Annotated in this window: 110 protein-coding genes, 2 tRNA genes and 1 other RNA gene (1 of these 113 only partly in view); 44 read left to right on the top strand and 69 right to left on the bottom strand. The window is 66.5% G+C overall.

The window, feature by feature from the left end; genetic code table 11:
* The 5 genes from queC to ACT53M_RS12460 all read right to left on the bottom strand — a co-directional run.
* Positions 1-94 carry the start of a 7-cyano-7-deazaguanine synthase QueC gene (gene queC, locus ACT53M_RS12480; protein ID WP_476233730.1) on the bottom strand. 590 nt of this gene lie to the left of the window's left edge, so 94 of the gene's 684 nt are visible here — the first part of the coding sequence; it begins with the start codon at positions 92-94; the stop codon falls past the left edge of the window.
* A gap of 155 nt (positions 95-249) precedes the next feature.
* Complete coding sequence (locus tag ACT53M_RS12475) at positions 250-678, bottom strand: hypothetical protein (protein WP_476233729.1); 429 nt, start codon at positions 676-678, stop codon at positions 250-252.
* 80 nt (positions 679-758) lie between these two features.
* The gene (gene hslO, locus ACT53M_RS12470; RefSeq protein WP_476233728.1) at positions 759-1,685 is read right to left on the bottom strand and encodes an Hsp33 family molecular chaperone HslO; all 927 of its coding nucleotides are present in this window, start codon (positions 1,683-1,685) and stop codon (positions 759-761) included.
* A gap of 207 nt (positions 1,686-1,892) precedes the next feature.
* On the bottom strand, positions 1,893-3,548 hold the full coding sequence (gene tig / locus ACT53M_RS12465; RefSeq protein WP_476233727.1) for a trigger factor: 1,656 nt from the start codon (positions 3,546-3,548) through the stop codon (positions 1,893-1,895).
* 58 nt (positions 3,549-3,606) lie between these two features.
* A tRNA-Leu gene (locus ACT53M_RS12460) sits at positions 3,607-3,691 on the bottom strand.
* Between the two features lie 109 nt (positions 3,692-3,800).
* On the opposite strand from ACT53M_RS12460, the gene ACT53M_RS12455 reads away from it, so the two are divergent.
* The 3 genes from ACT53M_RS12455 to ACT53M_RS12445 all read left to right on the top strand — a co-directional run bounded on the left by ACT53M_RS12455 (position 3,801) and on the right by ACT53M_RS12445 (position 5,027).
* A complete protein-coding gene (locus ACT53M_RS12455) occupies positions 3,801-3,980 on the top strand; it encodes a hypothetical protein (protein ID WP_476233726.1) in 180 nt (59 codons plus the stop codon).
* 18 nt (positions 3,981-3,998) lie between these two features.
* Positions 3,999-4,178: a hypothetical protein gene (locus ACT53M_RS12450; RefSeq protein WP_476233725.1), complete on the top strand. Its 180-nt coding sequence runs from the start codon at positions 3,999-4,001 to the stop codon at positions 4,176-4,178.
* Positions 4,179-4,325: 147 nt separating this feature from the next.
* A complete protein-coding gene (locus ACT53M_RS12445) occupies positions 4,326-5,027 on the top strand; it encodes a Crp/Fnr family transcriptional regulator (RefSeq protein WP_476233724.1) in 702 nt (233 codons plus the stop codon).
* A gap of 4 nt (positions 5,028-5,031) precedes the next feature.
* Here ACT53M_RS12445 and ACT53M_RS12440 read toward each other — a convergent pair whose 3' ends face one another.
* The gene (locus ACT53M_RS12440; protein ID WP_476233723.1) at positions 5,032-5,649 is read right to left on the bottom strand and encodes a peptidylprolyl isomerase; all 618 of its coding nucleotides are present in this window, start codon (positions 5,647-5,649) and stop codon (positions 5,032-5,034) included.
* Between the two features lies 1 nt (position 5,650).
* Entirely contained in the window at positions 5,651-5,995 is a 345-nt protein-coding gene (locus ACT53M_RS12435; RefSeq protein WP_476233722.1) for a metalloregulator ArsR/SmtB family transcription factor, read from the bottom strand.
* 87 nt (positions 5,996-6,082) lie between these two features.
* On the opposite strand from ACT53M_RS12435, the gene ACT53M_RS12430 reads away from it, so the two are divergent.
* Complete coding sequence (locus ACT53M_RS12430) at positions 6,083-7,006, top strand: acyl-CoA desaturase (RefSeq protein WP_476233721.1); 924 nt, start codon at positions 6,083-6,085, stop codon at positions 7,004-7,006.
* On the opposite strand, the gene gatB is transcribed toward ACT53M_RS12430, so the two are convergent.
* The gene (gatB, locus tag ACT53M_RS12425) at positions 6,975-8,486 is read right to left on the bottom strand and encodes an Asp-tRNA(Asn)/Glu-tRNA(Gln) amidotransferase subunit GatB (protein WP_476233720.1); all 1,512 of its coding nucleotides are present in this window, start codon (positions 8,484-8,486) and stop codon (positions 6,975-6,977) included. The two genes, ACT53M_RS12430 and gatB, sit on opposite strands and share 32 nt — an antisense overlap.
* 133 nt (positions 8,487-8,619) lie before the next feature.
* Between gatB and ACT53M_RS12420 the strand changes: the two genes are divergently transcribed.
* On the top strand, positions 8,620-9,570 hold the full coding sequence (locus tag ACT53M_RS12420; protein ID WP_476233718.1) for a glycosyltransferase family 2 protein: 951 nt from the start codon (positions 8,620-8,622) through the stop codon (positions 9,568-9,570).
* Positions 9,571-9,758: 188 nt separating this feature from the next.
* Here the strand turns inward: ACT53M_RS12420 and gatA are convergent, their stop codons facing one another.
* Both gatA and gatC read right to left on the bottom strand, forming a co-directional pair.
* Complete coding sequence (gene gatA, locus ACT53M_RS12415; RefSeq protein ID WP_476233716.1) at positions 9,759-11,240, bottom strand: Asp-tRNA(Asn)/Glu-tRNA(Gln) amidotransferase subunit GatA; 1,482 nt, start codon at positions 11,238-11,240, stop codon at positions 9,759-9,761.
* The gene (gene gatC, locus ACT53M_RS12410) at positions 11,237-11,524 is read right to left on the bottom strand and encodes an Asp-tRNA(Asn)/Glu-tRNA(Gln) amidotransferase subunit GatC (RefSeq protein ID WP_476233714.1); all 288 of its coding nucleotides are present in this window, start codon (positions 11,522-11,524) and stop codon (positions 11,237-11,239) included. The genes gatA and gatC overlap by 4 nt, the downstream gene beginning before the upstream one ends.
* A 156-nt stretch (positions 11,525-11,680) precedes the next feature.
* Between gatC and ACT53M_RS12405 the strand changes: the two genes are divergently transcribed.
* Positions 11,681-12,793, top strand: a complete 1,113-nt coding sequence (locus ACT53M_RS12405) for a DUF3089 domain-containing protein (RefSeq protein ID WP_476233713.1) — start codon at positions 11,681-11,683, stop codon at positions 12,791-12,793.
* Between the two features lie 496 nt (positions 12,794-13,289).
* On the opposite strand, the gene ACT53M_RS12400 is transcribed toward ACT53M_RS12405, so the two are convergent.
* Entirely contained in the window at positions 13,290-14,351 is a 1,062-nt protein-coding gene (locus ACT53M_RS12400; RefSeq protein WP_476233844.1) for a Glu/Leu/Phe/Val family dehydrogenase, read from the bottom strand.
* A gap of 126 nt (positions 14,352-14,477) precedes the next feature.
* Here ACT53M_RS12400 and ACT53M_RS12395 point away from each other — a divergent pair, with 126 nt between their 5' ends.
* From ACT53M_RS12395 to ACT53M_RS12380, 4 genes are read left to right on the top strand one after another with little or no spacing between them, the layout of a single operon-like run.
* Positions 14,478-14,939 (top strand): Lrp/AsnC family transcriptional regulator, encoded by a 462-nt coding sequence (locus tag ACT53M_RS12395; protein WP_476233712.1) that lies wholly within the window; start codon positions 14,478-14,480, stop codon positions 14,937-14,939.
* Between the two features lie 39 nt (positions 14,940-14,978).
* Positions 14,979-15,440 carry a Holliday junction resolvase RuvX gene (gene ruvX / locus ACT53M_RS12390; protein WP_476233711.1) on the top strand — a complete coding sequence of 154 codons (462 nt, stop codon included), beginning with the start codon at positions 14,979-14,981 and terminating at the stop codon, positions 15,438-15,440.
* A 40-nt stretch (positions 15,441-15,480) separates the two neighbouring features.
* Entirely contained in the window at positions 15,481-16,470 is a 990-nt protein-coding gene (locus tag ACT53M_RS12385) for an aspartate carbamoyltransferase catalytic subunit (RefSeq protein WP_476233710.1), read from the top strand.
* A complete protein-coding gene (locus ACT53M_RS12380; RefSeq protein ID WP_476233709.1) occupies positions 16,467-17,690 on the top strand; it encodes a dihydroorotase in 1,224 nt (407 codons plus the stop codon). The genes ACT53M_RS12385 and ACT53M_RS12380 overlap by 4 nt, the downstream gene beginning before the upstream one ends.
* Before the next feature lie 36 nt (positions 17,691-17,726).
* Here ACT53M_RS12380 and ACT53M_RS12375 read toward each other — a convergent pair whose 3' ends face one another.
* From ACT53M_RS12375 to ACT53M_RS12365, 3 genes are read right to left on the bottom strand one after another with little or no spacing between them, the layout of a single operon-like run.
* Positions 17,727-19,052: an SPOR domain-containing protein gene (locus tag ACT53M_RS12375; RefSeq protein WP_476233708.1), complete on the bottom strand. Its 1,326-nt coding sequence runs from the start codon at positions 19,050-19,052 to the stop codon at positions 17,727-17,729.
* Positions 19,053-19,062: 10 nt separating this feature from the next.
* Positions 19,063-19,602: a hypothetical protein gene (locus tag ACT53M_RS12370; protein WP_476233843.1), complete on the bottom strand. Its 540-nt coding sequence runs from the start codon at positions 19,600-19,602 to the stop codon at positions 19,063-19,065.
* A gap of 13 nt (positions 19,603-19,615) precedes the next feature.
* Positions 19,616-20,329: an AAA family ATPase gene (locus ACT53M_RS12365; RefSeq protein WP_476229803.1), complete on the bottom strand. Its 714-nt coding sequence runs from the start codon at positions 20,327-20,329 to the stop codon at positions 19,616-19,618.
* Positions 20,330-20,501: 172 nt separating this feature from the next.
* Between ACT53M_RS12365 and ACT53M_RS12360 the strand changes: the two genes are divergently transcribed.
* On the top strand, positions 20,502-21,491 hold the full coding sequence (locus ACT53M_RS12360) for an SPOR domain-containing protein (protein WP_476233707.1): 990 nt from the start codon (positions 20,502-20,504) through the stop codon (positions 21,489-21,491).
* 17 nt (positions 21,492-21,508) lie between these two features.
* Positions 21,509-22,309 (top strand): MipA/OmpV family protein, encoded by an 801-nt coding sequence (locus ACT53M_RS12355; RefSeq protein ID WP_476233706.1) that lies wholly within the window; start codon positions 21,509-21,511, stop codon positions 22,307-22,309.
* Here ACT53M_RS12355 and serB read toward each other — a convergent pair.
* The gene (serB, locus tag ACT53M_RS12350; protein ID WP_476233705.1) at positions 22,306-23,187 is read right to left on the bottom strand and encodes a phosphoserine phosphatase SerB; all 882 of its coding nucleotides are present in this window, start codon (positions 23,185-23,187) and stop codon (positions 22,306-22,308) included. The two genes, ACT53M_RS12355 and serB, sit on opposite strands and share 4 nt — an antisense overlap.
* Between serB and miaA the strand changes: the two genes are divergently transcribed.
* From miaA to ACT53M_RS12320, 6 genes are all read left to right on the top strand, one after another.
* Complete coding sequence (gene miaA, locus ACT53M_RS12345; RefSeq protein WP_476233842.1) at positions 23,186-24,112, top strand: tRNA (adenosine(37)-N6)-dimethylallyltransferase MiaA; 927 nt, start codon at positions 23,186-23,188, stop codon at positions 24,110-24,112. The genes serB and miaA overlap by 2 nt on opposite strands.
* A gap of 91 nt (positions 24,113-24,203) precedes the next feature.
* On the top strand, positions 24,204-25,949 hold the full coding sequence (locus ACT53M_RS12340) for an acetolactate synthase 3 large subunit (RefSeq protein ID WP_476233704.1): 1,746 nt from the start codon (positions 24,204-24,206) through the stop codon (positions 25,947-25,949).
* 46 nt (positions 25,950-25,995) lie between these two features.
* On the top strand, positions 25,996-26,511 hold the full coding sequence (ilvN, locus tag ACT53M_RS12335; RefSeq protein ID WP_476233703.1) for an acetolactate synthase small subunit: 516 nt from the start codon (positions 25,996-25,998) through the stop codon (positions 26,509-26,511).
* A 104-nt stretch (positions 26,512-26,615) separates the two neighbouring features.
* On the top strand, positions 26,616-27,635 hold the full coding sequence (ilvC, locus tag ACT53M_RS12330) for a ketol-acid reductoisomerase (protein WP_476233702.1): 1,020 nt from the start codon (positions 26,616-26,618) through the stop codon (positions 27,633-27,635).
* A 94-nt stretch (positions 27,636-27,729) separates the two neighbouring features.
* On the top strand, positions 27,730-28,332 hold the full coding sequence (locus ACT53M_RS12325; protein WP_476229810.1) for a YceI family protein: 603 nt from the start codon (positions 27,730-27,732) through the stop codon (positions 28,330-28,332).
* Between the two features lie 58 nt (positions 28,333-28,390).
* On the top strand, positions 28,391-28,990 hold the full coding sequence (locus ACT53M_RS12320) for a TMEM175 family protein (RefSeq protein ID WP_476229811.1): 600 nt from the start codon (positions 28,391-28,393) through the stop codon (positions 28,988-28,990).
* 66 nt (positions 28,991-29,056) lie between these two features.
* Here the strand turns inward: ACT53M_RS12320 and ACT53M_RS12315 are convergent, their stop codons facing one another.
* Positions 29,057-31,702 carry a TonB-dependent receptor gene (locus ACT53M_RS12315; RefSeq protein WP_476233701.1) on the bottom strand — a complete coding sequence of 882 codons (2,646 nt, stop codon included), beginning with the start codon at positions 31,700-31,702 and terminating at the stop codon, positions 29,057-29,059.
* A gap of 222 nt (positions 31,703-31,924) precedes the next feature.
* Between ACT53M_RS12315 and folE the strand changes: the two genes are divergently transcribed.
* The 3 genes from folE (at position 31,925) to ACT53M_RS12300 (ending at position 35,214) form a co-directional block, all read left to right on the top strand.
* The gene (folE, locus tag ACT53M_RS12310; RefSeq protein WP_476229813.1) at positions 31,925-32,557 is read left to right on the top strand and encodes a GTP cyclohydrolase I FolE; all 633 of its coding nucleotides are present in this window, start codon (positions 31,925-31,927) and stop codon (positions 32,555-32,557) included.
* The gene (locus ACT53M_RS12305) at positions 32,554-33,309 is read left to right on the top strand and encodes an SDR family oxidoreductase (RefSeq protein WP_476229814.1); all 756 of its coding nucleotides are present in this window, start codon (positions 32,554-32,556) and stop codon (positions 33,307-33,309) included. The genes folE and ACT53M_RS12305 overlap by 4 nt, the downstream gene beginning before the upstream one ends.
* 135 nt (positions 33,310-33,444) lie before the next feature.
* Positions 33,445-35,214, top strand: coding sequence for a methyl-accepting chemotaxis protein (locus ACT53M_RS12300; RefSeq protein WP_476233700.1), 1,770 nt, complete (start codon positions 33,445-33,447; stop codon positions 35,212-35,214).
* 43 nt (positions 35,215-35,257) lie between these two features.
* On the opposite strand, the gene leuA is transcribed toward ACT53M_RS12300, so the two are convergent.
* Together leuA and ACT53M_RS12290 are read right to left on the bottom strand one after the other, a co-directional pair.
* Positions 35,258-36,916, bottom strand: a complete 1,659-nt coding sequence (leuA, locus tag ACT53M_RS12295) for a 2-isopropylmalate synthase (RefSeq protein ID WP_476233699.1) — start codon at positions 36,914-36,916, stop codon at positions 35,258-35,260.
* A gap of 193 nt (positions 36,917-37,109) precedes the next feature.
* Entirely contained in the window at positions 37,110-37,316 is a 207-nt protein-coding gene (locus ACT53M_RS12290) for a hypothetical protein (protein ID WP_476233697.1), read from the bottom strand.
* A 315-nt stretch (positions 37,317-37,631) separates the two neighbouring features.
* Here ACT53M_RS12290 and ACT53M_RS12285 point away from each other — a divergent pair, with 315 nt between their 5' ends.
* On the top strand, positions 37,632-37,889 hold the full coding sequence (locus ACT53M_RS12285) for an SWIB/MDM2 domain-containing protein (protein ID WP_476229818.1): 258 nt from the start codon (positions 37,632-37,634) through the stop codon (positions 37,887-37,889).
* A 203-nt stretch (positions 37,890-38,092) separates the two neighbouring features.
* Here the strand turns inward: ACT53M_RS12285 and ACT53M_RS12280 are convergent, their stop codons facing one another.
* Both ACT53M_RS12280 and ACT53M_RS12275 read right to left on the bottom strand, forming a co-directional pair.
* Positions 38,093-38,890, bottom strand: a complete 798-nt coding sequence (locus tag ACT53M_RS12280; RefSeq protein WP_476233695.1) for a universal stress protein — start codon at positions 38,888-38,890, stop codon at positions 38,093-38,095.
* Between the two features lie 81 nt (positions 38,891-38,971).
* Positions 38,972-39,706: a Crp/Fnr family transcriptional regulator gene (locus ACT53M_RS12275; protein ID WP_476233693.1), complete on the bottom strand. Its 735-nt coding sequence runs from the start codon at positions 39,704-39,706 to the stop codon at positions 38,972-38,974.
* Positions 39,707-39,895: 189 nt separating this feature from the next.
* Here ACT53M_RS12275 and ACT53M_RS12270 point away from each other — a divergent pair, with 189 nt between their 5' ends.
* Positions 39,896-40,570 carry an OmpW/AlkL family protein gene (locus tag ACT53M_RS12270; protein WP_476233692.1) on the top strand — a complete coding sequence of 225 codons (675 nt, stop codon included), beginning with the start codon at positions 39,896-39,898 and terminating at the stop codon, positions 40,568-40,570.
* A 212-nt stretch (positions 40,571-40,782) separates the two neighbouring features.
* Here the strand turns inward: ACT53M_RS12270 and ACT53M_RS12265 are convergent, their stop codons facing one another.
* The 3 genes from ACT53M_RS12265 to ACT53M_RS12255 form a co-directional block, all read right to left on the bottom strand.
* Positions 40,783-41,430, bottom strand: a complete 648-nt coding sequence (locus ACT53M_RS12265) for a GntR family transcriptional regulator (RefSeq protein WP_476233690.1) — start codon at positions 41,428-41,430, stop codon at positions 40,783-40,785.
* 102 nt (positions 41,431-41,532) lie between these two features.
* Positions 41,533-42,519, bottom strand: coding sequence for an AraD1 family protein (gene araD1, locus ACT53M_RS12260; protein WP_476233689.1), 987 nt, complete (start codon positions 42,517-42,519; stop codon positions 41,533-41,535).
* Between the two features lie 5 nt (positions 42,520-42,524).
* On the bottom strand, positions 42,525-43,826 hold the full coding sequence (locus tag ACT53M_RS12255; RefSeq protein WP_476233687.1) for a sugar MFS transporter: 1,302 nt from the start codon (positions 43,824-43,826) through the stop codon (positions 42,525-42,527).
* Between the two features lie 91 nt (positions 43,827-43,917).
* Between ACT53M_RS12255 and ACT53M_RS12250 the strand changes: the two genes are divergently transcribed.
* The 3 genes from ACT53M_RS12250 (at position 43,918) to ACT53M_RS12240 (ending at position 49,404) form a co-directional block, all read left to right on the top strand.
* Positions 43,918-45,069, top strand: a complete 1,152-nt coding sequence (locus ACT53M_RS12250) for an aldose epimerase family protein (RefSeq protein WP_476233685.1) — start codon at positions 43,918-43,920, stop codon at positions 45,067-45,069.
* Between the two features lie 31 nt (positions 45,070-45,100).
* The gene (locus ACT53M_RS12245; RefSeq protein WP_476233684.1) at positions 45,101-46,900 is read left to right on the top strand and encodes an IlvD/Edd family dehydratase; all 1,800 of its coding nucleotides are present in this window, start codon (positions 45,101-45,103) and stop codon (positions 46,898-46,900) included.
* A gap of 125 nt (positions 46,901-47,025) precedes the next feature.
* Positions 47,026-49,404: a S9 family peptidase gene (locus tag ACT53M_RS12240; protein WP_476233683.1), complete on the top strand. Its 2,379-nt coding sequence runs from the start codon at positions 47,026-47,028 to the stop codon at positions 49,402-49,404.
* A 9-nt stretch (positions 49,405-49,413) separates the two neighbouring features.
* Here the strand turns inward: ACT53M_RS12240 and ACT53M_RS12235 are convergent, their stop codons facing one another.
* From ACT53M_RS12235 to ACT53M_RS12210, 6 genes are all read right to left on the bottom strand, one after another.
* Positions 49,414-50,118 carry a FadR/GntR family transcriptional regulator gene (locus ACT53M_RS12235; protein WP_476233682.1) on the bottom strand — a complete coding sequence of 235 codons (705 nt, stop codon included), beginning with the start codon at positions 50,116-50,118 and terminating at the stop codon, positions 49,414-49,416.
* A 117-nt stretch (positions 50,119-50,235) separates the two neighbouring features.
* A tRNA-Arg gene (locus tag ACT53M_RS12230) sits at positions 50,236-50,312 on the bottom strand.
* A gap of 37 nt (positions 50,313-50,349) precedes the next feature.
* Positions 50,350-50,787, bottom strand: a complete 438-nt coding sequence (locus ACT53M_RS12225) for a DUF1178 family protein (RefSeq protein ID WP_476233681.1) — start codon at positions 50,785-50,787, stop codon at positions 50,350-50,352.
* On the bottom strand, positions 50,784-51,608 hold the full coding sequence (locus ACT53M_RS12220) for a carbon-nitrogen hydrolase family protein (protein ID WP_476233680.1): 825 nt from the start codon (positions 51,606-51,608) through the stop codon (positions 50,784-50,786). Before ACT53M_RS12220 ends, ACT53M_RS12225 begins: the two co-directional genes overlap by 4 nt.
* Positions 51,605-51,862 (bottom strand): glutaredoxin 3, encoded by a 258-nt coding sequence (grxC, locus tag ACT53M_RS12215; protein ID WP_476229831.1) that lies wholly within the window; start codon positions 51,860-51,862, stop codon positions 51,605-51,607. The genes ACT53M_RS12220 and grxC overlap by 4 nt, the downstream gene beginning before the upstream one ends.
* A gap of 34 nt (positions 51,863-51,896) precedes the next feature.
* Positions 51,897-52,628 carry a double zinc ribbon domain-containing protein gene (locus ACT53M_RS12210; protein ID WP_476233679.1) on the bottom strand — a complete coding sequence of 244 codons (732 nt, stop codon included), beginning with the start codon at positions 52,626-52,628 and terminating at the stop codon, positions 51,897-51,899.
* A gap of 44 nt (positions 52,629-52,672) precedes the next feature.
* On the opposite strand from ACT53M_RS12210, the gene ACT53M_RS12205 reads away from it, so the two are divergent.
* Positions 52,673-53,500, top strand: a complete 828-nt coding sequence (locus ACT53M_RS12205) for a methyltransferase domain-containing protein (RefSeq protein ID WP_476233678.1) — start codon at positions 52,673-52,675, stop codon at positions 53,498-53,500.
* Here ACT53M_RS12205 and ACT53M_RS12200 read toward each other — a convergent pair.
* Positions 53,484-53,882: a (deoxy)nucleoside triphosphate pyrophosphohydrolase gene (locus ACT53M_RS12200; RefSeq protein WP_476233841.1), complete on the bottom strand. Its 399-nt coding sequence runs from the start codon at positions 53,880-53,882 to the stop codon at positions 53,484-53,486. The two genes, ACT53M_RS12205 and ACT53M_RS12200, sit on opposite strands and share 17 nt — an antisense overlap.
* A gap of 78 nt (positions 53,883-53,960) precedes the next feature.
* On the opposite strand from ACT53M_RS12200, the gene ACT53M_RS12195 reads away from it, so the two are divergent.
* The 3 genes from ACT53M_RS12195 (at position 53,961) to ACT53M_RS12185 (ending at position 54,774) form a co-directional block, all read left to right on the top strand.
* Positions 53,961-54,143, top strand: coding sequence for a Flp family type IVb pilin (locus tag ACT53M_RS12195; RefSeq protein ID WP_476233677.1), 183 nt, complete (start codon positions 53,961-53,963; stop codon positions 54,141-54,143).
* Between the two features lie 127 nt (positions 54,144-54,270).
* Positions 54,271-54,438, top strand: a complete 168-nt coding sequence (locus ACT53M_RS12190; protein WP_187726820.1) for a Flp family type IVb pilin — start codon at positions 54,271-54,273, stop codon at positions 54,436-54,438.
* A gap of 168 nt (positions 54,439-54,606) precedes the next feature.
* Positions 54,607-54,774 carry a Flp family type IVb pilin gene (locus ACT53M_RS12185; protein ID WP_476229836.1) on the top strand — a complete coding sequence of 56 codons (168 nt, stop codon included), beginning with the start codon at positions 54,607-54,609 and terminating at the stop codon, positions 54,772-54,774.
* A gap of 80 nt (positions 54,775-54,854) precedes the next feature.
* On the opposite strand, the gene ACT53M_RS12180 is transcribed toward ACT53M_RS12185, so the two are convergent.
* Genes ACT53M_RS12180 through ACT53M_RS12165 form a run of 4 tightly spaced genes read right to left on the bottom strand, consistent with a single transcriptional unit; the run spans position 54,855 to position 58,711 of the window.
* Positions 54,855-55,799, bottom strand: coding sequence for an acetyl-CoA carboxylase carboxyltransferase subunit alpha (locus ACT53M_RS12180; RefSeq protein ID WP_476233676.1), 945 nt, complete (start codon positions 55,797-55,799; stop codon positions 54,855-54,857).
* Between the two features lie 11 nt (positions 55,800-55,810).
* Complete coding sequence (locus tag ACT53M_RS12175; protein ID WP_476233675.1) at positions 55,811-56,767, bottom strand: tyrosine-type recombinase/integrase; 957 nt, start codon at positions 56,765-56,767, stop codon at positions 55,811-55,813.
* Complete coding sequence (locus ACT53M_RS12170; RefSeq protein ID WP_476233674.1) at positions 56,764-58,593, bottom strand: hypothetical protein; 1,830 nt, start codon at positions 58,591-58,593, stop codon at positions 56,764-56,766. Before ACT53M_RS12170 ends, ACT53M_RS12175 begins: the two co-directional genes overlap by 4 nt.
* Complete coding sequence (locus tag ACT53M_RS12165) at positions 58,574-58,711, bottom strand: hypothetical protein (RefSeq protein WP_476229840.1); 138 nt, start codon at positions 58,709-58,711, stop codon at positions 58,574-58,576. The genes ACT53M_RS12170 and ACT53M_RS12165 overlap by 20 nt, the downstream gene beginning before the upstream one ends.
* A 77-nt stretch (positions 58,712-58,788) precedes the next feature.
* On the opposite strand from ACT53M_RS12165, the gene ACT53M_RS12160 reads away from it, so the two are divergent.
* The 3 genes from ACT53M_RS12160 (at position 58,789) to ACT53M_RS12150 (ending at position 63,270) form a co-directional block, all read left to right on the top strand.
* Positions 58,789-59,328, top strand: coding sequence for a shikimate kinase (locus tag ACT53M_RS12160; protein WP_476229841.1), 540 nt, complete (start codon positions 58,789-58,791; stop codon positions 59,326-59,328).
* Complete coding sequence (gene aroB, locus ACT53M_RS12155) at positions 59,325-60,422, top strand: 3-dehydroquinate synthase (RefSeq protein WP_476233672.1); 1,098 nt, start codon at positions 59,325-59,327, stop codon at positions 60,420-60,422. The genes ACT53M_RS12160 and aroB overlap by 4 nt, the downstream gene beginning before the upstream one ends.
* Before the next feature lie 964 nt (positions 60,423-61,386).
* Positions 61,387-63,270, top strand: coding sequence for a M1 family metallopeptidase (locus ACT53M_RS12150; RefSeq protein WP_476233670.1), 1,884 nt, complete (start codon positions 61,387-61,389; stop codon positions 63,268-63,270).
* Between the two features lie 250 nt (positions 63,271-63,520).
* On the opposite strand, the gene ACT53M_RS12145 is transcribed toward ACT53M_RS12150, so the two are convergent.
* The 5 genes from ACT53M_RS12145 to ACT53M_RS12125 all read right to left on the bottom strand — a co-directional run bounded on the left by ACT53M_RS12145 (position 63,521) and on the right by ACT53M_RS12125 (position 68,528).
* Entirely contained in the window at positions 63,521-63,874 is a 354-nt protein-coding gene (locus ACT53M_RS12145) for a DUF423 domain-containing protein (RefSeq protein ID WP_476233668.1), read from the bottom strand.
* Entirely contained in the window at positions 63,867-65,648 is a 1,782-nt protein-coding gene (locus ACT53M_RS12140; RefSeq protein ID WP_476233666.1) for a cation:proton antiporter domain-containing protein, read from the bottom strand. The genes ACT53M_RS12145 and ACT53M_RS12140 overlap by 8 nt, the downstream gene beginning before the upstream one ends.
* On the bottom strand, positions 65,648-66,082 hold the full coding sequence (locus ACT53M_RS12135; RefSeq protein WP_476229846.1) for an iron-sulfur cluster assembly scaffold protein: 435 nt from the start codon (positions 66,080-66,082) through the stop codon (positions 65,648-65,650). Before ACT53M_RS12135 ends, ACT53M_RS12140 begins: the two co-directional genes overlap by 1 nt.
* 74 nt (positions 66,083-66,156) lie before the next feature.
* A complete protein-coding gene (locus ACT53M_RS12130) occupies positions 66,157-66,726 on the bottom strand; it encodes a CvpA family protein (protein WP_476233664.1) in 570 nt (189 codons plus the stop codon).
* A gap of 305 nt (positions 66,727-67,031) precedes the next feature.
* On the bottom strand, positions 67,032-68,528 hold the full coding sequence (locus tag ACT53M_RS12125) for a S10 family peptidase (protein ID WP_476233663.1): 1,497 nt from the start codon (positions 68,526-68,528) through the stop codon (positions 67,032-67,034).
* Between the two features lie 358 nt (positions 68,529-68,886).
* Here ACT53M_RS12125 and ACT53M_RS12120 point away from each other — a divergent pair, with 358 nt between their 5' ends.
* Positions 68,887-69,369, top strand: a complete 483-nt coding sequence (locus ACT53M_RS12120; RefSeq protein WP_476233661.1) for a VOC family protein — start codon at positions 68,887-68,889, stop codon at positions 69,367-69,369.
* 16 nt (positions 69,370-69,385) lie between these two features.
* On the opposite strand, the gene ACT53M_RS12115 is transcribed toward ACT53M_RS12120, so the two are convergent.
* The 3 genes from ACT53M_RS12115 to ACT53M_RS12105 are packed head-to-tail and all read right to left on the bottom strand — an operon-like array spanning position 69,386 to position 73,424.
* On the bottom strand, positions 69,386-71,341 hold the full coding sequence (locus ACT53M_RS12115; RefSeq protein ID WP_476233659.1) for a glycoside hydrolase family 97 protein: 1,956 nt from the start codon (positions 71,339-71,341) through the stop codon (positions 69,386-69,388).
* Positions 71,338-72,072 (bottom strand): GDSL-type esterase/lipase family protein, encoded by a 735-nt coding sequence (locus tag ACT53M_RS12110; protein WP_476233657.1) that lies wholly within the window; start codon positions 72,070-72,072, stop codon positions 71,338-71,340. Before ACT53M_RS12110 ends, ACT53M_RS12115 begins: the two co-directional genes overlap by 4 nt.
* A 17-nt stretch (positions 72,073-72,089) precedes the next feature.
* Complete coding sequence (locus ACT53M_RS12105) at positions 72,090-73,424, bottom strand: MFS transporter (RefSeq protein WP_476233655.1); 1,335 nt, start codon at positions 73,422-73,424, stop codon at positions 72,090-72,092.
* Positions 73,425-73,586: 162 nt separating this feature from the next.
* Between ACT53M_RS12105 and ACT53M_RS12100 the strand changes: the two genes are divergently transcribed.
* The 4 genes from ACT53M_RS12100 to ACT53M_RS12085 all read left to right on the top strand — a co-directional run bounded on the left by ACT53M_RS12100 (position 73,587) and on the right by ACT53M_RS12085 (position 77,775).
* A complete protein-coding gene (locus ACT53M_RS12100) occupies positions 73,587-75,092 on the top strand; it encodes a L,D-transpeptidase family protein (protein ID WP_476233840.1) in 1,506 nt (501 codons plus the stop codon).
* A 24-nt stretch (positions 75,093-75,116) separates the two neighbouring features.
* Complete coding sequence (locus ACT53M_RS12095; RefSeq protein ID WP_476233654.1) at positions 75,117-75,425, top strand: hypothetical protein; 309 nt, start codon at positions 75,117-75,119, stop codon at positions 75,423-75,425.
* Positions 75,426-75,496: 71 nt separating this feature from the next.
* Positions 75,497-76,822 carry an MFS transporter gene (locus ACT53M_RS12090; RefSeq protein ID WP_476233652.1) on the top strand — a complete coding sequence of 442 codons (1,326 nt, stop codon included), beginning with the start codon at positions 75,497-75,499 and terminating at the stop codon, positions 76,820-76,822.
* 227 nt (positions 76,823-77,049) lie between these two features.
* Positions 77,050-77,775 (top strand): Crp/Fnr family transcriptional regulator, encoded by a 726-nt coding sequence (locus tag ACT53M_RS12085; protein ID WP_476233651.1) that lies wholly within the window; start codon positions 77,050-77,052, stop codon positions 77,773-77,775.
* Here the strand turns inward: ACT53M_RS12085 and ACT53M_RS12080 are convergent.
* The 10 genes from ACT53M_RS12080 to ACT53M_RS12035 all read right to left on the bottom strand — a co-directional run bounded on the left by ACT53M_RS12080 (position 77,772) and on the right by ACT53M_RS12035 (position 85,738).
* Positions 77,772-78,095, bottom strand: a complete 324-nt coding sequence (locus tag ACT53M_RS12080) for a (2Fe-2S) ferredoxin domain-containing protein (protein WP_476233649.1) — start codon at positions 78,093-78,095, stop codon at positions 77,772-77,774. The genes ACT53M_RS12085 and ACT53M_RS12080 overlap by 4 nt on opposite strands.
* Entirely contained in the window at positions 78,080-78,616 is a 537-nt protein-coding gene (locus ACT53M_RS12075) for a J domain-containing protein (protein ID WP_476233648.1), read from the bottom strand. Before ACT53M_RS12075 ends, ACT53M_RS12080 begins: the two co-directional genes overlap by 16 nt.
* A gap of 65 nt (positions 78,617-78,681) precedes the next feature.
* An RNA gene (gene rnpB / locus ACT53M_RS12070) (RNase P RNA component class A) lies at positions 78,682-79,065 on the bottom strand.
* A gap of 40 nt (positions 79,066-79,105) precedes the next feature.
* Positions 79,106-79,720, bottom strand: coding sequence for a hypothetical protein (locus tag ACT53M_RS12065; protein ID WP_476233646.1), 615 nt, complete (start codon positions 79,718-79,720; stop codon positions 79,106-79,108).
* Between the two features lie 90 nt (positions 79,721-79,810).
* A complete protein-coding gene (locus tag ACT53M_RS12060; RefSeq protein ID WP_476233644.1) occupies positions 79,811-80,512 on the bottom strand; it encodes an N-acetylmuramoyl-L-alanine amidase in 702 nt (233 codons plus the stop codon).
* 43 nt (positions 80,513-80,555) lie between these two features.
* Entirely contained in the window at positions 80,556-81,419 is an 864-nt protein-coding gene (locus ACT53M_RS12055; RefSeq protein WP_476233642.1) for a CheR family methyltransferase, read from the bottom strand.
* The gene (locus tag ACT53M_RS12050) at positions 81,416-82,393 is read right to left on the bottom strand and encodes a chemotaxis protein CheB (RefSeq protein WP_476233839.1); all 978 of its coding nucleotides are present in this window, start codon (positions 82,391-82,393) and stop codon (positions 81,416-81,418) included. The genes ACT53M_RS12055 and ACT53M_RS12050 overlap by 4 nt, the downstream gene beginning before the upstream one ends.
* A 153-nt stretch (positions 82,394-82,546) precedes the next feature.
* Positions 82,547-82,912, bottom strand: coding sequence for a response regulator (locus ACT53M_RS12045; protein WP_476229862.1), 366 nt, complete (start codon positions 82,910-82,912; stop codon positions 82,547-82,549).
* A 79-nt stretch (positions 82,913-82,991) separates the two neighbouring features.
* On the bottom strand, positions 82,992-83,417 hold the full coding sequence (locus ACT53M_RS12040) for a chemotaxis protein CheW (protein WP_476233640.1): 426 nt from the start codon (positions 83,415-83,417) through the stop codon (positions 82,992-82,994).
* The gene (locus tag ACT53M_RS12035; RefSeq protein WP_476233638.1) at positions 83,417-85,738 is read right to left on the bottom strand and encodes a chemotaxis protein CheA; all 2,322 of its coding nucleotides are present in this window, start codon (positions 85,736-85,738) and stop codon (positions 83,417-83,419) included. Before ACT53M_RS12035 ends, ACT53M_RS12040 begins: the two co-directional genes overlap by 1 nt.
* A 195-nt stretch (positions 85,739-85,933) precedes the next feature.
* On the opposite strand from ACT53M_RS12035, the gene ACT53M_RS12030 reads away from it, so the two are divergent.
* The gene (locus tag ACT53M_RS12030) at positions 85,934-86,815 is read left to right on the top strand and encodes an alpha/beta hydrolase family protein (RefSeq protein WP_476233636.1); all 882 of its coding nucleotides are present in this window, start codon (positions 85,934-85,936) and stop codon (positions 86,813-86,815) included.
* Between the two features lie 23 nt (positions 86,816-86,838).
* Complete coding sequence (locus tag ACT53M_RS12025) at positions 86,839-87,195, top strand: NIPSNAP family protein (RefSeq protein ID WP_476233634.1); 357 nt, start codon at positions 86,839-86,841, stop codon at positions 87,193-87,195.
* A gap of 156 nt (positions 87,196-87,351) precedes the next feature.
* Here the strand turns inward: ACT53M_RS12025 and ACT53M_RS12020 are convergent, their stop codons facing one another.
* The 12 genes from ACT53M_RS12020 to ACT53M_RS11965 form a co-directional block, all read right to left on the bottom strand.
* The gene (locus ACT53M_RS12020) at positions 87,352-89,244 is read right to left on the bottom strand and encodes an XrtA/PEP-CTERM system amidotransferase (RefSeq protein ID WP_476233632.1); all 1,893 of its coding nucleotides are present in this window, start codon (positions 89,242-89,244) and stop codon (positions 87,352-87,354) included.
* Entirely contained in the window at positions 89,244-90,743 is a 1,500-nt protein-coding gene (xrtA, locus tag ACT53M_RS12015) for an exosortase A (RefSeq protein ID WP_476233631.1), read from the bottom strand. The genes ACT53M_RS12020 and xrtA overlap by 1 nt, the downstream gene beginning before the upstream one ends.
* A gap of 2 nt (positions 90,744-90,745) precedes the next feature.
* The gene (locus ACT53M_RS12010; protein ID WP_476233630.1) at positions 90,746-91,957 is read right to left on the bottom strand and encodes a TIGR03087 family PEP-CTERM/XrtA system glycosyltransferase; all 1,212 of its coding nucleotides are present in this window, start codon (positions 91,955-91,957) and stop codon (positions 90,746-90,748) included.
* Positions 91,957-93,030 carry a FemAB family XrtA/PEP-CTERM system-associated protein gene (locus ACT53M_RS12005; protein ID WP_476233628.1) on the bottom strand — a complete coding sequence of 358 codons (1,074 nt, stop codon included), beginning with the start codon at positions 93,028-93,030 and terminating at the stop codon, positions 91,957-91,959. Before ACT53M_RS12005 ends, ACT53M_RS12010 begins: the two co-directional genes overlap by 1 nt.
* Positions 93,027-93,869 carry an XrtA system polysaccharide deacetylase gene (locus ACT53M_RS12000; protein WP_476233626.1) on the bottom strand — a complete coding sequence of 281 codons (843 nt, stop codon included), beginning with the start codon at positions 93,867-93,869 and terminating at the stop codon, positions 93,027-93,029. Before ACT53M_RS12000 ends, ACT53M_RS12005 begins: the two co-directional genes overlap by 4 nt.
* Positions 93,870-93,871: 2 nt before the next feature.
* On the bottom strand, positions 93,872-94,999 hold the full coding sequence (locus ACT53M_RS11995; protein WP_476233625.1) for an AAA family ATPase: 1,128 nt from the start codon (positions 94,997-94,999) through the stop codon (positions 93,872-93,874).
* Between the two features lie 39 nt (positions 95,000-95,038).
* The gene (locus ACT53M_RS11990; RefSeq protein WP_476233623.1) at positions 95,039-96,622 is read right to left on the bottom strand and encodes a hypothetical protein; all 1,584 of its coding nucleotides are present in this window, start codon (positions 96,620-96,622) and stop codon (positions 95,039-95,041) included.
* Positions 96,619-97,626, bottom strand: coding sequence for an AAA family ATPase (locus tag ACT53M_RS11985; protein ID WP_476233622.1), 1,008 nt, complete (start codon positions 97,624-97,626; stop codon positions 96,619-96,621). Before ACT53M_RS11985 ends, ACT53M_RS11990 begins: the two co-directional genes overlap by 4 nt.
* 3 nt (positions 97,627-97,629) lie before the next feature.
* The gene (locus tag ACT53M_RS11980; protein ID WP_476233620.1) at positions 97,630-99,138 is read right to left on the bottom strand and encodes an XrtA system polysaccharide chain length determinant; all 1,509 of its coding nucleotides are present in this window, start codon (positions 99,136-99,138) and stop codon (positions 97,630-97,632) included.
* Between the two features lie 11 nt (positions 99,139-99,149).
* Positions 99,150-99,797 (bottom strand): XrtA/PEP-CTERM system exopolysaccharide export protein, encoded by a 648-nt coding sequence (locus tag ACT53M_RS11975; protein WP_476233618.1) that lies wholly within the window; start codon positions 99,795-99,797, stop codon positions 99,150-99,152.
* 108 nt (positions 99,798-99,905) lie between these two features.
* Complete coding sequence (locus ACT53M_RS11970) at positions 99,906-101,126, bottom strand: pyridoxal-dependent decarboxylase, exosortase A system-associated (RefSeq protein WP_476233616.1); 1,221 nt, start codon at positions 101,124-101,126, stop codon at positions 99,906-99,908.
* Positions 101,123-102,610 carry an acyl-CoA ligase (AMP-forming), exosortase A system-associated gene (locus ACT53M_RS11965; RefSeq protein ID WP_476233614.1) on the bottom strand — a complete coding sequence of 496 codons (1,488 nt, stop codon included), beginning with the start codon at positions 102,608-102,610 and terminating at the stop codon, positions 101,123-101,125. Before ACT53M_RS11965 ends, ACT53M_RS11970 begins: the two co-directional genes overlap by 4 nt.
* Positions 102,611-102,683: 73 nt before the next feature.
* Here ACT53M_RS11965 and ACT53M_RS11960 point away from each other — a divergent pair, with 73 nt between their 5' ends.
* Genes ACT53M_RS11960 through ACT53M_RS11950 form a run of 3 tightly spaced genes read left to right on the top strand, consistent with a single transcriptional unit; the run spans position 102,684 to position 104,373 of the window.
* On the top strand, positions 102,684-102,956 hold the full coding sequence (locus tag ACT53M_RS11960) for an acyl carrier protein (RefSeq protein WP_476233612.1): 273 nt from the start codon (positions 102,684-102,686) through the stop codon (positions 102,954-102,956).
* The gene (locus ACT53M_RS11955; protein ID WP_476233611.1) at positions 102,953-103,591 is read left to right on the top strand and encodes a hypothetical protein; all 639 of its coding nucleotides are present in this window, start codon (positions 102,953-102,955) and stop codon (positions 103,589-103,591) included. The genes ACT53M_RS11960 and ACT53M_RS11955 overlap by 4 nt, the downstream gene beginning before the upstream one ends.
* A complete protein-coding gene (locus ACT53M_RS11950) occupies positions 103,579-104,373 on the top strand; it encodes a hydrolase 1, exosortase A system-associated (RefSeq protein ID WP_476233609.1) in 795 nt (264 codons plus the stop codon). The genes ACT53M_RS11955 and ACT53M_RS11950 overlap by 13 nt, the downstream gene beginning before the upstream one ends.
* Positions 104,374-104,386: 13 nt before the next feature.
* Here the strand turns inward: ACT53M_RS11950 and trxB are convergent, their stop codons facing one another.
* Together trxB and radA are read right to left on the bottom strand one after the other, a co-directional pair.
* Entirely contained in the window at positions 104,387-105,358 is a 972-nt protein-coding gene (gene trxB, locus ACT53M_RS11945; RefSeq protein ID WP_476233608.1) for a thioredoxin-disulfide reductase, read from the bottom strand.
* 98 nt (positions 105,359-105,456) lie between these two features.
* Complete coding sequence (gene radA, locus ACT53M_RS11940) at positions 105,457-106,827, bottom strand: DNA repair protein RadA (RefSeq protein ID WP_476233607.1); 1,371 nt, start codon at positions 106,825-106,827, stop codon at positions 105,457-105,459.
* Positions 106,828-107,074: 247 nt separating this feature from the next.
* Here radA and ACT53M_RS11935 point away from each other — a divergent pair, with 247 nt between their 5' ends.
* Positions 107,075-108,226 (top strand): glycosyltransferase family 4 protein, encoded by a 1,152-nt coding sequence (locus ACT53M_RS11935; RefSeq protein WP_476233605.1) that lies wholly within the window; start codon positions 107,075-107,077, stop codon positions 108,224-108,226.
* Between the two features lie 9 nt (positions 108,227-108,235).
* Here the strand turns inward: ACT53M_RS11935 and ACT53M_RS11930 are convergent, their stop codons facing one another.
* The 3 genes from ACT53M_RS11930 to ubiM form a co-directional block, all read right to left on the bottom strand.
* Complete coding sequence (locus ACT53M_RS11930; RefSeq protein ID WP_476229029.1) at positions 108,236-108,559, bottom strand: DUF2218 domain-containing protein; 324 nt, start codon at positions 108,557-108,559, stop codon at positions 108,236-108,238.
* Positions 108,560-108,631: 72 nt separating this feature from the next.
* Entirely contained in the window at positions 108,632-109,246 is a 615-nt protein-coding gene (locus ACT53M_RS11925; protein ID WP_476233603.1) for a PadR family transcriptional regulator, read from the bottom strand.
* Positions 109,247-109,565: 319 nt separating this feature from the next.
* Positions 109,566-110,738, bottom strand: coding sequence for a 5-demethoxyubiquinol-8 5-hydroxylase UbiM (ubiM, locus tag ACT53M_RS11920; RefSeq protein WP_476233601.1), 1,173 nt, complete (start codon positions 110,736-110,738; stop codon positions 109,566-109,568).
* Between the last annotated feature and the right edge of the window lie 230 nt (positions 110,739-110,968).

Raw genomic sequence — 110,968 nt, 5'->3', positions numbered from 1 at the left:
CAAACAGCCGGTGCCCGTCTTCCCGGGCACGCGCCGCCGACACCATCGAATCCAGTCCGCCCGAAATCAGGGCGATTGCCACACTATTGCTCATCGCGCGCATCTACCCGTTTTTGCTGCAAAGCAAAATGGGCCGCCCCTTGGGGACGGCCCTGAGTCAGGATGGGATAACCAATGCCAGAGAGGAAAACCGCTCTCGCAAGAGCAAGCTATCTCTACCGCAACAGGGTTAAGAGCAGGTAAGCGCCACTAGGCGCAATCGCCGACCCGCCGCGCGTCGAAGGTTTCGGAGAAAGGCAGCCCGTCGATCACGCCTTGCGTGTCGATCGAGATCGAGCGGGGCGTATCCACCACCAGCCGGGTCAGCACCGTGCCATGGCCGGCGCAGCTCTGGCGGACGGTGGCGCGGCTCGCCGCGCTTTCCAGCACCAGCGGCTGACAGGCCAGTTCGCTATGGTTGAGGCGCAGGAGCTGGTAGGAATCGCGCAGGCACAGGGTCTCCTCCTTGCCTTCGGAATTGCGCAGCACCCATTTGCCCTTCTGGACCATGTTGACGGCCGGCAGATCGATGCTGCGTTTCGCCGCCGACTGCCCGGCCTGCCCGGCGATCGCCCCGCCCGTAATCAGCGCCAGTCCGGCAACAGCCGCCACGCCCGTCCATGCCTTACTCTTGCTCACCCGTCTTCACTCCGCTCGGGCGCGACACCGCTCGCGCGGCGCCCTTCCGTCACTATTCATATCAGAGGTGAATTACGGCTTTACAACGGCGGCGGAACGAAATCGGCAAGGGCGACCGGGAACTGTTTGGAGCAAAAGGCGCAGTCCACCTTGATCACGCCGCCCTCGTCCGCCATCGCCGCCCGCTCTTCCTCGGGGAACTTGGCGAGCACCTGCTGGATATAGTCCGCCCCGCAGCGGCAGCCGCGCGACAGGTCGCTGCCGGCCAGCAGCCGCACTTCCTCTTCCTCGTTGAACAGCCGCCACACCAGTCCTTCCAGCGAAATAGCCGGATCGGCCAGCTCGTCGGCGCCCATGGTGCTGCCCAGCGCCTCGACATGCTGCCATTCGGGATGGTCGAGCCGCACATGCAGCCGCTCGCGCCCCACCTCGCCCTCGGGCAGATGCTGGAGGAACAGGCCGCCGGCGATCATCTGGCCGGTCGCCTTGTCCTTCTGCACGCCCAGCCGCACCAGCGTGGGGATCTGTTCCGACTGGATGAAATAGCTCTGCGCCGCCTCGGCGATCGAGGCGCCTTCGAGCGGAACGATGCCCTGATAGCGTTCCTTGGTCAGCGCCTGGTCGAACGTCACCGCCAGATAGCCGCCGTTGAACAGCGACTTAAGCGACGGGTTCTTGCCAAGCTGGCTCAGCCGCACGGCGTCGAACTGGACATAGCCGCGCAGCGCGCCGTTCTGGTAATCGCACACCATCAGGCTGACGATGCCCCGCTGGGTCTGCGCCTGCAGCGTCATCTGCCCTTCGGCATCCTTCAGCGTGCTGCCGAGCAGCGCGGTCAGCGTCAGCGCCTCGGCCAGCAGCTTTTCGATCGGTGCGGGATAGGCATGGGCGGAGAGAATCTCGTTCAGCACCGGCCCCAGCCGCGCGACGCGGCCGCGGACATGGCGGTCGGGAATGGCAAAGCCGGTCACGCGATCGAGATCGGCGGCGGGAACGGGGTTGGTCACGGTACGTCTCCGGCAATTCGCCGGGGGCCGCGAGAAGTCGGGAGACTCCGCGCGTTCCGGGGCGAACGCAGCTTTGGGGTTCGGAGCGCTAGATAGGGGTTTGGCGGCGGGAAACAATCCACCCCGGCCGCCCCACGCGGACGCCCCCGCCCCGGGCGCGCCACAGAAGCAAAAAGGGCCGGAACTTTCGTCCCGGCCCCTTCTGTCTTATTCCGCGTCGGCCTTCTTCTTGGCCGGTGCCTTTTTCGGCTTGGCCGGGGCTTCCTCGCCCTCGGCCGCTTCGGCCTTCTTCGGCGCAGCCTTCTTGGCCGGCGCCTTCTTCACCAGCTCGGCAGCCGCTTCCGCCTCGGCAGGGGCAGCTTCCGCTGCGTCCTTGGCGGCAGCCTTCTTGGCGGCCGGCTTCTTCGCGGGCTTGGCGTCCTCGGCCGCAGGCGCATCGCCCTCGGCATCGGCCTTCTTGGCAGCCTTCTTCTTGGCCGGCTTGTGATCATGATCGTGGTCATGGTCGTGCACATGGGTGCCCGAGGCGAAGCCGTCTTCGCTCTCGATAGCCGCTTCCAGCTCCTCGCGCGTCACTTCGCGGTCGCTGATCTCGGCCTTTTCGAACAGGAAGTCGACGACCTTGTCCTCGAACAGCGGCGCACGCAGCTGGGCGGCCGCCATCGGCTCCTGCTGGATATACTGGATGAAGCGCTGGCGATCCTGCGGGCCGTACTGCTGCGCAGCCTGCGCGATCAGGCGGTTCATTTCCTGCGCGGTCACTTCGACGCCATTGGCGGTGCCGATTTCGCTGAGCAGCAGACCCAGGCGGACGCGACGCTCGGCGATCGCGCGGTAATCTTCCCGCTCATTCTCCAGCTCGGCCAGCGCCGCAGCCGGATCTTCCTCATGCTCGGTCTCGTGGACCAGCTGATGCCAGATCTGGTCGAATTCGGCCTCGACCATCGACGGCGGGACCGGGAAGTCATGGCCGGCGGCGAGCTGGTCGAGCAGCTTGCGCTTCATATGGGTGCGGGTCAGGCCGTTGAGCTGCTGCTCGATCTGGCCCTTGAGCAGGCCCTTGAGCTGCTCCAGATCCTGCAGGCCGAACGCCTTGGCCATTTCGTCGTCGATCACGGTCTCACCCGCGGTCTGCACCGCAGTCACCTTGACCTCGAACGTCGCCGGCTTGCCGGCCAGGTTCTTGGCGCCGTAATCTTCCGGGAAGGTGACGTTCAGCACCTTCTCTTCGCCAACCTTCACGCCGGTCAGCTGCTCTTCAAAGCCCGGGATCAGACGGCCCGAGCCCAGCTCGACCGCCATGCCCTCGCCGGTGCCGCCTTCAAAGGCAACGCCGTCGACCTTGCCGACGAAGTCCATGACGACCTGGTCGCCCGTCGCCGCGGCATGGCCTTCGGCGGCGTCTTCCCAGCGCTTCTGGTTGCTGGCGAGTTGTTCGAGCTGCGTCTGCAGCTCCGAGTCGCTGACCGGCACGGTCAGCCGTTCGAGCTTCAGGCCTTCGATCGACGGAGTCGGGACGTCGGGCAGCACTTCCAGCTCGACCTTGATCTCGGCATCGGCGCCGGGGGCATATTCGCCTTCCAGGCTGACCGACGGCTGCATCGCCGGACGCAGCTTGTGCTCGGCGATCAGCTGCTGGATGCCTTCCTGAATCGAGCTGTTGAGCGCGTCCTGCGCCAGCGCTTCGCCGTGCATCTTGCGGACCAGGTTGGTCGGCACCTTGCCAGGGCGGAAGCCGGGCATACGCACCTGCGGCGCGACGCGCTTCACTTCGGCATCGACCTTCGAGTCGATATCCTGCGCCGTGATCTTCAGCGTGTAGGCGCGCTTCAGGCCCTCGTTCAACGTCTCGACAGTCTGCATTCTCACGCTTTCTCAAAGGAATCGGAATTGCGGTGTACCACACACAGCCGCGAGGGACTGGTGCGGGCGAAGGGAGTCGAACCCCCACATCTTTCGATACTGGAACCTAAATCCAGCGCGTCTACCAGTTCCGCCACGCCCGCAGGGGACACCGCCGGTCGGCGGGCTCTATAGCAGTCATGGGGCTCTGGGCAAGCGCGGAAGCAACGTTCGCGATCGTACCGCGTTGGGAACGGCAAAAGGAGAGCCGTTTTGCCCGTAGAGCCCCCCGTCCAGCCCACCCAGCCCGAACCCGAGTTTCCACCGGTACCGACGCCGGGCGCGCCCGACCCGGCATCGCCCGAAATCGTGCCGCCCGCGCCGGACATTGACGTCCCGGCCCCGCAGCCGGGCGGCGATCCGGGCACCGCGCCCGGCCAGCCGATCGCCTGACGGATAAGGAAAAGCACCATGGCCAAAGATGCAGAAGAACGCGACCGCGACGATCCCCGCCCCGACATCCAGCAGGCCGTAGAGGCCCGCTCGGATGCCGCCAAGGCCGCAGCGGGCGGCGCTTCACCGCTGGCCGATGCCGGCGCCGATGTCGCCGGTGAAGGCGGGGCGGACGGGATTGTGAAGAATCAGGAATAGCGGGGTCACCCTCACCCTTCCCACCGCCTGCGGCGGCGGGCCCCTTCCCTCTCCCAAGGGGAGAGGGAGGGAGGCGCGGAGCGCCGGAAGGGTGAGGGTGACCGCGTCCCGAACAGAGGGCGGAGATAGATGCTAGAAAAGCACCTGATGAAGCTTCGTCTGCGTGACGCGATCAGCGCCGAGGAAGAAGAGGCGTTGCGCCGCGCGATCGTCGACACGCGCTCGCACCCGGCCGGACAGGTGCTGGTGCGCGCCGGAGTCGAGATCGAGCATTCCACGCTGCTGCTCGACGGGCTGCTCGCCCGCTACAAGGATCTGAGCGAGGGCCAGCGCCAGATCACGCATATCCATGTCGCCGGCGATTTCGCCGATCTGCACGGCTTCACGCTGAAACGACTCGATCACTCGGTGATGGCGCTCACCAATTGTGTCGTCGCACGGGTGCCTCATGGGCGAATAACGGAAATCACCGAAACGCTCCCCCACCTCACCCGCGTCATGTGGTTTTCGACCAATGTCGATGCGTGCATCCACCGCGAGTGGGAAGTATCGCTCGGCCGCCGCTCCGCCATCCAGCGCGCGGCGCATCTGTTCTGCGAATTGCAGGTGCGGCTCGGCGTGGTCGGCCTTTCCGATCCGCGCGGCTATGATCTCCCGATCAGCCAGGCCGAACTGGCCGAATGCCTGGGGCTCACCCCAGTCCACGTGAATCGGGTACTGCGCGAGCTGCGCGAACGCCGGCTGGTCGAGTTTCGCGGCGGCCGCGTGACGCTGCAGGATTTCGAAGCCTTGCAGCAACTGGCGGAGTTCGACCCCGCCTATCTCTACCTCGAAACGCGGCCGCGCTGACCGCTCAGCCGGTCACGCGCCGCGCGCTGAGGATCTTCACCGGCGCCTCGGGCACTTCGCCCTTGAACGTGCCCTGCACCGTCTTGGTCGGCGAGACGGGGGCATCGAAAATCTTCATCAGCGCGTCGCTGCCCTCCACCACCCGGCCGAACGCGGCATAACCCAGATTGTCGCCGGGCTTCGACGGGTCGGCATCGAACGAGGGCTGATCACCCACCATGATCGTAAACTCGCCCCGCGCGCTGCCGGGCTTCAGCCGCGGCATGGAAAGCGTGCCGTCGAGATGCTTGATCCCGGTCTCGCTGGTCGGTTCGTGCTTGATCGGCGGAAACATCTTCGCCGGCGTGTTCTGCACCCCGAACTGCACGAACCCGAAGTGGTCTGCCACCTTGGCGACCCGATAGAACACCACGCCGTCGAGCCGCTTTGCATCGACATAGCGCAGGAAGTTGCGGGCAGTAACCGGTGCCTTGTCAAGATAAACCTCAACCACCATCCGCCCGGCGCTGGTTTCGATGGCGACGCGCGGATTGGCGGCGGGGGCTGCGGGCCCCGGCGCGGTCTGCGCGGATACGGGAAACACGAACAAGCAGGCAATCATCGCGAAAAGGCGCCGAAGCATCTCATGCATCCCCATCGTTTCCGTGCTTCCCTTCATCGAGCGACCGCTGTTTCGCAAGGTCACGGCTCTCCGTTTTTAGCGGCCGAGCTACCGGGCAGACCTCTTGCAGGAAGCCATGCAACGTATTCGCCAACTGATCGGGCGCAAGCCGATAATGGACAAATTGGCCGCGCTTTTCGCTCACGACGAGACCCGCATTTTCCAACACCGAGAGATGCTGGGACACTGCGGGCTTGGACATTTCGAAGCGCGAGGAAATTTCCCCGGCGGTCAGTTCCGCATGGCTGAGATAGGCAAGAATCTTACGGCGGACCGTCGACGAGAGAGCTTCAAACACGCGCTGCATGCCGCAAGCTATTAATTGATTTCCTAATTGCCTTCCAGTCGGTAGCTATATAAGCAATAACTTAATTACCTAAAAGGAGGTGCCGAGATGGGCGATCCCAATGCGGTGGGCAGTCTGGCCTGCTCCGACGGCAGCGACGCAGTCGAAGGTACGGTTTCCTGGTCTCCTGGCATCTCGATCTGGAACGCCCTTATGGCCAGCACGGCTGTTATTCTGGGACCGCTCACCTTCACACCTGCCGCTGGCATCGTGTTTCTCGCGACCACCGGCCTGGCTTTACTCCTGGGCCATTCTGTGGGCTATCATCGGCAGCTCATTCACCAGAGCTTTGAGTGCCCCTCCTGGCTCAAGCTGGTGCTGATGTGGTTCGGAGCTGCAACAGGCATGGCGGGCCCGATCGGCATCGTTCGCACGCATGATTTGCGGGACTGGGCGCAACGACAAGCCCGATGCCACCCTTATCTCAGCCATCGCTCCGGAATGCTGCGGGATGCGTGGTGGCAACTCCATTGCCGGCTGCGCCTGTCGAACCCGCCCCTGTTCGACACGCGGCGGATCGAAGCCGTGCCATTTTATCGCTGGCTCGACCGCACATGGATGCTCCAACAGCTACCCGTCGCAGCCTTGCTGTTCGCAGCTGGCGGCACCTCGTTCGTCGTCTGGGGCGTTTGCGTACGCATTTTTGTAAGCGCCCATGGCCATTGGTTCATAGGGTATCTGGCGCACCGACGCGGCCCGCAGACGTGGGAAGTGACAGGCGCCGGCATACAGGCACATGACGTCCCCTGGGCCGCGATTCTGACCATGGGGGAAGCATGGCACAACAATCACCATGCCTTCCCCGGCTCGGCCCGTATCGGCCTCTACCCCGGGCAAAGCGACTGGGGCTACGCGTTCATCCGGCTATTGGAACGGCTGGGGCTGGCATGGGACATCCAGACGCCGGCAACCTTGCCCGGACGCCCCATGTTGAAACCGATCAGCTCAGCGCCTTCTTCAGCAGCTCGTTGACCACGGCGGGGTTGGCCTTGCCGCCCATTGCCTTCATCGTCTGGCCGACGAAGAAACCGAACAGCGCTTCCTTGCCGCCGCGATATTGTTCGAGCTGGTTCGGGTTCTTCGCCAGCACCTCGGCGATCACTGCCTCGATCGCGCCGGTGTCGCTGGTCTGCTTCATGCCCCGTTCTTCGACGATCTTGCCCGGCGCGTCGCCGGTTTCCAGCATGATCTCGAACACCTGCTTGCCCAGCGTGTTCGAAATGGTGCCGTCGGCGACCAGCGCGAGCAGTTCGGCGCCCTGTTCGGAGCTGACCGGGCTCTCGTCAATGCCCTTGCCGAGGCGGTTGAGCGCCCCGTACAGGTCCGAGAGCAGCCAGTTGGCCGCGGCGCGCGCGACTTCCTGTTCGCCCTTCTTCTGGATCCGCGCGCTTTCGGCGAGCAGCGCCTCGAACCAGCGCGCCGTTTCCGCCTCGGCGGTCAGCACCGCAGCGTTATAGGCAGTGAGGCCCAGCGATTCCTCGTAGCGGCGGCGCTTGGCGTCGGGCAGCTCGGGCAGGCTGGCGCGGCATTCCTCGAGAAACGCATCGTCCAGTTCCAGCGGCAGCAGGTCGGGATCGGGGAAGTAGCGATAATCCTGCGCGTCTTCCTTCGAGCGCATCGACCGCGTCTCGCCCTTGTCCGGATCGAACAGGCGGGTTTCCTGCACCACCCGGCCGCCGCTCTCCAGCACCTCGACCTGGCGGCGCGCCTCATATTCGATCGCCTGCATCACGAACCGGACCGAGTTGACGTTCTTGGTTTCGGTGCGCGTGCCGAACGGATCGCCCGGCTTGCGGACCGAGACGTTGACGTCGGCGCGCATCGAGCCCTGGTCCATATTGCCGTCGCACGAGCCGACATAGCGCAGGATCGCGCGCAGCTTGCTGAGATACGCCCCCGCCTCGGCCGGCGAGCGCATGTCGGGCTTGGACACGATTTCCATCAGCGCCACGCCGGCGCGATTGAGGTCGACGTACGAGCGCGTCGGATGCTGGTCGTGCATCAGCTTGCCGGCGTCCTGCTCGACATGGATGCGCTCGACGCCGATGGTCTTCACCTCGGCCTCGGGGTCCTTCTCGTCCAGGCTGATCGTGATCTGCCCCTCGCCCACCAGCGGGTGGTAGAGCTGGCTGATCTGATAGCCCTGGGGATTGTCGGCGTAGAAATAGTTCTTGCGGTCGAACCGCGACCATTTGTTGATCACCGCGCCGATCGCCATGCCGCTGCGCACCGCCTGGCGGATGCACTCGCGGTTGAGCACCGGCAGCATCCCCGGCATGGCCGCATCGACCAGGCTGACCTGGCTGTTCGGCTCGGCTCCGAATGCCGTCGCCGCGCCGGAGAACAGCTTGGCCTGCGAGGTGATCTGCGCATGGACTTCGAGGCCGATCACGACCTCCCATTCGCCGGTATCGCCCTGAATTCGGTAGCTCGATGCAGTCTTGGTCGCCATGTGCTCTTCACAAGGTAAGGGGAATATCGTGGCGTTGCCTATCGCGCGTCGACGCCGGAACGTCCAGCGCCCAATTGCGCACCCGCGCGGAGTCGATTAGGCGCCGCCGATCGGTTAGGGTCGGGGAATGGCGGTGACGGCTGGATTTGGGGATCGGCTTGCGGGCCTGCGCGTGGCGGTGCTGCTCCCATGCTATAACGAGGAAGTCGCGATCGCCCGCACGGTCGAGGCGTTCCGCGCGAGCCTGCCCGGCGCGACCGTCTATGTGTACGACAACAACAGCGCCGACCGCACGATAGAGGTCGCCCGCGCCGCCGGGGCGGTGGTCCGCAGCGAGCGGATGCAGGGCAAGGGCAATGTCGTGCGCCGCATGTTCGCCGATATCGAGGCGGACGTGTATGTCCTGTCCGACGGCGACCTGACCTATGACGCCGCCGCCGCGCCGATCCTGATCGAGCGGCTGCTCGACGAACAGCTCGACATGGTCGTCGGCGCGCGCAAGTCCGAAGTGGAGCTGGCCTATCGGCGCGGCCACCGGTTCGGCAACCGGATGCTCACCGGCATGCTGGCGCGGCTGTTCGGCCGCAGCTTCAGCGACATTCTCTCCGGCTACCGCGTCTTCTCGCGCCGGTTCGTGAAGAGCTTTCCGGTGCTGTCCTCGGGGTTCGAGATCGAGACCGAGATCAGCATCCACGCGCTCGAACTGCGCATGCCGGTGGCCGAAGTGGTGACCGCCTATGCCGCCCGGCCCGAGGGTTCGATCTCGAAGCTGTCCACCTATCGCGACGGCTGGCGCATCCTGCGCACGATCGTGAACCTGTTCCGGATCGAGCGGCCGATCCTGTTCTTCGGCAGCATCGGCGGCGTATTGGCGCTGCTCGCGCTGCTGCTGGCGGTGCCGCTGGCCGTCACCTACTGGCACACCGGCCAGGTGCCACGCCTGCCGACGGCGGTGCTGGTGACGGGGCTGGCGATCGTCGCGACGCTGAGCGTCTTTACCGGGCTGATCCTCGACACGGTGGTGCGCGGCCGGCGCGAAGTGCGACGGCTGGCGTATCTGGCGGTGCCGATCGTCGAAGGGTAACGCCGCTCCCCGGCGGGGTATCTCGATTACAACGCGCTGTTTCGCTCCCCTCCCTGCAAGGGAGGGGCCGGGGGTGGGTGCGCGCGTCCGCGCGCTTCGAAGACTCGTTTGCTCGGGGAAAGCGAGACCCGCCGCCTGAAGGCGGCGGACCCACCCCTGCCCCCTCCCTTGCAGGGAGGGGAACTATCTCACCACCACGCCTTCGGCCGCGCGGTGAAGCCCGCGCGCTGCTCGATCGCCAGGCCGGCGTTGAGCACGCCCTGCTCGTCGAACGGCTTGCCGATGATCTGCAGCCCCAGCGGCAGGCCCGCTGCATCCAGCCCGCCCGGCACGCTCATCGCCGGCACGCCCGCCAGGCTCGCCGGCACCGTGAACACGTCGTTGAGGTACATCGCCAGCGGATCGACCTTCTCGCCCAGCCCGAACGCCGCGCTCGGGGCAGTCGGGGTCAGCAGCAGGTCGCACTGGCTCCAGGCATTGTCGAAATCGCGCGCAATCAGCGTGCGGACCTTCTGCGCCTGGGTGTAATAGGCGTCGTAGAAGCCGGCCGACAGCACATAGGTGCCGATCAGGATGCGCCGCTTCACTTCGTCGCCGAAGCCGGCGGCGCGGGTGGCGGCGTACATTTCGTGCAGGTTCTGGCCCTCGGCCAGCTCGCGCAGGCCATAGCGCACGCCGTCATAGCGCGAGAGGTTCGACGAAGCCTCGGCCGGCGCGATGATGTAATAGGCCGGCAGCGCATATTTGGTGTGCGGCAGGCTGACCTCGACGATCTCGGCGCCGGCATCCTTCAGCCAGGCGATGCCCTGCTGCCACAGCGCTTCGATCTCGGCCGGCGTGCCGTCCATGCGGTATTCGGCCGGAATGCCGACGCGCTTGCCGCGCAGGTCAGCCGAAAGACCCGCCTCCCAATGCGGTACCGGCATGTCGAGCGAGGTCGAGTCCTTCGGATCGAAGCCCGCCATCGCCTCGAGCAAGATCGCGCAGTCACGCACGTCGTGCGCCATCGGCCCCGGCTGGTCTAGCGAGGAGGCGAACGCCACCACGCCCCAGCGCGAGCAGCGGCCATAGGTCGGCTTGATGCCCGAAATGCCGGTGAACGCCGCCGGCTGGCGGATCGAGCCGCCGGTGTCGGTGCCGGTCGCCGCCGGGCACAGGCGGGCGGCAATGGCCGCCGAGCTGCCGCCCGAGGAGCCGCCGGGCGCGAGCGGCGTGGTATCGCCCTCGCCCCGCCGCCACGGCGAGATCACATTGCCGAAATAGCTGGTCTCGTTCGACGAGCCCATCGCGAACTGGTCGAGATTGAGCTTGCCGAGCATGCCCGCGCCCGCTTCCCACAATTTGTGCGAGACGGTCGATTCATAGACCGGCGTGAAGCCTTCGAGGATGTGGCTGGCGGCAGTGGTCTGCACGCCCTTGGTGGCGAACAGATCCTTCATGCCGATCGGCACGCCGGCCAGCGGCTTCAGCGTCTCGCCCGCGGCGCGCGCCTTGTCGGCGGCATCGGCGGCGGCGAGCGCATGCTCGGGCGTCTCGACGATGAAGGCGTTGAGCGCCTTGGCACCGGCAACCGCCGCATTGAACGCCTCAGCCACTTCGCGCGCCGAAAATTCGCCGTCGCGCACGCCGTTGCGGATGGCGGCGACGCCCAGATCAGTCATCGCGCTCATTCCACCACCTTCGGAACCGTAAAGAAGCCATGTTCGCCCTGCGGCGCATTCGCCAGCACCGCATCGCGCTGGTTGCCATCCGTGATCACGTCGGCGCGCAGGCGCAGCGTGTTCGGGATCACCGCAGTCATCGGCGCGACATCCTTGGTGTCGACTTCGCCAAGCTGCTCGATCCAGCCCAGGATGTTGTTGAGTTCGGGCGCGAGGCGCTCGGCTTCGGCGTCGCTGATCGCGATGCGCGCCAGATTCGCCACTTTCTTCACGGTTGCGGTATCTACGGACATGGCCTGCGCCTATCAGCCGCGCCCCGCCCCTTCAAGCGCCTGCGGTTGCAGATCGCGCATCAAGGTGCTTGCGGTTGCATCCTTCGCACGCAACACTGACCGGAACGCGATTGCGTCCCCGCCTGTTTATGCTGCAATGCACAATGGAGAGGCCGATTGGCCCGGAAATTCCTCTATGCGGTTGCGATCCTGATCATGCTCGGCGTTGCTTCCATGTTTGCCTACCGGCTCTACGGCGTGCAGTTGCTGCGCCAGTTCATGGTGCCTTCGGCGGCGGTGGTCGATCTGCCGCCCGCCTCGCCGCGCAGCTATGCCCGCGCCGACATGTGGATTGCCCGGCCCGACAAGCCCGGCAACCCCGCGCTCTGGACCCCCGCCGGCCAAAGCCCGGCGACGGCGCCCAAGGCGGCCTTGTTCTTCATCCACCCCACCTCGTTCCTCGACAACCAGCGCTGGAACGCGCCGCTCGACAATGTCGATGCCAATAACCGCGCCGCGCTGTTCCTGCGCGGCCAGGCGAGCGCGTTCAACGACGTGGCGGCGATTTGGGCGCCGCGCTATCGGCAGGCGACTTTCGGCGCCTTCCTGACCAGCAAGACGCAGGCGCAACAGGCGCTCGACTTCGCCTATCGCGACGTGCTGGCGGCGTTCGAGGAGTTTCTGCACGAAGCTGGCGACCGGCCGATCATCCTGGCCGGCCACAGCCAGGGCGCGCTTCACCTCGCCCGGCTGCTGGCCGAGCGAGTCGCGGGCACCCCGCTCCAGCAGCGCGTGGTCGCCGCCTATGTCGTCGGCTGGCCGGTCTCGCTAACCGCCGACCTGCCGAAAATGGGCCTGCCCGCCTGCACCGGCCCCGACCAGCCAGGCTGCATCCTGTCTTGGCAGAGCTTCGCCGAGCCGGCCGAGCCGGCGCTGATCGTCGACACGTTCGACGCGACCACCGGCTTCACCGGCAAGCCGCGCGCCGGCACGAAGATGCTGTGCACAAACCCGATCACCGGCAAGCCCGACGACAGCGCGCCGGCCAGCGCCAATCTGGGTGCGCTGATCCCGGACCTGAACCTGCAATCGGCGCATCTGGAAGCCGGGCGCATCCCGGCGCGCTGCGAAGGCCGCGGCATCCTCACCATCGGCACCTCGCCCCCCGATTTCGGCCAATATGTGCTGCCAGGGAACAACTATCACGTGTTCGATTACAGCCTGTTCTGGGCCAATATCCGCGTGGATGCCGCGCGGCGGCTGGCGGCGTTCGAGGCGCGGAAGGGGTAAGGGCAGCGAGAGCCGGCACCTTGCAGATAGCAAAATGTTCCCCATATGTTCGTTCGCTCTCCGTTTGGGAGCACGCTCTTTGAACCCGTGAGAACCAGCATCCTAGCGCGCTCGCGCGCGAGCCTGAACTTCCTGAACTTCACGAACCGTGCAGGGACAACAATCCTCCTCCCCGGCGGCAATCGCATTTGGCTCTATTACTCCCCTCCCTGCATTTGCAGGGAGGGGCTGGGGGTGGGTCCGCCGCCGTCAGGCGGCGGGACTCGCTCTCGGCCCGGCGGGTAAGAGTCTTCGTGGCGCGCAGACGCGCGCACCCACCCCCGGCCCCTCCCCTCCGGGGAGGGGAGTTATGGGTCGAATGCTGCTGCCCTGCCCGCAACTGATAGGGTGAGGGTATCTCCCGCCATCCACGGGGTCGCCGACCCCAACTCCCCTCCGCGAAAACACGCGCGCGAGCCTAAACTTCCTAAACTTTGGAGACCGTGCAGATGCGCCCTCAAGCCGCGATCGGGGTACGCACCCGGCCGGCGGCGATGGCCTGGCGGGCCAGGCTGTCGGCAGCTTCATGCGGAGACAGGCCGTGCGCCTCGGCATGGTCGAGCACCGCCGCGAGCCGCTCGCCGGTCGCCTCGACCCTGGCCGCTACCTCGTCCGACGCCCAGCCGAGATACTCCCCGGCAACGTTGATGATCCCGCCTGCATTCACGACATAGTCGGGCGCATAGAGGATGCCGCGCCGCGCCAGTCGCTCGCCATCCTCGGGCGTCGCAAGCTGGTTGTTGGCGGCGCCGCAAATCACCGCCGCCCGCACTGCATCCACCGAGCCGGCGTGGAACACCCCGCCCAGCGCGCAGGGCGCCAGGATGTCGGCGCGGGCCGTCAGCACCTGACTGGTCGAGGCGACTTCGGCGCCGGTAGCCACGGCAACATGCGCCACCCGGTCCGAATCGACATCGGCAACGATCAGCCGGGCGCCGGCGGCGTGGAGCAGATGCGCCAGCGCCTCGCCGACATGGCCCACGCCCTGGATCGCGACGGTGCATTCGCCGAGTTCACGGCCTAGCTGACGGCGGGCAGCATGGGCCATCGCCACGAACACGCCCCGCGCCGTGTGCGGCGAAGGGTCGCCCCCCGGACGTCCGCTGCGCTGCGCCAGACCGGCGACATGGCGGGTCTCCCCCGCCACCACTTCCATATCGGCGACGCTGGTGCCGACATCCTCGGCAGTGATATAGCGCCCCTCCAGCCGGGCGACGGCGCGGCCGAAGGCGCGGAACAGCTTCACCCGGTCGAAATTCCCCGCCGGCCGCCGCAGCACTGCCTTGGCGCCGCCCAGCGGCAGGCCCGCCATCGCGTTCTTGTAGCTCATCCCCTCGGCCAGCCGCGCGGCGTCCGCGAATGCCGCCTGGCCATCGGCATAGTGCCACAGCCGGCAACCGCCGGCGCCCGGCCCGAGCACCGTCGAGTGGATCGCGATCACCCCGTCGAGGCCCGCGTCCGCATCGTTCAGCACCAGCACCTCGTCGACCGGGCTGTCGCCCTGTACCCGCACCACCATCTTCGATTCCTCCATCAGCAATGCGGGCAATGTGGCAGGGGTAACGGGGTGATGCTTGTCTGATTGCCCCGGGCGCCCGACGATTATGGGTTAAATTTTCCAGCATTTAGCGATAAGCAGAAAAATATGATCGACCTCGATGCACAGGAGCGCAAAATTCTTCGCGAATTGCAGCGCGACGCGAGTCTGACCACCGCCGAGCTGGCCGAGCGGATCGGCCTTTCCCCCTCCCCCTGCTGGCGCCGCGTCGACCGGCTCGAGCGCGAAGGGGTGATCCGCAAGCGCGTGGCGCTGGTCGACCGGCGGCAGGTGGGGCTGAACGCGCACATCTTCGCCCAGGTGAAGCTCAACGCCCATGGCCGCGCCAATCTCGACGAGTTCAGCGCGGCGATTCGCGGCTTTCCCGAAGTGCTCGATGCCTATGTGCTGATGGGGACGGTCGACTTCATGCTGCGCATCGTTGCTCAGGACATCGACGCCTATGAGCGCTTCTTCTTTGAAAAGCTTAGCAAATTGCCCGGCGTGCAGGAAATCAACTCGATCGTCGCGCTGTCGGAGATCAAGTCGACCACCGAACTGCCGATCTGAACGCTCGCACCGCGCCGCCACGCACCGTATAGCGGCCGGGTGATCACCACCGTTCCCAGCGACTTCCGCGCCGCGCTGCCCGAAGGCGGACGCCTGATCGGCCTTGATGTCGGCACCAAGACGATCGGCACCGCGCTGTGCGACGCCGGCTGGAGCTTCGCCAGCCCTGCCCTGCTGATTCGCCGCACGAAGTTCACCAAGGACAAGGCGGCACTGGCCGAACTGATCGCCGCGCAGGCGGTGCGGGGCATGGTGATCGGCCTGCCGCTCAACCTGGACGGCACCGACAGCCCCCGCACCCAGTCGACGCGCGCCTTCGCCCGCAATGTCGCCGATATGGGCCTGCCGATCCTGATGTGGGACGAACGCTGGTCCACCGTCGCGGTCGAACGCACGCTGATCGAGCAGGATGCCAGCCGCGCCAAACGGGCCGAGCTGATCGACAAGATGGCCGCCGCCTATATCCTGCAAGGCGCGATCGACGGTCTGGTCAACGCCTGACCTTGCGCCCGGCCGCGCCGGGGTCTAGGCGGCGGCTTTAATGCACACCTCCGATCATCGCCCCGGTGCCCAGATACAGGGCAGCGCCGTTTTCCCGCACCGGCACCTCACCGGCATTTCGGGACTCCAGCCGCACGAGATCATGTTCCTGCTCGACGAGGCGGAACAATGGGTCGAGGCAAACCGCAGCCGCGCCAAGAGCGACAAAAGGCTGGAGGGGCTCACCCAGATCAACGCCTTTTTCGAGAACTCGACGCGGACGCTCCTGTCGTTCGAGATCGCCGGCAAGCGGCTGGGCGCCGATGTCGTCAACATGCATGCCGCCCAGAGCAGCGTGAAAAAGGGCGAGACGCTGATCGACACGGCCGTCACCCTGAACGCGATGCGCGCCGACGTGATCGTGATACGCCATGCCAGTTCGGGCGCGGTGCGGCTGATCGCCGACAAGGTCGATTGCCCGGTGCTCAACGCCGGCGACGGCTGGCACGAACACCCCACCCAGGCGCTGCTCGACGCGCTGACCATCCGGAGACGTCGCGGATCGGTGGCGGGGCAGCGCGTGGTGATCTGCGGCGATATTCTGCACAGCCGGGTGGCGCGCTCGAACATCCTCGCCCTCACCGCGCTGGCGGCCGAGGTGCGGGTGGTGGCGCCTTCCACGCTGATGCCGCCGGCGATGGACCGGATGTTCGTCACGCCTTTCACCGACTTCGACGCCGCGCTGGAGGGCGCCGACGTGGTGATGATGCTGCGCGTCCAGAACGAGCGGATGGCCGGCGGCTATATCCCCTCCACCCGCGAGTTCCACACGCGCTACGGCCTCACCACCGAACGCCTCGCCCGCGCCAAGCCCGATGCGCTGGTGATGCACCCCGGACCGATGAACCGCGGGGTCGAGATCGATTCGATCGTCGCCGATCACAAGGAACGCAGCGCGATTACCGAGCAGGTGGAAATGGGCGTTGCAGTGCGCATGGCCTGCCTCGACGTGCTGACCCGACGAGCACGCGGCGTGGAGGGCTGGGCATGAGCAACATCCTGTTCCGCAATGCCCGGCTGGTCTGTCCGCAGGGCGGCATCTCCGAAGGCGACCTGCTGGTCCAGGGCGAAACCATTGCTGCCGTGGGCGCGGTGGATGCCCCGGCCGATGCCGAGGTGATCGACGCCGGCGGGCGCGTGCTCGCCCCAGCCCTGATCGATTTGGGGGTATTCGCTGTCGACAAGGCGGCGTGCCGGTTCGGCGGCATCGCCCGCGTCGGCCTGATGCCCGATCAGTCGCCGGTGCTCGACGATCCCGGCATCGTCCGCCGCGCCGCGCTGTCGGGCAAGCCGGAGCTGTGGGTCCATCCGCTGGCCGCCGCCACGCGCGGGCTGGCGGGCGAGGATCTGGGCGAAATCGCGATCAATGCTTCGGCCGGTGCCCGTGCGGTGGCGACCGGGCGACGCTGGATTGCCAATTCCGGCACGATGCGGAAGGTGCTGCTCTACGCCCGCGACCTGAACCTGACTGTCGTCACCCATGCCGAGGATGGCGGGCTGGCCGACGGCACGGTGGCGACGGCAGGCGAGACCGCGGCGCGGCTGGGCCTCCCCAGCGCCCCCGCCATTGCCGAGGCACTGGCGATCGCCCGCGACCTGATGCTGGCCGAAGAAACCGGCGCACGACTGCATTTCCGCCAGGTGACGACCGCGGCGGGTTTCGACCTGATCCGCGCGGCGAAGCGCCGGGGCGTGAAGGTGACCTGCGGCATCACCCCGGCGCATCTGCTGCTGTCGGACATCGCGGTCAGCGATTTCCGTACCTTCGCCCGCCTCTCTCCGCCACTGCGCGACGAAAGCGATCGTCAGGCGGCACTGGCGGCGGTGGCCGACGGAACGGTGGATGTCATCGCCTCCGGCCACGATCCGCGCGGCCCTGAAGCCAAGCGCCTGCCCTTCGCGGATGCGGAGCCCGGCATGGCCGGTGCGGAAACGCTGCTGGCGCTATCGCTCACGCTGGTGCGCGACGGGCATGTGACGCTCGACCGGCTCTTCGCGCTGCTCGCCGCCAATCCGGCGAACATCCTGGGGCTGGATACGGGTGCACTGCGGCCGGGGCTACCCGCCGACCTGATCCTGCTCGATCCGGAGACGCCCTGGGTTATCGATGCGCGACGGATGAATGCCCGGGCCGGCAACACCCCGTTCGACCGGCTGCCAACGCAGGGCCGGGTGCTGCAGCTCTACAAGGGTGGTTCGCTCGTAGGGTGAACCATCCCCGGCCGTAGCCGGGGGTGCAGGGAGAACTCAGCGCGAGGCGAGTTGCGCGCCGCCCTGCTTGAACCAGCGGGCGACTGCGTCGCCAGCCTGCACGCGCACGAAGCAGGTGCCGCCGCCGCTGCGCACCTTCTGGCACAGCGCGACGGCGTCGTTGCGGGCGAAGCCGCCAACGGACAGGCGGTAGAAGCTGCCGGTCTTGGTCGAGACTGCTGCGCCCTGCGGGGCGTGCCCGCCCAGCGCCGGCACGCGCTGCGCCAGACGGCGCCACGAATCGCGAGCGACCGCAGCGTTCTGGTAGGCGCCGAGCTGCACGAAGAAATTGCCGGCAGCGAGCCGCGTGGGCTTGTCCGGCGACGGGGTGCTGGCAAGGGCTGCCGGCTTGGCCGGGGCCGGCCGTGCCGCAGCGCGAACCCGGACCTGCTCCACCACCTCGCGGCGCGGTGCGAAATCGACGGGCGCAGGCGCGGCGGCGGATGCAACTGCAACGGGCGCCGGCGTGGCTTCAGCGGCCGGGGTCGGCTGCGGCGCCGGTGTGGCATCGGCGAGCAGCGTTTCGGCAGGCTGTGCCGCCGGCGTCGGCACCGGCTGGTTGGCGGCAACGCCGACATTGGGCTGGTTCGCCAGCGCCAGCGCGACGGGCTGACCGGGGTCCTGCACGGCCCGTACGCCAAGCAACGCAGCAACCTGGTCATAGGCGTTGGTCGGCTGCGCGAAGCTTGCCCATTGCATCAGCCGCGCTTGCAACTGATCGGGCGGCACATCGGTCGCGGCGACGGCCTTTGCTTCCGGCCAGCGCCCGGACAGCGCCAGCGCGAGAGCGAGGTTCTGCCGAGTTTTGGCGGTCGCGCTCGGATCGCGGGCGGCCTGAGTCAAAATCTGGACGGCGCCGACGGGGTCGCCGGCCAGCGCCAGCGCGAGCCCGCGATCGCTCGCCGGAATGCGCTCGGCATGGCTTTGCAGCATCGTCCGTGCACCCGCCCAGTCACCCTGGGCGATCTTTGCCAGCGTAAGGTTGAGTGCGACGCGGCCGTCTTCGGGGCTAAGGGTCAGCGCATCCGTCAGCGCCTGCCCCGCCGCGGTAAAGCGACCGGCAAGCAGATAGGACTGGCCGAGCAGCGCGCGGTAGTCCGGGTTCTGCGGATCGTTCGCCACCGCCACTTCGGCCTGCGCAACGGCCTGCGTGCCCTTGTGCTTGGCAAGTGCCTTGCGCGCCTGCCTGGCTGCCTCGGCGGCCTTCTTCGCATTGGGAGCCACGGCGGCAAAGGCATGGCCCTGCAGCGCAACTCCGGTGGCGGCAGTCCCGCCCAGCGCGAGAATGCCCGCGCCGGCCCAGAGCATGATATGGCGGTTCATCGTCACTTCCTTACCCATGATCCTTGCCGACCTGAGGCGCCAGCGCGTCCACTTCGGCGATGGTTTTGAGGAACGCATCGAGTGCTTCGGTCACGAGCTGCTGCGCCGAGCGGTTGGTAACCGCCGAAGCCAGACGCAGGCGAAGATGGCGATCCGTGTCGAGCCTAAGGGTGAAAGCAGCCTTGCTCTTCTTGGCCCGCACTTCGCGGACCACGCGCTCGACGATCTGTTTGGATATAGTCGGGGCCGGCGCTGCGGGTTCGGCAACCAGCGCAGTTTCCACAGACTCGGGCGCGGACTGGGCGAGCGTGCGATCCAGCACCTCGCGCTGGCGCAGCACCATGGGCCGGGGCGCGGGAGTGGCGGACTGAGCGGGTGCCGGAGCGACCGGCGGCGCCGGCACATCGAATCCCATGTCATTCCAGCCGAGGTCTTCCGGCGCGCTGCCCGACAGGTTCAGAAAGCCCTGGGGTCGCATGGCCGGGCGCGCCTGACCCTTGCGGGCCAGCAGGCTGGAGGACAGCGAAGCGGTGGGCTTGGGAGTGCCGATCATCGCCCGCTCCTCAGCTCACGACGCGACGGCCGAAGCCGCTTGCCGGGCGTGCGCCTCCGAACGCGGCAGTCGCAGCAGGCGCCGCGAAGACGGTCCGACGAAAGTTCTTTTCCAGCCGGTCCGAGATGTAATTCCAGAGCGCCGCGACCTCAGCGGCGGATTTGCCCTTCGGATCGACTTCCATCACCGTCCGCCCGTCGATCATCGACGCGGCGAAATCGGTGCGGTGGTGCAACGTGACCGGCGCAACTGTGCCGTGCTGCGACAGCGCCACGGCTGCCTCTGACGTGATACGTGCCTTGGGCGTCGCAGCATTGACGACGAAGATCAGTGGCTTGCCCGCGCGTTCGCAGAGGTCGACCGTCGCCCCCACGGCACGCAGATCGTGCGGGCTCGGCCGTGTCGGGATGACGATCAGCTCGGCGACCTGAATCACGCTCTGGATCGCCATCGTAATGGCGGGCGGCGTATCGATCACCGCCAGACGAAAACCCTGCTGGCGCAACACTTCCAGATCGGAAGCGAGCCGCGCTACCGTCGTCTGGGCAAAGGCCGGGAAATCGGTATCGCGCTCGTTCCACCAGTCGGACAGCGAGCCCTGCGGATCGATGTCGATCAGCACGACCGGCCCCTGCCCCGACAGCTGCGCCTGCACGGCCAGATGTCCGGAAAGCGTGGTCTTGCCGGACCCGCCTTTCTGCGATGCCATCGCCAGTACGCGCATGAACCCCCTCGAACCTCCGGTTACTGCAATGTGCGGGATGCCATGCCGGCCGATAAGAAGAGGTTAACGGCACTGGCGCCCCTGAATGCCGCCGCCGCACGCAGAGGCGAATCTTCCCCAACCTTTGGTTAACTGGCATTGGGGATATTCGGGACGAAGGAGACGCGGGGGAATGCAGGTACTCACCTTGGCGATTGCGGGGGGCGCGCTGCTTTTCGGCACGCCGGCAGCGACCGGGACTCAGCAGGCGACACCGGCGCAAGCGCAGCCGGGCGCCGACGATCCGGTAAAGGCAGGCGTGGAGGCCTATCAGCGCGGCGACTACAAGACTGCCGTCGCCCGCTGGCGCGCCGCCGCCGCGCACAACGATCCCGATGCGCAGTTCAACCTGGGGCAGGCCTACAAGTCCGGCAACGGCGTTCCCGTCGACCTGCGTGAAGCCGAAAAATGGTACGGCCTCGCGGCGCGGCAGGGGCACGACCAGGCCGCTGACAATTACGGCCTTGCCCTGTTCGAGAACGGCAAGCGGGCCGAGGCGCTGCCCTGGCTGGAACGTGGTGCGGCGCACGGCGATCCGCGCGTCCAGTACATTCTGGGCATCATGCTGTTCAATGGCGATGCCGTCGCCAAGGACTGGGTGCGCGCCTATGCCCTGATGACCCGCGCAGCCTCCACCGGCCTCGCGCCGGCCACCCGGTCGCTCACCGAAATGGACAAATATATCCCCTTGGCCGATCGCCAGGCAGCCCAGACGCTGGCCCGGAAATACGAGGCGGATGCGAACAACCGCCCCACTCTGCCTCTACCGGCACCGGTAGCCACGACGCCTCCAGCCGTGGCAATGGCAAGAGGCCCGGCGCCGGCCCCCGCTCCGCGCCCAAGGCCAGCTGAGCCGGCGCGACCGGTTGCGGCGACACCGCGTCCTGCGCCCGCGCCTGCACCGATCGCGAGCGGGAACTGGCGCATTCAGCTCGGCGCCTTTGCCGAAGCGGGCAACGCCAACCGCCTCTGGACGCAGGTGCGCGGCCGCTTCCCGGGTCGTCAGCCTTACTATGTGAAGGCGGGCCGGCTCACCCGCCTGCTGGTCGGCCCCTATGCGAGCAAGGCGGAGGCAACGAAGGCGTGCAATGGGTTTAATCCCTGCGTGCCTGTCGCACCTTGATGGTGTAACGCACGGGAATGTCGATCTTCGCTCGCGCTTCCACTTCGCTGTTACTTTTGTTCAGCGCCGTACCCGCACTCGCCCAGAGCGATGACGACAGCGACGCCCCGCGCCGCACGCGCATATCGCTCGGCGCCCAGCTCGCGCCCAAATTTCCGGGTGCGGACTTCGAGCGGGTCCGCCCGCTGATCGACGTAGCGACCGCGCACGGCGACGATCAGTTTCCATTCGAGCCGGCCGACGAAAGCACCGGCTTCGCGCTCTACTCCCGGGCCGGGCTGGAGATCGGCCCGGTGTTCAACATCCAGGGCAGCCGCCGCCGCAACGACGTCCACGCCAATATCGACGAAGTCGTCCCGACCGTCGAGCTGGGCGGCTCGGTCGGCTACTGGGTTGCCCCCCAGTTTCGCGCCTATGCCGAGCTGCGCCGAGGCGTGAACGGCCATGACGGGCTGATCAGCGACATCGGGCTGGACTATGTGATGCGCGACGGCGACCGCTGGCTGGTTTCGATCGGCCCACGCTTTGCCCTGTCGGATGCCCAGTATCGCCGCGCCTATTTCGGCGTGTCAGCGCGTGCGGCGGCCGCCACCGGGCTGCCTACCTATTCAGCCGGCGGCGATCCGCTGCACGGCGTGGTGGTTGCCACCACGATTCTTTACCAGCTCACGCCGCGCTTCGGAATCTACAGCTATGCCGCCGCCAAGCGACTGGTGGGCGATGCTGCCGATTCGCCGCTGGTGCGCCGCTATGGCTCACGCAACCAGCTATGGGGCGGCGTGGCGCTCAGCGTCACCTTCGGCAAGGGCGTGCGCTAGGCGCCAGTCACCCAGTCCGCCCGCGCAATGCCCTGCGCATACAGCAAGCCAGTCAGGTCGCCATGGTCCACACGCGCACCGGCAGCCGCTGCGACTATTGGCTTGGCGTGATACGCAACGCCCAGCCCTGCCTTGCGGATCATCGCCAGGTCGTTGGCGCCGTCGCCCACCGCCATGGTCTGCTCCGGTGAGAGGCCCAGCTCAGCCATCACGCCGAGCAGCGTGGTTTCCTTGGTGTTGCTGTCGACGATCGGCTTGGTGACCGTGCCGGTCAGCGCCCCTTCGGCGATCTCCAGACGGTTGGCGATCACCCGGTTGAACCCGATCTGCGCGCCCACCGGCTCGGCAAAGCGCGTGAAGCCGCCCGAAACAAGAATGCAATGCGCCCCCCGCGCCCGCATCGTCTGAACCAGCGCGACGGCACCGGGCATCAGCCGCACCCGCTCTTCGAGGCATCTGTCGATCGCGCTTTCGGAGAGTCCCTTTAGCAGCGCCACGCGGGCATCCAGCGCTGCGGCGAAGTCGAGCTCGCCGCGCATCGCCCGCTCCGTCACTTCGGCGATCTGTGGCTTGATGCCGGCATAATCCGCCAGTTCGTCGATGCATTCGACGGTGATCATCGTCGAATCCATGTCGGCCACCAGCAGCGCCTTGGCGCGCCCCGCCTCGGGCTGCACGATCACATCGGCGCCGGCAACGCCGCCTTCCAGCGCCGCTCGCGCCGCATCGGGATGATGGGCAAAGGACAGGTCCGCCGCAATGCCCTCGTCGATCCAGCGCCACCCACCGGGGGCGCAATGCACCGATGCCAGCCGATCGGCGGCTTCGTTCAGCTGCCCAGCCGTGAGACCTTCTGCTATCAGCGTCGCAATGAACATGACTTCCCCAGGATTACCGCGCGTCGCGCTCATTGCAGGGCCGACGGCAAGCGGCAAGTCCGCGCTGGCACTCGCGCTGGCGGAAAAACATCGCGGCACGGTGATCAACGCCGACTCCATGCAGGTCTATGCCGATCTGCGCATTCTAACCGCACGGCCAAGCATGGAGGAGGAAGCGCGCGTGCCGCACCGGCTGTTCGGCCATATCGACGGCGCGGAAGCCTGCTCGGCGGCGCGCTGGGCAGCGGAAGCGCGCGCCGCGATCGATGAAGCGCATGAAGGCAGCCGTCTGCCCATTCTGGTCGGTGGCACCGGACTCTATCTGCGCACGCTGATCGAAGGCATCGCACCCGTGCCGGAAATCGATCCTGCCATCCGCGCCGAGGTCCGCGCGCTGCCGGTTGCAGAGGCCCATGCTGCGCTGGCCGCGCTGGACCCGGAAGCCGCCACCCGCCTGAAGCCCGCCGATACAAGCCGCACCGCCCGCGCGCTGGAAGTCGTGCGCTCAACCGGCAGGCCACTGGCCGAGTGGCAGGCGCAGCGGGAGGGCGGGATCGGCGACCGCATCCGCCTCGCCGCGCTGATTCTGCTACCCGATCGCGCCTGGCTGGGTGAGCGGATCGACCGGCGCTTTGCGACGATGCTGGACGCGGGCCGCGACGAGGCAAGTGCGCTGCTCGCCCGCGCTGATGTTCCCGCCGACGCCCCGGTTCTGCGTGCGATAGGTGTCGCCGAAACGGCAAAGCTTCTGTCCGGCGCCTGGAATATGGCCGAAGCGTCGCGCGCGGGCTCGCTCGCGACGCGGCAATATGCCAAACGGCAATACACTTGGTTCCGTCGTCAGCCCCCGGAGAGCTGGGAGCGAACAACGGAGACAGATACGATCGCCAATCTCGTGAAGATTGAAAGAAAATTGTTCAATTAGAGGTTGACGTATCATTTTCGTACCGTTAGCAGCGCGGTCCCGGCGTGGATCCGTGTTGCCGATCCCGCGTGTTTGAAGAGTGGAGGCCAAAGTGACCGAGAAGAGCGGCGCAGACATCCTGATCGAGGCGTTGACCGACCTCGGGGTGGAGGTCGTGTTCGGCTATCCGGGCGGCGCAGTGCTTCCGATCTACGATGCGCTGTTCAAGCAGGACCGGATCAAGCACATTCTGGTCCGCCACGAACAGGCGGCGACCCATGCGGCGGAGGGCTATGCGCGCTCCACCGGCAAGCCCGGCGTCGTGCTCGTCACCTCGGGCCCGGGCGCGACCAATGCGATCACCGGCATCACCGATGCGCTGATGGATTCGATCCCGATGGTCGTCATCACCGGTCAGGTGCCGACGGCGCTGATCGGCACCGACGCCTTTCAGGAGGCCGACACGGTTGGCATCACCCGCCACTGCACCAAGCACAATTATCTGGTGAAGCGGCCGGAAATGCTGGGCGCGACGATCCACGAGGCGTTCCACATCGCCACCTCGGGCCGCCCCGGCCCGGTCGTGATCGACATTCCGAAGGACGTGCAGGTCGCAACGGCGCCCTATGAGGCGCCCGGCCCGATCCAGCACAAGACCTATCGCCCGCAGACCGAGCCCGATCTCGCGAAGATCCAGGAAGCAGTCGACATGCTGGCGGCCGCCGAACGTCCGGTCTTCTACACCGGCGGCGGCGTCATCAATTCGGGCCCGGAGGCAACCCGGCTGCTGCGCGAACTGGCGGCACTGACCGGCGCACCGGTCACCTCGACGCTGATGGGTCTGGGCGCCTTCCCAGCCTCGTCCGATCAGTGGCTGGGCATGCTGGGCATGCACGGCACCTACGAAGCCAATTGGGCGATGAACCAGGCCGACCTGATCATCGCCGTCGGCGCCCGGTTCGACGATCGCGTCACCGGGAGGCTGGACGCCTTCGCGCCGAACAGCCGCAAGGTGCATATCGACATCGATCGTTCGAGCGTGAACAAGAATGTTCGCGTTGATCTGCCCATCATCGCCGATTGCGGCCGGGCGCTGGCGGCGATGGTCGAAAGCTGGAAGAAGCGCGGCCATCCCAAGCCGGACCTGCGCGACTGGTTCAGCCGCATCCAGGGCTGGCGCGCAGCCGCGTGCCTCGACTTCCGGGAGAATGGCGACGTCATCATGCCGCAGCGGGCGATCCGTGCGCTGTACGAGGCGACCAAGGCTCGCGCCCCGATCATCACCACCGAGGTCGGCCAGCACCAGATGTGGGCGGCCCAGCATTTCGGCTTCGAGGCGCCGAACAAGTGGCTGACCAGCGGCGGGCTGGGCACCATGGGCTATGGTCTGCCTGCGGCGATCGGCGCACAGCTTGGCAACCCAGACGCGCTTGTCATTGATATTGCTGGCGAGGCTTCGATCCAGATGAACATTCAGGAACTTGCGACCGCTACGCAATATCGCCTGCCGGTGAAGATATTCATTCTCAACAATGAGTATATGGGCATGGTCCGCCAGTGGCAGGAACTGACCTATCAGTCGCGCTATTCGGAGAGCTATTCGGACGCGCTGCCCGATTTCGTGAAGCTGGCCGAAGCCTATGGCTGGAAGGGCATCCGCATCGAGCAGCGCTCCGATCTGGACGACGGCATCCAGGCGATGCTCGACCATGATGGCCCGGTTCTGGTCGACTGCCGCGTGGCAAAGCTGGCCAATTGCTTCCCGATGATCCCGTCGGGCGCCGCCCATACCGAGATGCTGCTCCAGGCGAGCGAAGTGTCCGGCGAGATGGACGACGAGGCCAAGGCGCTGGTTTGACCGGATTTTGGATCCTCCCCCAGGGGCAAGGATCGAAGGGGTAGAAATGCACATCAAGGAAGAAGCCATCGAGCGCCACACGCTGGCGGTCATCGTCGATAACGAACCGGGCATCCTCGCGCGGATCGCCGGCCTGTTCACGGCGCGCGGCTACAATATCTCGTCGCTCACCGTGTCGGAGATCAGCGACGACGATCTGATCAGCCGGATCACCATCGTCACCTTCGCCTCGGCGCCGGTGATGGAGCAGATCATCGCTCAGCTCGAACGGCTGGTGCCGGTGCACAAGGTGGTCGACCTCACCACCAAGGGCGAGCATGTCGAGCGCGAACTGGCGCTGGTGAAGGTGGTCGGCACCGGCGACCACCGCATCGAGGCGCTGCGCCTTGCCGAAGTCTATCGCGCCCGCGTGGTCGACGCGACGATCTCCAGCTTCGTGTTCGAAGTGACCGGGACGATCGACAAGATCGACAAGTTCGTGGAGCTGATGCGCGAAGTAGGACTGGTCGAAGTGGCCCGCACCGGTATCGTCGCCATTTCACGCGGCCGCGACCCGGCCTGAACCAATTCCGTCGCCCCCGCGAACGCTGGGGCCTCCCGCCACTGGCGCAACGCTTTGAAAATAACGATCCCAGCTTTCGCTGGGATGACGAAGGGAAGAGAAGAATGCGTGTCTATTACGATCGCGACGCCGATCTGAACCTGATCACCGACAAGAAGATCGCCATTCTCGGCTATGGCAGCCAGGGGCACGCCCATGCGCAGAACCTGCGCGATTCGGGCGTCAAGGACGTCGCGATCGCGCTTCGCCCGGGTTCGGCCTCGGCCGCCAAGGCGGAAGCTGCCGGCTTCAAGGTGCTGCCGAACAAGGAAGCGGCTGCCTGGGCCGACATCCTGATGATCCTCGCGCCCGACGAGCATCAGGCGGCGATCTACGAAGCGGACCTGAAGGGCAATATGAAGCCCGGCTCGGCGCTCGCCTTCGCCCACGGCCTCAACATCCATTTCGGCCTGATCGAGCCGCCGGCGGACATCGACGTGATCATGATCGCGCCGAAGGGCCCCGGCCACACCGTGCGCAGCGAATATGTGCGCGGCGGCGGCGTGCCCTGCCTGATCGCGATCCATCAGGACGCCTCGGGCAACGCGCATGACGTGGCGCTTGCGTACGCGTCGGGTGTCGGCGGCGGCCGTTCGGGCATCATCGAAACCAACTTCCGCGAAGAATGCGAGACCGATCTGTTCGGCGAACAGGCCGTGCTGTGCGGCGGCACCACCGCGCTGGTCCAGGCGGGCTTCGAGACGCTGGTCGAGGCGGGCTATGCCCCCGAAATGGCCTATTTCGAGTGCCTGCACGAGCTGAAGCTGATCGTCGACCTGATGTATGAAGGCGGCATCGCCAACATGCGCTACTCGATCTCGAACACCGCCGAATATGGTGACATCAAGACCGGCCCGCGCATCATCACCGAAGAGACCAAGAAGGAAATGAAGCGCGTGCTGGCCGACATCCAGTCCGGCCGCTTCGTCAAGGACTTCGTACTCGACAACCGCGCCGGCCAGCCCGAGCTGAAGGCCAGCCGTATCGCGGCCAAGCGCCACCAGATCGAGCAGGTCGGCAGCGAGCTGCGCGCGATGATGCCGTGGATCACCGCCAACAAGCTGGTCGACCAGACAAAGAACTGATCAGTTCGGGAAACCATAAGTTGCCGGCTCCGCACTGGATTTGCGGGGCCGGCAGCCGCATTACGGACATGACGCAACAATCAAGGGAACCGTCATGCGCGCACTCTATGCCCTCGCCCTACTCGTCGCCACGCCGGCCTTTGCCCAGCAGGCGCAGCTCCCCGGCCAGGCCGACGCCAGCCGCGTGCCGGCCGGCACCTATGTCGTCGACACGGGCCACACTCAGGTCGATTTCACCGTCAACCACTTCGGCTTCAGCCAGTTCACCGGCCAGGCCGGCGGCGCAACCGGCTCGCTGACGATCGATCCGGCCAAGCCGAACGACGCCAAGCTGGAAATCACCATCCCGACCAGCGGCATCGTCACCACCGTGGCCGCGCTCGACAAGCACCTGGCCTCCCCCGACTTCTTCGATAGCGCCAAGTATCCGTCGATCCGCTTCGTCTCCACCAAGGTGGAAGTGACCGGCACGCACGCGCTGATCACCGGAGACCTGACGCTGCACGGCGTTACCAGGCCGGTCACGCTCGACACCAATCTGGTCGGCGCAGGGACCAACCCGATGATGAAGAAGCTGAACTTCGGCTTCGAGGCGACCACCACAATCAAGCGCAGCGACTTTGGCATGGACAAATATGTCCCCTTCGTCTCGGACGAAGTGAAGCTGCACATCAACGCGGCCTTCTCGGCCAAGTAAGTCCCGATTGCCTGCACCTCTCGCTTGCGTCACGATGGCGCGAGCGAGGGGACGGGAAATGCAGGAGCAGGAAGGCCGCGAAGGCGCCAAGCGCGTCGAGGCGTTTTCGGATGGCGTCATCGCCATCATCATCACCATCATGGTGCTGGAAATGCACGCTCCCGAGGCCCCCGGTCTGGCGCATCTGCTGCCGCTATGGCCCGTCTTCCTCGCCTATCTGCTCAGCTACGCCTATGTCGCGATCTACTGGGTCAACCACCACCGGTTGTTCCATTTCGCCACGCAGGTGAGCAACGCGCTGCTCTGGGCCAATATCGCCCTGCTGTTCGCGCTCTCGCTGGTCCCGTTCGCCACTGCCTATCTGGGCGGGCAGCATTTCAGCCGCGAGGCGACGATCCTTTATATGGCCGTGATGCTGCTGCCGTCCTTCGCCTATAGCTGGCTGCAGCGGATCATCCGCCGCACCGGTGCCGATACCGACATCGCCCGAGCCTATCACCGCCGCACGATCCGCAAGGGGACAGCAGCAACACTCGTTTATGCCGCCGGCATTTCGCTGGCGCTGATCACACCTGCGCTGGGGCTCGCCTGTGCCGCTATCGTAGCCGTGCTCTGGTGTCTGGCCGACAGCCCGATCGACCGGCTTTTCGGCGACTGAAACCACGCACGGAAACGGCCGAAGCATCCGCCCCGGCCGCCCGTTCCTCCGTTTATTCTTTTGCGTTCAGAAGCCGAAATGCGCGCGCACACCATAGAAGCGCGGCAAGCCCGGATAGCCGGCATAATTGCCATTCTGCTCCGGTACGGCGAACCCGGTGATGTAGTAGAACTGGTTAGTCAGGTTCTCGACGAAAAACTCCAGCCGCTTCTTGCGGTCTTCGGTCTGGATACCGACACTCGCGGAAATCAGCGGATAGCCCGGGTTGCGCAGCACGTTGCGGCCGTTCGCATCGGGCGCGCTGGACGGAATGTTGACTTCGCTGTTGTAGCGCATGTCGACATGGAACAGGCCGTGCCACTCGCCCGACAGGCGCGGCGTCCAGGTGGTGGCGACCGTCACCGTGTGCCGCGGCTGATTGTCGACCTGCAGCCCCGCCTTGCCTTGCAGCGGCGTACCGGCGAAGTTCCTGCCGTCGTCATCGTAACGCGCGTCGATATAGCTATAGCCGAGCTGGAAGATCAGCTCGCGCGCGGGATGAATCGTTGCTTCGGCCTCTACGCCCTTGCTGGTCGTCTTCGGTACGTTCTGGACAACGAAATTGTTGCCGCTGAACACCAGGCTCTGAAGATTGTAGAACTTCTGGTAGAAGCCGGCGAGATTCAGAGTGAACTCGCGGCTCAGTTCGGTCTTCAGGCCCAGTTCGAAAGCATCGACCGTCTCCTTCCCGAACGCGAGGTCGCTTGCCTGCGGCCCGTTCCCGCCGAGCAGCACGGAATCGAACGTCGCCTGGTCGAGATTATAACCGCCGGACTTGTAGCCATGGTCGTAGCTCGCATAGCCCAGGATGCGCGGCGAGAACTTGTACGCAATCTTTGCGGTGCCGGTCAGCTGGTCCTCGCTGCGGCTGTTTTGGTAGTTGCCGTTGAATTCATTGTTCACGGCCGGATTGCAGCTCAGCAGGAACAGGTTGTTGAACAAGCCGGGGATGTTGCGAAGGATATTGGCATAGGCCGTGGCCGCCGGATTGCCCGCGCGAACCTGATCGAAGAATCCGCAGCTGCCGGTATTGTTGCGGATCGTGGTATCCAGATCCTTGGTTTCGTGATTGTAGCGGGCGCCCAGCGTCAGCGACAGTTTGTCGGTGACGTTGATAATATTGTGGGTGAACAGCGCCCATGCATTGGTCTTGACGCGATAGTCGTTGTTATTGCCCTGGCCCGATGCCGCCGCCGGTAGCGGCCCCAGTGCGAGCGCAGCCAGCCCCGGCACCACCGGAATACCGGGAATCGGCGCCGTACCGGCCTGTGCGCGGAACAGCGTTACCAGCGGCGCCAGCGGACCATAGGCCGCCGGCGGCGCGGCCGGATTCAGCAGCACCTGCCCCATTGTCGGCACCGTCGGTCCCAGCGAGCCGTAGAACTGCACCGGCGTTCCGAAGCTGGGCCGCAGCAAGCCCGAGAAGATAGAATCGACATAGCTGTTGGCGTCCTTGCCGACGCGCACCGTGTCGTGCAGGCCGTTAGTCTCGTTGAGGTAGAAACCGCCAACCAGCCAGTCGAGCTTGCCGCCAAACGCCGATCCCTGAAAGCGGACTTCCTGCGTGAAGTCCTGCAACTGGTTCTTGTACCCGTCGCGATAGGCGCGATCGATGCCGGAGAAATCGATGTCCTGCCCGCGCGTCACCTGCCAGTCGCGATAGGCGGTGATCGAGGTGAGCTTCACATCGCCCAGATTATAGTTGAGTTCGCCGGAAAAACCCCAGTCGCGGATCTTTTCCCCATAATCGCGCCCCGGGGACATTGCCTGAATGCGGTCGCTGGGCGACCCGGTGTACAGCCCGATCAGCCCCTGCGAGGCAGCGATGCCCTGGATGACGGGGGCCAGCGAACCGCGCACGGCCGAAACTGCGCCACAGCACTGCTCGTTCGTCTGGTAGTAATCGCCGATCAGCCGGAAGGTCAGGTCGCTGCTGTCGTACAACGCCTGGCCACGCACCTGCCAGCGGTCGAGATTGTTGATGTAACGATCGCTATTCGCATCCTTGATATAACCGTCGCGCTTGCGATAGCTGCCGTCGAGCCGCAGCGCGATGCTCTGACTCACCGGGCCGGTGATCGCCCCCCGCGCCTCATAGGCGTTGTAATTGCCATAGCTTGCCTCGGCATAGCCGCCGGTGGTGAACTGCGGCTGGGCGGTATAGATGCTGAGCGCACCTGCCGAAGTATTGCGGCCGAACAACGTGCCCTGCGGCCCGCGCAGAATTTCGACGCGCTCCAGTTCCGGCAGTTCGGAAATCGCCACGCCGGCGCGGGCGCGGAACACGCCGTCGATGAACACGCCGACCGCGGGTTCGAAACCGGGATTGTCGCCGCCGGTGGTGATGCCGCGAATATAGATGGTGGTGCCGGTGGCCGAAGACTGACCGGTGGAAGACTGGAGCGACGGCGCGAGCTGCTCCAGGTCACGGACGTTGCCCACACCGGCATTTTCCAAGAGCGCCGGCCCGATCGCGGTGATCGCCAGCGGCACGTCTTGCACGGTTTCGTTACGGCGGGTGGCGGTGACGATGATTTCGTTGGCGGACTGGTATTGATCGTCCTGCGCCTGCGTCGTGGTATTTTGTCCGGCGGGTGCGGTGGACTGTGCAAAGGCGGGCGTTGCGACCATCAACGCCATCGCAGTCGCACTCAGCAGCTCGAGCTTGCTCATGGGTCTGCCCCTCTCTCCTGTATATCGCGCCGGTCTGTACCCCGCCGCGACTTTGTTTATCTTGTCTGCGAAACTAACGCTGGATTTCCGTTCGCGTCAACCGTAGCCCAGCCGGAAAGTCCCGGATTTTCGCGGTTTCAGGCTGCTTGACGATCGATCGGGAAAACTGTTGGAGCGGCGAGCGGCCAATGCCGTAGCGTCAAATGTACGGGATGAAGAACGATGTCGCACGCGGATGATTTTCACGACGGGCCGGAAGACGGCGACATCGTTGCTCCGCCCCCTAAAATCCCTGTGCCCGCGGAAGTATCGGAAGCGGTCCGCACCCTTATCCGCTGGGCCGGCGATGATCCCTCGCGCGAAGGCCTGCTCGACACGCCCGAGCGCGTGGCGCGGGCATGGAAGGAATATTGCTCCGGCTATGCCGAAGATCCGGCGCGGCATCTCCACCGGGTATTCGAGGAAGTCGGCGGCTATGACGAAATCGTGCTGCTGAACGACATTCCCTTCCAATCGCATTGCGAGCACCATATGGCGCCGATTACCGGCAAGGCCTCGATTGCCTATCTGCCACGGAACCATGTTGTCGGTATCTCCAAGCTCGCCCGCGTGCTCCACGCCTTCGCCCGTCGCCTGCAGGTGCAGGAAAGGCTCACGGCAGAAGTGGCCGACTGTATCTGGGAGCATCTCCGGCCCTATGGCGTGGCGGTGGTGATCGAGGCGCAGCATGGCTGCATGACGGCCCGCGGCGTGCGGACACCCGGCGTGGGCATGGTGACCAGCCGGATGATGGGTGTGTTCCGCGACGACAAGCGCAGCCGCGAGGAAGTGCTGCGCCTGATGGGCCGGGCGTGAGCAAACCGCTGGCGCTGATCACTGGCGGACAGCGTCGGCTGGGTGCCGCCATCGCAGCGCGGCTGGCGGAGGCCGGCTATGCCCTGGCGCTGCATTCCAGCCGCAACCAGCTGGAACCGGGCCTCGCTGAAGCGCTGACGCAGGCCGGTTGCGAATGGGAGGCATTCGCCGCCGATTTTGCCGATCTTGCCACACCAGCGCGGCTGATGCGCGAAGTCACTGCCCGCTTCGGCCGCGCGCCCGATCTATTGGTGAATAACGCCGCAATCTTCGGGCAGGACAGGCTGGAAGACGTGGATGCCGATGCACTGATCGCCCATTTCTCGGTCAACTGCGCGGCCCCTGCCCTGCTTACCCAGGCGTTTTCGGCCAACGGTCCGAGCGGACGCGCGATCGTCAACATTCTCGACCAGCGGATCCGCAATCCGCATGCGGACCAGTTCGCCTATACCTTGTCAAAACAGGCGCTGGCCGGCCTGACCGAAACCACGGCGCGGGTGTTGGCGCCACATATCCGGGTGAATGCGGTGGCGCCCGGCCTCACCATCGCCACCGCCGACTATAGCAAGCCGCAAATGGCGAGGCTTGCCGACCGGATGCCGCTGCGTCGCCTGCCGGGTGCCGCCGATATCGCCGAAGCGGTGCTGTACCTGGCCCGCGCCGAGGCGGTGACGGGTCAGGTGATCCATGTCGACGCCGGCGCACACTTCGTTGCTTTCGAACGCGATTTCATGCATCTCGACCGTCCGTGACGGCACTGCGGACATCAGGAATAGTGCCTAGACGCAGTCCGCTTTGCCCGCACTTCGCCCTATAATTCGGAAAGTGCTCCCGGATTGCAGGACCGCCTTGCCCGGGAACGAAGATGCGTACCCGGAAGGATCCCGATGTCGATTGCCCAGTTCGTGCGAAACAGTGCGCTCGCCATGATGGCGATACTGATCGCCGGCGGCTTGTTTGCTGCGTGGCGGCTGGATCGCATTCGCATGGGCGGCGAAATGCAGCTGCGCCAGCAAGTGAATGCAGAACTGATCGCCGACATTCTGCCGCCGCCAGAATATATCATCGAACCCTATCTGGAAGCGACGCTGCTCGCGCGCGACCCGGGCGCCCTGGGCGCGCATGAGGGACGTCTGGAGGCGCTGCACAAGGACTATCTGGCGCGCAACCAATATTGGCACACCGCACGGGTGGACGAAGCGCTGCGCAACCAGCTGCTGGCGCATGCTCACCCGGCCGCCCAACGTTTCTGGGACGAGCTGGAACAGAAGTTCCTGCCCGCGATCCGCAGCGGCGATCGCGCCGCAGTGGATGCGAGCTACGCGCGCCTGTCGCAGGCCTATGCGGAGCACCGCGGGGAAATCGACAAGCTCGTCCGGATGGCGACCGATCACCAGTCCGCGATCGAATCGGCCGGTTCAAACGAGTTCTGGTTCGCGATTGGCATCGTCGTGTTGCTGGCGTTGATCGTGGCTGCGCAGGCGCTCCACTTCTACATCACCATGTATCGCCGCGTGCTGAACCCGCTGGGCAAGCTGTCCGACCTCACCGACCGGCTCGCGACGGGCGCCAACGAAACCGTGCCCTATCAGGACCACAAGGACGAGATCGGCCATATCGCAACCGGGCTCGAACATTATCGCGCCGCAGCCGCTGCGCGAAGCGAGGCCGATGCGCGCAAGCTCGAGGAACAGCGGACGGTCACCGAAGTGCTTGGCCAAGGCCTGCTCGCACTGCGCGAAGGTGATCTGACGCGCACCATCGACCGGCAGTTCCCTGAGGAATATGAAGTCCTGCGGCACAACATCAACGATGCCATCGCGGCACTGCGCGGCAAGGTGCAGCTGGTTAGCGACAGCGCCGAGAATATCCGCACCACCTCGCAGGAGGTCGCGCATGGCTCCGAAGATCTTGCGCATCGCACCGAGAGCAGCGCCGCCAATCTGGCGCAGGCCACGGAAGCACTGAGCAAGATCGAGGAGCGGCTGCGCGCGACGATGATCGCTGCCGACAACACCGTGAAGCGCGCGGGCGAAGCGACCACCGCGCTGCGGGAAGGCCGTGGCACCACCGAGCGCGCCGTGGAAGCGATGGACCGCGCCAGCGGCAGCGCCAAGAACATCGACGGCGTTATCGAGGGGCTCGACAAGATCGCGTTCCAGACCCGCGTTCTGGCGATGAATGCCGCCGTCGAGGCCGGCCGCGCCGGCGAGTCCGGGCGCGGCTTCATGGTCGTTGCCGATCTGGTGGCGGCGCTGGCCCTGCGCGCCGAGGATCAGGCCAAGCAGGCCCGCGACATGCTCAGCGAGACGCAGGCCGATATTCTTCAGGCGGCCGATGCGGTCCATGCGACCGACCATGCGCTCGATATGATTTCGGGGGACGTTGAGGCCGTGCATGATCTGATCGCCGCGATCGACCATGACAACCACGCCCAGTCCGCCGCTGTCACGCAGGTTTCAACGGCGATGAAGGCCATGGACCTCGTGACACAGCAGAATGCGGCGATGGTTGAGGAAACTTCGGCCGCGATCCGCAACCTGTCGGGCGAAGTCACCGCGCTTGCCGAGCGCGCGGGCGCGTTCCGATTCGAACGGACCGTGGTCGCGCCCACAGCAACCACCCGCCGCGTGCGCGCTGGCGCGACAGTGCATTGAGTGCAACGCCTCCCCGAGCCCGGCCCGGGGAGGCGTTAACAGCTCACGCGCGGTTTGCCGCGCTCAATACCGCCCGCACCGACGCCGTCGCGATATCGGCATCGATGCCGACACCGAATATCGTCCGCCCGTCCTCGGCGCGGCACTCGACATAGGCCGCCGCCTGCGCATCGGCACCGATGCCGATCGCATGCTCGCTATAGTCGACCACGTCGAGCCGCGGCCCGGTAGAACCCGCCAGCGCATCGATCACGCCCGAAATCAGGCCATTGCCGCGGCCCGAGATCGACTGGGTCGCGCCGTCGATCGCGATATGCCCGACGAACACACGGCTGCCGGCGCTGCCCGTCTCTTCATAATCGACCAGCGCGATCCGGTCCTTCTCGCCCGGCAGATAGACCCGCTCGAACAGGCCCCAGATATCGGCGGCGTTGAGCTCGCGGCTGGTCTCGTCGGCCAGCGCCTGAACATGCTTGGAGAATTCGGCCTGCATCCGCTTGGGCAGCTTCAGCCCCTTGTCCTGCTCCAGCACCCAGGCGACGCCGCCCTTGCCCGACTGCGAGTTGACGCGGATCACCGCTTCGTAATCGCGGCCTAGATCCTTGGGGTCGATCGGCAGATAGGGCACGTCCCAGATCTGGTCGTTCCGCTCTGCCTGCGATGCGAAGCCCTTTTTGATCGCGTCCTGGTGGCTGCCCGAAAACGCCGTGAACACCAGATCGCCCGCGTAAGGATGCCGCGGGTGGACCGGCAGCTGATTGCAATATTCGACGGTCTGGATGACCTCGTCGATATCCGAGAAGTCGAGCCCCGGATCGAGGCCCTGCGTGTACATGTTGAGCGCCAGCGTCACCAGGTCGACATTACCGGTGCGCTCGCCATTGCCGAACAGGCAGCCCTCGACGCGGTCGGCACCCGCGAGCAGCCCCAGTTCCGACGCGGCAACGCCGGTGCCCCGGTCGTTGTGGGTGTGCAGGCTGATGACGACGCTCTCACGGTTCCGGATGTTGCGGCAGAACCACTCGATCTGGTCGGCATAGATGTTGGGCGTCGCCGCCTCGACGGTTGCCGGCAGGTTGAGGATCAGCGGCTTTTCCGGGGTGGGCCGCAGGATGTCCATCACCGCCTCGCAGACCTCGACCGAGAAATCGAGCTCGGCGGTGGAGAAGGTCTCCGGGCTATACTCGAAATGCCAGTCCGTATCGGGCTGCTTCGCGGCCTCGTCGCGGAGCACCTTGGCGCCTTCGATGGCGATCTGGCGAATCTCGTCACGGCTCATGTTGAACACGATGCGACGCCAGGCCGGCGAGACGGCATTGTAGAGATGGACGATCGCCTGCTTCGCACCCTTCAGCGACTGGAAGCTGGTTTCGATCAGGTCGCGGCGCGACTGGGTGAGCACCTGAATCGTCACATCGTCGGGTACCTTGCCCTCGCGCACCAGGCCGGAGATGAAGTCGAACTCGGTCGCACCAGCGCTGGGGAAGCCGACCTCGATCTCCTTCAACCCCACTTTTACCAGCAGCTCGAAGAAACGCGTCTTCTTCTCGCCGTCCATCGGATCGATCAGCGCCTGATTGCCGTCGCGCATGTCGGTCGACAGCCAACGCGGCGCCTTGGTGATGGTGCGGCTCGGCCATTGCCGGTCTGGCAGGTTCACCTGCGGGAAGGGACGATATTTGACGCTGGGGTCACGCAACATGTGCCGTGTCTCTCTGATAAGGTCGGCCCGCGCCTAGCGCAGCCGATATGCGTTCGGGAAGGTCCGGAATTCGCCCTTAGGGGAGACGCGCGCCTGCGATGCCAGCCCCTAAGGGCGGATAAGTCGCAGGCAAAGGAGCGCGTTGGTCTTCACAACGCCAGCATTGGCGCAAGCGGCGGCCGATGTCCAGCCGCTACGCGCCATTTCCCTCGGCGACGGCGGCATTGTCGGGCGCTTCGGGTTCAGCGTCGGCCGGCGTAGCGCTTGCGCGCGGCGATGGGGTCGCGACGATCTCTGCCATGGGTGGCGGATCGGCATAGTTGGTGCCGCTCGTCCCGCCATCCCCGCAACCGCCCGCCAGCAGCGCCAGTACCAGCCATCCGCCCTTGCGCATCACCACGTCCCCCGCTCACCGAAAGCACAGGCACCATGGCGCCTGCCCGGCAGATCGCAAGCCCTGAAACCACCCCTCAGACGCTTTCGGCCGTGTCCTCAAGGCAACGCCGCGGCGTCTCTCGCGCTCTCACCGACGCGGAAAGATGCACAGACGACTGGACAGAAGCGATTTCCCGCGATCAAAGAAGCGCAGGGACGTGCAACGCGTCGCGTCCCGCAGTACATCGTCCGGTGCGACAAGGGGGAGGAGCCTCTCACAAGCCCGCGGCGCTGACGAAGGAATAGGCCCTTGAACGGGCAGTAACAGGAGAAAATGAAGATGGCCGAAACCAAAGCACGCGGCGGCATTGCCAAGCCCGTCACCCCTTCGCCCGAACTGGCGAAGATCGTCGGCACCGCCGACCTGCCGCGCAGCGAAATCGTCAGCAAGGTTTGGGAGTACATCAAGAAGCACAACCTCCAAAACCCTGCAAACAAGCGGGAAATTCTCGCCGACGACACGCTGAAGCCGATCTTCGGCGCCGACAAGGTGACCATGTTCGAGATGAACAAGCACCTCGCCAAGCACGTCAAGTAAGCACCATCGTCCTGCCCCGAACCGGGGCGTACATGGCACGGGGCGGGCATGTCTACATGCCCCCCCCGCTTGCATTTCAGCTATTGCCGGGTGCCGCTAGACACCTTCTTGTTCGGGTAACTTCGCCCCGATTCGCGAATCCTTCGCCTTCGTTACCCCGGCTCTTTGCGATCCCCGATTCGGTCTTGGCGGCTGCTTTCCGGTCAATGCGCGAGAAACAATGGCACCGGGCACTCGCCCAGCATCCGCTGCGTCACACCCCCAAAGGTCGATTCCAGGAAGCGGGCATGACCGAAGCCGCCCATCACCAGATAGGAGGCATGGAGCGACCGGACCTGGCCAAGAATCGCCCGCCCCGCCCCGTTTTCCGCCGAGACATCGTTCAGCACCGGCCTGATGCCGTGGCGGGACAGATATTCCGCCGCCTCCGCAGCCGAAGTACCAATCGACCCGTCCTGCGCGGTGATGATCGTCACCGTGCCGGCATGCTTCAGTAGCGGCACCGCCGCCCGCAGCGCGGCCTCTGCCGCACGCGAGCCGTCCCAGGCAACAAGGGCATGGCCGTAGATGCCGAAGCCGCGCGCCGCTTCCGGTACCGCGACGATCGGTTTGCCGGTCTTCAGGATCGTATCGCCGATCAGGTCGCGCATATCCGGATATTGCGTCTCGAGCTCAAGGTTCAGCACGACCAGGTCGGCCAAAGCCGTCGCATCGCGCAGGCACGGGCTGGCAAAACCGGTGACGCCTATCCAGTCATAGGGCACATCCTCGGCACGCAACCGCGCTTCGACGCGCTCGCGGTTCGCCGCCTCGCGCACCTGCTCGTCGGCAAGCAAAGCTGCACTGCCACCCATTTCGGCGTAGTCGCCGACAAAGGTCGGCACCATGACGATGTCGAGACAGCGCAAATGCCCCTCAAGACCACGTGTCAGATCCAGCGCCGCTTGAAAACGCGCCTCCTGACCGGCGTCGTCATGCATCAGAACGAGAACATTCTTCATGATCGCCTCCCAATCCACCCAGAAATTCTTCGGGAATATTGAAAGGTTATGCGCCCTTATCGTCGCCAGACATGCGGTTAGTTACGGATGCTCGGCAGCAATGCGCACCAGGGCGGGTTTTTCGAGAATCACAAAGCTTCGCAGGTCGGGCAAAGAGACCACGCCTTCGCGCTTCATCGCCGTCAACTTGCGGCTCACCGTTTCGATCGTAAGCCCCAGCAGCTCTGCCATTTGCTGGCGGGTTAGCGGCAACGGCACACGGTCCCCCGGCGCCCTGTCGCCGCGCGCGGCGAATTGCAGCAACAGGCTGGCGACGCGCTCCTCCGCCGATTTGCGGCCGAGCAGCAGCATCCAGCGACGCATATGGTCGAGTTCATCATAGGCCCGTTCAAGCAAAGCCTGTCCGATCTGCGGATATGCCTCGACCAGCCCCGGCAGTGCGCTGCGCGGAAACACGCACAATTCGGTATCGGTGAGGGCGGTAACGCAGTGGCTGGAAGGGCGATCGGCGATCGCGCCGACGAAATCGGCCGGAAAGGCCAGGCCCAGCATCTGCTCGCGGCCATCCTCCAGCGAGGCGGTCAACTTGACCAGCCCGCGATGCAGGATACCCACCTGCTCGGCAGTATCGCCCTGCCAGATCAGCGCTTCGCCCCGGCGCAACACACGTTTGCGGCCCAGACGATTGAGCGCTTCCAGCGCCTCGGACTCGAGGCCGCCGCAGAGCGAAGCCATCCGCACGCCGCATGCCGCACAGCGCGACGGCATCATCCAATCGCTTGCGCCCAATGCTGGCTGTTCCCGGTCCATGTACATATCAGCCTCCCTCACGCGTTGCATGCCGCGCGCGCGATGGGCAGTCGCTACGTATTGATCCCATGCCTTTTCAGCACAGAAACGACCGGACCTGTGAAGATTACCTAGGCGTCATTCTTGCGCGGAATCAAAAAATGCCGCCGCCGCCGGTCGTAATCCCACCCTCGTTGAACACGAGGAGAAAGAAACATGCGTACTTCGCTACTTGCCGGTCTGGCTGCAGCCGGCCTGCTGGCCACAACCGCAACTGCGCAGGCGCAGGACACGGCGGGTATTGCTGCAGGCGACTGGCTGGTTCGGTTGCGCGGTATTGTCGTGACCCCGAATGAATCGTCGAGCGGCATTAATCCCGCGGTCCCGACTGCCCGGCTGGGCGTTGGAAACGCAGTCATGCCGGAAGTCGACTTCACCTATATGGCGACCGACAATATCGGTGCCGAATTGATCGTCAGCAGCACGCGCCATGACATTCAGGGCCGCGGCGGGGTTTCCGCGCTGGGCGACGTCGCCCACACCTGGGTACTGCCGCCGACGCTGACGCTTCAGTATCACTTCATGCCGAAGGCGGCAGTCCGCCCCTATATCGGTGCTGGCGTGAACTACACGACCTTCTACTCGGCCAAGACGACGGACTCGCTCAACAAGGCACTGGGCAACACCAAGCTGAGCCTGAAGGACAGCTTCAGCTACGCCCTGCAAGCCGGCGTCGATGTAGACATCAACAAGAAGTTCTTCCTGAACCTCGACGTCAAATATATCGACATGAGCACCACTGCTCGCCTGGATACCGGCGGCGCCATCAATAAGGCGAGCGTGACGCTGAACCCGCTGGTGTTCGGCTTCGGCGTCGGTACCCGCTTCTAAGAACACACACACGGACATGCGTTGGCGGAGGGCTCTTGGCCATCCGCCAGCCGGCCCGGCAGGGTTCGGAAATACTTTCCTCTCTCCCCGATCTTACGCCTCACCCCCGGGGAACGAGAGACGCTGGGAGGCAGTTTGGCGGGCACCGCTCTGGGGACATGGTGCGCCGCCGGACTGCCTCCATTTTTTTGTCTTGAAAGCGGGTCGCTGCGTTAATCGGAAGGCAGACGCCGGCGCAGACACTCCAGCACGCCGCTGATATGGCTGGCCAAATGCGTTTCCACGCTCGCCGCGTCACGCGCGAGCCAGGCATCCAGCATCGCGCGATGTTCGTGATGGCTCGGCTTCCGGCGGCCGGCAGGCTCCAGATAAGCCACGACATAGCGATCGGCGAGAGCTGCCAGCCGCTCGATCAGCTCGATGGTCAGCCGCCGCTCGCCTGCCCGCACCAATGCCAAATGGAAAGCGCGATTATCCCGGGCGACGTCGCTCCGGCGGTTATGCACGGCATGATCGAGCTTCTCATAGGCCTGTTGCGCCGCCCGCCGCTCGGCGGCATCGGCGTGCTCGGCAGCGAACGCAGCAGCACCCGGTTCGATCTGAAGGCGGAGTGCAAACAGCTCCTCCGCCTCTGCCAACGACATGCGGCGCACAAAAAAGCCGCGATTGGCGGTGCTGCCGACAAAGCCTTCCTGTTCGAGCTTGGCCAGCGCCTCTCGCAACGGAATCTTGCTGATGCCCAGCTGATTGGCGAGCGCGTCCTGGCGGATCGGGCCATCCAGCCCGAACCGCCCCTCGACAATCTGATCGCGCACGATTTCGACGACCTGCTCGGAAAGCGTGCGCACAGCGATACCCATTACCCCTCCGGAATATCAACGCGGGCGATACACCAAATACATATTCCGGAGCACAGCTGCATCCTCCATTAAATGCGGAAGTATCCGAATAATGCAGAGGAATCAGAGCTGCTTTATCGTGACCGTTGTTTCAGGCGCAGTGCCAATCGGGTTGCGCACCGGCATTGTGAACGGCGCTGCGGCAATTTCGAACACATCGCCCGGCTCGGTCCGTACCCCTTCGCTGAACGAGAGCGTCGCGGTGCCGAAGAAATGCACATGCAGGTCGCCCGGGCGCCGGAACAGCGGATACTTAAAGTGGTGATGTTCCAGATTGGCGATGCTGTGCGACATGTTCGCCTCGCCGGAAAGGAACGGCTTTTCCCAAAGTACGGCGCCATTGCGCAAGATCCGGCTGGTGCCCTCGACCTGCTGGGGCAGGTCGCCGAGCAGCAATTCGGGGCCGAGCGCCGCCGGGCGCAGCTTCGAATGGGCGAGCCAGAGGTAATTGCCGCGTTCGGTGACATGGTCCGAAAATTCGTTCGCCAGCGCGAACCCCAGTCGAACCGGCGTACCATCGGCGTCGATCAGGTAGATACCTGCGATTTCCGGCTCCTCCCCAGCATCCAGGGCGAAGGCAGGCGAGGGCAGCGGCGCGCCGGGGGAAATCAGCATGCTGCCGTCGCCCTTGTAGAACCATTCCGGCTGCACGCCTGTCTCGCCCGCAGCGGGCTTGCCGCCTTCGACCCCCATCAGAAACATCTTCATCGAATCGGTCTGGTGCGCAGCGTCGCTCATCGAGCGGTGCATCTTGTCGCGCCCCTCCGCCGAACCAAGGTGCGTCAGGCCGGTGCCGGTCATCAGCAGGTGGGCGCTGTCGGGATGGTCGATCGGCGCCAGCAGCGTGACGGTGACGAGATCGATCCCCGCCCCCTCGCCTGCCGCAGCAACCGCCTCGGCAAGCGTCTGGCCAGCCGCGAGCGCCCGCTGCGCCAGCGCCAGCGTCGTTTCCACACCGGGCACGACACGCGCCGAGCCATCCTCATGCAGCGCAGCTACGCCACGCTGCCCGGTATCTCCGCTGCGGAACTGTACCAGCGAACGCACCATTACGATTATTCCTCCGGAAAGGCGTTGGTCGGGCGCGCGCCCCACAACGCATAGAACAGAATGTAGAGTTCACAGATCGCGGTCAGCAGGAACGAGATCTGCAGGCCATAGCTATCGGCGATCTTGCCCTGCACGATCACCAGCGCGCCACCCGCGATCGCCATGATCAGCAGCCCCGAGCCTTCCTCGGTCAACGGGCCCAGCCCGCGAATGCCGAGCGTGAAGATCGTCGGGAACATGATCGAGTGGAACAGACCGACCAGGATCAGCGACCACATCGCCGTCGGACCATGCGCAAAAGTGGTAATGAGCATGACGACGAATGCGCCGATCGAGAACGCCGCCAATACGGTCTCCGCCCGCACCTTCTGCATGATCGCCGAACCCAGGAAGCGACCGACCATCATGCCGCCCCACAGGAAGGTGAGATAATTGCCGGCCTGCTCATGCGTCAGGTTGGCGATGTCGGGCTGGCTGACGAAATTGACGAACAGATTCGCGACGCCGATTTCCGCGATCAGATAGATGAAGATCGCAGGCACGCCGAACACCAGGTTGCGGTGACGCCACAGCGAATGCTGCTTCCGGGCCTCCTTGCTGACACGCGACGTGGCCGAACCCATCGCCGGCAGCGGGAAGCGCGCGATGACGATTGCCAGCACGATCAGCACCACGGCAACCAGGCCATAGGGCAGAATCACCGAATGCGCATCGGCCAGCCGCTCGGCCGGGGTCAGCACCGTACCGGCATGGACGGTGCCGCCCTTGGAACGGCCGAGAATCAGATAGGCACCGAAGGCCGGCGCGAGCATCGTGCCCGCCGAGTTCATCGCCTGCACCAGGTTGAGTCGCGACGATGCCGTCTCGGGCCTGCCGACCACTGCGACATAGGGGTTGGCCGCCACCTGCAGCAGCGTGATGCCGCTGGCGATGACGAACAGCATCACCAGCGTGACGCCATAAGAAGGAATGCTCGCCGCCAGCATCATGCCCAGCGCCCCGGCCGCCATAATGAGCAGCCCGATCACGAGAGACTTCTGGTAGCCGATCCGCTCGATCAGCTTCGCCGAAGGGATGGAAGCCACGAAATAGGCAATGAACCAAACCGATTCGATGAGTGTAGTCTGCGTGTAGCTAAGATCGAACACGCTACGCAGATGCGGCAGCAGCGTATTGTTGATTACGGTGATGAAGCCCCACATGAAGAAAAGGCTCGCCAGCAGCGTCAGTGCGGGCGCATAAGAGGCTCCCGGACGCGGCGGAGCGGCCCCCACTACCCCAGCCTTGTTTACCGGACCGACCGCCATGCTCCCTCTCCCAAAAAAGCGCCCCTGGGGCTATGCTTGCATCTTGTCCGACTATATACGAACAGGCCAATGGTCAACGATTGGAGGGGAAATGAATATCCATCGCGCGCACTGCGCCGCCGCCGCCAGCCTGGCGCTCACTGCTCTGTGCGCCGCTACGCCGGTCCATGCGGTTGATGCGGAGCGCAAGCCCTTCGGTACCTTGGCCGACGGCACCCAGCTCGAAGCAGTAACCCTGCACGCAGGCAACGGTGTCAGCGCCCGGATCATTACCTTCGGCGCCACGCTGCAATCACTGCAGGCACCCGATCGCCACGGCCACCTCGCCGATATCGAACTCGGCTATGATGATGCGCAGAGCTATGCTGATCATCCCAATTTCTGGGGCGCAAGCGTCGGCCGCTATGCCAACCGGATCGCCGGCGGCCGCTTCACGCTGGATGGCAAGACTTATCAGCTCCCGCTCAACGACAAGACGAACTCGCTGCATGGCGGCGCCAAGGGCTATGACAAGCTCAACTGGCGGATCGTGTCGGTAAAGCAGGGCGCGGTGGCGAGCGTTACCTTTGCTCTCACCAGCCCCGCAGGCGACCAGGGCTATCCTGGCACGCTGGAAGTTCGGGCGACCTATTCGCTCGACGAAAAGGGCAATCTGACGATCGATTATGATGCGAAGAGCGACGCGCCCACGGTCGTCAACCTGACCAATCATGCGATCTTCAACCTGGCTGGTGAAGGCGCCGCCGGCGGCATCCTGCAACACCGGATGACGATCCCCGCCAGCCGCTACACGCCGGTCAACGCCGCGCTGATCCCGACCGGCGAACTGAAGGCAGTTGCCGGCACGGTGTTCGATTTCACCAAGCCCCGCGTCATCGAGGACGGCATCCGCGACGGCCGCGATCCGCAGATCGTGTTCGGCCGCGGCTATGACCATAATTTCGTGCTCGACGCAGGCCTGACCGCTGAGCCCAAACTGGCAGTTCGGCTGGAGGATCCCGCCTCAGGCCGCGTGCTCGAAGTGCTCAGCACCGAACCCGGCCTGCAGGTGTACACCGGCAACTTCCTCGACGGCACGCTGATCGGCAAGGGCGGCCACCTGTATCGCATGGGCGATGGCATCGCGCTCGAACCCCAGAAGTTCCCGGACACGCCCAACCAGCCCGCATTTGGCTCGGCCCGCGTCGATCCCGCACATCCCTATCACCACCGCATGGTGTTCCGTCTATCGACGACCGGCTGAACACCCCGAATACTGAGGCACCCCTACCGCCATGACTGATTCCGCCCAGCCCCCCAAGCTCCGCTCGCGTGCCTGGTTCGACAATCCCGACAATATCGACATGACCGCGCTCTATCTGGAGCGCTATCTGAATTTCGGGCTGAGCCTGGAGGAGCTACGGTCGGGCAAGCCGATCATCGGCATTGCCCAGACCGGGTCTGATCTGAGCCCCTGCAACCGCCATCACATGGTGCTGGCGGAGCGGGTGCGCGAAGGTATTCGCGAGGCTGGCGGCGTCGCCATCGAATTCCCCGTCCACCCGATCCAGGAAACCGGCAAGCGCCCGACTGCGGCGCTGGATCGCAACCTCTCCTACCTCGCGCTGGTCGAACTGATCTACGGCTATCCGCTCGACGGCGTGGTGCTGACGATCGGCTGTGACAAGACCTCCCCCGCCTGCCTGATGGCGGCGGCGACGGTGAACATCCCCGCCATCGCCCTGTCCGTCGGCCCGATGCTCAACGGCTGGCACCGTGGCGAGCGCACCGGATCGGGTACGATCGTCTGGAAGGCACGCCAGATGCTCGCGGCCGGCGAGATCGACGACGACGGCTTCATTAAGCTCGTCGCCTCCTCGGCACCGTCGACGGGCTATTGCAATACCATGGGCACCGCAACGACGATGAACTCGCTGACCGAAGCGCTGGGCATGTCGCTGCCGGGTTCTGCGGCGATTCCCGCGCCCTATCGTGACCGGCAGGAAGTCGCCTATCGAACCGGCCTGCGCATCGTCGACCTGGTGCGTGAGGACGTGAAGCCCAGCGACATCATGACGCGAGATGCGTTTCTGAACGCCATTGTCGTCAATTCGGCGATCGGCGGCTCGACCAACGCGCCGATTCACCTTGCCGCCATCGCCCGCCACATGGGCGTAGAGCTGTCGCTCGACGACTGGCAGACCTATGGCCACAAAATCCCGCTGCTGGTGAACTTGCAGCCGGCAGGTGAATATCTGGGCGAGGATTTCTATCGCGCCGGCGGCGTGCCGGCAGTGGCGGCCGAGTTGATCCGCCAGGGCCTCATCCGCGAGGATGCGCTGACGGTGAACGGCCGCACCTTCGGCGACAACAATCGCGACGCCGTGATCGAGGACGAGAAGGTCATTCGCCGCTATGACCAACCGCTGAAGGAAGATGCCGGCTTCGTCGTGCTGCGCGGCAATCTGTTCGACGCGGCGATCATGAAGACCAGCGTGATCTCGGAGGAATTTCGCGCGCGCTACCTGTCGAACCCCAACGATCCGGAGGCGTTCGAAGGCCCTGCCGTCGTGTTCGATGGACCGGAAGACTATCATCAACGTATCGACGATCCTGCGCTGGGCATTACGCCGGAGACGCTGTTGTTCATGCGCGGCGCGGGACCGATCGGCTATCCCGGCGCGGCGGAGGTCGTGAACATGCGCCCGCCCGCCTATCTGATACGTGAGGGCGTCCATGCCCTGCCCTGCATCGGCGACGGTCGCCAGTCGGGGACATCGGGCAGCCCGTCGATCCTCAACGCCTCGCCCGAAGCGGCGGCGGGCGGTGGCCTGGCGCTGCTGCGCACCGGCGACCGAGTGCGGATCGACCTGGGACGCGGCACGGCGGACGTGCTGATCTCGGATGAAGAACTGGCCGAACGCCGCGCCGCACTGGCCGAGGCGGGCGGCTATCCCTACCCCGAATCGCAGACGCCGTGGCAGGCAATCCAGCGCAGCGTCGTCGGCCAGATGAACACCGGCGCGATCCTGGAGGGCGCCGAGCAGTTCCAGCGCATCGCCCAGACCAAGGGCCTGCCGCGCGACAACCACTAAGTCGGTAGCGCAACATCGGGAGCGAGGCAGGGGCAACCGACCTCGCTCCAAGTTTATACGGTATAATATCCTTGACCGACCGCGAGGGCGCTGCTTTACCCGCGCGGGGTTGGGGAGAAGCACAAATGCCGTTTCCGAAAACGTGCCTGCAGCGGCGTGATCGCGCCACGAAATTCCGTCTCGGCCTGCTGGGTGCAGCGATGGTGCTGGGTACGCCCGGGTTCGCCATCGCCCAGACGACACCGTCACCAACCACCGCCCCCGCCCCGCTACCGCCGATCGAGGCACGCTATCAGCGCGCCGATCTCTACCAGTCCGACGGCCTCGACCGGCTGATCGTCGATCATAATCTGCGCGCGCAGTTCCTGGGCGAGCACACCGCCATCTTCTACCGCCATGGCAAGGCCGGTGCCCGAACGCTGCGCTGGTTCGATCCCGCCACCGGCGACGCGCGCGACATCACTACCGAAGCAACGCTGCTCGCACTGCTGTCGCGGGCAACCGGCAAGCCGGTCGGACGCGCGCAACTCGCGTTCGACTCGCCCGAGTTCGATCCCGCAACCGGCGCGTTCGCCTTTGGGGCACTCGACAAACGCTGGCGTTATGCGGCGGACGGCACGCTCAGCGAGACGCCCAAGCCGCAGCCCGAACCGGAAGCGCTGTCGCCCGACGGGCGCTTTCGCATCGTTGCGCGCGATTTCAACCTGTTTGCGGTCGAAGTGAAGACCGGCCGGGAAGTCGCACTGACGACCGACGGCACGCGCGAGCAGCCCTATGGGCGCGGCATACCCCAGCTCGCCGACATTCTGGCGCAGGGGACCGAAGACCCGAAGATGCCGGTGTCGATCCGCTGGTCGCCGGACAGCCGCCACATCCTGACCTGGCGGCTCGACACACGCGACGTAAAACCGCTGAGCATCACCCAGCAGGACCCGCCCGGCAGCTTCTACCCCCGCAGCTTCCACTATATCTATCCGCTGGCCGGCGCCGAGAAGCTGCCGCTGGCGACCCGCTATGCGATCGATGTCGAGCAGGCGGTACGCAAGGGCAAGGCGAAGCTGGTACCGCTGCAGATCCCGGCCGAAGCACTGCTCTACCCCTATGATCCCGATCAGGACTGGGTGGCCGGCAAGCCCCGCGCACTATGGGTCCAGCGCGGCTATGGGCAACTGGCCGTTTATCAGGCTGATCCCGATACCGGCGCGGCGCATGTCGTCGCGCGCGAAACGGGAAAGCCGGTCGTAACCACCACCTCCAGCGGCATCTATCCTGCTCCCGAACTCGGTGGCGAACTGGACGTGTCGGAACGCACCGGCTGGGCGCAGCTCTATCTGGTCCGCCCGAACGACCCCGATGGCGGCACTCCCCTCACCCGCGGCGCGTGGGAAGTCATCAGCATCGAGCATGTCGATGCGCCCGGCCGCGCGATCCTGGTGACGGGCGTCGGTCGCGAACACGATCGCAATCCCTATTGGCGCCAGCTCTACCGCATCGGGCTGGACGGCACCCAGCCGGTGCTGCTCACCCCCGAGCCGCTCGACCACGAAATTACTACTTCCCACGACGGCAAATGGGCGATCGATGTTATGTCGAGCCCCACTACCCTGCCGCGCACCGTGGTACGCGACACCCGCGACGGCCATATCGTTCGCGAACTCGGCCATGCCGATGCGTCGGCGCTGCTCGCGACCGGCTATACGCCGCCCGAGCCTTTTCAAGGCGTCGCTGCCGATGGCAGGACGCCGCTCTACGGCATGATCTACCGTCCGGCGCATTTCGATCCGAAACGCCGTTATCCGGTGATCGACGCCGTCTATACCGGCCCCACCACCACCGACGTACCGGTCAGCTGGAGCGGCACGGTCTTCAACACCCCGTCGAGTGTCGCCCAGATCGGCGCGATCGTGGTGATGATAGACGGTCGCGGCACCTCGCTTCGCGGCCAGGCTTTTCGCATGGCGGCCTTCCAGAATCTGGGCGAGGTCGGGCTCGACGATCATATCGCGATGATCCGCCAGATGGCCGCACGCTATCCGCAGTTCGATACAGATCGCGTAGGCGTCTATGGCGGCTCGGCCGGCGGCTATGATGCCGCCCGCTTCATCCTGCGCCGCCCCGAATTCTTCAAGGTCGCGGTGGCATCTTCGGGCAATCACGACCTGCGGCTCGACAAGGCGTGGTGGCCGGAAACGTCGATGAGCACGCCCGATCCGTCAGTGTGGGAGCGCAACGCCAATATGTCGGTCGCCGCGAACCTGCAGGGCAAGCTGCTGCTGGTCCATGGTGATATCGACGACAATGTGCCGGTCACCGAAAGCTACCGCCTCGCCAATGCGCTGATCCAAGCACATCGCGATGTCGATCTGGTGATCCTGCCCAACACCACCCACCGGGTTTTCCAGCCCTTTTTCTGGCGCAAGTTCCGCGACTATTTCGTTCGCAACCTGCTCGATGAGGCGCCGCCGCGCAGCGCCGTCGTCGACGTGCCAAAGTCCGGGGACTGAAGCCGCAGATCAGCGCAGGGCGATTTCGGTATCGGCCAGCGCCAGCCGAACCAGCTCGGCCATCGCCGCTTCCGCGCGCTTGGCATTGCATGCGGCGATGGCAGCGTGAAGCGCGCGATGCTCGGGCATCGGGTCGCGCGGATCGGGCGTGTTGCGCTGCTTGAAGATCGTCGTCCAGGCAATGGCAGACATAATCGAGCTGGCCAGTGCCAGCACGGCCTCATTGCCCGTCGCTTCGAGCAGGATCGTGTGAAAGCGCTGGTCGGCCGTGCGCCCCGTTTCGGTCGCCAGCCCGTGCGCCGCCATCTCGTCTAGCGCAGCTTCCATAGCCGCCACCTGCGCGGGCGTGCGCCGCGTCGCCGCCATGGCGGCTGCCGCCGGTTCCACCACCATCCGCAGCTCGAACAGGTCGATCAGGAACTTGCGCGACGGTTCGGAGTCGAACTGCCAGGCGAGCAGATCGGGATCGAGCAGGCTCCAGTAATGGCGCGCCGATACGCGCGTTCCCGCCTTTGGGCGGCTTTCGACCAGCCCCTTGGCAGAAAGGATACGAAATGCCTCGCGCAGCGCCGAGCGGGAAATGCCCAGTTGCTCACTGAACTCGATTTCGCCCGGAAAGACATGGCCTTCGGGAAACTCTCCGCGCAGAATGCCGACGGCGAGCTGTTGCGCGACTGAGCCATGCAGACGTCTATTTTGGCGCCCCCGAAGCATCGAGCGCGGCGCCGACTGCAGTGGCCGTTGTTGCATTGAAACCCTTCCCGTTGCGCCCGCCGGCAGCCTTGCCGGTATAACAAGCTATCGCGAAGTGCCACGATGACAAGGCGAAGGTGGTGACCCGGAGAGGATTCGAACCTCCGACCTCTCGATTAGGAATCGCTTGCTCTATCCTGCTGAGCTACCGGGCCACATCGCCGACGCTGGTAAAGCCCAGCGCGGCGCAAATCAATTGCAAGCCTCGGGCGGCACGACCGGTACTATCAGCGGCGCCACCGGCACGCCTTCCTCAACCAGCGCCTTGGCCTCTTCGACCGTCGCCTTGCCGTGGATCGGCGCTTCGGGCTCGTCCCCCAGATGCATGGCGCGGGCCTTGCTGGCGAAGGATGCCCCAACCCAGGTCGATTTTTCCAGCATCTTCGCCTGGATTTCCGCAACAGCGGCCAGCGCGGCCTTTATCGCTTCGGGCGGAACCGGCGACTTTTCCGCCACCTGATTGCCCTTGGGCGCCACCGCAGGGGCCATTACCGCCTTGGCGACGCCGGTCTCGCCGCACATCGGGCAGGCGATCAGTCCGCCGGCGCGCTGATCCTCATAGGCTGCGCTCGACTTGAACCACGCCTCGAAGACATGGCCGGTGGCGCATTTGAGATCGAACACGATCATGATGCAGCGACATCCGGTATAAGCCGGCGGTGCCGCAGTACCGGCACGCGGGTCCGCACATCGTCGATCCGCGCCGGGTCGATCTCGGCAAAGCCCAGCCCCGCCGGCTCGCCCATGTCGAGCAGCACGTCGCCCCACGGGTCGATCGCAAGGCTATGGCCGTAGGTGGCGCGGCCGTCTTCGTGGATCCCGGTCTGTGCCGTTGCAATCACAAACGCCGCTGCCTCGATCGCCCGCGCGCGAAGCAGGACGTGCCAGTGCGCCGCGCCAGTGGGGCGCGTGAAAGCCGCCGGCACCGCCAGCAACGTCGCACCGGCATTGCTCAGCGCGGCGAACAGGTCCGGAAAGCGCAGGTCATAACAGATGGCAAGGCCCAGCCGTCCGAGCGGCGTGTCGACCACCACCGGCCCGGCGCCCGCCGTATAGCTGTTCGATTCGCGCCAGCTCTCGCCGGTCGGCAGGTCGACATCGAACAGATGCATCTTGTCGTAGCGCGCGCGGATTTCGCCGCTGTCGTCGATCACGAAGGCGCGGTTGGCGAGCTTGCCGTCCGCGCGCAGCACCGCCAGACTGCCCAGATGCACCCAGATTCCGTGCTTCGCCGCCGCCTCGCGTACGGCGGCAAGCACGCGGTCTTCGCCCTCGGCGGCGTAATGCACCGAGGCGCGCTCGCGATTGCCGTCCAGCAGGCCAGACATTTCGGGCGTGAACAGCATCGCCGCCCCACCCGCACGGGCCTCCGCCACGCCTTCGACCAGCGTGGTGGCGTTGCCGGCGGGATCAATCCCGCTGGTCATCTGCAACAGCGCGGCGCGCGTCATGCCGCGAGCAACGGGTCCAGTCCGCCCTCGCGATCGAGCGCGGCAAGATCATCGGAGCCGCCGATATGCTTCCCGTCGATGAAAATCTGCGGAACCGTCGTCCGGCCGGGCGCGCGCTCCAGCATCTCGGCACGCTTGGGGCCGCCCATGGTGATGTCATATTCCTCGAACGCCGCGCCCTTGGCGGAGAGGAGGTTCTTGGCGCGCGTGCAATAGGGGCAGAACGCCTTGGTGTAGATTTCGACCTTTGCCATAGTCGACCAGAGGTGTGCCCGGCACTGCGGCTTGTCAATCCGCGGCATCTTCGGAAAGCACGCGCGCCCAGCACAACAGGACCACCCGCGCCGCGCCGCCGCGCTTGAGCAGGCGGGCACAGGCATCACCCGTGGCACCGCTGGTATAGATGTCGTCGACCAGAACGACCGTCCGCCCCTTGAGCCGCGCTGCGGCGTCCGGCGCCAGCGCGAATACACCCGCCACTGCCTTGGCGCGCGCCCTTGCCCCCAGCCCACGGAGCGGCGGCGTGGCCTTGACCCGGCGCAGCAGATCGATTTCGGCCGCAACCCCGCTCCGCCGGGAAAGCCCCTGCGCGACCAGTGCCGCCTGGTTGAAGCCGCGCGACCAGATGCGCCAGCGGTGCAGCGGCACCGGCACCAGCAGGTCCGCGCCCTCGGGCATCAGCCGCGCCATCCCGCGCGCCATTGTCTCCGCTACGGCCAGCCGGCCGCCATATTTGAGCTTCAGCGCCACGCGCCGCGCGACATCTCCATAGGCCACGGCGGCACGCACCCCGTCATGCGGGGGCGGGCTTGCCAGGCATGCGCCGCAACGTGCGCCCTCTCCGCGATCGAAGGTGAAGGGCAGATGACAGGTCGCGCACCAGGGCGGCCCCAGAAAGTTCAAGCTTCCCCAGCAGGCGGCACAAAAACGGTGATCGGCCTCGACGATCGCGCCGCAACCCGGGCAGCGCGGCGGCAACACCAGGTCGATCAATTGCGAAAGAGGCGCCACACCCTGCACAGGCACCCTTGTCGCCGCAGCCGCCACGCTGCACAAGCGCGCCCGTGTCCGACTCCGAGATTTTCGACCGCGCCCTGCGCCGCAAGCGCCGCGACCGCGCCGCACGCCAATATGAAAGTTTCCTGCGCGACCACATGCTCGACGCGCTGTACGAGCGGCTGGAAGGCGTGAAGCGGGAGTTTCGGCAAGTCCTCGATCTCGGCAGCCATGACGGCGCCTTTGCCTGGCCCGGCGCCGAGATTACCCGGATTGATGCCGGCGCCCGGTTTGCGGCGATAGGCGGTGGCATTCAGGGCGATGAGGACATGCATCCCTTTCCCGAGGGCAGCTTCGATCTGGTGATCTGCGCGAGCGTACTCGATACCGTCAACGACGTGCCGGGCGCGCTGGCGCTGGCGCGGCGGGCGCTGAAGCCGGACGGGCTGTTCCTGGGCGCCTTTTTCGGGGCAGGCACGCTCTCTACCCTGCGCGCCTGCTTCATGGCGGCGCAGGGCGACCGGCCGGTGGCGCGCTTTCATCCGCAGATCGATGTGCGTGCTGCCGGCGACCTGCTCTCGCGTGCCGGCTTTGCGCTGCCCGTGGCGGACACCGAGACGCTGACGGTGCGCTATGCCGGGCTGCCGGGGCTGATTCGCGACCTGCGCGGCATGGCGGCGACCAATTTGCTGCCGGGCACGCCGCCGCTGCGCCGTGATACACTTTTGAACGCAGCCGCTGCCTTTGCCGAACGCGCCGATCCCGATGGCCGTACGACCGAGCGGTTTGACATCGTCTACCTGACCGGTTGGGCGCCGGACCCGTCGCAGCCCAAGCCGGCGCGGCGCGGCAGCGCGACGGCTTCGCTGGCGGACGCGCTCAAGCCAAAGGGCTGAGCGCGCGCTCCAGTACCGGGATGAAGGGCAGGTCCGCCGGGGGCATGGGCAGCGTGCGCAGCTCGGCCGCCGTGACCCAGGCCAGCGCACTGGCGTGGAGCGCCTCGGGCACACCGCGCCAGTCGGCCAGACCATAGAGCAGCAGTACCAGATGCCGCTCGCCCAGCGATTCGCTGGCGAAGGTCAATGGCACCAGCGCCTGCGGATCGACGGTGATCGCCAGCTCTTCAGCGAGTTCGCGCGCCAGCGCCTGTTCGGGTGTCTCGCCGGGCTCGATCTTGCCGCCGGGGAACTCCCACAGGCCGGGCATGGGTTTTCCAACCGGCCGCTGCTGCACCAGCACGCGCCCTTCACAATTCATGATTGCCGCGGCGGCAACCATCAGGATTTCGCGTTCGATAAGCACTTCTCAATCTATAGATGACAAAACATTGCAGCATTTTAACCCGAATGGATACCCATGCGACAGATTGGCCGCCAGATTTCCGCATTTCTGCAGGATCGCCGGGGGGCATCGGCCGTCGAATATGGCTTCATACTTGCCCTCATCGTACTCGCCATCATGGCCGTGCTCGTACAGCTGGGCAGCGTCACGTCAAACATGTGGTCGAACGTGTCGGCGAAGGTCCAGGCGGTCGGTTGATCCGGTAACCTTTCGCTAAGCTTGGCCTTTAGGCCGACTTTAACCCCTCCCCTCTAAACATCAGCTTGCCGCAAGGGGAACTGCGCGGCCGGTGAATGAAGTGAAATTTGGGACGATGGAGACCGGTATGAAGAAGATTCGCAACTTCCTGAAGAATTCCAAGGGCGCGACTGCGATCGAATACGGCCTGATTGCCGCTCTGATCGCCGTTGCAGCGATTGCCGCGATGCAGGGCCTGGGCAACCAGCTGAACAAGACCTTCGGCAACGTCACGTCGAACATGAAGGCTTCGTAAGCCTCATTTCGAATAAAGAACGACATGGGCGGTGGCACTCGGGTGCCGCCGCCTATTTTATTTCAATTCGTGTCACTACAATTCCTAATGTTTCGTTAACGGAATGAAAACGCCTCTGGCGCATATGATTCGCTCCGGCGGGGGACTGAACCGATCCGGAGTCTGGTTATGCGTTTTCTGAGGAACATCCTGGCCGATGCCAAGGGAGCCACCGCCATCGAGTATGGGCTAATCGCAGCGCTGATCGCAATCGCCGCGATTGCCGCCATGCAAGGGCTGGGCAATCAGCTCGCCACCACGTTCGGCAACGTCACGTCGAACATGAAGGCCAGCTAAATTCCGAGACCAAAGGACAACCCAGGGGCGGAGCGAGGGGACCGCGCCGCCCCCGGGGCCGTCATCCGATCTTTCGGGGTTCAGATTCGCCCCATCGCCAGGAACTTGGCGCGCCGCGCCTGGCGCAGCCCCTCCGCCGACATGCCGTCCAGGCCACGGAGCGCCTGCTCGATCGCATCGCCCAGCGCCCGCACCGCCTGAGTCGGCGCCCGATGCGCACCGCCCAGCGGCTCCTGCACGATCCGGTCAATCACGCCGAGCTCCTTCAGGTGCTGCGCCGTCACCTTCATCGCTTCGGCGGCATCGGCAGCCTTGTCGGCCGTTCGCCACAGAATCGAGGCGCAACCTTCGGGCGAAATCACCGAATATACGGCGTGCTCGAGCATCAGCACCTGATTGCCCGCAGCCAGCGCCACCGCGCCGCCCGAGCCCCCCTCGCCGAGGATCGAGGCAACCAGCGGCACGCCCAGCCCCAGACAGGTTTCGGTGGAACGCGCGATCGCCTCTGCCTGGCCGCGCTCTTCGGCCTGCACGCCGGGAAACGCACCCGCCGTATCGACCAGCGTGAGGACCGGAATGCCGAACCGGTCGGCCAGCTTCATCAGGCGGATCGCCTTGCGATAACCTTCCGGCTTGCCCATGCCGAAATTGTGCTTCAGCCGGCTGGCGGTGTCGTCGCCCTTTTCGTGGCCGATCACCATCACGCGACGTCCGCGGAAGCGGCCCAGTCCGCCGATGATCGCATTGTCGTCGGCAAAGGCGCGGTCGCCGGCCAGCGGCATGAAGTCTTCGATCAGACCGGCGACATAATGCTTGAAGTGCGGCCGCTCCGGATGACGCGCGACCTGCGTCTTCTGCCACGGCGTCAGGCGCGCATAGGTATCCAGCAGCAGCTTGTCCGATTTCGCCTGCAGCGGGGCGATTTCGGCAGCGATGTCCACGCCGCCGGCAGCGGTGCTGCGCAGTTCGTCGATCTTGCCCTGCAGTTCGGCGATCGGCTTCTCGAAGTCGAGGAATGTCGTCATGGGCAGTCGCGCTACGCGGAGCCGCGCTTCGCGTCAACGCGGGGCGTGGGTGCGCGCCCCTTCCCGCCCAGCGCTTCACCCAGCGGATGGCGCTGGTTGACCAGCTCCACCAGCCGCCGGCTGTCGACATGCGTGTAGATTTCCGTGGTGGCGATGTCGGCATGGCCCAGCATCGCCTGCAGCGCGCGCAGGTCCGCGCCGCCTTCCAGCAAATGCGTGGCGAAGGCGTGGCGCAGCACGTGCGGGCTCACCCGGTCGGGGGGAATGCCCGCCTCGGCCGCCAGCGCACGCACCAGCTGGTACAGCCGCACGCGGGTAAGGTGCGCCTTGCCAGAAGGAAACAGCCACGCCTTGTCCGACGGCACCTGCCCACGCCAGACCGCCACCGCGGCGCGGGCACGATCCGAAATCGGCACCAGTCGCTCGCGCCCGCCCTTGCCTTTCAGAATCAGGAACGGCCGGTCGGGATGGATGGCATTGCGTGGCAGCGACACCAGCTCGGTCGCGCGCAGGCCCGAGCCATAGAGCAGCTCGATCAGTGCCGCGAGGCGCAGGTCGAGCGGATCGGGCGGCACCCGCGCCTGCCGCGCGGCGATGGCGGCGAACAGCGCATCGACATCGGCGACGCTCAATATCTTGGGCAAGCGCCGCGCGGCGCCGGGACGCGGCAGACTGGCGCCGGGATCGTCCGCCCGAAACCCCTCATCGGCAAGAAAGGCGAAGAAGCGCCGCAACGCCGCCGATTTACGCGCAACCGTCGCCCGCGACAGCGCCTGCCATTCGCCCGCCAGCCGCTCGATCTCCGGGCGCCCTGCCACCGCCAGTCGCCCGCCCAGCAGTTCCGAGGCGAGACGCAGATCGGCGCCATAGGCAAGGATCGTGTTCGCCGCCGCCCCCGCCTCGGCGCGGAGCATTTCGAGGAAGCGCTCGATCAGCGCCCGGTCGTCGCCCGGGGAGGCTGCGGTCACGCCGTACGGGTGACCGCCTCGACGGCGATCATCCGCGCATAATCGGCCATGCCGGTGGCGCGCATCGCCGCGACGATGTGGAACAGCGCCTCGGGCGTCACATGGGTCCAGCTGGTCGATTGCATCCCCACCGCCGCGAGCAGCGCGACCGTGCCCGCTTCGTTGCGGCGCGCCGCATCGTCGATGGCGCGCGTCCAGCTATTCTCGCCGCCGATCTGGACCTGCAGCGCCTGCGCGCCGCGGCTGGCATCTGCGGGTGCCAGGCGACCCAGACCAGCCAGTCCGGCGAGCAGCATCTGCGCCTTGCGCGGGCTGGCAGCGCCGGTGAAGCGCTCGAAATCGCCATAGCTGATCGCGCCGCTGCCCGGTTCTGCCAGGCTGAGGAGCGCCCAGCCCTCGCTGCCGCGCGACACCACGCCCCGCCACTCCATAGCCGGGCGGTCATAGCCGGCGCTCAGCATCGCCGCGATCAACGTGTCTGGATCGGGCGCGTCCTTGCTCGCGGGGATCCAGGATGCCGCCTTCGCCGTGAGGATAAGCCGGGCATAGCGCGTGCGGGCGGTGCCCGCCGCGTCCCAAAGCGCGCGAATGGCGGCGATACGTTCGGCAACACCGCTGCCCGCATAGGCGGTGCGCAGGTCGCGCGCCGTGGCGGCGAGCGGCGCCGGAGCATCGGCCGCCTGATCGATCTCCGCATAGAGATCGACCAGTCCGGCATTGGAATAGACGCCGGCGGTCGCCGCCAGTTCTGCGGCAGAGGCACGCGCCGCCGGGGCAAGACCGGGTGTCAGCGCCTGCCAATAGCGATATTCGGGGCCGACCGAGCCGTAGAGCTCGTCGGGAATGTTCACCCCGGTCGCCGTCGCCAGCCCGAAGCGCCACGGCGAAAGCTGCGGCACGCCGACCCAGTCGATCGTCACCGCCCGGCGACCATCCACACCCATGCCGATCGCCTTTTCGGCGAGCAGCAGGTCGATATCACCCTGGCTGCGCCCCTTGCGCGCTGCGTCGAACAGCTGGCCCGCCTCGTTCGGCTTGCCGGCCAGCCCGGCGCAGATCGCCTGGGCCAGCCCCCAATTGCCGTCACCCGCAGGCGCCGTGCCCTTGGCCGCGACGGGGCAGAACTCGCCCGGATCGGCGCTGGCTAGCGCCACCTGCAACGCCGCCTGGGTGAGCCGCGGCGTGAAATCGTCAACATCGACATCGTTCACCACGGCGCGCGCCGCCATCGCCTCGCCCATGCGCACCAGCAACTGGGCGCGGTCGGCAGCGAAATCGGCCCCTTCCAGCCCGGCGGGCGTATCGATGGGCGACATCAGCGCACGCCGCAGCACGATGGATACCCAGCGCGACGCCACCGGCGCATCGAGCCGCTGCATCAGCGTCTCCAGCACCTGCCCGCGCGTCTTGCCGAAGGCGTTCGCCGGGAATGCCGTGTTGCCCCAGGCGAAGATGCCGACCCGATCGGTCGAATGGCGCGCGACCGCCGGCAGATCATATTGCGACAGGTTGACCGGCGCGGGGGCGGTGAAATTGCCCTCCACTTCCTCGGTATCGCCTTCGCCATTCTGCAGCGCCGCAGCCGCGCTGCCGCTCACCGGCTCGACCGGAAGCTGCGGCGCCACCTGCGCTTCCGGCGCCCGAGACGGCTGCGCGGCGGCCGGCGCGGGATTCTGCGCCGGCTGGTCAAAGCCGGGAGGCAGCAGCGATTCGGGGGCCTGCTGCTGCTTCGATTTCTGCTGCTGCCCCAGCGCCGGTACGCCGATGCCCGCCAGCACCAGCGCCGTCAGGGCAATGCGCGAGACCCTAATTGGCAAGGTTTTCAAGCGAGACCGCCTTCTCCATCCGCACCGGCTCCTTCGCGGTGTTGCGCCCGGCCAGGGCGAACAGCCCCACCAGCAGCAGGGCGACGACAACCAGCAAGACGACAAGCGCACGCGACATGAATAAAACCCGTAAAAAATAGCGGTTGGACGGGCCTTTTGCCCGAGACCCGGCCACGCTGTATAGCCCTTCGCACGATGTTACAAACGCCCGTGCAAATTCATGGCTGGACCGGCAAACCCATCGTCCTGGTGGGGCTGATGGGCGCCGGCAAGACGACGGTAGGGCGCCGGCTCGCCCAGCGCCTACACCTGCCCTTTGTCGATGCAGATCAGGAGATCGAGAGAGCGGCGGGCATGTCGGTATCCGACATTTTCGCGAAATTCGGCGAACCGCATTTCCGCGACGGCGAACGGCGGGTGATCGCCCGGCTGGTCGACGGCACGCCCAAGGTGATCGCCACCGGCGGCGGCGCGTTCGTCAACGAATCGACCCGCGCGCTGATTCTCGATCAGGCGATCGCGATCTGGCTGGATGCCGAACCGGCTGTCCTGGCCGACCGCGTCCGCCGCCGCGACACCCGCCCGCTGCTGCGCGATCGCGACCCGCTGGAGGTGCTGACCGAGCTGGCGAAGGTCCGCAACCCGCATTACGCGCTTGCACATATCCGCGTCCCCAGCGTAGCCGCACCGCACGAAACCACCGTCGAAGCGATCCTGAAGGCCCTGCAAGCGTGACCACCATTCCCGTCGCCCTGGGCGCACGCAGCTATGACGTGCGCATCGAACCCGGCCTGCTGGTCCGCGCCGGCGAGGTGCTGGCCCCGCTGGCACGCGGCCGGGCGATGCCGATCGTCACCGACGCGAACCTTGGCCCGCATTGCGAAGCACTGGTCGCCAGCCTGGCCGCCGCGGGTATCGCCGCCCCGGTCCGCACGCTGCCGGCGGGCGAATCGACCAAGAGCTGGGCACAGCTCGAAGCGCTGACCGACTGGCTGCTCGAACTCGGCGTCGAGCGCAGCGACCATGTCATCGCGCTGGGCGGCGGCGTGATCGGCGATCTGGTCGGCTTCGCCACCAGCATCCTGAAGCGCGGCTGCAACTTCGTCCAGATCCCCACCACGCTGCTGGCGCAGGTGGACAGCTCGGTCGGCGGCAAGACCGCGATCAATTCGCGCGCGGGCAAGAATCTGGTCGGCGCCTTCCATCAGCCGGCCGTGGTGCTGATCGACCCGCAGGTGCTGGACACGCTGCCCCAGCGCGAACTGCGCGCCGGCTATGCCGAGGTCGTCAAATACGGCCTGATCGACGATGCCGATTTCTTCGGCTGGTGCGAAGGCCATGCCGCCGCGCTGTTCGTCGGCGATCCCGCCGCGCGCGCCCATGCGATCGGCCATTCGGTGGCCGCCAAGGCCCGCATCGTCGCCGCCGACGAGCGCGAGACGACCGGCACCCGCGCGCTGCTCAACCTGGGCCACACCTTCGGCCACGCGCTGGAGGCAGAGACGGGCTTTTCCGACAAGCTGCTCCACGGCGAGGGGGTGGCCGCCGGCATGGCGCTGGCCTTCGCCTTCTCCGCCGAACAGGGGCTGTGCCCGGCCGAGGATGCCGCGCGCGTCGCCGCCCATCTGCGCAGCGTCGGCCTGCCCGACGGGCTGGCAGCGGCGGGCGTGACAGCGGACGGCAAGACGCTGGTCGGCCACATGCTCCACGACAAGAAGATGGAGGGCGGCACCCTCCCCTTCCTGCTCACGCGCGGGATCGGCCAGACCTATCTGGACCGCACCGTCGATCTGGCGAAAGTCGCCGCGTTTCTGGACCGCTGCGGGTAAGCGCCGCCTGCGAACGTCGCGGCGTTATCGGTCTGCGACGGCCCTGTTTTCCCCATCTGCACGGGGTGCGAAGTTTAGGAAGTTCAGGCTCACGCGCGTATGTGCGCGGGGCAAGCGGGCTGTTGATCCGACAGGTGCAAAGAGCGGCGCCTTGCGGGGCGCATGGTGAACATATGGGGAACAATTTGGGGTGAGCAAGGGGGTCGGAGATTGTCGGGAAATGGTGGGTGGCAGCCCGTCCAAAGTCCTGAGATTTGGCGACCGCGACTTATAAGCCCGCCATTCGTAAAAGCGCCGCGACAAGAATAGCGCACCCTGCGATACCACTTAAAGCAAACACGCCGAAGGTTATTTGATACTTCTCCGGGTTCGTGGCGCGATTTATTGGTTTAAATGGCCAATTGCTCGGAATAGTCCCCGTTATCACTGCTGGCACGAGATGGAACGCTGATACCGCTATGAGCCCCAAGCCGACAAAAACACCCTGATTCATTCGGTCTCTCCAAGGCCAACCCATGCTTTATACTAGGCAGCGTGGATGGTGCCCCATTTCCGAGCGTCATCCGCGCAGATTGGTATTAGCCGCCGTTCCGCGTCTGCCTCGATTTGCGGTTCGTGCTAGGCTTCGCCGGTGGCCAGACAAGCAATACGAACATGGCGACCAACGCGGCGCAGAAGCACCAGAAAAAGATTTGAGCCATGGTAGAGAAGCGCATCGCGGTTGCCCCGAAAGCGAGCAAACCGGCCATTATTGAAAAGCAGAACGACCTGCCGTGTCGATAGGTCTTCAGGTAGGGCGATGCCCAAACTGCATTCACCCAAATTGCAGGCGGGGCGGCTAATGCGATCCACTCCATCGCTACCAAGATAACGCCTTTTATGGCGTATGAGAATGGCCGGTTCCAAAACAGCGCCCCCCGCCGCGCACCTTGCCCGCTGCCCCGGCAGGGCCTACCCCGGCGCCATGCGTATCCTAGCTCTGGCCCTTGCCGCATCGACCATGCTCGTCCCCGCCGCCCTTGCCCAGCAGCGCGCCGCCGCGGTGGCGCCGATCCTCACTACCGCAGAGGCGAAGGATGTGTGGACCCATGCGCGGCCCGAAATCGCGCGCGTCACCCATGTCACGCTGGACCTGCGCGCCGATTTCTCCGCGAAGACGCTGTCCGGCACCGCCACGCTCGACATTCTCGCAGCGCCGGGTGCGAGCGAAATCGTGCTCGACGAGGATGGGCTGGTCATCGCGAAGATCACCGATGCCGCCGGCAAGCCCCTGCCCTTCACCGTCGGCAAGGCCGATCCGGACATTGGCGCGCCGCTTACCGTCCAGCTGAACGGCGCCCGCCGCATCACCATCCACTACCGCACCGCGCCCGGCGCCTCCGCGCTGCAATGGCTCGCGCCGCAGCTCACGGCGGGCAAGAAGAAGCCCTATCTGTTCAGCCAGGGCCAGCCGATCAACAACCGCAGCTGGATTCCGACGCAGGACAGCCCCGGCATCCGCCAGACCTGGTCGGCGACACTTGCCGTGCCCGCCGATCTGGTCGCGGTGATGAGCGCCGAGCGGATCGACGGCGCCAAAGGCCTGCCCGCCGGCCAGGGCTGGCACAAGTTCCGCTTCCGCATGGACAAGCCGGTGCCGCCCTATCTGATCGCCTTTGCGGTCGGCGACCTCGCCTTCAAGGCCGTCGGCCCGCGCGCCGGCGTGTGGACCGAGCCGACGATGCTGGACGCTGCGGCGAAGGAAGTCTCCGATGTCGAAAAGATGATCGACGCGGCGCAGGCGCTGTACGGCCCCTATCGCTGGGGGCGCTACGACATGCTCGTCCTGCCGCCCAGCTTTCCCTATGGCGGCATGGAGAACCCCACCCTCACCTTCCTGACGCCGACGATCCTCACCGGCGACCGTTCGAATGTGGATGTCGTCGCGCACGAGCTGGCGCATAGCTGGTCAGGCAATCTCGTCACCAACGCCACCTGGTCGGACAGCTGGCTGAACGAGGGCTTCACCACCTATTTCGAGAACCGCATCATGGAGGCGGTGTACGGCAAGGAACGCGCCGCGACCGACGCCGATCTGGAGTGGGACGGGCTGCAGAAGGACATTGCCGATGCGGGCGGGATGGAGGCGCCGACCACGCGGCTGCACGGCGATCCGGGCGCGACCTTCGGCCAGCTCGATTATTTCAAGGGATCGACCTTCCTGCGCACGATCGAGCGGATCGTCGGCCGCGCGCGGTGGGACGTGTATCTGCGCGGCTATTTCGACCGGCACGCCTTCCAGCCGCAGACCACGGCGGGGTTCCTGGCCGACCTGCGCACCCATCTGGTGCAGGGCGACGTTGCGCTGGAATCGAACCTGCAGCTCGATAGATGGGCCTATGCGCCCGGCCTGCCGAACAATGCGGTGCATGTGCAGTCGGCAACGCTGAAGGCGATCGACCAGCAGCTCGCGGCGGTGAATGCCGGCGGGCCGGTGGCGGCGGTCGATCCCAAGGGCTGGTCGACCCAGCAATGGCTGCGCTTCCTCAATGGCCTCAACCGCCAGCAGACGGCGGCGCGGCTCAAGGAACTGGACGAGACGCTGGGGCTGTCGGCGTCGAACAACGCCTATGTCCGCTCCGCCTGGGGCGAGCTGGCGATCGCCAACCGCTACGACCCGGCGCTGCCCGGAATCGAAAAGCTGGTGGGCAGTGTCGGCCGGGGGCTGCTGATATACCCGATCTACAAGGATCTGGTGGCACAAGGCGACTGGGGCAAGCCGATCGCGCGGCGCTTCTATCAGGAGGCGAAGGGCAGCTACCACCCGACGGTGGCGGCCGGTGTGGGGAAGATTGTGGGGGCGGAGTAGACATACTCCCGTTCTGGAGCCTCTCCTTCCAGGAGGAGAAGAATCCCATCTGACTCGCTTGCTCCCCTCCCTGCCAAGGGAAGGGCTGGGGGTGGGTGCGCGCGTCTGCGCGCTCCAAAAGTCGCTCTACCCAACTGACGGCGAGTCCCGCCGCCTAGCGGCGGCGGACCCACCCCCTACCCCTCCCTGCGATGCAGGGAGGGGAGCGAAAGAGGCAAATGCGATTGTCCCCCTTCAGGAAGGAGGGGCTTTACCGCCGCGCCACCCCACACGCCAGGCACACCCACCCCGCGATCATCGCCGCGCCGCCGATCGGCGTGACTGCGCCCAGCCAGTGGGGCAGGCCCAGCGCCATCAGGTACAGCGTCGCGGCAAAGACGAACCCGCCGCCGACGAACAAGGCTGCCGGCCAGCGCCCGCCCCGTTGCAATGCCACCAGCGCCGCCACGGCATGGATCAGCTGGTAATGGCTGCCGGTCTTCAGCCACTCCGCCGCCGCCCCGTGCGCGCCATGCGCACCGAAGGCGCCGGCCGCCACCGCCATCGCGCCGGACAGCGCCGCCAGCAGCGCGATCCAGTTCACAGGCCCCCGCGCCTCAGCCATCGCCCCGGTCCTCCACTGCGGCAGCCGCCGCCGCTGCCTGGCTGAACATGCCGTCGCGCCCGGCATAGAGGTCGCCGGTTTCCTTCTGGCGTTTCAGCCGTTCGATGTCGCGGCGGCGATATTCGGCCTCGGTCTTGTCGATCTCCGCCCCGTCGACGCCCACTGCGTCCATTGCACGGCGCGCCATCACGATCGCGCTTTCGATCATCTCGCGCACCACCCCGGCCACCGGGGCGCCGGCCAGCTTCATCACGCTGCGGCGGTCATAGGCCCGCACGAAGATGCTGGCGTCGGGAAAGGCGGCGTGGACGCCCTCCACCATTTCCTTGTCCATCGCGTCGCCATCCTGGCAGAACAGGATCAGCTCGGCCTCCGCCGCGCCGGCCTGACGCAGCAGGTCGATGCGCGTGCCGTCGCCATAATAGACCTTCATGCCGAAGGTGCCGGCGGTTTCGATCATTTCGACATCGCGGTCGACGATGGTGACGGGAATGCCCTGCGCGATCAGCATCTGCGCCACTGTCTGCCCGAACCGGCCATAGCCGACGACGACGGCATTGGCGCCTTCCTGCTGCGGGCCGGCGGGGGTCGCGCCCTGGCGCGGGCGCTCGGCGCGCAGCCGCCTGGTCGCCATCATCAGGAACGGCGTGGTCGCCATCGACAGGGTAACGATGGCGCTGAACACGCTGGCGGCCTGCGGCTCGATCAGCAGCGCATTCTGTGCCTGCGCGAACAGCACGAAGCCGAACTCGCCGCCCTGGCTGAGCAGCACGCCCAGCGCGAAGGCACCGCGCAGCTTCATCCCGAACAGCAGCGCCAGCCCCATGATCAGCGCCGTCTTGGCGGCGATCAGCGCCAGCGCCATGCCCGCGACGAACAGCGGGCGCTCGGCAATCGCGTGCAGGTCGAGCGTCATGCCGACGGCGACGAAGAACAGCCCGAGCAGGATCGCGCGGAACGGCTCGACATCGGCCTCCAGCTCGTGCCGGAAGGGGGAATCGGCGAGCATCACGCCGGCGATGAACGCGCCCAGCGCCGCCGACAGGCCCAGCGCCTCCATCACCGCCGCACTGGCGATGACGGTCAGCAGGCCGGCAAAGACGAACATCTCGCGCTCGTCGAGATTGCCGATCAGCCGGAACAGCGGACGCAGCAGGAACCGGCCCGCCAGCACCAGCCCGACAATGGCGAGGACGGTATAGACGGCGAGCAGCCATCCCGGCGGCCCCGCCTGATCGGCCGGATTGCGCGAGAGCGCTGCGACGATCGTGATGAGCGGCACGATCGACAGATCCTGGAACAACAGGATCGCAAAGGCCCGCTCGCCGAACGGCGTGCGCAGGCGGCCCGCCGATTGCAGCAGCGGCAGCACCTGCGCGGTCGAGGAAAGCGCCATCGGCAGGCCCAGCGCCAGCGCCGCGCCGATGGTTGATCTGGTCGCCGCCAGCACGATCGCCGCGACCGCCAGGCCGCAGATCGTCACCTGCAACAGGCCCAGCCCGAAAATGTCGCGCCGCATCCGCCACAGCCGCGACGGGCTCAGCTCCAGACCGACCAGGAACAGCAGCAGCGCGATGCCCAGTTCGGCAATGCCCATTTTGCCCTCGGCATCGCCCACCAGCCGTAGCACATGCGGGCCGACCAGCGCGCCGGCGACCAGGAAGCCCAGTGTCGCACCCAGCCCCAGCCGCCGGAAAAGCAGCACGAAGAACAGCGCAAAGCCGAGCATCGGCACCGCATCGACCAGCAACGATCCGTCCCCCGAATGTGCCATCAGACCCGCGCCTCCGCCGCCTGCAGCGCCGCTTCCGCTGCGGCCTCGAAGGCGAGGCGGATCGAGGGATGGCGGCCGCGATGCGGCAGTGCGGGAGTGAACAGCGCCAAGCCCGGCCAGTCGGGCGGCGTCTCGCGTTCGCCGGCCAGCCAGGCGGTGAGCTGGTCACGGGCAGCAGCGATTTCGGCGGGCGAGCGGCCGATTACCGCCTCGCCCATCAGCGCCGCCGATGCCTGGCCCAGCGCGCAGGCCCGCACCAGCATGCCCATTTCCGCCACGCGGCCATCGTCACCGATCGTGATGTCCACCGTCACCCGGCTGCCGCAGACGGGCGAGCGCTTCTCGGCGGTGCCGGCGGGTTCGGCCAGCCGCACATGATGCGGGATCGACGCGGCAAGCCGCAGGATTTCCATATTGTAGAGCGGCGCGTTCATGGGCACCGATCTAGGCGACCGGGGCGCCGGTTTCGAGTGCGAAAAACCAATCCTTGGTATGGGTTTGTCGACCGTCAGTTCTGTGGGTCGTCGGCAGCGGCACCCTCGCGCTCGTCATGCCGTACCGGCTTGCCGCGGAAGACGGGCTCGCCCCGGCGGCGGCGGTCGACGAAATCGGCGATGCCGGCGCTGGTGGTGTCGAGCAGCGGATAGGTCACCGACCTGGTGATCCATTGCGGCCGCTGCGAAGGGCCGCCGCCCATCGTGTCGAACACCAGCACGAGCACCAGAAAGCCCATGCTGACCAGGATCAACCCCTTCAGCGCGCCGAACGCCACGCCCAGCGCGCGGTCGATCGGCCCCAGAAAGCTGTCGCGCATCCGCGCGCCCAGCGTGTTGGCGATCAGCCGCCCGCCGAAATAGGCGAGCCCGGCCAACACCACGAATGCCAGCACCGCCGCGCCGCCGGTGGTGCCGACGACATGGGTGAAGAGCTGGGTGAGCGCGGTGTGGAAAAACTTCACCGCCACCACCACGAGGATCCAGGCGAGAAACGCCAGCACCTCAGTCGTGAAGCCGCGCAAAAAGCCCAGCACGGCCGCCCCGCCGATTACGATCAGTACGATGATGTCGAGCCCGGTCACCTGTTCCTCCTGCCGGTTCCATAGCATCGGCGGCGGCGGGGTGAAGGGGAAAGCGCGTCGGGATGCGATGCGGGTTGGGGGTGTGCGGCTGCAATCGGCAGGTCGTGGTGATGGGGTACGCATCCCCCTCACCCTTCCCACCGCCTGCGGCGGCGGGCCCCTTCCCTCTCCCACAGGGGGAGAGGGAGCTGGGCGCCTACTCTCCCCCTGTGGGAGAGGGAGGGAGCCGCGAAGCGGCGGGAGGGTGAGGTCGACGCAAATCGAACGCGGCGCCCTCCCTTACAGGGAGGGAGGGGCTGTGCCCCTTACCGCTCGAACAGCGCCTTCGCGTCCGCCTTGAACGCCTCGGCGCTTCCCTTTCGCGAATAGAACATGTGGCCGCCGGGATAGACGCCCAGCCGCACCCGCTGGTCCACGCCGAAGCGCGGCATCTGGTCGAGGATCATGCGCGAGGCGAAATAGGGGCAGGACAGGTCGTTATAGCCGTGCGCGATCAGCACTGCCATTTTCGGATCGTTCGCGATCGCCTTGCGCAGGTCGCTGACCGGCCGGTCGTCGGGCGTGCCGCGGTCCCATGCCTCGTTCACCGAGAAGGACAGCGCATTGTAGCGCGCATTGGTTTTCCAGCCGACCTCGCGGGTGATGAAATCGACCATCGCGCTCGTCGTCGGAGCGATGATGCCTTCGAGGATCGGGTCGCCCGACTGGCGCTCGGCGGCATTAGGGAAAGGATCGAACGCATCGACGTTCGAATCGTACACGCTGCCGATCTTGCTGTCGTCGCGGTGCACTTCGCGCAGATAGGTGCCGTCGTCGACCCGCCCGTCGAGCCGGGCCACCAGCTTTGGGTCGAGCCCGGTCAATTCCGCAACCTTCTGCCCCAGCCGCGCAGTCGCCTGCGGGTCCGAGCGGCCGGCGAGCAGATCGGTCGCGAACTGGCCGCGGGTATAGGCCTCGATCGCCGCCATCGCCTGCGGGTTGAGCTTGCCCTGCCGCTCGAGATGGCCCGCCGCCATCGACGGCAGGTTGATCATCCACGGCAGCGGCGACAGCGCATCCGATCCGGCCGATGCGGCGGGATCGAGATAGGGCGACACCATCACGATGCCGTTCACGCCCACGCCGAGTTGGGTCTGGAGCTGATAGGCAATGCGCGGGGCGCGATAGCCGCCATAGCTCTCCCCCATCACGAATTTGGGCGAGCGCAGCCGCTCGTTCTTGACCAGCCAATCATAGACGATGCGCGACAGATATTTGATATCCGGCTCGGTGGCGTAGAAGGCCTTCTTGGTCGCGTCCTCGTCCACCAGACTGCGGCTGAAGCCTGTGCCGACCGGATCGATAAAGACCAGATCGGTCATGTCGAGCCAGCTCGAGGGATTGTCCTGCAGCAGCGGCGCGTCGGAGGGCGCATCGCCCTTGTCGCCGAACTGTACGCGCTTGGGCCCCACCGCACCGAGGTTGAGATAGACCGAGGAAGCACCCGGGCCGCCGTTGAACGCGAAGGTCACCGGGCGCTGCGCACCGCCGCCGGGGACGACATAGGCGGTATAGACCACCTCGGCGATCTTCTTCCCCTTACCGTCATAAACCGGCAGCTTGCCGACCGTCGCCTGATAGCGGATCGGCTTGCCGCCGATCACCGCCGTCTGGCTGATGGTCTTGTCATCGGGCAGCGGTGGCAGGTCCGACTTGGCTTCGGGCTTTTCGGCGGCAGCCTCGGAGGGCTTGTCCTGGGCGGAAACGGCCGGCGTAAGCAGCAGGACGGCGAGCGAAGCGGAAAGCAGAACGGAACGGCGCAAGATGGTCCCCCGGGGATGAAGTGATGGCGGATGCTAGCGCGGCGCGGACGCCGAATCTACCGAAGATATACTGTACCATTCGCATTTGGCTCTATGCTCCCCTCCCTGGACAGGGAGGGGATTGGGGGTGGGTGCGCGCGTCTGCGCGCTACGAAAATACTAACCTTGCCGGGCAGCGAGTCCCGCCGCCTGACGGCGGCGGACCCACCCCCGGCCCCTCCCTGCAATGCAGGGAGGGGGGCAATAGAACCAATGCGATTGCCCCCAGCACCTCCCGGCGTAACGACAAGGTGGCTGCGTCCAAATCATCCTACCTCGCTATTGCGCATCGGAAGCGGCTTTCCCGGCCAGCTATAGCATGGCATCCTCGACGGAAATTTCAGGAGCCGGGACCATGCGATACGCCAGGTTGTTTCTCGCCGTACTTATTGCCGGAAGTCTGGCCCCCGCGGCGCTCCACGCCCAGACGGCGGGACACGTAACAGGCCTCGGCGGCGTCTTCGTCACCAGCAAAGATCCCAAGGCGCTGGCGAAATGGTATCAAGACGTGCTGGGAATCAAACTGGAGCCCTGGGGCGGCGCGATATTGCGCTCCGACGCGCCTGGCCATCCGCCGATGGCGCTGTGGAACGCGATGCCGGAAAACAGCGAGGAGATCGCCCCCTCACATCGCGACTTCATGCTCAACTTCGCCGTCGACGATCTCGACGCCTTTATCGCCCGTATCGAGGCGAAAGGCGTCAAGATCCTCAACCGCACCAGCGACCCGACCGGCAAGTTCGCGTGGATCCTCGATCCTGAAGGAACCAAGATCGAGTTCTGGCAGCCGCCGGCGAAATAGCCCCGCGCGCCGCCCCTCACCGCTCCCGCAATATCGCCGCCGCGCCCCCCGTTGCCGCCAGCGAAAGCGTTAGGCTGTCGCGGGCCTGGACCTGCCGGCTCTGGTCCTGCACCGCATCGGGCGTGGCGCCATCGCTCCACAGCCGCATGTCCGCGCCGTGATTGCCGAGGAAGTCGAGCGGCACCGTCACCGTGCGCGCCGTCTCGTTGTTCATGGCGCCCAGATACCAGGTCCGCCCCTTGCGCCGGGCGAGCACGATATACTCGCCGGTCGCGCCCGCCAGAAACCGGGTTTCGTCCCAGCTTGCCGGCACGTCGCGAATGAAATCGAACCCGGCCGGGCTCGCCGCATAGGTATCCGGGCTGTCCGCCACTGCCGCCAGCGGCGAGAGATAAACGACATACATCGCCAGCCCGTGCGCGCGGGTCGTCTGGACCATCGGCAGGTCGCTTCGCGGCCAGAATTTGGCGGGCGCGACATTGCGGAAGCCGCCGGGCGTGTAATCCATCGGCCCCAGCAGCCCGCGCGTATAGGCGAGCATCACATTGTGCGTTGCGGTCGCGCGCCAGCTCCATTTGTTATATTCGGCGCCCATCACGCCTTCCTGGGTGATGAAATTGGGCCAGGTGCGGGTCAGACCGCGCGGCGGGAGCGCGCCGTGCAGATCGACCATCAGATGGTGGCGCGCGGCCGCGCCCAGCAGCTTCTGGTACCAGTTGACCATCCACTGGTCGTCGCGGTCCATGAAGTCGACCTTGATGCCGGCGATGCCCATCTTCTCGTAGAGCGTCAGGGCATCTTCCATCTGCTCGTCGATTGCCTGCCAGTGCGCCCACAGCCAAAGCCGCACCTTCTTCGCGCGGGCATAGTCGGCGACCTCCTGCAGATTGATGGCATCGGCCCATTTGGTGATGTCGACGCCGGGCCGGCGCACGCCGCCTCCGCCCGCGCCGGCATACCAGCCCTCGTCGATCATCGTGTAGGGGAAACCGTTCGCGGCGGCGAAGTCGATGAACGCCTTGGCAACCGCCGTGGTGGTCCGTTGCCCCGGCAGCCTGGCGACCACCGGGCCGTTCCACCAGTCCCACGCGGTCAGGCCGGATTTGATCCAGCTCGTATCCTCGATCCGGCTGGGGCTCGACAGGCTGGTGAGCAGCGTCGATTCCTGAAGCTTGCCGAGCTGGTCGGCCAGCATCACCACGCGCCACGGCGTGACGATCGGGCTGCCGATGCGCGTGCGCACCGCAACGCGCGGGTCGTCCAGCGAGGGCGAAAGCTTGAGTTGCAGGCCCGGCCCGGCGCCATCGCTGCGCCCGGTCAGGTACATGCCGGCAAAGTCGATCAGGTCGGCCTCAGCGATCGCGAAGGCGCCCTTGCCCGTCTCGCAACTGAACGGCAGGTCGAACAGATCATGGTCGCGCAGCCGCGCGGTATCGACCGGGTCGAACTCGCCTTCGTGGCTCGACCCGAAATGGCCGACATTGAAGCCCCAGCATTTCCAAGGCTGCGGGAAATAGAAGCCGGTGCGCTCGCCGCGGATCACGGCGCCGGCAGTCTGGAGCTGGACCGGAATGACGGTGCGCAGCGCGACGCCGTCGTCATAGGCGCGCAGCACCAGATCCATCTGGCGCTTCGGGCCGCTGCGTTCCTGCAGGTGGAGCGTCAGCTGGTTGTAATGGTCGCGCCCCTCGGTCGCCTTGCCGACGACGATCGGGTAGCGGGTATCGACGCTCGCCGTCTCGCTGCCGGTGACGGCGAAGGTGTAGCCGAGCGTGTCGTCGGCGAAGTCGATCAGCACGGGGGACGGGGCAATCACCGTCTCGCCGCGCCGATCGACGCTGTAGAGCGCCGCGCCATTGGCCGCGAGCTGCACGCTGATCCGGTTCGTACCGTCAGGTGAAACAGCCTGCAGCACCTGTGCGGCCGCCGGCGTGGCGGCAAGCAACGCCAGTCCGCCGAGCAGCCTCTTCATGCGTGGAGCCCCTTCAGCACCGGTTCGATCACTGTCGCCATTGCATCATAGCCGGCAACAGTGGGATGCACCCCGTCATCGGCAAGCCCAGGCTTCATCGCGCCCGCCGCATCGCCCAGCACCGGGGTGTAATCGACCCAGGTCGCGCCGGTGGCACGGGCATGGTCCTTCAGCCACGCATTGATCGCCCGGATCGGCTCGACGACCGCCAGCCCCGGCCGCCACGGAAAATGGTCCGACGGCGGCACCGAGGCCAGTATCACGCCGATGCCATGGGCCTTGGCCAGCGACGTCATCATCCGGAAGTTGTCGAAGCTTTGCTCCAGCGTCATCGGGCCGGTGTTGCCGGCAATGTCGTTGGTGCCGGCCATGATGTGGACGAAGCGCGGCTTCAGATGCACGACATCGGCCATCATCCGCAGCACCATTTGCGGCGTGGTCTGGCCGCTGATGCCGCGGCATACCCGGCCGGGCGAGAAGAAGGCCGGGCGCTTCGATTTCCAGCCCTCGGTGATCGAATCGCCCATGAAGACGATGTTCACTTTCTCGCCAGTCGCGAGGAGGCGGCGATTGTCCTCGGCATAACGGCTGAGTTCGGGCCAGTCCTGATGCAACAGGCGCTCCTTTCGCTGTTCCCATGTCTCTTGCGCCTGCGCCCGCGCGCGAGCGAGCGGTGCGAACAGGGGCAGCGCCAGCGCAGCCCCTAGCAGCGAACGACGACCCAGTGCCATGCCTGAACTCCCCCAGATCAATGCAGCGAAGCGGCGCTCCCGCTCCGCACCGCCTTGGCGCGGCCCGCAGCGATCGCGAACCCGCACAGCACGATGTAGCATAGCGCCGGCACCACCAGCGCAAAGGCATAGCCGTGCAGGTCTGCTACCTTGCCGACCAGCAGCGGCAGCACCGCCCCGCCGACGATTGCCGTGCAGAGCAGGCCCGAGGTCGATTCCTCGCTCGCGGTCGAGCGCTCCAGCGTGAGCGTGAAGATCACCGGGAACATGATCGAGTTGAACAGCCCGATCGACAGCGCGACGAACCCGGCGGTGACGCCGCCCACCGCGAAGACATAGAAGCACATCGCCGCCGCAATCGCGGTGAACAGCGCCAGCAGCTTGTCGGCGCGCACCTTCGTCAGCAGCAGCGAGCCGATCGCGCGGCCGACCATGGCGCCGCCCCAGTAGAAGGCGACTGCCTTGCCGGCTTCCTGCAACGACACGCCGTGCACGCCATCGCTGCCCATGAAATAGCCGAGCAGCGGCACCCCGAACGGCGCATCGGACTGGCCCCAGATGCTATTGTCGTTGAGGAACAGCGCCATCTGCGTGCCGATCGACACTTCGGCGCCGACATAGAGGAAAATCCCCAGCGCACCGAACAGTGCCCAGCGCGAGCTGAAGGCGGCCAGCAGCCCGCCCGATGCCGCCGGCGCCGGCGCCGGCGCCGACTGCGTCACCACACGGCGACTGACGAAGAAGAACACCGCGAGCACCGCGATAAGGCCGCAGAGCCACAGATAGGCCGTGTCGATGCCGGCGAGCGCCTGCGCGCGGACTTCCGGCGTCACCACCAGGCCCTTTTTCACCTCGACGCCCTGCAGGAACAGATGCGCGCCGAGCAGCGGGCCGAGGAACGTGCCGAAGGAGTTGAAGGTCTGGCTGAGCACCAGCCGGAAATGGCTGCCCTTGGGATCGCCGAGCGCAGCCGCGAGCGGGTTTGCCGCCACCTGCAGCACGGTAATGCCGCTCGCCAGTACGAACAGGCCAAGCAGCACCAGCCAGTAATTGGCAAGGTTGGCCGCCGCCAGCATCAGCAGGCAGCCCGCGATCATCGTGCACAGCGCCAGCAGGATCGACGGCACCGCCTTCAGGCGCGAAACCAGTGCGGCCGCCGGCAGCGATACGACGAAATAGGCAAAGAAGAAGGCCGTGGCGCTTGCCTGCGCCTGGAAGTTGGTGAGGGTGAACACGCCCTTCACCGCCGCGACCAGCGGGTCGACCAGCGACGTGATGAAACCCCAGGCGAAGAACAGCGTAGTGACAGCGGCGAATGCCAATGTCGTCTGTGTAGAACGTGCGGTGCCCAAGCGATCCCTCTCCTTCGTTGCGGTGCGGACGCTTCCCGACAGCGTTGCCAAAGTCAAGCGCAGGTCGTGGACTTTCGTGCTCGCACTCAACGATACGCTTCGCCTATAGGGGGGCGTTGGGTTAACGACGCGACGAGTGGAGTATAGCGCGTGGGCAAACGGATGACGGGCTGGTTGAGCAAGGGCGTTGCGGGCTGGGTGCTGGCGGGCATGGTCGCTTCGCCGCTGATGGCACAGACTGTGCCCGGCGCCACCCAGGCACCCCGCCCGCGCCAGCAGGCACCGACGGCACCGACAACGGTGGAGCAGTTGCTGCCCCCCGCGCCGGTGGTGCAGGCAGCGCCGCTGCCGACGCTCAGCGCCGCGCAAGCCGCCGAGCTGACGCGCCTGCTCCCCGAAGCGGGGCTGGCGCAGGGCCTGCGGCGGATGAACAGCACGATCACCCTGCCCCGGGACAATGACGGGCTTGTCCGCGCTGCACTGGATTATGCGCGGTCGGTGCATTCGGGCCGGCTGGACATCAGCGATTTCGACGAAAATTGGGGCCTGCGCCCTGCCCCCTATGACCCGCTGCCCGGCTTCATCGACGCAGTGAAGCGCGACAAGATCGCCGCCTGGATTCGCTCGCTGCCGCCGCCCTATGCGGGTTATGACGGGCTGGCGCGCGGCCTGGCGACCTATCGCGTGCTGATGGTACAGGGCGGCTGGTCCAAGCTCGCCCCCGGTGCCGATCTCGCCAAGGGTAGCAGCGGCCCGCGCGTGCTGGCGCTCCGCCGCCGCCTGGCGGTGGAGGACCGGAAGGTCGCACTGGACGGTGACAAGTTCGACGAGGATCTGCAGGCCGCCGTCGTGCGCGCCCAGATGCGCTATGGGCTGAAGCCCAGCGGCGTGGTTTCCACCCAGACGATGGCCGCGTTGAACGTGCCGGTCGAAGAGCGCGTCCGGCAGATCATGGCGAATATGGAACGCTGGCGCTGGATCCCGCGCGAACTGCCCGCCAAGCGCATTCAGGTGAACATCGCGGCGGCGGTGCTGACGGTGTTCGACGGCGACACGCCGATCGCATCGATGAAGGCGGTGACCGGGCGACCGGGCAACGAAACCCCGATGCTCCAGTCACGCATCCACTCGATCGTGATCAATCCGCCGTGGAACGTGCCCACGGGTATTGCCGCCAAGGAGCTATGGCCCAAGGGTGAGGCTTATCTGGCGCGCAACGGCTACAAGATCATCGGCACCGGCGCCAACCGCCGCCTGCAGCAACAGGCCGGCCCCAAGAGTGCGCTGGGCCGCTACAAGTTCGATTTCGACAATCCCTATGCCGTCTATCTGCACGACACGCCGGTCCAGTCCGGGTTCTCGGGCTATAGCCGGCTCGCCAGCCATGGCTGCGTGCGGCTGGAAAAGCCCGGCCCGCTCGCCGAACTGCTGCTGAAGAACGATCCCGCCTGGCAGCCGCAACAGATTGCCGATGCCGTCGCCAGCGGCGACACGCAGCGCGTGCGGCTGGCGGATCAGGATCAGGTCGCCGTCTATCTGCTGTACTGGACCGCCTTTATGGGCACCGACGGCGCCATGAACTTCCGCGACGATCCCTATGGCTGGGACAAGACCCTGGCCGACAAGATCGAAAAGCGCGCTGCCCTCACCAACGCGCCTGCCGCCTGACCAGAGACTTTCCGGGGAATGACCATGAAGCACATCCGCACTTTCGCTCTGCTGGCTGGCGCCGGCCTCACCCTCGCCGCCTGTGGCGGCAAGGACGACGCGCCTGCGCCCGACGCCAATGTCACCGCCATCACCGTGCCGGAAACGCCGGCGACCATGAACGTCAGCACCGAAGAACCGGCGCCGGCGCCCACCGCCAATGCCGCGCATGACGCCGAAGCGGCACCGCCGCCTGCCTTCAGCGATCAGGAGCAGACGCAAGCCGATGCAGCAGCAACCGGCATGACTTCGCGCGTCGATCGCAGCGAAGGCAATGACAGCGCGGGCCAGTAACATCCTGCCCTTTTGTCGCACCGCCGGCCCGGCCTTCCGGGTCGGATACGGCGTGCGCGTCGGGTAAGGCCATGATTCCGCGCGCGCGCCTGTTGCTCTTTGCCTTCGGCGACTTCGCATTCAACCTCTACTGGCAGAGCATCATGCTCTTCCTACTGTTCTATTACACCGATGCGCTGGCGCTACCGGTGGAGACGGCAGCTGCCATCTATGCCGCCGCGACGATCTGGGACGGCATCGTCAACTTTCTTGTCGGCACCTGGGCCGACCGGCGGCCGGTACGAAGCGGCCAGGGACGGTTGATCGCGCTGGGCAGCGTCCCGCTGGGGCTGGCCTGCATCCTCACCTACCTGCCTCCGCCCCTGATGGGCAGCGGCGCGATTGCCTTTGTTCTGGGCAGCCACCTGCTGTTCCGCACCGCCTATGCCGCGGTCAACATTCCCTATCTGGCGATGACCGCACGCATCAGCAGCGACAGCGGCGACCGCGCCTTCGTCGCCGGTGCCCGCATGATCTTCGGCACGCTGGCCTGGGTGATCGTCGCGCGCGGGACCATCCCGCTCGGCGGCTGGCTGACCGGCAGCGGATCGGCGCGTGCCTATCTGGGCGCGGCGATCCTGTTCGCCACCATCGCCACGGCCATTCTGGTGCTGGTAGGCACCACCTATCGCGAACAGGTCCACCCGGTGAGCACACCACCGCCCTCGCTGAAGCAGACCATGGCGAGCCTGATTTCCAACCGCGCCTTCGGGACGCTGAACCTGGCGATGATGGCGACGCTGGTTGCGGTGACGCTGCTCAACAAGTCGGTCCTCTATTACTTCAAATATTTCCTCCATTCGGAAGCGGCGGGCCAGGCCGCGCTCGGCTGGATGGGGGTGGTGAGCGGGGTGGCCGTGGCCCTGTGGATGTTCCTGCAGCGGCGGATGGGTGCCCGGAACCTGTGGCTGACGGCGATCGCCCTGTGCAGCCTGGGGCTTGCGCTGTTCGCCGCCTTTCCGTTCGATCATATTGCGGAAATGCAGATCTGGCTGGTGGCGATGCAGGCGGTGATCGTCGGTCTGCACTTCGCCTTCTGGGCAATGCTGCCCAACACAATCGAGTTTGGCGAGCGCACCACCGGTCTGCGTGTCGAAGGTGCGGTGTTCGGCCTGGCTGCGCTGCTCCAACGGGTGGCGATCGGCATTGCGACGGGCATTCTCGGCCTTGGCTTCGGCGCTGCGGGCTATGTCGCCAATACGGCCCAGAGCGCGGCGACGCTGGCTTCGATGCACTGGACCATTGCGGTGGTCCCGTTCGCGTTCTTCGCGCTCGCCTTTCTGGCCATGCTCGGCAACCCGCTGCGACACGGCACACATACACGGCTTGTGCACGAAATGCGCCGACCCGAGGAATAAAGACCCTTCCCAATCGATTATGGCGCGATATTCATAAGCGCCTCTTTTACCCAGCCGCCGCGCGACCTGTGGGTATTCCTTAATTGCATGAACGATGAATTTTTCTACCGTGCCGGCGCAGTCAACATCCGGTTAACGCTAGGGAAATTATTCAAACGCTCCCGAAACAAACATACGTTAGAGCCCGCCGCAGAGGCTCCGATAGAGAAGCGCAGTGGGGGAGTGCCTTGCGCGATATTCCGTTCAGCCGATTAGAAGAATTCGTCAGCCTGAGTGACGCTGAGCGTGATCTGATCCGCGGGCTTTGCGGTACGGTGATGCGACTCGGTTCGAACCAGCGTCTCCACGCCCAGGGCCAGCCGATCAGCCGCATCTATCTGCTGGTCGATGGGTGGGTGACGAGTTCGGTCGAATTTCCCGACGGCGGCCGCCAGATCATCAAGGTGCATTTGCCGGGCGATTTGCTCGGTGTTCCCAGCATCGCGCTGGAAAACGCAGCCGAGACGCTGACCGCCGTGACCGAGGCGGAAGTCCGCCCGATCCGCATCACCGATTTCGGCCGGATGCTGTTCGAACAGCCGCGCATCGCCGCCATCATGTTTCTGTTGTCGCAGCAGGAACGTGTGATGCTGATGGACCGGCTTGCCTCGATCGGTCGCAGCCGCTCGGTGAACCGCGTCGCCGCGCTGCTCGTGCATCTGTTCGACCGGCTTTCGGTGATCGATCCCGAACGGCAGCCGCGCCTCGAACTGCCGCTAACCCAGCTTGAGCTGGGGGAAATGCTGGGCATTACCCCGGTCCATATGAACCGCACGCTGCGGGAACTGGAAGAAACCGGCTATGTCCAACGCAGCCGCAACAAGTTCGAGCTTCTCGACATTGGCGGATTGCGGCGGCTGGCAGCCCTGCCGACGCACCGCTGGCGGCGACAGCCAGACTGGATGCGCGACTAAGGGCCCGAGGGCTCCAGGCCGAGTTCGGCCGCGACTTCGGCAATATCGGTGCCTTCGCGCACGATCAGCCATTCGCGCGCCTTTGCGCCGTTGACGACCGTGACAGACCCGCGCGGGCACACGCCCAGGCACTTGGTCTCGATAATGCCCAGTTCGGCCTTGCGCCCTTTTTTCAGGCCCAGAAACTTGCGCAAGGCCTTGGCCAGCCGGGTCTTGCCGCGCGGCCCGAACCCGCCGCCCAGCTTGCGGGAGCATTTCCCGCAAACCAGCACCGTGTTCGACCAGTTGGAGCGTACCAGCGGGGTCAACGGGGCTTCCATTGCCGCCGGTCTTCGGCGGCCTTCAGCACGTCATACGCCGCCTGGATCGCCTGGAAACGCTTCGCCGCTTCGGCATCGCCGGGGCGAACATCGGGATGGTTGACCTTGGCCAGCCGCCGCCAGGCGCCGCGCACCGCCTCGAAGTCGGCATCGACCTCCAGTTCCAGCACTTCCAACGCGCGCATCTCGTCGCGCGAACGGCTGCCATCGCCCGGCCCTGCCCAGCTCTTGTAGCTCGATTCGGCATAGCCCGAGGCATCGCGCCGCTCATTGGCCTCGCGCCGCGCGGCCTCTTCGGCGCTCAGCCCGGCAAAATAGTCCCAGTTGCGATTATATTCGCCGGCATGCTCTTCGCAGAAATACCAGCGCTCCGGGCTGTTCGGCGCCTTGGGCGCGGGCCGGTCGCCGGGCCGGTCACAGCCTTCGCGGTCGCACAGGCGCACGCGCGCGGCCTCGCGCTCGCTGCCATATTCGCGCCAGCGCGGGAAACCCCAGTCCATCGATCGCGTCTGTCGCGCCATAGCTCCGCAGATAAGGGCGCCCGCCGCCAAAGGCCAGAGGGCCGCGCGGGCAGTGCAAAAAACGAAATGCCAGAGGGCCTGTAAGCCGGGTTCTGTCCCCCCTCGAAAGGGATAGGCGACCATTCCTCTACGCGACGGATCGCTCCGCCGCTCCAGCAACCAACCCGGACGACGCGCCGGAACGAGGCGCATGTGCCGTCCCTATTCGGTCTTGCTCCCGGTGGGGTTTACCAAGCCGCTCCCGTTACCGGTCGCGCGGTGCGCTCTTGCCGCACCCTTTCACCCTTGCCCTCAACCACAAGCCGAAGCGTGCGGCCAGCGGGCGGTCTGCTCTCTGTGGCACTTTCCCTAGGGTCGCCCCCGGCGGGCATTACCCGCCACCGTCGTTCCGTGGAGCCCGGACTTTCCTCCCCCTGCGCGAAGCAGGCGGCGGCCGCCCGGCCCTCTGGCGCGGACCGGTCTAGCGGCTAATCGCGCCAGCGCAAGCGATTAGCCGCGGCTCGTGTCTTGCGACGGTGCCGGCGCGGTGGGCGCGGCAGAGGGCACCGGCGCCGTGTCGGCGGACGAAGCAGCCGACGCAGACCCGCCATCCGTCGTCGCGGGCGATGCCGGCGCCTCCGGGGCGGCCGCGCTCTGCCGGGGAGTGCTGTCGCTGCCGGACTGCGCCTCGACTGCCGCTGCGTGCCGGTCCTTTGCCGCATCACCGTCCTGCGCAGCGTCGGCAGCGGCCTTTGCCTTCGCCTTGGCGGCGTCCTCGGCTTCCTTGCTCTTGCGGTCCGCCTCGGCCGCGTCTTCCTTCGCGACCTTTTCATCGGCAGCCGGTGCCACCGCCGCCACGGCAGTACCCCAGGCCTGCACCTCGATCCGCCACTGCGTCGCATGGGCGCCGCCGGCGATCGCGGCGCGCCGATAATCGGAGGAAACGCTGATCACATTGTCGGCGCCGTTGACGCGCGCAGCGCGATGCAGCGCGGCAGCAGCCTCGGCCGCTGTCGGCGCATTGATCGCCTCGACACCCGGCCCCTTGTCATCACCGCGCACCACGCCGGTCATACGCACATGAACCGGCCCGATCGGCGCCATTGAAGGACGAATCGAAGTCACGGCTTACACCTCCGTACTCCTATACATCATCCTTTACTTGACGGATGGTAAGATAAACTGGTGAAATCGGCAGTAACGCTACTGTGCTATTCAGTCATCGCCCTGCGGCTTCGGCAGCAACAGCGCGAGCAGCAGGCAGCGGCACTCCATATCGATCTCGCCGTCGATCATTTCGGGGCGGAAACGGCGCTGAAAGGCCGTAACCGCCGCCTGTGGATCGGTAACGTCATAGCCAAACCGCTCGAGGGCCAGCATGAACCCGGCGTCGGGCCAGCCCGGATCGACCAGATTGCGGGTCGGGCGGGGCAGCGCCAGCCGGAGCCGGGCGAGCGCGTGCCAGTTGAACAGCTCACCGGGATCCTGCTTGCGTGCCGGCGCGACATCAGAATGGCCGACGACATTGCCGCGCGTGATGCCATGGCGTTCCTTGATCTCCGCCACCAGCGGGATCAGCGCTCCCATCTGTGCGTCGGTGAAAGGGCGATAGCCGAACTCGTGGCCGGGATTGACGATCTCGATCCCGACCGAGGCCGAATTGACATCGGTGATACCGCGCCAATGCGAACGCCCGGCATGCCAGGCCCGCTTTTCCTCCGGAACCAGCCGAAAGATCGTGCCGTCTTCCTCGATCAGATAATGGGCGGACACCTTCGCCTCCGGGCCGCGCAGCCGCGCCAGCGCCGCTTCGCCGCTTTCCATCCCGGTATAGTGCAGCACGATCATACTGACCGGCAAAGCCCGCTCGTCAAAATTGGGAGAGGGAGCGTCGACGATCGAAAGGCCGCTGGTCATGCCCCTGTTTAGGATGGCGACACGTGCTTGGGAACTACCCTGCTCAGCCGAAAGCACTGATCACGGGTGCTGCGCCTTCCACCGCGCGATAGCAGCCGCGATGCGCCTCGCACGGGGTGAAATGCTCGGTCAGTCCGATCACCGTCTCGCCCGCGCCCAGCACGAGCAGCGTGCCCGGGCGGGTGGCAGTCGCGAGGCGGTCGAACACGTGCCGCCGCATCGCCAACGAGAAATAGAGCAGCACGTTGCGGCACAGGATGATGTCGAACCGCCCGGGCGGCGGCACATCGGTGGTGAGGTTGTGCTGGCGGAACTGCACCTTGCGCGTCAGTTCGGGCTTGGCGACCCAGTCGCCGCCGACCGTATCGAACCAGGTGACCATCCGCCGCACCGGCAGGCCACGCTGGATTTCAAACTGGGAATAATGGCCGGCCCGCGCCTTGGCGAGCGCGGTCTGCGAAACGTCACTCGCGATAATCTCCGGCATCTGGCCGCCGAATGCGTCCAGCTGTTCGGAAAACAGCATCGCCAGCGACAGCGGCTCCTGCCCCGTTGAACAGCCCGCACACCATATCCGCAGGCGCCGGCCGCCCAGTTCGGCGTGCATCGCACGCGCAGCCTCGACCACCATGTCGAGCACGGCGACGTCGCGGAAGAAGCTAGTTTCCTGATTCAGCAATGCATCAACCACCTTGTCTGCAAGCTCCCCCGTTCTTGCACCAATCAGCTTCGCAGCCAGTTCGTCGAGCGATGCGAGACCGCGTTCCCGCAAAACGGGCTTCAGCGCGGTTTCGATCCGCCAGGTCCGGTTCGCTGCGATTTGCTGCCCGGTCCGCTGTTCGAGCAGGGCGCCGATCAACTGCATCGCGCCGTTTGCAACGGGCGTGCTGGTGCCATGGCCGATCATCGCTGGCTGCCCCCCCGCGCGATCAGCCTGCCAATCTCTTCAGGGGCGAGTACCGCATGGGCGCGGCCCGCATTGGCGACGGCGCCGGGCATGCCCCACACTACCGAGCTCGCCTGATCCTGCACCAGCACGCGCGCGCCGGCATCAGACAGGTGGCGTGTGCCTTCACACCCGTCACGACCCATCCCGCTCAGCACCACCCCCAGCGCACGATTGCCATAGACTTCGGCGAGGCTCTCGAACATCGGATCGACCGAGGGCATGCAGCCGCTCTGCGCCCATTCGGTGCTCAGCCGTATCGCCGCACCGTCGGACGTGCGCACGATGCGCAGATGCGCCTCCCCCGGCGCGACATAGATGCGGCAGGGCCGGATACGCGTACGGTCCGCCGCCACTTCGCACGGCCGACCGCCCAGCACCGCAAGCTGGGTGGCGAAATACCCCATGAACGAGGGCGGCAGATGCTGCGTCACCAGAATGGGCAACTGAAAGCTCAGCGGAATCGCCCGCAGCAACTGGCTGAGGGCATGGATGCCGCCGGTCGAGGCACCGATCGCGACGATGTCGAACGGTTCCAGCGCCACGGCCGGCGGGGCCATGCGCGGCGCCGCATGGGGGCACGGTGCCGGCACTCCCGCAGGCTTGTCGAGCAGCTTTGCCAGCCGTTCTTCCAGCACTTCGGCAAAGCGGCCGCCAAAGGCGCCGATGCCGGGTTTCACCAGAGTATCTGCCGCCCCCAGCGCCAGTGCCTGCACGGTCGCCGCCGCCCCCTCGTCCGCCGAGGAGGAAACGATCAGCACCTTGGCGCCCCTGCCCGCCGCGACGACGTCGGGAAGCGCCGTCAGCCCGTCGATGCCCGGCATTTCGATGTCGAGCAGGATGATCTCGACATGGTGGGTCTTGAGATAGTCGAGCGCGGCGCGCACGTCGCTCAGCGCCTCGGCAACGCGGAAGCGGCGCGTCCCGTCCACCATGCGGCCGAGCACCGACCGCGCGACGACAGAGTCGTCGACGATCAGCACCCGCGCATAAGGGCCTGGCAACGCGGTTGCTGCCGCACCTGCCAGGGGTAGAGGTTCCGCCACCCGTTGCTCTCCCGGGATTGATCCGGCCGACGCCGGAAAAGTTCAGGCCACGCCGACGATCTGCAGCTTGCTTTCCAGCGTCTCGCGATCGAACGGCTTCATCACATATTCGTCGGCACCCGCCTCGATTGCAGCGCGGATATAGGCCATGCCGTTCTCGGTGGTGCAGAACACCACCTTCGGGCGGCGGGCCAGCCCCGCATCCTTCAGCGCGCGCAGGAAATCCATGCCGCTCATCACCGGCATGTTCCAGTCGAGCAGAATCACGTCCGGGGGCGTCGCCAGGCACGAATCGAGCGCCTCGCGGCCGTCCCCGGCCTCGCGGACTTCGAAATCAAGCGTCTCGAGGATGTGTCGGGCAACCTTTCGGATCACCTTCGAGTCGTCCACGACCAAGCACGTTTTCATGCTACCCTTTTCCCCGTTGCAAGCGGCTTTGCGCCTGCTTCTGCCCTGCAAGGTGTAAGCGTCCCGTTAATCGCGTTGCTCATGCCAGCACCGGCGATGACGGCACCAGCGCGGCAAGGTCGATCACCAGAATCGGTTCGCCGTCGCGTTCCACCAGCCCGCGCCCCGCGCTGCGCCACGCCGCATCGAGCGCGATCCCGCTGGCAAGCGGCCGCAGATCGAACGGCGCGACATCGTCGAGCGCATCGACCAGCAAGGCATAATGGTGCCCGTCGACCAGCGTGATCACCGCACGTCGGGCCGCACTGCCCCCCGGCAGCCCCAATGCCGCCTGGGTATCGACTACTGTAACCACCCGGCTGCGCAGTGCCGCCAGACCGCGCACCTGATGCGAGGCCCGCGGCACTGCCGTCACTTCGCCGATGTCGACCACGGATTCGACCTGATCGGAATCGATTGCCACCGTGCGACCGGCGATCTGGGCGATGAGATACAGATGTGCCATCAGCGCCCCGCCTTTCCGGCGACCCGCGCCTCAAGTGCCGCCAGCAGGCCGGTACGGTCGTAACGATAAACGCTGTCGTCAGCCGGGTCCGCCTGACGACGACGCCGCAGCCGCACCACCGGTGCACCGCCAGTCCCGCCGCCGGCCGCATCGTCGCTGCGCAGCACCACCGCAGGCACTTCGCCGGGTGCCAGCGTCGTGGCGACGCGATAGCCCGCCGCCTCCAGCAGCGGCCGCACAAACGAAGCCATCCAGCCGTCATCATCGCCCGCCATCAGGCAGAGCGGCGCGTGCGGTGCCATGTCGCGGTCGGCATGTTGGTCGAACACCCACAGCGCGTCGAGCAGTTCGACCTGTTCCTTCTCGATCAGCGCGACGCCGGCCACCGGCCCGGGCACCCGCGCCGGCACCAGATCGTGCGGCAGCGTGATAATGTCGAGCGCCTCGTCGATGGCATAGCCGACCTCGGCCATATCATCCTTCAGCCGCAGCACGCTCAGCTTGTCGCGGCCTTCCAGCCGGCCTTGCATGGCCAGCGGCACGATCCGCCCGTCGATCGCCAGACGATAGCCGCCGGCGGTAAAGCGCACCTGCCCCGCTACGATCTGCTCGACCCGGTCGACCGCCGCGAGCGGCACTGCACGCCGGGCGCCATCCAGATCGCGGAACAGCAAAGCGGGCAGGCCGGGCGCTTCCTGTTCCACCTCGGCTTCGACAAAGGCTTCGTTGAGGTCGCGGCTGAAATCCAGCCCGGCCACCCGCGCCATGCCGGCACAATCGAGCAGCAACATCGGCAGCCCCGAATCGGGCAGCGTCTGGCCGGCATAGATGCCCGTGGACATCACAGCGGGCGAGGCCGGCTTGATCACCAGTTCCTCATTGTCGATCACGGTGTCGACGGCGAGCGCATAGCTGCCCGCCCCCAGCCCGACGATCGCCAGCATGCGCGGCGCCTCCTCCGATGCCCGCGCCACTCCCAGCAGCGCCGAAAGGTCCAGCAGCGGCATCCGCCGTTCGCGCACCGTGGCGATGGCGGTATCGCCCAGCATGTCGATGCGGATCGCCTCGCCGCGCTCGCTGACGATTTCCTCGATCGACTGGCGCGAGATCGCGAAGCGCTGCGCGCCCACCCCGACGATGATCGCCGGAATGATCGACAGCGTCAGCGGCACATGGATGGCGATGCGCAGGCCCTTGCCCGGCTTGTTGTCCAGTTCGATGCGGCCACCGATCTGGTCGACACTGGCCTTGACCACATCCATGCCGACACCGCGCCCGCTGACTTCGGAAACGATGTCGCGGCTCGACAGCCCCGGGTGGAACATCAGCTCCAGCTTGGCCTTTTCGGGCAGCGCCAGCAATTCGCGTTCGCTGCGCATGCCGCTGGTGGCCAGCTTCTTGATCAGGCGGCCAGTATCGACGCCGCGCCCGTCGTCGGCGATCTCGACAATGATCTGGTTGCCCGACTGACGCGCGGCGACGGTGAGACGCCCGCTTTCGCGCTTGCCGGCGGCGCGGCGCTCGGCGGGATGTTCGATGCCATGGTCAATGGCATTGCGGATGATGTGGACCAGCGGATCGCGCATCACCTCGATCATCTCGCGGTCGAGCTCGACTTCCGATCCGTCGATCTGCAGCAGGACTGCCTTGCCGAGACCCGCGGCCGTATCGCGCACCATGCGCGGAAGGGCGGAAAACAGCGCGTCGATCTTCTGCATGCGGGTGCGCGTCACGGTGTCGCGCATTTCCCCCACCGTCAGCGAGAGGCGCTCGAGCGCGGCCTCCACCGTCGGGTCGATATCGCCCAGTCGCAGCCGGCGGGCGAGCTCGTTGCGCGCCAGCACCATTTCCGACATGCCGCTCATCATGCGGTCGAGCAGGTCGACGTTCAGCCGCACGCTACGCGACGGGGCGCGCTGGGCCATGGCAGGCGCCGCGGCGGCGATCTGCTCCGACCCGTCGCGCAGCGCGGCGATCAGCAGTTCCTCACCGCTATGGTCGAGCGCGGCGCCGGCATCGATCGCCTCGACGATCTCACCGATCCGGTCGACCACGGCCAGCACCGCATTGACCAGCGCCCGGTCGGGCACCCGCTCGCCGCTGCGGACCTGCGCCAGCACGTCCTCGGCGGCATGGGCCAGCCGCTCGAGTCGCGGGAGATCGAGAAAGCCGCAGCTACCCTTCACGGTATGGACGAAGCGGAAAATCGCATCCAGCCGCGCGCTGTCCTCCGGATGCGCTTCCCAGGCGACGATCTCGCCCGAAAGAGCCTCCAGCGTCTCGCGCGTCTCGGCGATGAAGTCCTGCAGCAGGTCGTCCATGGGGCCCCGGTGGAAATTCCAGGACTGTCATGCGGGCAAGAGGGTTAATTCCGGGTTAGGGGCGACGCGGAATTGCCCAGCGTGCCGCCTGCCCTCACCGCCTGGCCTCACCGGGTGCGCGCGCCTTGCCGTCGCGGCTCGCGATATCGCTATCGACCGGCTAGGAAGCCACATCCTATATCGGAGCAACCGGCCATGTCTTCCTTCCCCGTTGCGCTTGCCGCCCTTGCCCTCACCCTTGCGGTGCCCGCCGCTGCGCAGACCGATTCCCGTGCGGTCCTGAACGCCGCCAAGGCGAAGGTCTCGGCCCCCGCGCTGGTCGCATCTTACGGGCCGGACCCGCTCCAGAAGGGCGAGTTGCGCCTGCCCAAGGGCAAGGGGCCCTTCCCCGTCGCGGTGCTGATCCATGGCGGCTGCTGGAACGCGACGATGGAAGACTGGCAGGGCACCGCGCCGCTGGCCGACGCGCTTACCGCGCGGGGCTTCGCCACCTGGAACATCGAGTATCGCCGCACCGGCAATCCCGGCGGCGGTTTTCCGGGCAGCCTGCAGGACATAGCCGCCGCGACCGATTACCTCGCGACGCTTGCCCGCACCCAACCGCTCGATCTTACCCGGGTGGCGGTGGTGGGCCACAGCTCCGGCGCGCAGCTGGCGCTGTGGAACGCCGCCCGCCCGAAGCTGCACGACCCGATCGCAGGCATGATGACGGTAAAGCCGGCAACGGTGGTGGCGATCGACGGGCCGGGCACGCTCGCGCCGTTCGTCGGCATCGACGCACAAGTCTGCGGCGCGCCGGCGATCGTGCCGTTCATGGGCGGCACCCCGGCGGAAAAGCCCGACGCCTACCGCCTCGCCAGCGCGCAGGACCATCTGCCGCTGGGCGTCCACCAGTTGATCGTCCTCGGCGCGCTGGGGGCGATGATGGAACCCTATACCCAGGCCGCGCTGCTTTCAGGCGACACGGTAGTGAAGCTGGCGCCGGGGGGTGCCGATCATTTCAACATCATCACCCCCGGCACGCCGCAGGGGAAGCAGGTCGCCGACTTCATCGCGGCGCAGGCGTTCGGGGACTGAGGGGCAACCAGGGGAGCCGCCAGATGCAACGGAAAGCGGTCTTTTGCGAAATTCGCTACTATCTCGATCCCGAAATGCGGATCGACTTCGAGTCCTATGCACGCGCATGGACCCGACTGATCGAACGGCATGGCGGCGTTCACCATGGCTTCTTCATGCCGCGCGCGTCCCCCAGCGACGAAACCATCAGCTTCCCCGAAAAAGGTCAGGCAGGACCGGACGATGTCGCGGTTGCCCTGTACGGATTTCCGGACGAAGAAGCCTATAATCGCTATCGCACGCAAGTAGCGGTCGACCCCGAGGCTGCTTCGGTGATCGAACGCTTCAAAGTGCCGCCGTTCCGTCGTTATGAGCGGCTTTTCCTGACGCCGCTAGATTGATGTGCAGTCCTGCAGGGCTCGCTAAGTTTACGAAGTTTAGGGTGACTCGCGTACGCACGCGATCCAGATTCCAGCCGGTTCAAAGAGCGATGCATCCCTCGGGCGCAAGCGGAACATATGGAGACTATCCACGCCCGTGCAAGGCCGGGCCATGCCTCACCCGAACAGCCGCGCCAGGCTCCGTTCGAGCATCACCAGTTGCCACAGCGTGCGGCCATGTTCCTCGCGTCCGCTGCGGTGCGCCTCGGCCAGCCGGGCAATCGTTGCCGGGTCGAACCAGCCCGTGCCGAGCAGCACCGGCGAGCGTGCCAGCCCCGCCGCTTCCTCGGCCAGCGCCTTGCGGAACCAGGCGCTGATCGGCGTGACGAAGCCCATTTTCGGCCGGTACAGGATGTCGCGCGGCAGCCAGGGTTCGAGCGCCTTCTTCATCAGCCACTTGCCCTGCCCGCCCCGGATGCGCAACGCTGGCGGCAGCGTCGCGGCGAACTGGACCAACCGATAATCGAGCAGCGGCTCCCGCGCCTCCAGCCCCACTGCCATGCTGGTGCGGTCGACCTTGGTGAGGATGTCGCCGGGCAGCCAGTGGTGGATGTCGGCATATTGCGCACGGTCGAGCGCGTCGCGGGCCGGGGCGGCGCGCATCGTCTCGATATAGCGGCGCTCCGCGCGATGGCCGTCGAGCGCCCTGCGTGCCGCATCGCTGTAAAGCGCATGGCGCAGCGCAGGCGTGGTCACGCCGACCGCGCCGGCATAGGCCGCCTCGCCGTCTTCCGCGAGCGCCAGCAGCGTCGTCTTCGCGCGGAACGGCCGGGGTGCCCAGTCGGCCTTGGGGTAGAGCCGCCCGAGCGTGCCAAACAGCCGCGCGCGCATATCGGGCGGCAGAAGCCCGCGCACCCGTTCCTCGGCGGCGAAGAAACGATAGCGGCGATAGCCGACCAGCGCCTCGTCGGCGCCATCGCCCGACAGCGCCACCGTCACGCTTTCGCGCGCCAGCTCGCACACCCGGTAGGTGGGCAAGGCCGAGGCATCGGCGAAAGGCTCGTCGAAGGCGGCGACCAGCGTGTCGATCAGGCCATAATCGTCGGCGCCGACGGTGCGGGTGCGGTGGCTGGTGGCGAACCGCTCCGCCACCTTCCGCGCATGGGCGGTTTCGTCATGCCCCGCTTCGTCGAAGCCGATCGTGCAGGTCTTGACCGCAGCCTTGCTCGCCTCCGCCATCAGCGCGACGACACCCGAGCTGTCGACGCCGCCCGACAGGAACGCGCCCAGCGGCACATCGGAGACCATCCGCAGCCGCACTGCCTCACGCAGATGGTGCGCCAGCTCGGCCTTCAGATCGCGGGTGCGGCCGCGCGCGCGGCGCGAAAAGTCGATGTCCCACCAGCGGACGGGTCGCGGTACCGGGCGGCCGCGTTCGAGCAGCAGGAAATGCCCGGCGGGCAGCTTCTTCACCCCCGCCAGCAGGCTGGCGTCGTCGGGGACATAGCCGAGGCCCAGATAATCCTCGACCGCGCGAAAATCCGCCGCGCGGCGGAACAGGGGATGGGCGAGCAGGCCCTTCAGCTCCGAGGCGAAGGCCACCGCGCCATCGGCGAGTTCGGTGTAGAATAAAGGCTTCACCCCGAACCGGTCGCGCGCGACGAACAGGCTCTGCCGCTGGCTGTCATACAGCGCGAAGGCGAACATGCCGTTGAGCCGCGCGAGCATGTCCGGCCCCCAGACGCGCCAGCCGTGGAGCAGCACTTCGGTGTCGCTGTCGGTCAGGAAGCAGGCGCCGAGCCGTTCGAGTTCGACGCGGAGTTCGCGGAAATTGTAGATTTCGCCGTTATAGGTAACGGCAATGCCCTGATCCGGCGTCGCCATCGGCTGCACGCCGCCTTCCAGATCGATGATCGCCAGCCGGCGGTGCCCCAGCCCGACGCCTGCCACGCACCACACGCCCGAGCCATCCGGACCGCGATGGGCGAGCGCGTCCGTCATCGCGACAATCCGCGACGGATCGATCGGCCTGGCCAGAGCGGGGTAATAGAGCCCCGCGATCCCGCACATCAGCGCGTGCCGGCAGCGCGGTCGGCAACCGCCTCGACGGGCCCGAGCGCGCGCAGGAAATCGGCGATCGTCGTCATCGCATTGGCGCCTTCGCTCTCTTCGGCGGAGACGAGTACGGCGACGCCAGCCTGATTTCCGCCCAGCAGCTTGGCCCTCAGTGTTTCCAGCTTCACCCTCTTGTCGCTCCCCGTCAGCAGTCCGCCGATCCGGTACCAAGTGATGACCTGTCGTTCCACCCTTCCCGGCCCGGTCATGCGCAACGCCGCACCGCGTGCAAAGCTCGGCTCGTCCTCGATCTTCACCCAGCGATCGTTTTCGCGGATCGCGCCGATGCCGAAGCCGACCAGTTCCTTGCCCTCATGCTGGCTGCCATAGACGGCGATGGCGAGATCGACGCTGCGCCCCTGCCCGTCGGCATAGCGGGCGGTAACGAAGCGGTCGGCGCCGGGAAAATTCGGCGACCAGGGCGCGCGGGCGGGCGTATCGATCCGCTGCCAACCCGGCGGTGCGGGGAGCGCAACCTGCGCCGGCAGGGGTGCTGCCCTTGCGGCATTGAGCGCCGACCAGCCGGGAAAGGCACTCGCCACCGTGAGCACCAGCAGCGCGGCGATTGCCGCGTCGATCCGGCCGGGCGGCACCGCCTGCAAGCGGGCGGGATCGAACCAGGGCGCATCCGGATCGCGGTCGAACCAGTGCCAGCCGATCGCCAGCACCGCCGCCATCACCAGCCCGAAGAATACCCAGCCATAGACGATATGGTCGAACCCCGTCGCCTGCTCCACCGAAGTCCACCAGGCGATATAGATGGTGCCGAAGGCGCGGATGCCGTTGGCGATCACCGGCACGATCAGCGCCATGACCATGAAGCCGAGACGTCTCCGCCAGGTGACATAACAGACATTGGCGACCAGGACGCCGTACGCGACCATGGCGATCAGGAACTTGGCCCCCGAACAGGCCTCTGCCACCTCGAAAAAGCCGTTCGGGGTGGAGATAAGCACCCCGTCGACGCTGGCCGGCACCCCGAAGAGGTGAAGCAGCGGCATGACCATGGCGATGGTGATGCCTTGCAGAGGCTCTTCCAGAAAATCGCCGAACGGCACGAGAAACAGCATATAGGCCAGCGGGAACAGCAGCGCGCGGGCGACATTCGGCCCAAGCACCGCCAGCACCGCGCCCTGCAACATCAGCACCAGCCCGAAATGGCGAAACAACGCCACGCTGGCGGCATCGCCCACCAGCCAGGTGACGCCGCCGCCCGCGACCCACACGAGCCCTGGCCACCAGCCCTGCGGTGGCACTTGCGCCAGCCCGTCCCGACGCTGCCACACCAGCCAGGCGATCACCGGGCCGACGAACAGGCAATGGCCGAAGGTGGTGTTGGTCCAGTAGATGCGGGCCAGATCGCCGGTATCGCGGCCGAACAGGATCAGCAGTACCGCCCAGCAGCCGGCGAGCAGCGCGGCATGGCGTTGCCAGCGGCGATCGAACACGGCCATGCTCAGGCTGCCGTCTGGCGCGTCTGGCGCGGCGGCGGGAGTTGCATCAGCGCATCGAGCGGGGCGAGCCGCGCCTCCCAGCTATAGCGATCGATCACTCGCGCGCGCGCCGCCTCGCCCAGTGCCCTGGCCGCCTCGCGATCGGCGAGCAGCGCGCTGACGGTTTCGGCAAATTCGGTGACGCTGTCGGCAACGCGGATCGTGCCGGCATGGTCGATGCCTTCGGCGGCCGCAACGGAAGCGACCACCGGCCGCGCCATCGCCATGCCTTCCAACACCTTGTTTTGAATGCCCCGTGCCAGCCGGAGCGGCGCCACCACGACCGAGGCGGCCGCCAGCCAGCCGCGCACGTCGCGCACCGCACCAGTAACGCTGACGCCGGGCAGCTTGGCCAGCGCCTTCACGGAATCGGTGGGCGCGCGGCCGACAATCACGAAACGGGTTCCAGGATGGGCAACGCGGATATGGGGCAGCACCGTCTCGGCGAACCAGGTTACGGCCTCGATATTCGGGCGATAATCCATCTGGCCGGTGAAAACGAGCAGCGGCCCGGTCGATTCGATCCGGCGGAAGCGTCCGCGCGGGTCGTAATAGCCGGTGTCGATGCCATTCTCGATCGCGTGCACACGGCCCGCACCGCTCGCCTGGCGGAACAGCTCTGCTTCCGCCTCACTGACGAACAGGCTGGCATCAGCACGCGCGGCGACGGCCTTCTCATGCTGCAGCAACAGCCGCGCCTCGCGGCGATGGATCCACGACATCGGCCAGGCCGAGCCGCTGGCATAGGCCGCGAACTTGGCCGAGTCCATGTCGACGAAATCCATGATGACGCGCTGGCGCGAGCGCGCCGGCAGATACTGCGCCATCTGGCTGGAAAAGACGAAGATGGTATCGATCGCGTGGCGCGCGAGCAATGTCTCGACCGCATCGCCCAGTTCTTCATTCTCGAACGCCGTGATCGACACCGGCTGGCGCCGCATCAGCGCACGGACGCCGGCGGCCAGCCGGCTGCGCCCACGCCACAGGATCGAACGATTGCCGATATAGGGGGCCAGTCCGCCCTTGCGCTTCATGTCGGCCGGATCGTCGGCAAAGGCGATCAGGTGCACGCGCTTGCGGGCGGAGAGATATTTGAGGATGTGGAAGCCGCGCATCTTGTCGCCCCGGTCGGGCGGATAGGGTACGCGGTGGGCCAGGAACAATATGTCGCCCATCAGCCGAGCCCCCGTGCGATGAACGGCCCCGCCCGGTTGGCGATGAACAGCGGCAGGCGCTTCCACAGTGCGATCTTCAGCCGGTATTTGGGATCGAGCGGGTTGACGCTGCGCGGCGCGGCGCCGTCGGCGCTGCGGCTATGATAGGTAAGCGGCTGCGGCACGAAGCCCCAGTTCTTCTTGAACGCGGCCGGGCCGCTGCCGGTCTTGGATCGGCCGAAATCGAACTGGCTGCACCCGCGTGCGCGGGCGTGCCCCATCAGCGCGAAATACATGCGGTCATTGGCGCGCAGTGCGCGCGCCGCCGCCACCCCGCCGCCCCAATAGGGAAAGACGGTGCCTCGCCAATAGAGGCTCAATACGCTTGCCACTCCCACTCCCCGATGGCGGACGGTCAGCACGTCCGCATCGTCCCCGAATACATCCAGAATGGAGAAAAACAGACTCCGTGGGAACACGGGCGTGCCCAGATTGCGGACGCTTTCGGCATAGACGGCATAATGGGCACGGCGCGCAGCGGCATCTCGGCCGATCGAGACCGTCAGATCGGCGGCCAAGGCCTTGCGCACCTCGGCGCGCTGCTTGCGCGGGATCGCAAGCAGTTCCGCCTCGTCATCGGCGGCAAGCGGGCGGACGAAGCCGAGATGGCTGTCGCTGCCGCTGTGCCAGTCCGGGCCGGGCGACGGCCCGCCGCGCAGCTCGACGCCCGGGCAACCGAGCCGTTCCGCAAGTTCCCAGGCCGCCTGCGCGAGCGGCGCGACCGCCGCTTCACGCGCGGCAAGAATGCCACCGCCGACACCGAAACCCGCCGACACCAGCGCAGGGCCGAACAGCCGCGAGCGAATGGCGGTCAGCGGAAGCACGCCGGCAATGGCGCCGGTCCCCTGCTCCGCCACCAGATAATGGCTGCGCTGGCGGCAACCGCGCGCGACGCCGATGCTCCAGCCGGGCAGATGGAACGGCGTGCCCTGTGGCTGATCCGCGAGCCAATCCGCGAGCCGGGCGCATTCTGCCGGGTCGGTCAAATCTGCGGTGCGGATCGTCAGCACGGAGTGCAGCATCGGCGCGTTCATGCCAGCGCCTCGGCCGCCTGCGCTGCGATCGCATCGATGCGGTCCCACTGGTGCGCTGCGATCAGCGTGCGAAGCTTGCCCGCCATAGCGCCCAGCCGGGCATAATGCCGCAGCCGCGACTTGAGTGGCGCATGCGTCACGCGCGGCTGACCGGGATCGATTTCCCAGGGATGGAAGTAGAAGATCGCCGATCGGTCGGCGGCGTTGCTCGCGCGCACGGCGCGGTCAACCACGCGCCCCGGTAGCAGCCGGAAAAAGCCGCCGCCTGCCGTCACTTCGCGGCCCAGCACCGTCGCCACCGTGACCGGCAGCTCTATCAGCGGCGCATCCGCCAGCGGCCGAAACGGTGCGCGCGGCGCATCGGGCCAGCCATAATGATCGTGCGCGAGGGGCGCGATGCTGGAGGAATAGGCATAGCCCGATTCTGCCAGGACCGCGTGCGCCCAGGGCGTACGCCGGTCGATCGAGAAACTTGGCGCGCGATAGCCGGTCACGGCCGCCCCGCCGGCATCCTCCAGCGCGGCACGGGCGCGTGCGAGATCGTCGCGAAACTGATCGGGGGTGAGCGTAAAGACACGGGCATGGTCCCAGCCATGGCTGGCCACTTCGTGCCCCGCCTCGGCGATACGGCGGATCAGCGCCGGATAGCGCTGCGCCACCCAGCCGAGTGCGAAGAACGTGCCCTGCACGCCTGCCTCCGCGAACAGCGCCAGCACTGCATCGGTATTTGCCTCGACACGATGTTCCAGCCTGTCCCAGTCGTCGCGGGCAATCACCGTTTCAAAGGCGCCGACCTGGAACCAGTCCTCGACATCGACCGAAAGGCCGTTGGTGCGCATGGTCAGGCTGCGTGTTCACGCAAGCCGCCCAGATTGGGCCGGCCGTTCGCATCGCCCTGTTCCACCCAATCGACCAGCAGCGTCAGCACCCGGCGGAGTGCCTCGTGCTGCTCGCGCACCTGCTCCTCGAGCTGGGCGATGCGCGCTTCGAGTGCGGCGACCTCGGCATGGGCGACCGGCGGGGCGGACGGCGCTGCCGGGGGCGGCGGTGCAGGCTGTTGGGGAACTGAAACGCGAACCGGTGCCGGCTCGACTGGTGCCGCCGCGGCAGGCGCCCGCACAGGTCCCACCGGCAACTCCTCCGCCACCGGATCGCCCATCGCGTCATTGCCGAGGTCGGAAATGACGGCGGCGATGTCGGGTGCGCCGAAAATGTCGATCTGCTCGACCGCGCCGTACAGCATCACGCGCCCGGCTAGCTGATTGAGCCGGCGGGGCAGGCCGCCCGACCAGCGATACATCGCCGTCAGCGCATCGGCCGTAAAGCGCGGCCGCCCGCGCCAGCCGACGCAGATCAGCCGGTGGATCAGATAGGGCTCGACCTCGTCGGGCTCCATCGGCGCGAGGTGGTGCATCGCGATCACCCGCTGGCGCAGCTGCTCCAGCTGGGGCTCGTTCAGCAGCAGGCGAAATTCGGGCTGGCCGAGCAGGAATATCTGCAGCAGCGCATAGCCGCCGGCCTGGAAATTGGAGAGCATGCGCAGCTCTTCCAGGCTTTCGGACGGCAGCGCCTGCGCCTCGTCGATCACCAGCAGCGTGCGCCGGCCGGCACGCGCGACATTGTGCAGCCCGCGTTCGACGGCCGAGAGCAGCGCCGCCTTGGACAGGCCCTGATGATCGACTCCCAGCCCCTGCGCCACCAGCCGCAACAGGTCTTCCGGGCGAACCTGCGAGGAAACGATCTTGATGACGTTCAGCCGTTCGTGATCGAGGCCGTCGAGCAGATGGCCCATCAGCGTCGTCTTGCCGGCCCCGGGATCGCCGGTGATGACGACGAACCCCTCGCCCTGGCTCAGGCCATAGCCAAGATAGGCCATCGCCTTGCTGTGCGTGGCCGTATCGAACCAGAATTTCGGATCGGGGGTCAGCTGGAACGGCCGGCCGCTCAATCCATAATGTTCGTCGTACATCGTCGATCACTCCGGAAGGGCGCAGGCCCTTCCCCCATCTTAGAAGCCATAGCGCACACCCACGAGTGCCTGGGCCTGCGCGCTGCTGTCTGTCCCCGGCCGATCATAGCCGAAAAGACCCGCCGAGGCGGTAGCGCTCAGGTGCCCGAAATTGTGGGTATAGGCGGTGTTGGCACCCCAGCTGAACACGCTGGTGCTGCCGATAATGTCGCTATTGTACCAAGTGGCGAGCAGGCTGCCGCTCAGCGATCCGCGTGCGCCCACCGGGGTAGAGGCAAAGGCCTGGGCATAGAGGCTTTCGTCATAGGTGCCGTTGAGCGTGGTGCCCGACGGCGCCAGGAAGGTGCGCCGCGAATAGCCGCCGCCAAAGCCGATGCGCGTGCCGCCGCGCGCCAGCACGGCAATGCCGGTCAGCCCGCGCGAACGATAGGCCGTCGTCACGGCCGAAGCGAGCACGCCGTTCAGGCACGATCCGGTCGCCGCGCCGGTGGTGCCGTAGATGCAGCCGCTATAGACATTGCCGAACGGATCGGCCGAGCTGACGAAGCTGGACGGCAGCACCGACACCGAACCGTTCAGTTGCTGCCCGAAGGTCTGCACGCTGTCGTACAGGCCGAGCTGGATGCCGCTGCCCGGGCCGATCTGGTGCGTGAAAGTGCCGGTATAGCTCATCGAGCCATAGCGGCGCCCTGCCCGCGCCTCCAGATAGGTGCGGCGGCTGGGCCGCCACATCACGCCGCCATCCCAGTAGATGCCGTCGAAATCATAGGCGATGCGCCGCGGCGAGTTGGGATCGGTGACGAACCGGCCATGTGCATCCAGCACCGGCTGGCCCGAAGCGTTCAGCAACGCATCGCGCTGGCTGACCTGGATCTTTTCGTACCCGGCGCCCGCCGTCAGCGCGACGCCCATCGCCACGGGCAGCACGACATCGCCGCGAACATATTTGCCCTCGAACTGCTGGCTGAGCTGACCGGCATTCTCGTGCGTGTAGGAACCGCTGACCGTCACGCCCACCGGCAGCACTGTACCCGCCTTCACCCCCGCGCTGGCGGTGGCGACATGGACCGTCGAGTCGCTGTAATAATCGAGCCGGGGCTGGTTGGCCGCGACGCCGGTGCCGTTGGGCGTATCGGTGCGCGTATAGCCCAGGCGATAGGCGGCATTGAGGAACATCGCGCCGACATGCGTGGCGAGGTTCGGCCCGGCATAGACCGAATAGACCTGGCTACTGTTGCTGATGTTGCCGGCATTGCTCTGCAGCGCATCGCCGCGAATATCGGCGCGGGTACGGGTGGCGAGGCCGCCTGCCTCCAGCGTCAGTCCCGGCGCCACCTTCGCGCGCGCCTGCACCAGACCGCTATGGGTGTCGTCGTCGACCAGCTTCTTGTTCCAGGCGAAACGGTGCTGATACTGGTAATCCACCTGCACCTGCACCCGGCGCGTCTGCACCGTCGCGTCGAGCCCGGCGCCGAGCTGCGAATAGGTGAGCGTCTCGCCCGATTTCAGGTCGGCGACCAGCACCTGGCTCGCCTCGATATACGGCGTGACCTTGACCTGCTGCGCGGCGGCAGGCTGGATCGCCCAGCCGGCGACACCGATGACGATCAATCGACGGATCACTTGCCCGCCTCCTCATAATAGCTGCCGAACCGGCGACCGGACGGCTGGAACGAAACGGCGTTGAGCACGAGCTGGATATGCTCGCAGGCATCGAGCGCAGCGACCGCGGCCCGCAGATCGCTCTCGCTGGTCTGATCGGCGCGGACTACCAGCAGCGCCTGGCCGACATGCAGCGCCAGCACCGAGGCGGGCGACGCGACGAGCGCCGGCGGTGAATCGAAGATCACGATGCGGCGCGGATTGGCCGCGGCCAGCCCGTCCAGCAGCGCGCGGGCACGGTCGCTGGCCAGCAATTCGGTATCGCTGATGCTGCGGGCGCCGGCGGGCAGCACCGACAATTGCGGCACATCGGTATCGATGATGCAGTCTTCGACGGACACCTGCCCGTCGAGCGCGTCGATCAGGCCCGGCCCTTCCTCGATTCCCAGGCGGCGCAGCACGTCGGGCTTGGGGAAATCGGCATCGACCAGCAGGATCTCGACATCCTTCTCCGCCGCCATCGATAGCGCAAGGTTGAGAGCGCAGAAGGTCTTGCCCTCATTCGGCTGGGCCGAGCAGACGAGGATCATCCGCGCGCGATCGGCATCGGCGCCGGCGACCTTGCGGGCGGTGAGCAGCAACTGCCGCTTCACCATGCGAAATTCCTCGGCCAGCGGCGTCACCGGGCCGCCGGGCACCAGCATGCCCGCCTCCGCCAGCGCCTCGCGATCGATATGGGCGCGGCGGCGGGCAGCAGTGCGCGCGGGTGCCGGGGCGACAGGGGCCGGTTGCGGTGCCGGTTCGGGCTGCGGCGCAACGGGTTCAACCACCGGCTGAGGCGCGACGAAGCCGTCGATCAGTTCCAGCGACGGATCGGGCTGCGGTGGGACCTCCGGCGCCGCCACGACGGGCTCGTGCGCAGCGACCGGCTCGATTGCCAGCGCGGGCGGCATCTCGAACACATGGCGCGCGGCCGCGCGCTCGATCAGCGAGCCACGAAATTTGCGGGGGCTATGGTCGTTCATCGCTCAGCCCCCCCGCGCCCGCTGGACGAATTCCAGGCCGATCAGCCCGATATAGGCGACGCCCAGCGCCGCGGTGCCACCCAGGAACAGGCGAAGCTGCTTGCGGCGCAGCGCGGTCTGGGCGGCGGTCACCACTTCGCCGATCGCACCGATGACCGGCATGCCGCTCGCCTTTTCCAGCCGCGCGGCGGTGTCGAAGCTGCCGCGCAGCTTGGCGAGTCCGAACGCAGCAGCAACGCCCGCCCCCAGCCCGGCGATCAGCACGGCCGAAAGCAGCAGCGGACGGTTGGGCGAAGTGGGCATGCGCGGCTGGGTCGGCGGATCGATGACGCTGAACTTCACCGCATCGGCGGCATCCTGCGCCTGCGAGGAAATCCGCACCCGCTCGCGATCGGACAGCAGCTTGTCATACTGGTCCTTCAGCACCTGATATTCGCGCTCGATCTGGCCCTGTTCCGCCGCCACTTCGGGCGCGCCGGACAATTTGGCGTTGAGCGCCGACAGGTCACTCTGAATCTGTTCGCGCCGCTGGCGGAGCGCGGCGACCTGCGCCGCCTTGTCTGTCTGCATCGACTTGAGGCCCAGATACAGCGGATTGCCGCTGCCACCGCCGCCGCCGACCAGCGGCTCGTTACGGGCAGCCGCCTGCGCCTGCGCAAGCTGGCTCTTGAGCGCCACCACATCGGGATAATTGTCCGTCCAGCCGCGAGCGCGGGCATCGGCAAGCTGGCCCTGGATCGCCGCGACGCGCGCGCGCGCCGGGCCGGCCGAGCCGGCGCTTCCGCCCGCCGTTGCCGGTGTGGATGCCATCTGGGCGTTGACCGCGTTGAGGCTGCTCTGCGCCGCCGCCAGATCGCCTTCGATCTGGGCAAGCTGCTGGCGGGCCGCGCCGATCCGGTCATCGAGTGAACCGGTGCCGGGCAGCGACCCCAGATATTTCGCCTGGAAGTCGGCGCGCTTCGCCTCCGCATCCTGCAGCGCCTTTTGTCGGGCGGCGAGCTGTTCGTCGAGGAAGCGTAGCGACTGACTGGTCTGGTCGCGATTGTCGGCCAGATTGTTTTCGACGAACACGTCGATCAGCTTCTGCGTTACCTGCGTGGCGATCTTGCCGTTGGCGCCGGTGACGCTGATTTCGAACAGATTGTCCTGCTGCGCCGTCAGCTTGATTGCCTTTTGCAGGCCGGCAATGCGATCCGCCACATCGCGGTCGCTGGAAACGGTGCGGGCCAGGTCGGTGCCGCGCACCACCTTTTCGAGATTGACTGCGCTGGTGATCGTCTGGCGCAGCTGGTCGAGGCTTTTCTGCTGGTCGATCGGCACAGCGCCGCTGTCTGCGGGCAAAATCTGGCGCATCTGCACGAACACACGCGCGTGCGATTCATACTGGTTCGGCATGCGCGAGACGACGAACCACCCGACCATGCAGATCGCCCAGGCGACAGCCAGGGCGATCCAGCGCCGCGTCCATATCGCATGGAGCGCCGCCAGCAGTTCGTTGTAGAGTCCGCCCATCCCGCCCGGCCTCAGAACAGGCTTTGCGGAATGATTATCACGTCGCCGGGCGCCAGCTTCACGTTCGCGCTAGTGTCGCCGTTCTTCAGCAGGTCGGCGAGGCGCAGCTTATATTCGCGCTGCCGGCCGGTCTGCGGATCATAACGCACCAGCCGGGCACGGTTACCCGATGCGGTTTCGGAAAGGCCACCGACCGCGATCATCGCGTCGAGAATCGTCATGTTGGCGCGATACGGCAGCGATGCCGGCTTTTCGGTCGCGCCGACCACGCGCACCTGCTGGCTGAAGGTGCCCGAGAAATTCTCGACGATCACCGAGACGATCGGGTCCTTGATATATTCGCTGAGCGCCAGCTTCAGGTCGTCCGCCAGCATTGCCGGGGTTTTGCCCACCGCAGGCATGTCGCTGATCAGCGGCACGGTGATGCGGCCGTCCGGGCGCACCTGCACCTTGGTAGACAGGTCCGGATTGCGCCACACGAAGATATTGAGCTGGTCGAGCGGGCCGATGACATATTCGTCGCTGGGCGCCTCGCGGCCGCCCCCGCCGACAAAGGCCGCTGCGGGCAGTTCGGGCCGGCCACCGCCGCTGCAACCCGACAGCAGCGTCACCGCTGCCAGCGTGGCTGTCAAAACCCTGTGCCTCAACCAAAACGTCATGCCCGAACCTCCCCGCAGCATGGGCGAAACAAGGCGACCGACGTCTCGGCGCCCCCCAAGCTGGATGGGGCTGCTATGAGCCCGAAGAGGTAAAGATAGCGTTAGGGGTTAACGCCCCTGAACGCCGCAAAGTCTTTCGAGTACCGGTGGATGCCCCAGAAAATATTGGGGACTGGCCGAAGCGCCATAGGCGCCCGAGGCGAAGATCGCGATCAGGTCTCCGACCTCGGCACGCGGCAAGGCGACTTTGTCCGCAAGCCTGTCGAGCGGCGTGCAGAGCGGACCGACAATGCTGACGACTTCTTCCGCCGCGTCCTGCATCCGGTGCGCGACTGCGACGGGATAGTTGCGGCGCACGACGGTGCCGAAATTGCCGGTGGCGGCCAGATGGTGATGGAGACCGCCATCAACGATCAGGAACCTCTCGCCCTGGCTTTCCTTCCGGTCGATGACGCGCGCCAGATAGATGCCCGCCTCGCCCACCAGCCAGCGGCCGAGTTCGATCGCATATTGCGTATCGAGCGCGGCCAGCTGATCGCCCAGCGCCGCGCCCACAGCGGCCACGTCGAGCGGCGCGTCTCCGGCGAAATAGGGAATGCCGAAGCCGCCCCCCAGATTGACCAGCGGCGGCATTGCCCCCGCTTCCTCCGCCAGCCGCGCCGCCAGCGCGATCGTCGCCGCCTGGGTTTCGATCACCGCGTCGGCCGAAAGCGCCTGCGATCCGGCATAGATGTGGAAGCCGCGCCAATCCGCCCCCGCCGCCACCAGTCGCCGCACCAGCGCCGGCACCCGCGCGGCATCGACGCCGAAGGGTGAGGCGCGACCGCCCATCTTCATGCCCGATCCACGCAGCTCGAAATCGGAGTTCACCCGTACCGCGAGCCTGGGCGTGATTCCCGATGCCTCGCCGATCCGCAGCGCCCGTTCGGCCTCGCCTTCGGATTCGAGATTGAGCGTGGCACCCGCGCGGATCGCGGCCTCCAGCTCGAAATCGCGCTTGCCGGGGCCGGCAAAGCTGATCTCGTCGGCAGGCTTTACCGCCAGTGCCCGCGCCAGTTCCCCGGCAGAGGCGACGTCGAGCCCGTCGACAAGCGGGGCTATGGCGGCAAGCAGCGCGGGGAGCGGGTTCGCCTTGATCGCGTAATGGACGGCGACGCTGGCGGGCAGCACCGCGCGCAACTGCGCCACCCGTGCGGCAATGGCGGGGAAGTCATAGAGGTAGACGGGCGTAGCGCCCTCCACCCACGCCGCCGCGGGGCGGCCCGCCACTATCAGCTCGGCCTGCCCCGCATAGGGTGCGGGGATCGGCCCGATCGGCTTTCCGTTCATTCCAGTTCCGCCTTCAGCCCTGCCCGGTCCAGCTTGCCATTGGCGTTGCGCGGCAGGCTTTCCCGCCACACAAAGCGCTGCGGCTGCATGAAGGCTGGCAAGTCGCGACGCAACCGTTCGCGCAGCGCACCCTCCTGGCTGCCGTCGCCGCGCGCGACGACCAGAATCGCCCGCCCCAGCCGCGGATCGGGCACCCCGAACGCCGCCGCCTCGCCGGTCTCGCCGCCGGCCAGCACCGCCTCCTCGATCTCGGTGGGGCTGATGCGGTTGCCGGAAGACTTGATCATCTCGTCATCGCGACCGACGAAGCGGAGCAAGCCTTCGGCATCCTCCACCACGGTATCGCCGGACCAGACCGCCATGCCGCCGCTCTGCGCAAAGGCGGGCGCAGGGCGGAACCGCAGCGCCGTGCGTTCGGCATCCTGCCAATAGCCTTTCGCCACCAGCGGCCCGGCATGGACCAGTTCCCCTTGCGTCGCGCGCTGGCCAGCACTGTCCACCACCAGGATTTCGGCAAAGGGAATTGCGCGGCCGATCGAGTCCGGGTGTGCGTCGACCAGGGCGGGGTCCAGATAGGTCGAACGAAACGCCTCGGTCAGGCCGTACATGGGGTAGAGGTCCGCGCCCGGGAAACGGCCGCGCAACCCCTGAACCAGCGTGCGCGTGAGCGCGCCGCCCGAATTGGTCAGCCGCCGCAGCAACGCCGCGGTCTCCGCCGGCCATTCGGCCTCCAGCAATTGCACCCACAGCGGCGGCACGCCCGCCAGCGTGGTAATGCCGAACCGCGCCACTGCCTTCACCACGTCGCGCGCCGTCAGATAATCCAGCGGCACCACGCGCCCACCCGCTGCCCAGGTCGAAAACAACTGGTTCTGGCCATAGTCGAAACTGAGCGGCAGCACGCCCAGCACCCGATCGTCGGGCGCGATCTTCAGATAATGGGCGACGCTGATCGCCCCCAGCCACAGATTGGCATGGCTGAGCATCACCCCCTTGGGGCGGCCGGTCGAGCCGGACGTGTAGAGAATGGCCGCCAATGTATCGGGGCCGGCTGAAGACGGCGGCAGCGCGGGGCCGCCCGCGAGTTCCTCTTCGGCAACGACGCGGCATCCCGGCGGCACATCGCCAGACTCCAGCGCCGCCAGCCGCGCCGCCTGCGTCACCAGCACCCGCGCGCCGCTATCGGCGAGGATGTGCGCGACCTGCGCGCGCTTCAGCACCGGATTGACCGGCACATGGATCAGCCCGGCGCGCGGTGCCGCCAGCGGCATCAGGCACGCGGTGCGCGTCTTGGGCAGCCAGCTTGCCACCCGGTCGCCCGGCGCGAGCCCCAAGGCCGCGAGCGCGCCCGCCATCGTGCCGACCGTCGCCTCCAGCCCGGCATAGGTGAGCGTGCCGGCCTTGTCCTCCAGCGCAACGGCGTCCCGCTCGCCACGCAGGGGCAGCGTGTCGATCGGACGGGGAGCGGGATCGAGCGCAATCATCCGCCCACCCTTAGTCTTGGCAGCGCCGCCGCCAAGCCTTACGGAGCCAAAAAGTCGATAAGGGGAGTTCGCATTGCAGCCTCAAGCCACGCTGGAAGTCGAAAACACCGTACGCGCCGTGCTACGCGACGTGCTGGGGCTGAGCGAGGAACGCGCCGCCGCCTTCCGCGATGACACGCCGCTGTTCGGGGCGCTGCCCGAGCTGGACTCGCTGGCGGTGGCGGGTGTGCTGACCGCAATCGAGGACCGGCTGGGTATCCTGATCGAGGATGACGAAGTCGATGGCGAGATGCTGGAAAGCTTCGGCACCCTCACCCGCTTTGCGGCGCAGAAGGCGCAGGGGTGATCGAACCTTATGACTGGGCCGGGGGCCGCGAAGCGATGCTTCGCTTCGGCCCTGCCAATGGCCCGGTCGTGGTTGTGGCGCTGCCGCTGTTCGAGGAAGCGAATCGCACCCGCACCTTTGCGGTCGCGATGTTGCGGCTGCTGGCCGATGTCGGCATTGCCGGCGTCATCCCCGACCTGCCGGGCACCGGCGACAGCCTGATCCCGAGCGAGCGGATCGATTTCGACGCGCTGCGCGCGGGGTTCGCGGCCGCCGCCCGCACCGCAGGCGCCCGCGCCTATTCGTTCGCGATCCGCAGCGGCGCGCTGGTCGACGGATCGGTACTGATCCGCCGCCGCTTCCACTTCGCGCCCCAGACCGGCGAGGAACTGCGCCGCACGCTCCACCGTATCCGCCGCGCCGGCGATGGCGAAGGCTATGCCGGCCACCGCCTGCCCGACAGTTTCCTCGACGATCTGGGCGAATGCACGCTGGAGCGGGCGCGTACCGTGCGGCTGGAGGGCGATGCCCGGCCCGCCGACCGCTATGTGCCCGGCACACCGCTATGGCACCGCGCCGAGCCGGAGCATGATCCGGCACTGGCTGCGCTGCTCGCCGAGGACATCGCCGACTGGGTCCGCCAATGCGAAGCCTGATCGCCTTTCCCTGCGCCGGCGAAACGCTGGTCGGTACGCTCGACACCGCACAGGGCAAGACCGGGCTGCTGATCGTATCGGGCGGCAATGAAATCCGCATCGGCGCGCATCGCGGCATGGCGACGCTGGCGCAGCGGGTTGCGGCGGCGGGCTATCCCGCATTCCGCTTCGATCGTCGCGGCATCGGCGATTCGAGCGGCGAGAATGGCGGCTTCGAGAGCAGCGCCGAGGATATTGCGGCCGCCGTCGCCGTCTTCCGCCGCGAGGCACGGGTCCAGCGCGTCGTCGCCTTCGGCAATTGCGATGCCGCGAGCGCGCTGGCGCTGTTCCATGGCGAGGCACGGATCGATGCGCTGGTGCTCGCCAATCCGTGGATCGTCGAGCCGATCGACGATCTGCCGACCGCGGCTGCGATCCGCGCGCGCTATGCCGAAAAGCTGCGCGACCCGCGCGAATGGGCGCGGCTGGCGACGGGCGGCGTGAACCTGGGCAAGCTGGCGCGCGGGCTGGGCCGGCTCGCCCGCAAGCCCGCAGAACCGCCGGCGAGCCTTGCCAGCCGTGTCGCCGACGCGCTGGTGCGGGCGGGGGTACCGGTCACGCTATTGCTCGCCAGCCGCGACAATACCGCGCGCGCCTTTATCGATGCGCTGCACAGCCCGGCCTTCGCCGCGCTCGGCACCCGCGTCCGCCGCCGCCAGTACGACACCGCCAGCCACAGCTTCGCCGGCGCGGCAGACAAGGACTGGCTGGCCGCGCAGGTGATCGAAGCGCTGGAGAATTAGGGCAGGCTGCGGCTTATTCCGCGGCCTGCGCCACCGTTTCGAAATCCACTTCCGCCAGGAAGCGTTCGGCATCGAGCGCTGCCATGCAGCCGGTGCCGGCCGCCGTGATCGCCTGGCGATAATGCTTGTCCATCACATCGCCGCACGCGAACACGCCGGGCACATTGGTGCGGGAGGTGCCCTTCTCGACCTCGATATAGCCATCGGCATCGAGCGCGATATGGCCGCGGAACAGCTCGGTCGCCGGGTGGTGACCGATCGCGACGAAGCCACCGTCGACCTCGATCGTCGAAACCTCACCCGTCACCGTGTCCTTCAGTTCGATGCCGACCAGCCCCTCGGGCTGGCCGCCGCCGATGAAGCGCTCGACCTGCTTGTTCCAGAGCACATTGATCCGCTCATTGGCGTGCAGCCGCTGCTGCAGGATCTTCTCGGCGCGCAGCGAATCGCGGCGGTGGATCAGCGTCACGTCATGGCTGTGGTTGGTCAGGTACAGCGCCTCTTCGACCGCGGTATTGCCGCCCCCGATCACCGCCACCTTCTTGCCGCGGAAGAAGAAGCCATCGCAGGTGGCGCAGGCGCTGACGCCCTTGCCCTTCAGCAGCTCTTCCGAAACGAGCCCCAGCCATTTGGCCTGCGCGCCGGTGGCGATCACCAGCGTGTCGCCCAGATAGACGGTGCCGCTGTCGCCCACCATGCGGAACGGACGCTGCGTCACATCAACCTCGACGATCGTGTCCCACATCATCTGCGCGCCGACATGCTCGGCCTGGGCCTGCATTTCCTGCATCAGCCACGGGCCCTGGATCACCTCGCGGAAGCCGGGATAATTCTCGACATCGGTGGTGGTCATCAACTGGCCGCCCGGCTGGATACCCTGGACGACGATCGGCGCGAGCCCGGCGCGGGCGCCGTAAATGGCAGCCGACAGGCCGGCGGGGCCGGAGCCGAGGATCAACATGCGGGTGGAATGCGTGGCGGTCATGATACTTTCCGGTTTGTGTCGCGGACGCTTCTAGGCAGCGCGGCGCAGGAAGCAACATGGCGTTGCGTGCGGCAGGTTCAAGCCGCCACCGCAACCGCTCACCGCCCGAGCAGATGCTCGACGAACGCACCCAGGTTGCGGAAGCCGGCCAGCGCCATCGCGCCCTTTTCCGCGCCCTGTGCCGAGGGCGCCAATGCGCGGGTGAAGCCCAGCTTGCCCGCCTCGCGCATCCGCAGCGATGCATGGGCAACCGGGCGGATTTCACCCGACAGGGCGATTTCGCCGAACGCGACCGCATCGGCCGGCACCGGGCGCTCCGACAGCGCGGAAACGAGCGCCGCCGCCACCGCCAGATCGGCCGCGGGGTCTTGCACCCGATAGCCGCCGGCGATGTTCAGATAGACTTCGCACGCCGAAAAGCTCAGCCCGCAACGCGCCTCCAGCACCGCCAGCACCATCGACAGCCGCGCCGAATCCCAGCCGACCACCGCCCGGCGCGGGGTGGCGCCCGAGGCGAGGCGGACGGTGAGCGCCTGTACCTCGACCAGCACCGGCCGCGTACCCTCCAGCGCCGGGAACACCACCGTGCCGGTCACGCTTTCATCGCGCTGGGTGAGGAATAGCGACGAGGGATTGCCGACCTCGGCAAGCCCCTCTGCCTGCATCGCGAACACGCCGATCTCGTCGGTGCCGCCGAAGCGGTTCTTCACCGCGCGCAGGATGCGATAGAGGTGGCTGCGCTCGCCTTCGAACGCGAGCACGGTATCGACCATATGTTCGAGCACGCGCGGCCCGGCGATCGCGCCGTCCTTGGTGACATGGCCGACCATCACCAGCGCGGTGCCGCGTTCCTTGGCGAAGCGGATCAGTTCCTGCGCGCTGGCCCGCACCTGGCTGACGGTGCCGGGGGCGCCTTCGATCAGGTCCGAGTGCATCGTCTGGATCGAATCGATGATCAGCAGGTCGGGCGGCGCCGCACCACCGAGCGTGGTGAGGATGTCGCGGACCGAGGTGGCGGCGGCAAGCTGCACCGGCGCCTGCCCCAGCCCGAGCCGGCGCGCGCGCAGCCGCACCTGATCGGCAGCCTCCTCACCCGAAACATAGGCGACGGCGAGCCCCCTGGCGGCGATCTTCGCTGCGGCCTGGAGCAGCAGGGTGGACTTGCCGATCCCGGGATCGCCGCCGATCAGCGTTGCCGAACCCTCGACGAACCCGCCGCCCAGCGCGCGGTCCAGCTCGGCAATGCCGCTGGCCATGCGTTCGGGCAGCGCGACATCGGTATTGAGCCCGGAAAGCTGGATCGCGCGGCCGCCCGATTGCAGGTTATGCTTGGCCTGGAACGGCGTGACGGTGGCACCGGCCTCTTCGACCAGCGTGTTCCATTCGCCACAATCGCCGCATTGCCCCGCCCATTTCGACGTGACCGAGCCGCAGGCCTGGCAGACATAGCGTTTCTGAGGTTTCGCCATGGCGGCGGTGTAGCGCGGGAGAAACGAAAAGGGAACGGATTTTGCTGCTTCTTCGGTAAACCACGCTCCCCTCCCGCTTGCGGGAGGGGTTGGGGGAGGGAGCGACGGGGAAGAAGCGCGGAGCCGGTCAGCCCCTCCCCTAACCCCTCCCGCAAGCGGAAGGGGAATACAGAAGCCGACTACGGGGTAGCGAGTGCCCCCCCGGCGCTTGCCCCATGCCCCGCGCCCGACTATGCCCCTCCCGCAAATGCAGCCATCCGATCTTCGTGTCGCGCTCTTCAGCGGCAATTACAATTATGTTCGCGACGGCGCGAACCAGTCGCTCAACAAGCTCGTCGGCTATTTGCTGCGGCAAGGCGTCACCATGCGCATCTACTCGCCGACCACCAGCACGCCGGCCTTTCCGCCGGTAGGCGATCTGGTAAGCGTGCCGGCCTGGCCGGTGCCCGGCGGCCGTTCCGAATACAAGTTCGCAACCGGCCTGCCCGCCAGCATCCGCGAGGATCTGGAAGCGTTCGCGCCGAACATGATTCATGTCTCGGCGCCCGAGTTCCTGTGTCACCGCGCGGTCACCTGGGCCCGGCAGCGAGAAATTCCGGCGGTCGCCTCGTTCCATACCCGGTTCGAGACCTATCCCGCCTATTATCATCTCGGCTTTGTCGAGCCGCTGATCATCAATATCCTGACGCGCTTCTACAACCGGGTCGACGAAGTGGTGACGCCGGGCAAATCGACGGCCGACCTGATCCGCGGCTGGGGCGTGAAGACGCCGGTGCGCATCTGGTCGCGCGGCGTGGACCATGACCGTTTCAACCCGGCGCGCCGCAGCCTGGAATGGCGGCGCTCGCTGGGCATCCAGGATCACGAGTTCGCGGTCGGTTTCCTCGGCCGGCTGGTGCTGGAAAAGGGCCTCGATATCTTCGCGGCGGTTTGCAACACGCTGGCGCGCCAAGGCGTGCCGCACCGCGTGCTGGTGATCGGCGAAGGCCCGGCGCGGCAATGGTTTGCCGACCGGGTGCCGGAGGCGGTGTTCACCGGCTTCCAGCGCGGCGACGATCTGGCCCGCGCGGTCGCGTCGATGGATGTGCTGTTCAACCCTTCCGTTACCGAAACGTTCGGCAATGTGACGTCAGAAGCGATGGCCTGCGCGGTGCCGGTGGTGGCGGCACGCGCGACGGGCGCGATCGACCTGGTCGAACATGGCGTCAACGGCTTTCTGGTGCCGCCGCGCGACGTGCAGGCCTATGCCGACGCCATCGCCCAGTTGATCCGCGACCCCGAACTCGCTGCGTCAGCGGGGAAAGCCGGGCACGAAAAGGCGCAGGCCTATGTGTGGGACAAGGTCAACCAGTCGGTACTCGACAGCTATATGGAGGTGATGGCACGGCGGGGCAAATAGCCCCGTCGCTTATTGCCAGTCGTACTGCAGCTCGCCCTCGCGGAAGGCAAAGCGGTCGAGGTGGCGGGCAACCGCGCCCTTCAGCCCCTCCAGCTGCTCCGCCGCACTGGCGTCGATGCGAATGTCGAGCCCGGTTTCCACGACGTTGAACGTAACCACGGCATCGCCCGGAAAATCCATGCCGCGCGCGTCGCGAGGAAAGATCACGGTGCCGTTCTCGGGCGTGAATTCCACCTGCAGATTGTGCTGCCAGTGCTTGCACAGCTGCTGCAGGTAGCGGCTGGCCTTGTCGGTCGAAACCAGCGCATGGCTGGTGAATGGAACGCTCGTCATCTTCTTCTCCCTGGCCGCCGCCGGGGTGAGCCCCAGGCGGCGACGTAACATCTCGATCCGTGGCATGGTTGCTTACAGCCGTTCGATCTTGCGGGCGGCTTCGTCGAGGATCTCGGCGATGGCATGGAGCCGCTCGGGATCGCCCTCGCCATCGGCGGCGCTCGCCATCAGCACAGTCTTCAGATTGTGCATCGCGCGGCGCACCGGGCCGCCGCTGGTACGGGCATGGCGCTCGCCCAGTTCCGCCAGCCGCTCGAACAGCGCGATGACTTCCTCGGCATGTTCGGCCAGATGCGCGCTGCCGGCTTCGGTGATGCCGAACTGCTTCTTCGCGCCTTCGCTCTTCTGCTCCTCGATCAGTTCCATATCGTCGAGCATGGTGAGCGTGGGATAGACCACGCCCGGGCTGGGCGCATAGGCGCCGTTCGAGCGCGCTTCGATCTCGCGGATCAGGTCATAGCCGTGGCGCGGTGCTTCCTCGATCAGCTTGAGCAGGATCAGGCGAAGCTCGTCACCGCCGAACATGCGCCGGCCGCCGCGTCCGCCACGGCCGCGCTCACCGGCCATGGCAAAGGCCATGCCGAAGCCGCCGGGAAACTCCCCGCCCCAGCCGCCGCGCCCGCGCGGACCGCAGTGCCGGCCATGATGATGGCCGTGATGGCCACGATGGGAAAAATGGAAAAACATGAGATTTGCCTCTCTTGTACGAGTCGTGATGCGCACAAGATATATCTTGAAAGCATTTGCGCAAGGGGGGGGAAGTTGCAAGTCGCTACTTCGACGTCCCCCGCACCCTTCCCACAAGGTAAGAAGGATCGTGCGCCATTTCTTAGCTCCCCTCCCTGCAAGGGAGGGGCCGGGGGCGGGTGCGCGCGTCTGCGCGCTCCAAAAGACTCTGCGTCTTGTGGTCAGCGAGTCCTGCCGCCTCACGGCGGCGGACCCACCCCTGGCCCCTCCCTTGCAGGGAGGGGAACCGGTGGACGTGCCCCCGTCGGAGCCCCCTAGCTCAATGCGTCAGCATCGCCCGGACGGTGGGCCGAACAAAGGGCAGCCCCGCCCCCAGCCGCAGCACGGCATGGCGCATCACGCGCGCGGTCGGCCGCTCGTCCGTGAACAGGCGGACCAGCAAATTGGTGCCGGTATAAAGCGGCTTGCACGCCGCCCGATGGCCGTTCTCGAACCGCCGCAGCACGGCCGGTGTCGCCGGATCGAGCCCGCGCCGTACCGCCTCCCGCACTTCGGCGGCGAGCAGCGCCTGCCCGCTGAGGCCCAGATTGAAGCCATGCGCCGTCACCGGATGCATCCCGACCGCAGCATCGCCGATCAGGGCGGCGCGACCGGTGACGAACTGGTGCGCCCAGGTGGTGGTGAGCGGATAGACGTGGCGACTGCTGACTACCTCCATCTTGCCCAGCCGCTGACGGAAACGCCGGCTAAGGTCGCGGCCCAGCGCGACATCGTCGAACGCCGCCACCCGCCGCGCCGCTTCCTCGGGCAGCGTCAGCACCGCGCCGGCCATGTTCCCGTTGAGCGGCAGCAGCGCGAGCGTCTGGCGGTGATCGAACCATTCCAGTGCGACGCTGTCGTGCGGCAGTTCATGGCGCACGCGCACGACCATCATCGACCGGCCGAGCGGGTTGATGTCTGCGCGGATGCCCAGGCTCTCGCGCGTATGGGACAGCCGCGAATCCGCCACCACCAGCAGCTTGCCGCGCACGATTTCGCCCGAGGCGAGCAGCACCTCTGCCAGCGGGCCGGTCGCGCCCGAACGGGCATGCACCACCTCGGCGCCGGTGATCAGCCGTACGCCGGCCTGCCCCTTTACCGCTTCATACAGGGCGGCACGGATGCGGTGGTTCGGCACCAGATAGCCTAGCTGCCCGTCCTCCGCGCCACCTGCATCAAAATTGAGTGCGAAGGGCGAATTGCCGTTCATCACCCGCGCCGCCCGGAGCGGGGCGATCTCCTCCACCGGAATGTGCGCCCAGGCGCCGAGCTGCGCGAGGATTCGCTGCGAACCATGAGTCAGCGCAATCTCGCGCCCGTCGAAGCGAGGCGCGGCCAGCGCATCGGCCGGCATGCGTTCGAGCATCACGATGTTCAGCCCGCAATCGTCGAGCGAGCGCGCAAAGGCCAGGCCGGCCGGCCCGGCACCCACGATGATGACGTCGCAGTCCATGTGGTGACTCCTGCTCTCATTCCCGCCTGATTGGCGTTTTCGCTCCCCTCCCGCTTGCGGGAGGGGCTGGGGGAGGGATCGACGTGGACGATGCGCTGTTCCGCCAAGCGGGGGGGGGACCCCCCCCCCCCCCCCCCCCCCGGGGGGGGAAAAAAAAAAAAAAAAAAAACGCCCCCAAAAAAAGTTGTTAAAAAAAAAAAAAAACACCCCCCCCCCCCCCCCCCCAACAC

Source organism: Sphingomonas sp. DMC6, from assembly GCF_056314225.1.
This window is presented reverse-complemented; position numbering and strand designations above follow the sequence as displayed.

Coding starts and splice junctions, on each gene's coding strand:
- tig (WP_476233727.1), bottom strand. CDS start 3,548: ATGCAGACTGTCGAGACGTTGAACGAGGGCCTGAAGCGCGCCTACACG.
- ACT53M_RS12450 (WP_476233725.1), top strand. CDS start 3,999: ATGGCCAAAGATGCAGAAGAACGCGACCGCGACGATCCCCGCCCCGAC.
- ACT53M_RS12445 (WP_476233724.1), top strand. CDS start 4,326: ATGAAGCTTCGTCTGCGTGACGCGATCAGCGCCGAGGAAGAAGAGGCG.
- ACT53M_RS12440 (WP_476233723.1), bottom strand. CDS start 5,649: ATGCTTCGGCGCCTTTTCGCGATGATTGCCTGCTTGTTCGTGTTTCCC.
- ACT53M_RS12435 (WP_476233722.1), bottom strand. CDS start 5,995: ATGCAGCGCGTGTTTGAAGCTCTCTCGTCGACGGTCCGCCGTAAGATT.
- ACT53M_RS12430 (WP_476233721.1), top strand. CDS start 6,083: ATGGGCGATCCCAATGCGGTGGGCAGTCTGGCCTGCTCCGACGGCAGC.
- gatB (WP_476233720.1), bottom strand. CDS start 8,486: ATGGCGACCAAGACTGCATCGAGCTACCGAATTCAGGGCGATACCGGC.
- gatA (WP_476233716.1), bottom strand. CDS start 11,240: ATGAGCGCGATGACTGATCTGGGCGTCGCCGCCATCCGCAACGGCGTG.
- gatC (WP_476233714.1), bottom strand. CDS start 11,524: ATGTCCGTAGATACCGCAACCGTGAAGAAAGTGGCGAATCTGGCGCGC.
- ACT53M_RS12400 (WP_476233844.1), bottom strand. CDS start 14,351: ATGGTGGTGCGGGTACAGGGCGACAGCCCGGTCGACGAGGTGCTGGTG.
- ACT53M_RS12395 (WP_476233712.1), top strand. CDS start 14,478: ATGATCGACCTCGATGCACAGGAGCGCAAAATTCTTCGCGAATTGCAG.
- ACT53M_RS12385 (WP_476233710.1), top strand. CDS start 15,481: ATGCACACCTCCGATCATCGCCCCGGTGCCCAGATACAGGGCAGCGCC.
- ACT53M_RS12380 (WP_476233709.1), top strand. CDS start 16,467: ATGAGCAACATCCTGTTCCGCAATGCCCGGCTGGTCTGTCCGCAGGGC.
- ACT53M_RS12375 (WP_476233708.1), bottom strand. CDS start 19,052: ATGAACCGCCATATCATGCTCTGGGCCGGCGCGGGCATTCTCGCGCTG.
- ACT53M_RS12365 (WP_476229803.1), bottom strand. CDS start 20,329: ATGCGCGTACTGGCGATGGCATCGCAGAAAGGCGGGTCCGGCAAGACC.
- ACT53M_RS12360 (WP_476233707.1), top strand. CDS start 20,502: ATGCAGGTACTCACCTTGGCGATTGCGGGGGGCGCGCTGCTTTTCGGC.
- ACT53M_RS12355 (WP_476233706.1), top strand. CDS start 21,509: ATGTCGATCTTCGCTCGCGCTTCCACTTCGCTGTTACTTTTGTTCAGC.
- miaA (WP_476233842.1), top strand. CDS start 23,186: ATGACTTCCCCAGGATTACCGCGCGTCGCGCTCATTGCAGGGCCGACG.
- serB (WP_476233705.1), bottom strand. CDS start 23,187: ATGTTCATTGCGACGCTGATAGCAGAAGGTCTCACGGCTGGGCAGCTG.
- ilvN (WP_476233703.1), top strand. CDS start 25,996: ATGCACATCAAGGAAGAAGCCATCGAGCGCCACACGCTGGCGGTCATC.
- ilvC (WP_476233702.1), top strand. CDS start 26,616: ATGCGTGTCTATTACGATCGCGACGCCGATCTGAACCTGATCACCGAC.
- ACT53M_RS12325 (WP_476229810.1), top strand. CDS start 27,730: ATGCGCGCACTCTATGCCCTCGCCCTACTCGTCGCCACGCCGGCCTTT.
- ACT53M_RS12320 (WP_476229811.1), top strand. CDS start 28,391: ATGCAGGAGCAGGAAGGCCGCGAAGGCGCCAAGCGCGTCGAGGCGTTT.
- ACT53M_RS12315 (WP_476233701.1), bottom strand. CDS start 31,702: ATGAGCAAGCTCGAGCTGCTGAGTGCGACTGCGATGGCGTTGATGGTC.
- folE (WP_476229813.1), top strand. CDS start 31,925: ATGTCGCACGCGGATGATTTTCACGACGGGCCGGAAGACGGCGACATC.
- ACT53M_RS12300 (WP_476233700.1), top strand. CDS start 33,445: ATGTCGATTGCCCAGTTCGTGCGAAACAGTGCGCTCGCCATGATGGCG.
- leuA (WP_476233699.1), bottom strand. CDS start 36,916: ATGTTGCGTGACCCCAGCGTCAAATATCGTCCCTTCCCGCAGGTGAAC.
- ACT53M_RS12285 (WP_476229818.1), top strand. CDS start 37,632: ATGGCCGAAACCAAAGCACGCGGCGGCATTGCCAAGCCCGTCACCCCT.
- ACT53M_RS12280 (WP_476233695.1), bottom strand. CDS start 38,890: ATGAAGAATGTTCTCGTTCTGATGCATGACGACGCCGGTCAGGAGGCG.
- ACT53M_RS12275 (WP_476233693.1), bottom strand. CDS start 39,706: ATGTACATGGACCGGGAACAGCCAGCATTGGGCGCAAGCGATTGGATG.
- ACT53M_RS12270 (WP_476233692.1), top strand. CDS start 39,896: ATGCGTACTTCGCTACTTGCCGGTCTGGCTGCAGCCGGCCTGCTGGCC.
- ACT53M_RS12265 (WP_476233690.1), bottom strand. CDS start 41,430: ATGGGTATCGCTGTGCGCACGCTTTCCGAGCAGGTCGTCGAAATCGTG.
- araD1 (WP_476233689.1), bottom strand. CDS start 42,519: ATGGTGCGTTCGCTGGTACAGTTCCGCAGCGGAGATACCGGGCAGCGT.
- ACT53M_RS12255 (WP_476233687.1), bottom strand. CDS start 43,826: ATGGCGGTCGGTCCGGTAAACAAGGCTGGGGTAGTGGGGGCCGCTCCG.
- ACT53M_RS12250 (WP_476233685.1), top strand. CDS start 43,918: ATGAATATCCATCGCGCGCACTGCGCCGCCGCCGCCAGCCTGGCGCTC.
- ACT53M_RS12245 (WP_476233684.1), top strand. CDS start 45,101: ATGACTGATTCCGCCCAGCCCCCCAAGCTCCGCTCGCGTGCCTGGTTC.
- ACT53M_RS12240 (WP_476233683.1), top strand. CDS start 47,026: ATGCCGTTTCCGAAAACGTGCCTGCAGCGGCGTGATCGCGCCACGAAA.
- ACT53M_RS12235 (WP_476233682.1), bottom strand. CDS start 50,118: ATGCTTCGGGGGCGCCAAAATAGACGTCTGCATGGCTCAGTCGCGCAA.
- ACT53M_RS12225 (WP_476233681.1), bottom strand. CDS start 50,787: ATGATCGTGTTCGATCTCAAATGCGCCACCGGCCATGTCTTCGAGGCG.
- ACT53M_RS12220 (WP_476233680.1), bottom strand. CDS start 51,608: ATGACGCGCGCCGCGCTGTTGCAGATGACCAGCGGGATTGATCCCGCC.
- grxC (WP_476229831.1), bottom strand. CDS start 51,862: ATGGCAAAGGTCGAAATCTACACCAAGGCGTTCTGCCCCTATTGCACG.
- ACT53M_RS12200 (WP_476233841.1), bottom strand. CDS start 53,882: ATGGTTGCCGCCGCGGCAATCATGAATTGTGAAGGGCGCGTGCTGGTG.
- ACT53M_RS12195 (WP_476233677.1), top strand. CDS start 53,961: ATGCGACAGATTGGCCGCCAGATTTCCGCATTTCTGCAGGATCGCCGG.
- ACT53M_RS12190 (WP_187726820.1), top strand. CDS start 54,271: ATGAAGAAGATTCGCAACTTCCTGAAGAATTCCAAGGGCGCGACTGCG.
- ACT53M_RS12185 (WP_476229836.1), top strand. CDS start 54,607: ATGCGTTTTCTGAGGAACATCCTGGCCGATGCCAAGGGAGCCACCGCC.
- ACT53M_RS12180 (WP_476233676.1), bottom strand. CDS start 55,799: ATGACGACATTCCTCGACTTCGAGAAGCCGATCGCCGAACTGCAGGGC.
- ACT53M_RS12165 (WP_476229840.1), bottom strand. CDS start 58,711: ATGTCGCGTGCGCTTGTCGTCTTGCTGGTTGTCGTCGCCCTGCTGCTG.
- ACT53M_RS12160 (WP_476229841.1), top strand. CDS start 58,789: ATGTTACAAACGCCCGTGCAAATTCATGGCTGGACCGGCAAACCCATC.
- ACT53M_RS12150 (WP_476233670.1), top strand. CDS start 61,387: ATGCGTATCCTAGCTCTGGCCCTTGCCGCATCGACCATGCTCGTCCCC.
- ACT53M_RS12145 (WP_476233668.1), bottom strand. CDS start 63,874: ATGGCTGAGGCGCGGGGGCCTGTGAACTGGATCGCGCTGCTGGCGGCG.
- ACT53M_RS12140 (WP_476233666.1), bottom strand. CDS start 65,648: ATGGCACATTCGGGGGACGGATCGTTGCTGGTCGATGCGGTGCCGATG.
- ACT53M_RS12135 (WP_476229846.1), bottom strand. CDS start 66,082: ATGAACGCGCCGCTCTACAATATGGAAATCCTGCGGCTTGCCGCGTCG.
- ACT53M_RS12120 (WP_476233661.1), top strand. CDS start 68,887: ATGGCATCCTCGACGGAAATTTCAGGAGCCGGGACCATGCGATACGCC.
- ACT53M_RS12115 (WP_476233659.1), bottom strand. CDS start 71,341: ATGAAGAGGCTGCTCGGCGGACTGGCGTTGCTTGCCGCCACGCCGGCG.
- ACT53M_RS12110 (WP_476233657.1), bottom strand. CDS start 72,072: ATGGCACTGGGTCGTCGTTCGCTGCTAGGGGCTGCGCTGGCGCTGCCC.
- ACT53M_RS12100 (WP_476233840.1), top strand. CDS start 73,587: ATGACGGGCTGGTTGAGCAAGGGCGTTGCGGGCTGGGTGCTGGCGGGC.
- ACT53M_RS12095 (WP_476233654.1), top strand. CDS start 75,117: ATGAAGCACATCCGCACTTTCGCTCTGCTGGCTGGCGCCGGCCTCACC.
- ACT53M_RS12090 (WP_476233652.1), top strand. CDS start 75,497: ATGATTCCGCGCGCGCGCCTGTTGCTCTTTGCCTTCGGCGACTTCGCA.
- ACT53M_RS12080 (WP_476233649.1), bottom strand. CDS start 78,095: ATGGAAGCCCCGTTGACCCCGCTGGTACGCTCCAACTGGTCGAACACG.
- ACT53M_RS12075 (WP_476233648.1), bottom strand. CDS start 78,616: ATGGCGCGACAGACGCGATCGATGGACTGGGGTTTCCCGCGCTGGCGC.
- ACT53M_RS12060 (WP_476233644.1), bottom strand. CDS start 80,512: ATGACCAGCGGCCTTTCGATCGTCGACGCTCCCTCTCCCAATTTTGAC.
- ACT53M_RS12055 (WP_476233642.1), bottom strand. CDS start 81,419: ATGATCGGCCATGGCACCAGCACGCCCGTTGCAAACGGCGCGATGCAG.
- ACT53M_RS12050 (WP_476233839.1), bottom strand. CDS start 82,393: ATGGTGGACGGGACGCGCCGCTTCCGCGTTGCCGAGGCGCTGAGCGAC.
- ACT53M_RS12045 (WP_476229862.1), bottom strand. CDS start 82,912: ATGAAAACGTGCTTGGTCGTGGACGACTCGAAGGTGATCCGAAAGGTT.
- ACT53M_RS12040 (WP_476233640.1), bottom strand. CDS start 83,417: ATGGCACATCTGTATCTCATCGCCCAGATCGCCGGTCGCACGGTGGCA.
- ACT53M_RS12035 (WP_476233638.1), bottom strand. CDS start 85,738: ATGGACGACCTGCTGCAGGACTTCATCGCCGAGACGCGCGAGACGCTG.
- ACT53M_RS12030 (WP_476233636.1), top strand. CDS start 85,934: ATGTCTTCCTTCCCCGTTGCGCTTGCCGCCCTTGCCCTCACCCTTGCG.
- ACT53M_RS12025 (WP_476233634.1), top strand. CDS start 86,839: ATGCAACGGAAAGCGGTCTTTTGCGAAATTCGCTACTATCTCGATCCC.
- ACT53M_RS12020 (WP_476233632.1), bottom strand. CDS start 89,244: ATGTGCGGGATCGCGGGGCTCTATTACCCCGCTCTGGCCAGGCCGATC.
- xrtA (WP_476233631.1), bottom strand. CDS start 90,743: ATGGCCGTGTTCGATCGCCGCTGGCAACGCCATGCCGCGCTGCTCGCC.
- ACT53M_RS12010 (WP_476233630.1), bottom strand. CDS start 91,957: ATGGGCGACATATTGTTCCTGGCCCACCGCGTACCCTATCCGCCCGAC.
- ACT53M_RS12005 (WP_476233628.1), bottom strand. CDS start 93,030: ATGAACGCGCCGATGCTGCACTCCGTGCTGACGATCCGCACCGCAGAT.
- ACT53M_RS12000 (WP_476233626.1), bottom strand. CDS start 93,869: ATGCGCACCAACGGCCTTTCGGTCGATGTCGAGGACTGGTTCCAGGTC.
- ACT53M_RS11995 (WP_476233625.1), bottom strand. CDS start 94,999: ATGTACGACGAACATTATGGATTGAGCGGCCGGCCGTTCCAGCTGACC.
- ACT53M_RS11985 (WP_476233622.1), bottom strand. CDS start 97,626: ATGAACGACCATAGCCCCCGCAAATTTCGTGGCTCGCTGATCGAGCGC.
- ACT53M_RS11980 (WP_476233620.1), bottom strand. CDS start 99,138: ATGGGCGGACTCTACAACGAACTGCTGGCGGCGCTCCATGCGATATGG.
- ACT53M_RS11975 (WP_476233618.1), bottom strand. CDS start 99,797: ATGACGTTTTGGTTGAGGCACAGGGTTTTGACAGCCACGCTGGCAGCG.
- ACT53M_RS11970 (WP_476233616.1), bottom strand. CDS start 101,126: ATGAACGGAAAGCCGATCGGGCCGATCCCCGCACCCTATGCGGGGCAG.
- ACT53M_RS11965 (WP_476233614.1), bottom strand. CDS start 102,610: ATGATTGCGCTCGATCCCGCTCCCCGTCCGATCGACACGCTGCCCCTG.
- ACT53M_RS11950 (WP_476233609.1), top strand. CDS start 103,579: ATGCGAAGCCTGATCGCCTTTCCCTGCGCCGGCGAAACGCTGGTCGGT.
- trxB (WP_476233608.1), bottom strand. CDS start 105,358: ATGACCGCCACGCATTCCACCCGCATGTTGATCCTCGGCTCCGGCCCC.
- radA (WP_476233607.1), bottom strand. CDS start 106,827: ATGGCGAAACCTCAGAAACGCTATGTCTGCCAGGCCTGCGGCTCGGTC.
- ACT53M_RS11935 (WP_476233605.1), top strand. CDS start 107,075: ATGCAGCCATCCGATCTTCGTGTCGCGCTCTTCAGCGGCAATTACAAT.
- ACT53M_RS11930 (WP_476229029.1), bottom strand. CDS start 108,559: ATGACGAGCGTTCCATTCACCAGCCATGCGCTGGTTTCGACCGACAAG.
- ACT53M_RS11925 (WP_476233603.1), bottom strand. CDS start 109,246: ATGTTTTTCCATTTTTCCCATCGTGGCCATCACGGCCATCATCATGGC.
- ubiM (WP_476233601.1), bottom strand. CDS start 110,738: ATGGACTGCGACGTCATCATCGTGGGTGCCGGGCCGGCCGGCCTGGCC.